At 37.3% G+C, this 115,343-nt stretch carries 112 protein-coding genes, 3 tRNA genes and 2 pseudogenes (2 of these 117 cut by a window edge); 61 read left to right on the forward strand and 56 right to left on the reverse strand.

What is annotated here, in order from left to right; genetic code table 11:
• The 4 genes from H6F45_RS00245 to H6F45_RS00260 form a co-directional block, all read left to right on the forward strand.
• Window positions 1–546 carry the 3' portion of a DevA family ABC transporter ATP-binding protein gene (locus H6F45_RS00245; protein WP_137666151.1) on the forward strand. It extends 159 nt beyond the left edge of the window, so 546 of the gene's 705 nt are visible here — the last part of the coding sequence; its start codon lies beyond the left edge, outside the window; the stop codon is at window positions 544–546.
• Window positions 547–745: 199 nt separating this feature from the next.
• Entirely contained in the window at window positions 746–4,051 is a 3,306-nt protein-coding gene (locus H6F45_RS00250) for a response regulator (RefSeq protein ID WP_190346146.1), read from the forward strand.
• A 296-nt stretch (window positions 4,052–4,347) separates the two neighbouring features.
• Entirely contained in the window at window positions 4,348–4,554 is a 207-nt protein-coding gene (locus H6F45_RS00255) for a glycogen debranching protein (RefSeq protein WP_096571641.1), read from the forward strand.
• A gap of 144 nt (window positions 4,555–4,698) precedes the next feature.
• Complete coding sequence (locus H6F45_RS00260) at window positions 4,699–5,259, forward strand: methylmalonic aciduria and homocystinuria type D protein (protein ID WP_096571640.1); 561 nt, start codon at window positions 4,699–4,701, stop codon at window positions 5,257–5,259.
• A 66-nt stretch (window positions 5,260–5,325) separates the two neighbouring features.
• On the opposite strand, the gene H6F45_RS00265 is transcribed toward H6F45_RS00260, so the two are convergent.
• Complete coding sequence (locus tag H6F45_RS00265; protein WP_272110014.1) at window positions 5,326–6,390, reverse strand: potassium channel protein; 1,065 nt, start codon at window positions 6,388–6,390, stop codon at window positions 5,326–5,328.
• Between the two features lie 131 nt (window positions 6,391–6,521).
• Here H6F45_RS00265 and H6F45_RS00270 point away from each other — a divergent pair, with 131 nt between their 5' ends.
• Window positions 6,522–7,790, forward strand: coding sequence for an acetylornithine/succinylornithine family transaminase (locus tag H6F45_RS00270; protein ID WP_190346147.1), 1,269 nt, complete (start codon window positions 6,522–6,524; stop codon window positions 7,788–7,790).
• A gap of 157 nt (window positions 7,791–7,947) precedes the next feature.
• Here H6F45_RS00270 and H6F45_RS00275 read toward each other — a convergent pair whose 3' ends face one another.
• The 3 genes from H6F45_RS00275 to H6F45_RS00285 form a co-directional block, all read right to left on the reverse strand.
• Window positions 7,948–8,631: a Uma2 family endonuclease gene (locus H6F45_RS00275; RefSeq protein ID WP_190346148.1), complete on the reverse strand. Its 684-nt coding sequence runs from the start codon at window positions 8,629–8,631 to the stop codon at window positions 7,948–7,950.
• A gap of 41 nt (window positions 8,632–8,672) precedes the next feature.
• Entirely contained in the window at window positions 8,673–9,332 is a 660-nt protein-coding gene (gene tsaB / locus H6F45_RS00280; protein ID WP_190346149.1) for a tRNA (adenosine(37)-N6)-threonylcarbamoyltransferase complex dimerization subunit type 1 TsaB, read from the reverse strand.
• Between the two features lie 200 nt (window positions 9,333–9,532).
• Window positions 9,533–9,781, reverse strand: coding sequence for a Ycf34 family protein (locus tag H6F45_RS00285; RefSeq protein ID WP_096571636.1), 249 nt, complete (start codon window positions 9,779–9,781; stop codon window positions 9,533–9,535).
• A 149-nt stretch (window positions 9,782–9,930) separates the two neighbouring features.
• Here H6F45_RS00285 and H6F45_RS00290 point away from each other — a divergent pair, with 149 nt between their 5' ends.
• Together H6F45_RS00290 and H6F45_RS00295 are read left to right on the forward strand one after the other, a co-directional pair.
• The gene (locus H6F45_RS00290) at window positions 9,931–11,208 is read left to right on the forward strand and encodes a CCA tRNA nucleotidyltransferase (RefSeq protein ID WP_137667846.1); all 1,278 of its coding nucleotides are present in this window, start codon (window positions 9,931–9,933) and stop codon (window positions 11,206–11,208) included.
• Entirely contained in the window at window positions 11,198–11,404 is a 207-nt protein-coding gene (locus tag H6F45_RS00295) for a hypothetical protein (RefSeq protein ID WP_190346257.1), read from the forward strand. Before H6F45_RS00290 ends, H6F45_RS00295 begins: the two co-directional genes overlap by 11 nt.
• 112 nt (window positions 11,405–11,516) lie before the next feature.
• On the opposite strand, the gene H6F45_RS00300 is transcribed toward H6F45_RS00295, so the two are convergent.
• Window positions 11,517–11,981 carry an SRPBCC family protein gene (locus tag H6F45_RS00300; protein ID WP_096571634.1) on the reverse strand — a complete coding sequence of 155 codons (465 nt, stop codon included), beginning with the start codon at window positions 11,979–11,981 and terminating at the stop codon, window positions 11,517–11,519.
• A 116-nt stretch (window positions 11,982–12,097) separates the two neighbouring features.
• Window positions 12,098–13,678: a B12-binding domain-containing radical SAM protein gene (locus H6F45_RS00305; RefSeq protein WP_190346150.1), complete on the reverse strand. Its 1,581-nt coding sequence runs from the start codon at window positions 13,676–13,678 to the stop codon at window positions 12,098–12,100.
• 243 nt (window positions 13,679–13,921) lie between these two features.
• Between H6F45_RS00305 and H6F45_RS00310 the strand changes: the two genes are divergently transcribed.
• The 4 genes from H6F45_RS00310 (at window position 13,922) to H6F45_RS00325 (ending at window position 16,819) form a co-directional block, all read left to right on the forward strand.
• A complete protein-coding gene (locus tag H6F45_RS00310; protein ID WP_347237693.1) occupies window positions 13,922–14,146 on the forward strand; it encodes a type II toxin-antitoxin system HigB family toxin in 225 nt (74 codons plus the stop codon).
• 58 nt (window positions 14,147–14,204) lie between these two features.
• Complete coding sequence (locus tag H6F45_RS00315) at window positions 14,205–14,612, forward strand: transcriptional regulator (RefSeq protein WP_137667842.1); 408 nt, start codon at window positions 14,205–14,207, stop codon at window positions 14,610–14,612.
• A gap of 167 nt (window positions 14,613–14,779) precedes the next feature.
• Window positions 14,780–15,787, forward strand: coding sequence for a tryptophan--tRNA ligase (gene trpS / locus H6F45_RS00320; RefSeq protein ID WP_190346151.1), 1,008 nt, complete (start codon window positions 14,780–14,782; stop codon window positions 15,785–15,787).
• Window positions 15,788–15,904: 117 nt separating this feature from the next.
• Window positions 15,905–16,819, forward strand: a complete 915-nt coding sequence (locus H6F45_RS00325; RefSeq protein ID WP_190346152.1) for a methylenetetrahydrofolate reductase — start codon at window positions 15,905–15,907, stop codon at window positions 16,817–16,819.
• A gap of 50 nt (window positions 16,820–16,869) precedes the next feature.
• Here the strand turns inward: H6F45_RS00325 and H6F45_RS00330 are convergent, their stop codons facing one another.
• Together H6F45_RS00330 and H6F45_RS00335 are read right to left on the reverse strand one after the other, a co-directional pair.
• Entirely contained in the window at window positions 16,870–17,196 is a 327-nt protein-coding gene (locus H6F45_RS00330) for a DUF5615 family PIN-like protein (RefSeq protein ID WP_137667840.1), read from the reverse strand.
• Window positions 17,180–17,419, reverse strand: coding sequence for a DUF433 domain-containing protein (locus tag H6F45_RS00335; RefSeq protein ID WP_096571628.1), 240 nt, complete (start codon window positions 17,417–17,419; stop codon window positions 17,180–17,182). The genes H6F45_RS00330 and H6F45_RS00335 overlap by 17 nt, the downstream gene beginning before the upstream one ends.
• Before the next feature lie 253 nt (window positions 17,420–17,672).
• Here H6F45_RS00335 and H6F45_RS00340 point away from each other — a divergent pair, with 253 nt between their 5' ends.
• Window positions 17,673–19,142, forward strand: coding sequence for an aminotransferase class I/II-fold pyridoxal phosphate-dependent enzyme (locus tag H6F45_RS00340; protein ID WP_190346246.1), 1,470 nt, complete (start codon window positions 17,673–17,675; stop codon window positions 19,140–19,142).
• A 107-nt stretch (window positions 19,143–19,249) separates the two neighbouring features.
• On the opposite strand, the gene trpC is transcribed toward H6F45_RS00340, so the two are convergent.
• Both trpC and H6F45_RS00350 read right to left on the reverse strand, forming a co-directional pair.
• On the reverse strand, window positions 19,250–20,125 hold the full coding sequence (trpC, locus tag H6F45_RS00345; protein ID WP_137667839.1) for an indole-3-glycerol phosphate synthase TrpC: 876 nt from the start codon (window positions 20,123–20,125) through the stop codon (window positions 19,250–19,252).
• Window positions 20,126–20,375: 250 nt separating this feature from the next.
• The gene (locus tag H6F45_RS00350; RefSeq protein WP_096571626.1) at window positions 20,376–20,657 is read right to left on the reverse strand and encodes a HetP family heterocyst commitment protein; all 282 of its coding nucleotides are present in this window, start codon (window positions 20,655–20,657) and stop codon (window positions 20,376–20,378) included.
• Between the two features lie 1,126 nt (window positions 20,658–21,783).
• Here H6F45_RS00350 and H6F45_RS00355 point away from each other — a divergent pair.
• Both H6F45_RS00355 and H6F45_RS00360 read left to right on the forward strand, forming a co-directional pair.
• The gene (locus H6F45_RS00355; RefSeq protein WP_137667838.1) at window positions 21,784–23,397 is read left to right on the forward strand and encodes an ATP-binding protein; all 1,614 of its coding nucleotides are present in this window, start codon (window positions 21,784–21,786) and stop codon (window positions 23,395–23,397) included.
• Between the two features lie 109 nt (window positions 23,398–23,506).
• A complete protein-coding gene (locus H6F45_RS00360) occupies window positions 23,507–24,382 on the forward strand; it encodes a DNA-binding response regulator (protein ID WP_190346153.1) in 876 nt (291 codons plus the stop codon).
• 191 nt (window positions 24,383–24,573) lie between these two features.
• On the opposite strand, the gene H6F45_RS00365 is transcribed toward H6F45_RS00360, so the two are convergent.
• Window positions 24,574–24,897, reverse strand: a complete 324-nt coding sequence (locus tag H6F45_RS00365; RefSeq protein ID WP_096572822.1) for a DUF3082 domain-containing protein — start codon at window positions 24,895–24,897, stop codon at window positions 24,574–24,576.
• 80 nt (window positions 24,898–24,977) lie between these two features.
• Window positions 24,978–25,925 (reverse strand): 4-(cytidine 5'-diphospho)-2-C-methyl-D-erythritol kinase, encoded by a 948-nt coding sequence (gene ispE / locus H6F45_RS00370; RefSeq protein ID WP_096571623.1) that lies wholly within the window; start codon window positions 25,923–25,925, stop codon window positions 24,978–24,980.
• Here ispE and H6F45_RS00375 point away from each other — a divergent pair.
• Window positions 25,901–26,140: a hypothetical protein gene (locus tag H6F45_RS00375; protein ID WP_190346154.1), complete on the forward strand. Its 240-nt coding sequence runs from the start codon at window positions 25,901–25,903 to the stop codon at window positions 26,138–26,140. The two genes, ispE and H6F45_RS00375, sit on opposite strands and share 25 nt — an antisense overlap.
• Here H6F45_RS00375 and rsmA read toward each other — a convergent pair.
• Complete coding sequence (gene rsmA, locus H6F45_RS00380) at window positions 26,060–26,926, reverse strand: 16S rRNA (adenine(1518)-N(6)/adenine(1519)-N(6))-dimethyltransferase RsmA (RefSeq protein WP_190346155.1); 867 nt, start codon at window positions 26,924–26,926, stop codon at window positions 26,060–26,062. The two genes, H6F45_RS00375 and rsmA, sit on opposite strands and share 81 nt — an antisense overlap.
• Before the next feature lie 107 nt (window positions 26,927–27,033).
• Here rsmA and H6F45_RS00385 point away from each other — a divergent pair, with 107 nt between their 5' ends.
• A complete protein-coding gene (locus tag H6F45_RS00385) occupies window positions 27,034–27,600 on the forward strand; it encodes a GerMN domain-containing protein (protein WP_190346156.1) in 567 nt (188 codons plus the stop codon).
• Here the strand turns inward: H6F45_RS00385 and H6F45_RS00390 are convergent.
• Window positions 27,569–27,709, reverse strand: coding sequence for a hypothetical protein (locus tag H6F45_RS00390; protein WP_190346157.1), 141 nt, complete (start codon window positions 27,707–27,709; stop codon window positions 27,569–27,571). The genes H6F45_RS00385 and H6F45_RS00390 overlap by 32 nt on opposite strands.
• Before the next feature lie 286 nt (window positions 27,710–27,995).
• Here H6F45_RS00390 and H6F45_RS00395 point away from each other — a divergent pair, with 286 nt between their 5' ends.
• A complete protein-coding gene (locus H6F45_RS00395; protein WP_137669345.1) occupies window positions 27,996–29,687 on the forward strand; it encodes an MBL fold metallo-hydrolase in 1,692 nt (563 codons plus the stop codon).
• A gap of 134 nt (window positions 29,688–29,821) precedes the next feature.
• Here H6F45_RS00395 and H6F45_RS00400 read toward each other — a convergent pair whose 3' ends face one another.
• From H6F45_RS00400 to H6F45_RS00425, 7 genes are all read right to left on the reverse strand, one after another.
• Entirely contained in the window at window positions 29,822–30,133 is a 312-nt protein-coding gene (locus tag H6F45_RS00400) for a DUF6679 family protein (protein WP_096571619.1), read from the reverse strand.
• 218 nt (window positions 30,134–30,351) lie between these two features.
• Window positions 30,352–30,504 (reverse strand): hypothetical protein, encoded by a 153-nt coding sequence (locus tag H6F45_RS00405; RefSeq protein WP_162501967.1) that lies wholly within the window; start codon window positions 30,502–30,504, stop codon window positions 30,352–30,354.
• Window positions 30,505–31,136: 632 nt separating this feature from the next.
• Complete coding sequence (locus H6F45_RS26315; protein ID WP_096572820.1) at window positions 31,137–31,352, reverse strand: hypothetical protein; 216 nt, start codon at window positions 31,350–31,352, stop codon at window positions 31,137–31,139.
• Window positions 31,353–31,658: 306 nt separating this feature from the next.
• Complete coding sequence (locus H6F45_RS00410; protein WP_096571618.1) at window positions 31,659–32,447, reverse strand: Nif3-like dinuclear metal center hexameric protein; 789 nt, start codon at window positions 32,445–32,447, stop codon at window positions 31,659–31,661.
• 327 nt (window positions 32,448–32,774) lie between these two features.
• On the reverse strand, window positions 32,775–33,188 hold the full coding sequence (locus H6F45_RS00415) for a secondary thiamine-phosphate synthase enzyme YjbQ (protein ID WP_096571617.1): 414 nt from the start codon (window positions 33,186–33,188) through the stop codon (window positions 32,775–32,777).
• Between the two features lie 64 nt (window positions 33,189–33,252).
• Window positions 33,253–34,335, reverse strand: coding sequence for a glycosyl transferase (locus H6F45_RS00420; RefSeq protein ID WP_190346158.1), 1,083 nt, complete (start codon window positions 34,333–34,335; stop codon window positions 33,253–33,255).
• Window positions 34,336–34,360: 25 nt separating this feature from the next.
• A complete protein-coding gene (locus tag H6F45_RS00425; RefSeq protein WP_190346159.1) occupies window positions 34,361–35,518 on the reverse strand; it encodes an aminotransferase class V-fold PLP-dependent enzyme in 1,158 nt (385 codons plus the stop codon).
• A 356-nt stretch (window positions 35,519–35,874) separates the two neighbouring features.
• Between H6F45_RS00425 and H6F45_RS00430 the strand changes: the two genes are divergently transcribed.
• The 6 genes from H6F45_RS00430 (at window position 35,875) to H6F45_RS00455 (ending at window position 41,534) form a co-directional block, all read left to right on the forward strand.
• Window positions 35,875–37,335, forward strand: a complete 1,461-nt coding sequence (locus tag H6F45_RS00430; RefSeq protein WP_190346160.1) for a TM0106 family RecB-like putative nuclease — start codon at window positions 35,875–35,877, stop codon at window positions 37,333–37,335.
• Between the two features lie 105 nt (window positions 37,336–37,440).
• Window positions 37,441–38,628, forward strand: a complete 1,188-nt coding sequence (locus H6F45_RS00435; RefSeq protein ID WP_190346161.1) for an esterase-like activity of phytase family protein — start codon at window positions 37,441–37,443, stop codon at window positions 38,626–38,628.
• 206 nt (window positions 38,629–38,834) lie between these two features.
• A complete protein-coding gene (locus H6F45_RS00440) occupies window positions 38,835–39,059 on the forward strand; it encodes a hypothetical protein (protein ID WP_190346162.1) in 225 nt (74 codons plus the stop codon).
• Between the two features lie 159 nt (window positions 39,060–39,218).
• Window positions 39,219–39,292: transfer RNA gene (locus tag H6F45_RS00445), tRNA-Asp, on the forward strand.
• 154 nt (window positions 39,293–39,446) lie between these two features.
• Window positions 39,447–40,886 (forward strand): glutamate--tRNA ligase, encoded by a 1,440-nt coding sequence (gene gltX / locus H6F45_RS00450; protein ID WP_190346163.1) that lies wholly within the window; start codon window positions 39,447–39,449, stop codon window positions 40,884–40,886.
• Between the two features lie 153 nt (window positions 40,887–41,039).
• A complete protein-coding gene (locus H6F45_RS00455) occupies window positions 41,040–41,534 on the forward strand; it encodes a hypothetical protein (RefSeq protein WP_190346164.1) in 495 nt (164 codons plus the stop codon).
• A 97-nt stretch (window positions 41,535–41,631) separates the two neighbouring features.
• On the opposite strand, the gene H6F45_RS00460 is transcribed toward H6F45_RS00455, so the two are convergent.
• The 4 genes from H6F45_RS00460 to H6F45_RS00475 form a co-directional block, all read right to left on the reverse strand.
• The gene (locus H6F45_RS00460) at window positions 41,632–41,769 is read right to left on the reverse strand and encodes a hypothetical protein (RefSeq protein WP_190346258.1); all 138 of its coding nucleotides are present in this window, start codon (window positions 41,767–41,769) and stop codon (window positions 41,632–41,634) included.
• A 656-nt stretch (window positions 41,770–42,425) separates the two neighbouring features.
• Window positions 42,426–44,765 carry an NB-ARC domain-containing protein gene (locus H6F45_RS00465; RefSeq protein WP_190346165.1) on the reverse strand — a complete coding sequence of 780 codons (2,340 nt, stop codon included), beginning with the start codon at window positions 44,763–44,765 and terminating at the stop codon, window positions 42,426–42,428.
• Window positions 44,766–44,803: 38 nt separating this feature from the next.
• On the reverse strand, window positions 44,804–48,115 hold the full coding sequence (locus tag H6F45_RS00470) for an ABC transporter substrate-binding protein (protein ID WP_190346166.1): 3,312 nt from the start codon (window positions 48,113–48,115) through the stop codon (window positions 44,804–44,806).
• A gap of 169 nt (window positions 48,116–48,284) precedes the next feature.
• Window positions 48,285–49,547 (reverse strand): ATP-binding protein, encoded by a 1,263-nt coding sequence (locus H6F45_RS00475; protein ID WP_190346167.1) that lies wholly within the window; start codon window positions 49,545–49,547, stop codon window positions 48,285–48,287.
• Between the two features lie 710 nt (window positions 49,548–50,257).
• Between H6F45_RS00475 and ftsH2 the strand changes: the two genes are divergently transcribed.
• Window positions 50,258–52,144 (forward strand): ATP-dependent zinc metalloprotease FtsH2, encoded by a 1,887-nt coding sequence (gene ftsH2, locus H6F45_RS00480; RefSeq protein WP_190346168.1) that lies wholly within the window; start codon window positions 50,258–50,260, stop codon window positions 52,142–52,144.
• Between the two features lie 166 nt (window positions 52,145–52,310).
• Window positions 52,311–52,676, forward strand: coding sequence for a hypothetical protein (locus H6F45_RS00485; protein ID WP_190346169.1), 366 nt, complete (start codon window positions 52,311–52,313; stop codon window positions 52,674–52,676).
• Between the two features lie 396 nt (window positions 52,677–53,072).
• Here the strand turns inward: H6F45_RS00485 and H6F45_RS00490 are convergent, their stop codons facing one another.
• From H6F45_RS00490 to H6F45_RS00505, 4 genes are all read right to left on the reverse strand, one after another.
• Window positions 53,073–54,140: an ATP-binding protein gene (locus tag H6F45_RS00490; protein WP_190346170.1), complete on the reverse strand. Its 1,068-nt coding sequence runs from the start codon at window positions 54,138–54,140 to the stop codon at window positions 53,073–53,075.
• Entirely contained in the window at window positions 54,133–56,481 is a 2,349-nt protein-coding gene (locus H6F45_RS00495; RefSeq protein WP_190346171.1) for a WD40 repeat domain-containing protein, read from the reverse strand. Before H6F45_RS00495 ends, H6F45_RS00490 begins: the two co-directional genes overlap by 8 nt.
• A complete protein-coding gene (locus H6F45_RS00500) occupies window positions 56,478–58,112 on the reverse strand; it encodes a P-loop NTPase fold protein (RefSeq protein WP_190346172.1) in 1,635 nt (544 codons plus the stop codon). The genes H6F45_RS00495 and H6F45_RS00500 overlap by 4 nt, the downstream gene beginning before the upstream one ends.
• A 314-nt stretch (window positions 58,113–58,426) precedes the next feature.
• Complete coding sequence (locus H6F45_RS00505) at window positions 58,427–59,734, reverse strand: aminopeptidase P N-terminal domain-containing protein (protein WP_096571601.1); 1,308 nt, start codon at window positions 59,732–59,734, stop codon at window positions 58,427–58,429.
• 380 nt (window positions 59,735–60,114) lie between these two features.
• On the opposite strand from H6F45_RS00505, the gene H6F45_RS00510 reads away from it, so the two are divergent.
• Together H6F45_RS00510 and H6F45_RS00515 are read left to right on the forward strand one after the other, a co-directional pair.
• Window positions 60,115–61,371 carry a VCBS repeat-containing protein gene (locus H6F45_RS00510; protein WP_096571599.1) on the forward strand — a complete coding sequence of 419 codons (1,257 nt, stop codon included), beginning with the start codon at window positions 60,115–60,117 and terminating at the stop codon, window positions 61,369–61,371.
• A 32-nt stretch (window positions 61,372–61,403) separates the two neighbouring features.
• Window positions 61,404–61,658: a hypothetical protein gene (locus tag H6F45_RS00515; protein ID WP_190346173.1), complete on the forward strand. Its 255-nt coding sequence runs from the start codon at window positions 61,404–61,406 to the stop codon at window positions 61,656–61,658.
• On the opposite strand, the gene H6F45_RS00520 is transcribed toward H6F45_RS00515, so the two are convergent.
• The 7 genes from H6F45_RS00520 to H6F45_RS00550 form a co-directional block, all read right to left on the reverse strand.
• Window positions 61,655–62,422: an MBL fold metallo-hydrolase gene (locus H6F45_RS00520; RefSeq protein WP_096571597.1), complete on the reverse strand. Its 768-nt coding sequence runs from the start codon at window positions 62,420–62,422 to the stop codon at window positions 61,655–61,657. The genes H6F45_RS00515 and H6F45_RS00520 overlap by 4 nt on opposite strands.
• A gap of 3 nt (window positions 62,423–62,425) precedes the next feature.
• Window positions 62,426–63,025: an aminodeoxychorismate/anthranilate synthase component II gene (locus H6F45_RS00525; protein WP_096571595.1), complete on the reverse strand. Its 600-nt coding sequence runs from the start codon at window positions 63,023–63,025 to the stop codon at window positions 62,426–62,428.
• Window positions 63,026–63,168: 143 nt separating this feature from the next.
• The gene (locus H6F45_RS00530; RefSeq protein ID WP_190346174.1) at window positions 63,169–63,624 is read right to left on the reverse strand and encodes a diacylglycerol kinase family protein; all 456 of its coding nucleotides are present in this window, start codon (window positions 63,622–63,624) and stop codon (window positions 63,169–63,171) included.
• 148 nt (window positions 63,625–63,772) lie between these two features.
• Window positions 63,773–64,318, reverse strand: coding sequence for an rRNA maturation RNase YbeY (gene ybeY / locus H6F45_RS00535; RefSeq protein WP_347237695.1), 546 nt, complete (start codon window positions 64,316–64,318; stop codon window positions 63,773–63,775).
• A gap of 13 nt (window positions 64,319–64,331) precedes the next feature.
• Entirely contained in the window at window positions 64,332–64,487 is a 156-nt protein-coding gene (locus H6F45_RS00540; protein WP_096572817.1) for a DUF3285 domain-containing protein, read from the reverse strand.
• Window positions 64,488–64,601: 114 nt separating this feature from the next.
• Window positions 64,602–65,715 (reverse strand): peptide chain release factor 2 gene (prfB, locus tag H6F45_RS00545; RefSeq protein ID WP_190346175.1). Its coding sequence is split into 2 segments (ribosomal slippage): window positions 64,602–65,642 and window positions 65,644–65,715, totalling 1,113 coding nucleotides; the frame shifts between segments, so codons are not numbered across the junction.
• A 49-nt stretch (window positions 65,716–65,764) separates the two neighbouring features.
• Window positions 65,765–65,905, reverse strand: a complete 141-nt coding sequence (locus H6F45_RS00550) for a hypothetical protein (RefSeq protein WP_187040481.1) — start codon at window positions 65,903–65,905, stop codon at window positions 65,765–65,767.
• A 301-nt stretch (window positions 65,906–66,206) separates the two neighbouring features.
• Here H6F45_RS00550 and H6F45_RS00555 point away from each other — a divergent pair, with 301 nt between their 5' ends.
• Window positions 66,207–66,536: a multidrug efflux SMR transporter gene (locus H6F45_RS00555; protein WP_096571589.1), complete on the forward strand. Its 330-nt coding sequence runs from the start codon at window positions 66,207–66,209 to the stop codon at window positions 66,534–66,536.
• Window positions 66,537–66,689: 153 nt separating this feature from the next.
• Here the strand turns inward: H6F45_RS00555 and H6F45_RS00560 are convergent, their stop codons facing one another.
• Window positions 66,690–68,636 carry an FAD-dependent oxidoreductase gene (locus tag H6F45_RS00560; protein ID WP_190346176.1) on the reverse strand — a complete coding sequence of 649 codons (1,947 nt, stop codon included), beginning with the start codon at window positions 68,634–68,636 and terminating at the stop codon, window positions 66,690–66,692.
• A gap of 513 nt (window positions 68,637–69,149) precedes the next feature.
• Here H6F45_RS00560 and H6F45_RS00565 point away from each other — a divergent pair.
• From H6F45_RS00565 to H6F45_RS00585, 5 genes are all read left to right on the forward strand, one after another.
• The gene (locus H6F45_RS00565) at window positions 69,150–69,923 is read left to right on the forward strand and encodes an ABC transporter permease (RefSeq protein WP_190346177.1); all 774 of its coding nucleotides are present in this window, start codon (window positions 69,150–69,152) and stop codon (window positions 69,921–69,923) included.
• A 193-nt stretch (window positions 69,924–70,116) separates the two neighbouring features.
• Window positions 70,117–71,025 (forward strand): ABC transporter ATP-binding protein, encoded by a 909-nt coding sequence (locus H6F45_RS00570; protein ID WP_137666830.1) that lies wholly within the window; start codon window positions 70,117–70,119, stop codon window positions 71,023–71,025.
• A 50-nt stretch (window positions 71,026–71,075) separates the two neighbouring features.
• Complete coding sequence (locus tag H6F45_RS00575) at window positions 71,076–71,465, forward strand: DUF2358 domain-containing protein (protein ID WP_096571581.1); 390 nt, start codon at window positions 71,076–71,078, stop codon at window positions 71,463–71,465.
• A 43-nt stretch (window positions 71,466–71,508) separates the two neighbouring features.
• Complete coding sequence (locus H6F45_RS00580; protein ID WP_096571579.1) at window positions 71,509–72,696, forward strand: TRC40/GET3/ArsA family transport-energizing ATPase; 1,188 nt, start codon at window positions 71,509–71,511, stop codon at window positions 72,694–72,696.
• A 325-nt stretch (window positions 72,697–73,021) separates the two neighbouring features.
• Entirely contained in the window at window positions 73,022–75,802 is a 2,781-nt protein-coding gene (locus H6F45_RS00585; RefSeq protein ID WP_242052537.1) for a GAF domain-containing protein, read from the forward strand.
• A gap of 151 nt (window positions 75,803–75,953) precedes the next feature.
• On the opposite strand, the gene dnaN is transcribed toward H6F45_RS00585, so the two are convergent.
• Complete coding sequence (gene dnaN / locus H6F45_RS00590; protein ID WP_096571574.1) at window positions 75,954–77,102, reverse strand: DNA polymerase III subunit beta; 1,149 nt, start codon at window positions 77,100–77,102, stop codon at window positions 75,954–75,956.
• A gap of 416 nt (window positions 77,103–77,518) precedes the next feature.
• On the reverse strand, window positions 77,519–78,895 hold the full coding sequence (gene dnaA, locus H6F45_RS00595) for a chromosomal replication initiator protein DnaA (protein WP_096572816.1): 1,377 nt from the start codon (window positions 78,893–78,895) through the stop codon (window positions 77,519–77,521).
• Window positions 78,896–79,216: 321 nt separating this feature from the next.
• Between dnaA and H6F45_RS00600 the strand changes: the two genes are divergently transcribed.
• The 10 genes and pseudogenes from H6F45_RS00600 (at window position 79,217) to H6F45_RS00645 (ending at window position 88,973) form a co-directional block, all read left to right on the forward strand.
• On the forward strand, window positions 79,217–80,473 hold the full coding sequence (locus tag H6F45_RS00600) for an HhoA/HhoB/HtrA family serine endopeptidase (protein WP_190346178.1): 1,257 nt from the start codon (window positions 79,217–79,219) through the stop codon (window positions 80,471–80,473).
• Between the two features lie 89 nt (window positions 80,474–80,562).
• Window positions 80,563–81,102 (forward strand): annotated as a pseudogene (gene def / locus H6F45_RS00605) (peptide deformylase).
• 607 nt (window positions 81,103–81,709) lie between these two features.
• Window positions 81,710–82,000, forward strand: a complete 291-nt coding sequence (locus tag H6F45_RS00610; RefSeq protein ID WP_096571568.1) for a DUF5132 domain-containing protein — start codon at window positions 81,710–81,712, stop codon at window positions 81,998–82,000.
• Window positions 82,001–82,118: 118 nt separating this feature from the next.
• Window positions 82,119–82,268, forward strand: coding sequence for a hypothetical protein (locus H6F45_RS00615; RefSeq protein WP_190346179.1), 150 nt, complete (start codon window positions 82,119–82,121; stop codon window positions 82,266–82,268).
• 109 nt (window positions 82,269–82,377) lie between these two features.
• On the forward strand, window positions 82,378–82,905 hold the full coding sequence (locus H6F45_RS00620; RefSeq protein ID WP_190346180.1) for an HMA2 domain-containing protein: 528 nt from the start codon (window positions 82,378–82,380) through the stop codon (window positions 82,903–82,905).
• A gap of 157 nt (window positions 82,906–83,062) precedes the next feature.
• Complete coding sequence (dhaK, locus tag H6F45_RS00625; protein WP_137666835.1) at window positions 83,063–84,136, forward strand: dihydroxyacetone kinase subunit DhaK; 1,074 nt, start codon at window positions 83,063–83,065, stop codon at window positions 84,134–84,136.
• Between the two features lies 1 nt (window position 84,137).
• Window positions 84,138–84,782, forward strand: a complete 645-nt coding sequence (gene dhaL, locus H6F45_RS00630) for a dihydroxyacetone kinase subunit DhaL (protein ID WP_190346249.1) — start codon at window positions 84,138–84,140, stop codon at window positions 84,780–84,782.
• A gap of 72 nt (window positions 84,783–84,854) precedes the next feature.
• A tRNA-Val gene (locus tag H6F45_RS00635) sits at window positions 84,855–84,928 on the forward strand.
• A 140-nt stretch (window positions 84,929–85,068) separates the two neighbouring features.
• Window positions 85,069–88,206 carry an N-6 DNA methylase gene (locus H6F45_RS00640; RefSeq protein ID WP_190346181.1) on the forward strand — a complete coding sequence of 1,046 codons (3,138 nt, stop codon included), beginning with the start codon at window positions 85,069–85,071 and terminating at the stop codon, window positions 88,204–88,206.
• A 65-nt stretch (window positions 88,207–88,271) separates the two neighbouring features.
• Window positions 88,272–88,973 carry a hypothetical protein gene (locus H6F45_RS00645; RefSeq protein WP_137666837.1) on the forward strand — a complete coding sequence of 234 codons (702 nt, stop codon included), beginning with the start codon at window positions 88,272–88,274 and terminating at the stop codon, window positions 88,971–88,973.
• A gap of 9 nt (window positions 88,974–88,982) precedes the next feature.
• Here H6F45_RS00645 and H6F45_RS00650 read toward each other — a convergent pair whose 3' ends face one another.
• Complete coding sequence (locus H6F45_RS00650; RefSeq protein WP_236104016.1) at window positions 88,983–89,126, reverse strand: hypothetical protein; 144 nt, start codon at window positions 89,124–89,126, stop codon at window positions 88,983–88,985.
• 272 nt (window positions 89,127–89,398) lie between these two features.
• Between H6F45_RS00650 and H6F45_RS00655 the strand changes: the two genes are divergently transcribed.
• Window positions 89,399–89,827, forward strand: a complete 429-nt coding sequence (locus H6F45_RS00655; RefSeq protein WP_190346182.1) for a VOC family protein — start codon at window positions 89,399–89,401, stop codon at window positions 89,825–89,827.
• Between the two features lie 95 nt (window positions 89,828–89,922).
• On the opposite strand, the gene H6F45_RS00660 is transcribed toward H6F45_RS00655, so the two are convergent.
• Window positions 89,923–90,531, reverse strand: coding sequence for an alpha/beta fold hydrolase (locus H6F45_RS00660; protein WP_137666839.1), 609 nt, complete (start codon window positions 90,529–90,531; stop codon window positions 89,923–89,925).
• Between the two features lie 407 nt (window positions 90,532–90,938).
• Here H6F45_RS00660 and H6F45_RS00665 point away from each other — a divergent pair, with 407 nt between their 5' ends.
• Complete coding sequence (locus tag H6F45_RS00665; protein WP_096571556.1) at window positions 90,939–91,292, forward strand: hypothetical protein; 354 nt, start codon at window positions 90,939–90,941, stop codon at window positions 91,290–91,292.
• A gap of 621 nt (window positions 91,293–91,913) precedes the next feature.
• On the opposite strand, the gene H6F45_RS00670 is transcribed toward H6F45_RS00665, so the two are convergent.
• Window positions 91,914–92,681 (reverse strand): 16S rRNA (uracil(1498)-N(3))-methyltransferase, encoded by a 768-nt coding sequence (locus tag H6F45_RS00670; RefSeq protein WP_190346183.1) that lies wholly within the window; start codon window positions 92,679–92,681, stop codon window positions 91,914–91,916.
• Between the two features lie 38 nt (window positions 92,682–92,719).
• Between H6F45_RS00670 and H6F45_RS00675 the strand changes: the two genes are divergently transcribed.
• On the forward strand, window positions 92,720–93,511 hold the full coding sequence (locus H6F45_RS00675) for a carbonic anhydrase family protein (RefSeq protein WP_242052538.1): 792 nt from the start codon (window positions 92,720–92,722) through the stop codon (window positions 93,509–93,511).
• A 112-nt stretch (window positions 93,512–93,623) separates the two neighbouring features.
• Here H6F45_RS00675 and H6F45_RS00680 read toward each other — a convergent pair whose 3' ends face one another.
• Together H6F45_RS00680 and H6F45_RS00685 are read right to left on the reverse strand one after the other, a co-directional pair.
• Complete coding sequence (locus H6F45_RS00680) at window positions 93,624–94,205, reverse strand: thioredoxin family protein (protein WP_190346251.1); 582 nt, start codon at window positions 94,203–94,205, stop codon at window positions 93,624–93,626.
• Window positions 94,206–94,345: 140 nt separating this feature from the next.
• Window positions 94,346–94,561, reverse strand: coding sequence for a chlorophyll a/b-binding protein (locus tag H6F45_RS00685; RefSeq protein ID WP_137666841.1), 216 nt, complete (start codon window positions 94,559–94,561; stop codon window positions 94,346–94,348).
• A gap of 186 nt (window positions 94,562–94,747) precedes the next feature.
• On the opposite strand from H6F45_RS00685, the gene thyX reads away from it, so the two are divergent.
• The 4 genes from thyX (at window position 94,748) to H6F45_RS00705 (ending at window position 97,105) form a co-directional block, all read left to right on the forward strand.
• The gene (gene thyX / locus H6F45_RS00690) at window positions 94,748–95,470 is read left to right on the forward strand and encodes an FAD-dependent thymidylate synthase (protein WP_137666842.1); all 723 of its coding nucleotides are present in this window, start codon (window positions 94,748–94,750) and stop codon (window positions 95,468–95,470) included.
• A 255-nt stretch (window positions 95,471–95,725) separates the two neighbouring features.
• Window positions 95,726–96,709, forward strand: coding sequence for a serine/threonine-protein kinase (locus H6F45_RS00695; RefSeq protein ID WP_190346184.1), 984 nt, complete (start codon window positions 95,726–95,728; stop codon window positions 96,707–96,709).
• Window positions 96,681–96,875: an AAA domain-containing protein gene (locus H6F45_RS00700; RefSeq protein WP_137666844.1), complete on the forward strand. Its 195-nt coding sequence runs from the start codon at window positions 96,681–96,683 to the stop codon at window positions 96,873–96,875. Before H6F45_RS00695 ends, H6F45_RS00700 begins: the two co-directional genes overlap by 29 nt.
• Before the next feature lie 23 nt (window positions 96,876–96,898).
• On the forward strand, window positions 96,899–97,105 hold the full coding sequence (locus H6F45_RS00705; RefSeq protein ID WP_190346185.1) for a hypothetical protein: 207 nt from the start codon (window positions 96,899–96,901) through the stop codon (window positions 97,103–97,105).
• A 26-nt stretch (window positions 97,106–97,131) separates the two neighbouring features.
• Here the strand turns inward: H6F45_RS00705 and H6F45_RS00710 are convergent, their stop codons facing one another.
• From H6F45_RS00710 to H6F45_RS00725, 4 genes are all read right to left on the reverse strand, one after another.
• Window positions 97,132–97,734 carry a type II toxin-antitoxin system PemK/MazF family toxin gene (locus H6F45_RS00710; RefSeq protein ID WP_190346186.1) on the reverse strand — a complete coding sequence of 201 codons (603 nt, stop codon included), beginning with the start codon at window positions 97,732–97,734 and terminating at the stop codon, window positions 97,132–97,134.
• Between the two features lie 2 nt (window positions 97,735–97,736).
• On the reverse strand, window positions 97,737–98,222 hold the full coding sequence (locus H6F45_RS00715) for a type II toxin-antitoxin system antitoxin SocA domain-containing protein (RefSeq protein ID WP_137669570.1): 486 nt from the start codon (window positions 98,220–98,222) through the stop codon (window positions 97,737–97,739).
• 791 nt (window positions 98,223–99,013) lie between these two features.
• Entirely contained in the window at window positions 99,014–99,610 is a 597-nt protein-coding gene (gene dcd, locus H6F45_RS00720) for a dCTP deaminase (protein ID WP_137668820.1), read from the reverse strand.
• A gap of 350 nt (window positions 99,611–99,960) precedes the next feature.
• A tRNA-Arg gene (locus H6F45_RS00725) sits at window positions 99,961–100,033 on the reverse strand.
• 367 nt (window positions 100,034–100,400) lie between these two features.
• On the opposite strand from H6F45_RS00725, the gene H6F45_RS00730 reads away from it, so the two are divergent.
• The 4 genes and pseudogenes from H6F45_RS00730 to cutA all read left to right on the forward strand — a co-directional run bounded on the left by H6F45_RS00730 (window position 100,401) and on the right by cutA (window position 103,419).
• Window positions 100,401–101,060 (forward strand): Npun_F0813 family protein, encoded by a 660-nt coding sequence (locus tag H6F45_RS00730; protein WP_190346252.1) that lies wholly within the window; start codon window positions 100,401–100,403, stop codon window positions 101,058–101,060.
• 140 nt (window positions 101,061–101,200) lie between these two features.
• A pseudogene (locus H6F45_RS00735) lies at window positions 101,201–102,079 on the forward strand (hypothetical protein).
• 18 nt (window positions 102,080–102,097) lie between these two features.
• Window positions 102,098–103,087: a transposase gene (locus tag H6F45_RS00740; RefSeq protein WP_096571539.1), complete on the forward strand. Its 990-nt coding sequence runs from the start codon at window positions 102,098–102,100 to the stop codon at window positions 103,085–103,087.
• A 2-nt stretch (window positions 103,088–103,089) separates the two neighbouring features.
• Entirely contained in the window at window positions 103,090–103,419 is a 330-nt protein-coding gene (gene cutA, locus H6F45_RS00745) for a divalent-cation tolerance protein CutA (RefSeq protein WP_187041094.1), read from the forward strand.
• A gap of 162 nt (window positions 103,420–103,581) precedes the next feature.
• On the opposite strand, the gene H6F45_RS00750 is transcribed toward cutA, so the two are convergent.
• A complete protein-coding gene (locus H6F45_RS00750; protein WP_190346253.1) occupies window positions 103,582–104,529 on the reverse strand; it encodes an ADP-ribosylglycohydrolase family protein in 948 nt (315 codons plus the stop codon).
• 233 nt (window positions 104,530–104,762) lie between these two features.
• On the opposite strand from H6F45_RS00750, the gene H6F45_RS00755 reads away from it, so the two are divergent.
• Window positions 104,763–105,299, forward strand: coding sequence for an autotransporter outer membrane beta-barrel domain-containing protein (locus tag H6F45_RS00755; RefSeq protein ID WP_137668822.1), 537 nt, complete (start codon window positions 104,763–104,765; stop codon window positions 105,297–105,299).
• Between the two features lie 65 nt (window positions 105,300–105,364).
• Here H6F45_RS00755 and H6F45_RS00760 read toward each other — a convergent pair whose 3' ends face one another.
• A complete protein-coding gene (locus H6F45_RS00760) occupies window positions 105,365–105,508 on the reverse strand; it encodes a hypothetical protein (RefSeq protein WP_162501934.1) in 144 nt (47 codons plus the stop codon).
• A 99-nt stretch (window positions 105,509–105,607) separates the two neighbouring features.
• Here H6F45_RS00760 and sir point away from each other — a divergent pair, with 99 nt between their 5' ends.
• Window positions 105,608–107,521 carry a sulfite reductase, ferredoxin dependent gene (gene sir / locus H6F45_RS00765; protein ID WP_190346187.1) on the forward strand — a complete coding sequence of 638 codons (1,914 nt, stop codon included), beginning with the start codon at window positions 105,608–105,610 and terminating at the stop codon, window positions 107,519–107,521.
• A 159-nt stretch (window positions 107,522–107,680) separates the two neighbouring features.
• Here sir and H6F45_RS00770 read toward each other — a convergent pair whose 3' ends face one another.
• Both H6F45_RS00770 and H6F45_RS00775 read right to left on the reverse strand, forming a co-directional pair.
• Window positions 107,681–107,866, reverse strand: coding sequence for a hypothetical protein (locus H6F45_RS00770; RefSeq protein WP_190346188.1), 186 nt, complete (start codon window positions 107,864–107,866; stop codon window positions 107,681–107,683).
• Window positions 107,867–107,873: 7 nt separating this feature from the next.
• Entirely contained in the window at window positions 107,874–108,386 is a 513-nt protein-coding gene (locus tag H6F45_RS00775; protein ID WP_096571533.1) for a hypothetical protein, read from the reverse strand.
• A 382-nt stretch (window positions 108,387–108,768) separates the two neighbouring features.
• On the opposite strand from H6F45_RS00775, the gene aroA reads away from it, so the two are divergent.
• Window positions 108,769–110,118, forward strand: coding sequence for a 3-phosphoshikimate 1-carboxyvinyltransferase (gene aroA, locus H6F45_RS00780; protein ID WP_137668647.1), 1,350 nt, complete (start codon window positions 108,769–108,771; stop codon window positions 110,116–110,118).
• Between the two features lie 99 nt (window positions 110,119–110,217).
• Here aroA and H6F45_RS00785 read toward each other — a convergent pair whose 3' ends face one another.
• On the reverse strand, window positions 110,218–111,138 hold the full coding sequence (locus tag H6F45_RS00785; RefSeq protein WP_137668648.1) for a restriction endonuclease: 921 nt from the start codon (window positions 111,136–111,138) through the stop codon (window positions 110,218–110,220).
• Between the two features lie 42 nt (window positions 111,139–111,180).
• Between H6F45_RS00785 and H6F45_RS26835 the strand changes: the two genes are divergently transcribed.
• The 3 genes from H6F45_RS26835 (at window position 111,181) to H6F45_RS00795 (ending at window position 112,812) form a co-directional block, all read left to right on the forward strand.
• Complete coding sequence (locus tag H6F45_RS26835; protein WP_255427180.1) at window positions 111,181–111,303, forward strand: hypothetical protein; 123 nt, start codon at window positions 111,181–111,183, stop codon at window positions 111,301–111,303.
• A gap of 129 nt (window positions 111,304–111,432) precedes the next feature.
• Entirely contained in the window at window positions 111,433–111,882 is a 450-nt protein-coding gene (locus H6F45_RS00790) for a DUF29 domain-containing protein (protein WP_096571529.1), read from the forward strand.
• Between the two features lie 309 nt (window positions 111,883–112,191).
• Complete coding sequence (locus tag H6F45_RS00795) at window positions 112,192–112,812, forward strand: hypothetical protein (RefSeq protein WP_137668649.1); 621 nt, start codon at window positions 112,192–112,194, stop codon at window positions 112,810–112,812.
• A gap of 48 nt (window positions 112,813–112,860) precedes the next feature.
• Here H6F45_RS00795 and aspS read toward each other — a convergent pair whose 3' ends face one another.
• Together aspS and H6F45_RS00805 are read right to left on the reverse strand one after the other, a co-directional pair.
• A complete protein-coding gene (aspS, locus tag H6F45_RS00800) occupies window positions 112,861–114,654 on the reverse strand; it encodes an aspartate--tRNA ligase (protein WP_137668650.1) in 1,794 nt (597 codons plus the stop codon).
• Window positions 114,655–114,772: 118 nt separating this feature from the next.
• Entirely contained in the window at window positions 114,773–114,958 is a 186-nt protein-coding gene (locus tag H6F45_RS00805; protein WP_190346189.1) for a hypothetical protein, read from the reverse strand.
• A gap of 31 nt (window positions 114,959–114,989) precedes the next feature.
• On the opposite strand from H6F45_RS00805, the gene H6F45_RS00810 reads away from it, so the two are divergent.
• Window positions 114,990–115,217, forward strand: a complete 228-nt coding sequence (locus tag H6F45_RS00810) for a hypothetical protein (protein WP_199301730.1) — start codon at window positions 114,990–114,992, stop codon at window positions 115,215–115,217.
• On the opposite strand, the gene miaB is transcribed toward H6F45_RS00810, so the two are convergent.
• Window positions 115,168–115,343, reverse strand: the 3' portion of a protein-coding gene (gene miaB / locus H6F45_RS00815) for a tRNA (N6-isopentenyl adenosine(37)-C2)-methylthiotransferase MiaB (RefSeq protein ID WP_137668652.1). Its footprint extends 1,189 nt past the window's final position; the window shows 176 of its 1,365 coding nt (coding positions 1,190–1,365); its start codon lies off the right edge, out of view; it ends in the stop codon at window positions 115,168–115,170. The two genes, H6F45_RS00810 and miaB, sit on opposite strands and share 50 nt — an antisense overlap.

Raw genomic sequence — 115,343 nt, forward strand, 5'->3', positions numbered from 1 at the left:
TCTGGTTCAGGTAAAACCACCTTATTATCATTAATGGGTGGGTTACGTTCTGCTCAAGCAGGAAGTTTGCAAATATTAAATCAAGAAATGCGGGGAGCAAGTAAAAGCAAGTTAACTAAATTGCGTCGTCAAATTGGTTATATTTTCCAAGCGCATAATTTGATGACCTTTTTAACAGCTAAAGAAAATGTGAGAATGTCCTTAGAGTTGCATAAAGAATATTTAAATCAAGATATTAATACTAAAGCTATTTCCATGTTAGAAGAAGTTGGGTTAGGAGATCGTGTAGATTACTATCCAGAGAGTTTATCAGGAGGACAAAAACAAAGAGTAGCGATCGCCCGTGCTTTAGTGAGTCATCCTAAAATAGTATTAGCAGATGAACCTACTGCTTCATTAGATAAACAATCAGGACGGGATGTGGTAGAATTAATGCAAAAATTAGCGAAAGAGCAAGGTTGTACCATTTTGCTTGTGACTCACGATAACCGCATTTTAGATATAGCAGATCGGATTATTTATATGGAAGATGGAAAAATGAACTAGAGATAGACTACTTCATTGAGTCTGGAGTGTTTACATCCCAGCAGTAGGTTGAGATTTTTGAGACTTCCTCTGGGATAGTTGCCTCAAACTAATTTGATGGTAAGCATTCAGTTATTATTAGCAAACGGCCATCTGAAACAACCTGTCAGACTAAAGCATCTGACAATCATAATCAAAGAATTTGTACTCTGTTGAAAACATGAAGAGCCATACTGATCAACAGTGGATTATTAAAAAATTAGGGACAGCACCATTACGACGGATACTAATAGTTCCATTTGTTTTACAAATTGTCTGTGTTGTTGCCCTAGTGGGATATTTTTCCTATCAAAACGGCTCCTTGGCAGTTAACAAACTAGTTGTTGATTTACAGTTAGAAATTAATGATCGCATTCAGCAGAAAATTAGTAATTATTTGGAAACACCTGTTAAGATCAATCAATTAAATGTAGATGCTTACGAATCTGGACAACTGAACTTATTGAATTTTTCAGCTACCGGTAAGTATTTTGTCAAACAGTTACGAACATTTGGAGCTAGTTATATTCAATTTGCTACAGCGAGAGGCGAATATATTGGTGCTGGTGATTACGGTGCTGGAATAGCGCAAATTGCAGAAATTCCTCTAGGGAAAGAACAGGGAAAGTCTTATAAATATAATACAAATTTGGCAGGCGATCGCACAAAATTAGTTGCCGTGCAAGCTTATGAACCCAGAAACGAAGCTTGGTTTTCTCAAGTAGTGAAAGTAGGTAAACCAATCTGGAGCAAAATCTACAATTGGGACACAAATCCAGAAGTTATGTCAATTGCTGCCAGCTATCCACTTTATGATCGTCAAGGAAAATTTATTGGCGCTCTTGGCACAGATTTAAGTTTAACTTACATCAGTAATTTTTTGCAACAGCTAAAACCAGAATCTTTAGGTAAAGCATTTATTCTAGAACGGTCAGGAATGCTAGTTGCCAGTTCTACCCAAGAAAGCCCATTTCAAATGCTTAATGGTAAAGCACAAAGATTGCAAGTTTCTAACAGTCAAGACTTAATTATTCGGCAGGTGGGGACAAAAATTCATAAAAAATGGGGCAGTTTCACAAATATTGTCAATGAGGAACAAATACAAGTCAAAATTAAACATCAAAAATATTTTGTGCTCATTTCTCCTTGGCAAGATGATCTTGGTTTAGATTGGTTGATAGTGATCGTTTTGCCAGAATCAAATTTTATGGCAGAAATTAAATCTGCTACTGAAAAAACCATTTTCTTGTGCGGTGTAGCTTTTTTATTGTCCACAGCAATGGGATTCTTCACTACACAGTTAATTGCCCAACCATTACTGAAATTAAATTTAGCAGCTAGACAAATTGCTCAAGGAGACTTTCAGAAAATATCGCCAATTTCGACTCCCATTATTGAAGTTCGTGAACCGTCTGATTCATTTACCCAAATGGCAGAACAATTACAGCAATCATTTACTGAATTGACTGAGAGTAAAGCAGAACTTAACCAATTTTTGGAAAGTTTGCCCATAGGAGTAGCGATTCATCAAATTGATGGTTCTGTAGTTTACTTAAACCAAGTTACTAAATCCTTACTAGGAATAGAAACAATTAGTGAGCAAGACTTAGATAATTTGGCTACGGTTGATCAACTTTATGTAATGGGAACAGACCAACTTTATCCTAAAGATAGATTACCATTTGTGCGGGCATTAGAGGGAGAGTATATACAAATTGAAGAAATTGAAATTCACAGCAATGGCAAGATAAAACCAACAGCAGTATGGGCAGAAATGCAATATGTAGGTCGAGATATCACGGATCGTAAACTTGCAGAAGCAGCCTTAGCCGTAAGGGAACGTTATCTTTCAACTTTGGTAAATGTTCAGAATTACCTGTTAGTTAATGAATTTGACACTAACTACTACACACAAATTCTGCAATGGTTAGGAGAAACATCATCTGCATCCCGTGTTTATCTGTTTGCCAATCATGATGATGCAGATGGTAATTTTTTGACAAGCCAAAAATCTGAATGGTGTAATCAAGGCATTGATTCACAAATTGATAACCCTAACTTGCAAAATTTTCCCTACGGCCAGTTCTTTCCCAGATGGGTAGAAACTCTTTCTAGTGGCAAGATTATCAATGGTGTGGTTAGTGATTTTCCCAATTCAGAAAGGGAAATTTTACAACCCCAGGGAATTTTGGCTATCTTAGTCTTACCCTTGTTGGTGAATGGTCAGTTTTGGGGTTTTATTGGGTTTGATAATTGTATAACTGCTGAAATTTGGGAAAGGGCAGAGGTAAACTTGCTCAGTGCAGCAGCAGCAGCGATTTCGGCACATCTAGAACGGCAACAAGCTAGACGTGAACTTGTAGAGGCCAAAGAGGCAGCTGAAACTGCCAACCGTGCCAAAAGTCAGTTTCTTGCTAGTATGAGTCATGAGTTAAGGACTCCCCTAAATGCCATTATTGGATTTAGTCAGCTATTAGAAAAAGATGCCAGTCTACAAGCAGAACAAAGGGATTTTATTAACACCATCAATCAAAGTGCTGAACATCTACTTTCACTGATTGATGATGTGTTAGAAATGTCCAAAATTGAAGCGGGGAAAGTTTTCTTAAATGAAAAATCCTGTCACCTGCGCCAGTTAGTAACTACTTTGATGAAGATGCTAAGACAGCAAGCAGAATCTAAAGGATTATCTTTGGAGTTGGAACTGGGGGAAAATTTGCCAGATTTCATTATTACAGATGATGCTAAGTTGCGTCAGGTGCTGATTAATTTGTTGGGTAATGCTATTAAGTTTACTGAGCATGGAGGTATTACCCTAGTAGTGGAAAATATGGAATCATTGGATAAAGGTTATCACTTACTTTTTGCAGTAGAAGATACAGGTGTGGGTATTGCTGGGGAAGAAATAGAAACTATTTTTGAAGTTTTTGGACAATCGGAAGCAGGAAGGCGATCGCAAACAGGAACTGGTTTAGGGCTACCGATCAGTCGCAAGTTTGTAGAAATCATGGGTGGACAATTAACAGTAGAAAGTACCTTGGGTGTTGGTAGTAAATTCCGGTTTGATATTCAAGCCAAGAAGGTTGAGTCACCAGCTTTGAAAGATGTAAATTCTCAACCAAGTTCCTTGAATTCTGCAAAAGTCTTGGTTGTGGATGATAATGCCGTAAACCGCAAATTTGCCTTATTGATGTTGAAACGTTTGGGATACCAAGCTCAAGCAGTAGATAGTGGAGAAGAGGCAATTGAAATATTGCAACATCAGCATTTTGATGTGATATTAATGGATATACAAATGCCTGGTATGGATGGACTGGAAACAACCCAAAGAATTCGGACTTTGTACAGCGATCGCCAACAACTCACTATTATTGGCTTCACTGCCGATATTTCCTCAGAAACCCGTCATAAATGTTTGGCTATGGGTATGAATAATTTTATCTCTAAACCTGTCAAACTGGAAACACTCCAACAAGCCTTACTTTGAATCACAGCAGGAGGTAAGAGGTAGAAGTTATTTAATTTTGCTTTTAATTTTTCTCCTCTGTTTATCCTATTCCCTATTACCTGCCGTAATATAGGACTCCTATTTGATTATTGAACAAAACTCCGTACACCGAAATTCTCTAAAACCCTTTTGCCTTTTGCATGACTGCCTCTTGTCTGCCTAAACAAATAATTTCAGGAATCAAATTGGATCACTATAGATATGATAAGTTTTCAGATGGACATGATATAACAGTTTTACCAAAAGTTTACCACAAGATTTAAAAAGAGGTATCTATGACTATTTGGGTAAATGAGCAAATTGATCCATCAGGAATGATTCATGCTTGTATTGCTTGTTGTGATCAGAGTCAAGCTCAAGATTGTCATGAGTCCTTTCAAAAAGGGTTGACTGATAAGCAAAAAGCAGATGGTTGGGTTGCACAGTTACGTACTGTAAATTCTTGGGATGAAGTTCCAGTCAATGCTTTAAAACTCAATTAATTTAGAGTTGCTTGATAAAACCTCAAATCTGTTTCCTCCTGACTCCTAACTCCTGACATCAAATATTGATGATTTTTTAGAAGTTTTCAGAGTTATTATCATAAGCAAGGAATAATTAAACAAACTTGCAAAAACAGATTAAATGTGGTGAACTATTCCAGTGTTTGCACTTCTGAGCCAGGCTATCCCATTAATTTAGTTGGCAAAACGGGACAAGCTGTACAAATTTCTATTCATAACCCCAGTCAATATATCTGTGCCAACTGCGAACAGATATTACCAGATTGGACACAGCAACAGTTTTTGTGGGTGGTGGTTGTTTTACAACAATCAAAATATCCACTTTTAGAAATTACTGCGGAAACAGAAACAGAAAAAGAAAGGTTACGGGAAAAGTTTATGCGGTTCGGTTGTGATGTGGCTTTTAATTTGCGCGATCGCGGTTATGTCACAGATTTAATTGATCCCCGTACAGGTTATCCTTTACTTTCCCATCCCGGTCCTGTTCCCCATGATGATACAGCAGTTGCTAAAGCTTTACTAAATTATCCTGTGATCAAAAACAAATGCTGTGTACTGGTGCATCCTCAATGGGGTGCTGCTGTTTATCCCAGTGTGTTACTTTCGGCAGCACCACCAGATATTATGGTATCGGTAATGAAAGCGATCGCTCCTTTACATGGATGGATGGAAGTTGATGTTTAGTTAATTCTGCTCCCATATTATTTAAGCAGTGACAACTATTGAAAATCCCCAATCTTAACCCAAATCTTAACTTTGTTTTGGTCTTCTTAGTTGTTGAGAATTAATAGGTCCAAGAATTTGATTTAAACTTCGCAGTTGTTCAGCCGTACCCATACAAATTAGCGTATCTCCTGACATTAAAACAGTGTCTCCCGTTGGTCCACCAATGAGATTACCATCACTGCGACGAATAGCTAAAACTAATGCGCCAGTTTGCGATCGCAATTTCGCTTTTTGTAAAGTTTGCCCCACAAAAGGACAGAACGCCGCATCTAATAAAAATTCTTCCATATATAATTGACGATCTGCACCAGAAAGCATCCCATCTACAAAGTCTAAAATCTGTGGTCTGAGTGCAGCCGCAGCCATGCGTTTACCTCCAGTAATATAAGGGGAAATCACCGCATCTGCCCCACCTCTTTGTAATTTTTGTACAGCTTCTTCTGTACTTGCCCGTGCGATCGCCCGAATATGAGGATTGAGAGTTTTTGCTGATAAAACAGTATATAAATTTTCCGCATCAGAAGGCAACGCTGCCACAATACAAATTGCCCGTTCAATACCAACCTTCAACAAAGTATCATCCAGGGTAGCATCACCCTGATAGACAATATAACCTTCTGACTGAGCTTGTTGCACAGATTCAAAATCAGAATCAATCACTGCAAAAGACACACCTTCAGCCTGAAATTCCTTAGCGATTTGTCGTCCAGTCCGACTAAAACCACAGATAATATAATGTCCAGTTAATGATTCCATTAAACGCCTTTGTTGTCTGAGTCGAATACCCTCTTGAAAATAACCTTCAATTACTGCTTGAGTAAATCTATTGACAATGTAACCGAGATTGATTACACCCATTAAAATCAGGACAATTGTAAACAAACGTCCCCGACTCTCTAGCGGGTTAGTTTCGCTATATCCTACAGTAGCTAAAGTAATGACTGTCATGTAAACCGCATCTTCCCATGACCAGCCCTCCACCAACCAATACCATAAAGTGCCACTAAGGAACACAAAGACTAGGGCTACAGCCCCAGCCATTAACTCTTGTTGAATACGTTTATATTTTTGCTCAAGGGTAGAATACACAGGTGATTAAAAATTAAAACTTAAAAATTAAAAGTTAAAAAAACTTCTTCCTCATACTATAGTAAATTTTGAATTATTTAGAAAAACCTGCTAAATAGATTATAGAATTAAAAATTTCAGGAGGTGCGGTAGTGAGTATCCAAAGTTTAGTTGAACAGCCGATACATCCCTCAAATATGAATGCCTTTAGTGCAGACAGTTTTAATCAAGTGGTGATGTCTACCTACGGACGCTTTCCCATAGCTTTAGAACAAGGTGCTGGCTGTCGCGTTTGGGATACCCAAGGCAGGGAATATCTCGATTTTGTGGCCGGAATAGCTACTTGTACTTTGGGACACGCCCACCCTGTCATGGTAGAGGCAGTCACACGCCAAATTCAAAAACTGCATCATGTCTCTAATTTATACTATATTCCCGAACAAGGGGAATTAGCCAAATGGATTGTAGATCATTCCTGTGCAGATCGGGTGTTTTTCTGCAACTCTGGCGCTGAAGCCAACGAAGCAGCAATTAAACTAGCGAGAAAATACGCTCACACCGTTTTAGAAATTGCCCACCCCATTATTTTAACCGCCCATGCCAGTTTTCACGGCCGGACATTAGCCACTGTCACCGCTACCGGACAACCAAAGTATCAAAAAAACTTTGATCCTTTAGTGCCTGGTTTCCACTATGTCAAATATAACGATATTAAAGAGGTGGAAGCGGCTGTTACTGAGTTGGATGAAGGAAATTATCGCGTCGGTGCAATTTTAATTGAACCCTTACAGGGAGAAGGCGGAGTTCGTCCTGGAGATAAGAAGTATTTTCAAAGATTACGGGAAATTTGTGATGAAACCGGCATTTTATTGATTTTCGATGAAGTGCAAGTAGGGATGGGACGCAGTGGTAAATTATGGGGTTATGAACATCTAGGAGTAGAACCTGATATTTTCACCAGTGCGAAAGGACTAGGTGGCGGTATCCCCATCGGTGCAATGATGAGTAAGAAATTCTGTGATATTTTTGAACCAGGAGAACACGCTAGTACATTTGGTGGAAATCCTTTTGCTTGTGGTGTAGCTTTAAGTGTGTGCCAAGCTTTGGAAAAAGAGAATATTTTAGAGAACGTGCAAGAACAAGGCGCACATTTACGGGAAGGGTTAAAAATGATTGCCCGTAAATATCCTCATCATATTTCCGAAGTGCGGGGTTGGGGTTTAATCAATGGGATGGAAATAAAAGAAGATAGTTCTTTAACTGCGGCTGATGTTGTGAAAGCGGCGATGGATGAAGGTTTATTATTAGTACCAGCAGGTCCTAAAGTCGTGCGGTTTGTACCTCCTTTAATTGTCACAGATACAGACATCAATCAAGCATTACACACAGTAGAAAAGGCATTAGCTAAAGTTACAGCATAATTGGTAATTTGTAATTCGTAATTCGTAATTCGTAATTCGTAATTCGTAATTCGTAAATTTAGGATTATCAATTACGAATTTTTCTACATCATTTTCAAGACTTTTCGTTAAGTGTGAAAAATCAAACAATTATCAATTGTCAATTATCAATTGATAATTATCCTAAGTGTTCCACAAAAATTTGATGTTCTGGACTCGCTAAACCTTGCTGCAAAATCTCTAATACCTTAGCTAAATTCCCAGCTAACAAAGCAGATTTATCTAACCATAAACCAGGAAACACTTGAGAACAAAAAACCCCATCAGCATTAGCTTCTAACCGTCGATATTCTCCATCTTTTAAAATAAACCAATCAAACTCACCGTCATAAACTCGCCAAATTAAATATTCTTGTACCTGATTTCGCCGATATACTTTAAGTTTATCATGGGCATCAATAGCCGCACTACTAGCCGCAATTTCTACAATCAATTCTGGCGCACCTTCCACATAATCATCTTCACTTATCCGCGACTGTCCCCCATTTTCAATTCTTAATAGTGCATCTGGTTGAGGTTCGTTATCTGCATCTAGACGCACAGTAGTATTATCCGCTAGTTCTACACCTAGTGTAGCTGACTCATAAGTTGCTAACCAACCCATTATATAAGCATGGGGTTTTCCATGACTTCTAATTCTTACAGGTGATGCCATATAAACAATTCCTTCAATTAAATCTGCTTTTTTCACATCTGGCATGGTATGATAACGACGTTCAAACTCAGAACGAGTAAGTCTATCACCATTTTCCAAAGGTGGAATTAATTGCACAGGTTTGATAGTATCTTGAGTCAGCGTCATAATGTTTAACCCACTAATTCAACCATTAATTAATTCTATTATTAAACATCTACAGGATGTTGACCATAATAGGGTAAAGCTTCAGACCAATGAGGACGTTTACCTTGTTGCCAATCTAAATAAGCTAATTCTAAAATACTGGTGACAGTTGCCGCTAAACTAGATGTGGCTTTAATTAATTGATATTCAGTTTGCCAATTATTTAAAGTTTCCTGCCATTTTTCTGGTGTAAAAACAGTATCTGCTAATAAAGCATTAATACCAGAATTATCAGCATTAATTTGATAAATTGCCCCAAAAAATTGACCTCTTTGGGCGGGCATTTCAATAGCTAAAATTGGTTGAATTTCTGAATTTTTACTTTTTTCATACCAGGCAAATGCAGCTAAAGTAGAAACTGCAAAAACCGGAATTTCTAACTGTTGTCCCAAAGTACGAGCAGTAACCACACCGATGCGAGTACCTGTAAAACCTCCGGGACCCTTAGCCACAGCAATAAATTGTAAATCTTGCCATTTTTGAGGTTTAATTAAATCAATTAAATATTGATGAATATGACTAGATACCTCACGTCCTAAATTCCAAACATGGGCGCGGGTATCCTCTGCAAAATTGCTAATTACTAAACCTAATTCCGGTGTAGTAGTGTGCAGTGCTAAAGCGTATTTTTTTTCAGGTAGAGTTTCTAGATTATTGTTCAAGGTAGTTGATTGAAAATAAATAAACAAAGTAAATTATAATATAATATCAAATAAAAACATCATTTCTCTGTGTCCTCTGTGGTTTGTTACTCCATAAATCATCAATAAATTACACAAATATAAAGTAGAGACATTTTAGAAAACATCTCTACAAATTGAAATCAAACAAAATCTAAAATCCAAAATCCAAAATCTAAAATTCAAGTGGGTACTAATTCACCAGGACGTAATTGAGACCATTTACCCATTTCTTTCTTAAAGCTGAGACAACCAACAACATCCCATTCCATTTCAATAATGTCATCTTTTGTGCGAATATTAACATTAATCGAGGGTTCATTGGGGTCAAAATCGGGATTTTCTGTTAAGTGGGGTTGTTGGTGTTGTGTTTCTACTGCGTTGTAGGTTACACAACGGTCTACATAGTGGCAGTTCACGCAAATACACATAATAGAACCAACTCCTAGAACCTTTATAGTTAATGTAGCTTAGGACAAAATATTCAGCATTAGTTAGTGGGTTGATTTTTATTACAATAGTGAGAATTGAGGAGTCAGGAGTCAGGAGTCAGGAGTCAGAATTTTTGGTAAATCAGTAGATGAATAATTCAATTGTTGATATTCTAGATGCCCAAAATTGGCCTTTTAGCTTGGAATGGTTGCCACAACCAGCTTACATGGTGGGTGGTGCGGTGCGGGATGCGATTTTGGGTAGAAGTCGAGAATATTTAGATTTAGATTTTATGATCCCAGATGATGCGGTGAAAGTTGCAAGGGCGATCGCCAAACATTATCATGCTGGTTTTGTGTTACTGGATGCTGAAAGAAATATTGCCCGTGTGGTTTTTCCTCATGCTACTGCTGATTTTGCCCAACAGGAAGGGGATAGTTTATTAACTGATTTACACAGAAGGGATTTTACCATCAATGCGATCGCCTATAATCCCCACACCCAGGAAATTATTGACCCCCTCCAAGGTTGTGCAGACATAGAAGCTGGTTTATTACGGATGATATCACCCGAAAATCTGCAAGATGACCCTTTGCGCTTAATGCGTGCCTATCGTCAAGCTGCACAACTGGGATTTACAATAGAACCAACTACCCAAACCACCCTTCGCACCTTAGCCGCAGATATTAATAAAGTTGCATCCGAAAGAGTACGGGTAGAAATTAGTTATCTTTTAGACAGTTATCAAGGTACGCCTTGGTTAAAAAGTGCTTGGGAAGATAATTTATTAGCTAGTTTTTTTACAAATGCTAACCGTGAAAGCTTGGAGAAATTAGCCGCAGTTGATCAGGCATACAACTTGATCAGAGAAACATATCCACAGTTAGGGGAAGAACTACAAAAACCTGTCCGTGATACTGTCAAAACCACTTGGTTAGCTATTGCTAAACTCGCGTGTTTACTTCACCCTAACCCAGAAATAGCAGAAATCGAATTACAGGAATTAACCTATAGCCGTGCAGAAATTCGGGGTGTAACTACGTCCCTGCGACTGTTCCCGCAATTCAAAAAAGCTAGTTATATGTCCTTACGAGAACAGTATTTTTTGTTTCAGGACGTGGGAGTTGTTTTTAGTGCTACAACTGTCTTAGCCTTAGCAGATGATCTTGTAGTAGGGGCGATGTCTGGCGATAATTCGCTATGCGTTTATGTACCCTTAATCGACCGTTACTTGAACCCTGATGATTTGGTAGCTCACCCCTCACCGTTAGTGAGTGGTAAAGAGGTAATCTTAGCACTAAATATTCCTGCGTCGCCACTTGTGGGTAAAATCTTGAGTGAAATTGCGATCGCTCAAGCTGAGGGTAAAATTAATACAGCCCAGGAAGCGTTAAAATTTGCTAAACAGGTGACTGGTGACTGGTGACTGGGGACTGGTGACTGGTGACTGGGGACTGGGGACTGGTGACTGGGGACTGGTGACTGGGGACTGGGGACTGGGGACTAGTGACTGGGGACTGGGGACTGGGGACTGGGGACTGGGGACTGGTGACTGGGGACTGGGGACTGGGGACTGGGGACTGGGGACTGGGGACTGGGGACTGGGGACTGGGGACTGGTGACTGGGGACTGGTGACTGGGGACTAGTGACTGGGGACTGGGGACTGGGGACTGGGGACTGGGGACTGGGTAAAAATATTTCCCTCCTGCCTCCTGCCTTCTGCCTCCTGCCTCCTATTTAGCATACTTAGGAGAGCGTGCTAATTCTTCTGCAACTCGTTTAAATCTCTTGAGTTGTGCTTCCATATCGGCTTTTGTCCAAGATGCAGCAAAAGTATTAAAACCCCAACTAACAACAGGGTTAGGAATTTTAAACTCAAAGCGGTTAATTAAAAGTGTACCTTTAGGAAATGGTTGACATTCCCAGCGATCGCACCCTTGAAAAAACCCTTTAAACCCCCAAACTATCAAACCCGGTTGTCTTTCAATCACCACAGTATTTAAAGTAGGTTTAATCACCGGAATTTGAATCATAAACCGACTACGACTACCTAGTTCTGTACTCCACACTTCTCCCACAGGTTCGCAACGGAGAACAGGGTTAAGCCAACGGTGCATTAAAGTTAAATCAGTTAAACATTGTTCTACCAACGTAGCAGGAGCATTAATTTTAATTGATTGTTCTAAAACCTGGGACATTTTTTATTAATAAGGCTATTGCTATGTTTATCATAAGCTACTATAGCAATTCTATCTTATTTGTGAAATATCTCAGGCTCAAATACTCGGCTTTGTTAAAATTAATTTACAGTTTCTTAACTCACAGCTTCTAATTGCAAACTTGCAGTTTCTTTATTCTCCAATTCTTGCTGCTGTAATAATGCTAATTCTGCTGCTAGTTCAGCTTTTACTTCATAACGGAACTTAAAGAAATGTTCACCCACACCTAAAACAATTAAATAATCATATAATAAATTTGGTTTACGCCATGCCATGACTATTAATTGCCACCAAAAATGAAATCTTGTAGAACGTAATATTCCCTGTCTCCAACAAATAGCCTTTAAAAAATCCCACTCTGCTTTTGTTAAAGTACGTTGATATTTAGCCCGCCAACCTTCCATCATCATAAAATGGCGGAAAGTCCGTTTTAGATATGGTAATGGTTCATAAAGATTCCAAAAAGTATCAATAAACTCGGTAACAATTTCCGACATCGGACGGGTAGGAACAAAATTCATCAAAGCTTTCTGAGAAGTAAAATATTTACCTAAACCATCCATTAAACGTCCTTCTTTTTGCAGACGAGTCCACATTGCTGTATTTGGTAATGCTTGCAATAAACTGAGATGGGCTTGGGGAATACTCGTTTCTTCCACAAACTCTTGAATCCGTTTACCAGCACCCGTTTTTTCACCATCAAATCCTAAAATAAAACCAGACATAATTTGTAAGCCAGCCTTGGTAATTTTGTGACAGGATTCAACTAATGAAGTCCGAGTATTTTGCTCTTTATTTACTCCCGCTAAACTTTCTACATCAGGGGTTTCTATCCCCATAAATACCTGGACAAAACCAGCTTTAACCATCAATTCTAATAACTCATCATCTTCGGCTAAATTCAAAGAAGCTTCTGTTAATAAAGCAAAGGGATAATTACGTTCTTCCATCCAGGGAATTAATGCCCTTAAAAATACTTTGGCATTACGTTTATTACCGATAAAATTATCATCAACAATAAACACATAACGCCACCAACCCATCTGATATAATACTTCTAATTCAGCCAAAATTTGTTCTGGTGTTTTCGTGCGGGGTTTACGTCCAAAAAGGGTGATAATATCACAAAATTCACATTGAAAGGGACAACCGCGAGAAAACTGTACCGTCATTGCTATATAAGCATCTAAATCTAATAAATCAAATCTTGGTATAGGAGTTTGGGTAACATCTGGTTTTTCTGTAGCGCGGAAAATACCCTTTTCTTCTCCCTTTTCTAAAGCTGTTAAAAACATGGGAATAGTAATTTCCCCTTCATCCAATATTAAATAATCTGCTCCTGCTTCTAGGGCAAATTCTGGTACAGATGTGGCAAATGGTCCACCGACTGCAACTTTTTTACCTAATGTTTTAGCTTTTTTAATTAATTCACCAAAATCTTGTTTTTGAATAATCATTGCTGAGATAATGACAATATCGCACCATTGCCAATCTGCATCAGTTTCTAAACGAACATTGCGATCTACTAATCTCATTTCCCAGTCATTTGGTAGCATTGCTGCTACAGTGATTAAACCCAAGGGGGGATTTGTAGCACGTAAATTAGCCAAATCAAGAGTTTCCTGATAAGACCAAAAAGAATTAGGCATGATCGGCCATATTAATAAAGCTTTCATCAAGCATATCCCCCAGATTTGCTTTATGTCTAAATACCCATTTAGTCTTGAACTATAAAAGCTGGATCAGTTAGCTTTTATCCCTCTGGAGGTACAGATTTATGAAGTTTAATTCTTAATAAAAGAAATGGATGCGTTATGGAGGAAATACAGTTCAGTAAAAAATGATCTGCTTCTAGATCATGAAGACAAATATGTGGTAAATTTACCTAAAAATAGCTATAATATCTTGTTGTAACCTGAATGCGTGTGATTAGCAAAAGAATACTTAGAGAATTTTGGGAAAAACATTCCCAATCAGAATTAGGACTGTTACTATGGTATCAGCGTATATCGGATTCTCAATTGTTAACTTTTAATGATATTAGAGAAATTTTCCCATCAGCGGACTTAGTTGGTAACTTTACTGTTTTTAATATCAAAGGTAATCATTATCGACTTATAACCTATATAGATTACAAGTCTTAAATATTATTTATACGCGCTGTACTCACTCACGATGAATATGATAAGGAGAATTGGAAAAATGACGATTGGTTTAAAAACTCCTAGTAACTACTATATAAAGTTAATTACTACATTTCCCCCACGTCCCATTACCAATGAAGAAGAATTAATTGCTACCCAAAATCAGATAAATTCTATTTTGGATCAAGGAAATATTACACAAGATGATAAAGACTATCTCAAGGTTCTAGGTACTCTTGTTTATGATTATGAACAGCAACATGAAAAAATGCCTACTCTCAAAGGTGTTGCATTACTTCAAGCATTGTTAGAAGAATCAGAACTACAACCAAAGGATTTAGTTTCTATTTTAGAAAGTGAGTCAATAGTTTTAGATGTTCTCAATGGTAAACGGCAATTAACAGAAAAGGAAATTCAAGATTTAGCGGTGGTTTTTAAAATAAATCCTAGTTATTTAGTTGAATAATACTGATACTTAGATCCCCGACTTCTCAGATCAATTTACAATTTATTGACACAATAAACAAAAGAAGTCGGGGATCTGATCACTCCCTAATGACTAATCACTACTAAAATAAATCATGTAACCGCCACCTAACAAAGCGGGGAAGAGGAGATAACTAAGAAATAATTATGGGTAAGCAGCGCGTTTTGTCGGGAGTTCAACCAACTGGTAACTTACACTTGGGTAATTACTTGGGTGCTATTCGCAACTGGGTAGAAATTCAAGACCAGTATGAAAATTTCTTTTGTGTGGTAGATTTACACGCCATCACAGTACCACATAACCCCGCCACCTTAGCGGCTGATACCTACACCATCGCTGCTTTATATTTAGCTTGTGGCATTGATTTACAACATTCTAACATTTTTGTCCAATCTCACGTTTCTGCCCACAGTGAGCTTTGTTGGTTGTTAAACTGCATCACTCCCTTAAATTGGTTGCAAGATATGATTCAATTTAAGGAAAAGGCACTTAAACAAGGTGAAAACGTTGGTGCGGGTTTGTTGACTTATCCCGTTTTGATGGCTGCGGATATCTTACTTTATCAAGCGGATAAAGTTCCAGTGGGTGAAGACCAAAAGCAACATTTAGAACTAGCGCGGGATATTGTTAACAGGTTTAATCATCAATTTGCTAAAGATAAACCTGTATTAAAATTACCCGATCCTTTAATTAGAAAAGAAGGCGCAAGGGTAATGAGTTTAACCGATGGGACAAAGAAAATGTCAAAATCTGATCCATCGGAGTTAAGTAGAATCAATGTTTTAGATCCACCAGATCAAATTACAAATAAAATCAAACGTTGTAAAACTGATCCAGTACGCGGTTTAACCTTTGATGATCCAGAAAGACCGGAATGTAATAACCTGTTGACTTTGTATATGCTGCTGTCTGGGAAGACTAAGGAAGCGGTAGCGTCAGAATGTGCGGATATGGGTTGGGGACAATTTAAACCTTTATTGACAGAAACAGCGATAAATGCTTTAAAACCAATTCAAGATAAATATAAGGAGGTAATGGCAGAAAAAGGTTATTTAGAATCAGTGTTAAGAGATGGTAGAGAAAAAGCGGAAGCTATAGCTAATCAAACTTTAGCAGATGTGAAAGCTGCGTTAGGTTATACAGCGCGGTTGTAATTTTGAGAAGATATAAGATCCCCGATTTCTCCAAGAAGTCGGGGATCTGTTTAAGCTAGAAAGGTAATTTGTTTTACTCTTGAAGAAAACCTCAAAACTCAAAATTAAATTTGCATTATGCAGGATAGTCATAAAACCAGTACATTAAACAACTTCCGTAAAGCAGTACAAGCAGGAGAATTTTTAGTGACTGCGGAAGTTGCACCACCCAAAGGGGGAAACATCACCCATACCATTGAAATGGCGGCGACTCTTAAGGGGAGAGTTCATGCTGTCAATATTACCGATGGTAGCCGCGCTGTGTTAGGAATGTCACCTTTAGCAGCTTCAGCAATTTTATTGCAACATGGAATTGAGCCAATTTGTCAATTTGCTTGCCGCGATCGCAATAGAATCGGATTACAAGCAGATTTAATGGGCGCTCATGCTTTGGGTATTCGGAATATTTTAGCCTTAACCGGCGACCCTGTAAAAGCAGGTGATCATCCCGATGCCAAAGCTGTTTTTGATTTAGAATCTATCAGATTATTGCAGTTAATTAGAAACATGAATGAGGGGGTTGATTTTAATCATAAAACCCTAAATGATGGCGCATTAGATTTGTTTGCAGGTGCAGCAGTTGATCCACAGTCTAAAAGTTGGTCAGGTTTACAAAGTCGGTTTGAAAAGAAAATAGAAGCGGGAGCGCAATTTTTTCAAAGTCAATTAATTACTGATTTTGAAAAATTAGAAAAATTCATGGATCAAATTGCATCTCGTTACAATAAACCTATTTTGGCGGGAATATTTCTTTTGAAGTCGGCGAAAAATGCCCAGTTTATTAATAGGATGGTCCCTGGTGTGAATATTCCTGATCATATTATTGAGAGATTGGAAAAAGCCAAACATCCGTTACAGGAAGGGATGAAAATTGCAGCCGAACAAGTGCAGATGGCACGGGGTTTGTGTCAGGGAGTGCATATTATGGCGGTGAAAAAAGAAGAGGCGATCGCGCCAATTTTGGATTTAGCGGGGGTGGAGAAAGTTAGTTAGAATAAATAGCGATTGCATTTATTAAATTAGGTGCGATCGCTGATCAAATTTCATAAGCCTCCAATTTCAATCACTGCTCCCAGAGTAATTGTATTCAACACCTTACGAGTCTCTGGTATCAGAGGAAGTAAATCAGCGAGCTTGTTACTCAGTGCTATGAGAACGAGGACTGCCACACCAGCTTGCTGTAAATTTTGTTGATAACGCAAATTTTGATCAGTAGTAAGCAAAATTGTGAATCCTTCCTGACTCATCAACCGCAACAATTCACCGTTCTTTTTTCCTGACCATCCCATCTCAACAACTGTCTGTATTTTGTAATCAGAAAATTCACGCTTTAGAGGTCTTGGTACACATTCATCAAGCAGGATTCGCATAAGCTGTCAGCATTTCCTTTGCTAATTCAAGGGCTGCGATCGCCTGTTCCCGACTAACACTAGGGAAATGATCTAGAAATACCTCTAATGAATCACCAGCTTCAAGATAATCAAGTAGGGTTCTCATTGGCACACGAGTTCCCACAAAAACAGGGATTCCTCCTAAAATGTCGGGATCACTATGAACCACAGACAGTAATGATCGCTGGAAAGAATTTATCATATTTAAAATCAGAAATATCAGGGTGTAATTGAATTTTAACGCAATCGCATTTATCAGGTTAAGTGCGATCGTTGCCCCCGAAGAAGGCGATCGCGCCGATTTTGGATTTAGCAGGGGTGGGGAAGCTTAGTTAATTGAAAAAGTGATCATATTTAAAGTGATCATATTTATTGAGTTAGATGCGATCACTATCCAAGTTACCTTAGAAGTTAACCTTTTACCTGAAGCTCTAAACGCTTCATTTTGCCCAAAAATGCTCAACCAAAATCAAACCCCCCTCATTGATGCTCTCAAAACTTCCATCTCTCGTCCCCATGCACCATTTTACACCCCTGGACACAAACGCGGTGCAGGAATTTCCCCAATTTTAACCGATTTAATCGGTAAAGATGTCTTTCGCGCTGATTTAACGGAACTGGCAGAATTAGATAATTTATTCACTCCTGAAAGCGCAATTTTAGCCGCACAAGAATTAGCCGCAGAGGCTTTTGGTGCGGAAAAAACTTGGTTTTTAGTTAATGGTTCTACCAGCGGAATTGAAGCCGCAATTATCGCTACTTGCAGGATGAATGATAAGATAATTATGCCCAGAAATGTGCATTCTTCTGTAATTGCTGGTTCAATTCTTTCTGGTGCAATTCCTATTTTTATCAATCCTGAATATGATGAAAATTTAGATATTACACACAGCATTACACCAGAAAATTTAACAGCAACTTTAGCCAAACATCCTGATGCTAAAGCTGTGCTAATGGTTTACCCAACTTATTACGGTGTGTGTGGAGATTTAAAAAGTATTGCCCAAATTACCCATCAATATAATATTCCTTTAATTGTTGATGAAGCACATGGCGCACATTTTCATTTTCATCCCCATTTACCTATCTCAGCTTTAACCGCAGGTGCAGATTTAACAATACAATCTATTCATAAAACATTAGGTGCAATGACTCAAGCATCAATGTTACATTGTCAAGGAAATAGAATTAATATTAATAGATTAAATAAAGCATTACAATTAGTTCAATCTACAAGTCCGAGTTTTATTCTTTTAGCTTCTCTTGATGCTGCACGTCACCAAATGGCAGTTAATGGGGAAATTTTGATGTCTCAAACTTTGCAGTTAGCGGAAATTGCAAGAATTGAAATTAGTCAAATTCCCAGTTTATCAGTTTTAGAGATCCCCCAAATTAATAAAAATGGCTTTTTTGATTTGGATAAAACCCGTTTGACTGTGAATATTGCCAACTTAGGTTTAACGGGTTTTGATGCTGAAGATATGCTCAATGAAATGGGTGTAACATCTGAATTTTCATCCTTACGAAATCTCACTTTTATTATTAGCTTAGGTAACAATAAATCAGATATTGACGAATTAATACAAGGGTTTAAAAAAGTAACTGAGATACCACAATTGACAAGTCAGTACAAAATATGTAAATATAGAAACGATGCTATAATAGATCATATTATGTGCATTTCGCCCCGTGAAGCTTTTTTTGCTGATAGTGAAACCCTACCTTTAGAGAAAACAGTAAATAGAATTTGTGCAGAAAATATATGTCCCTATCCCCCAGGAATACCTGTATTAATGCCTGGGGAACTAATCACAAAACCAGCTATAGAATATCTCCAAAAAATTCAGTCTTTAGGGGGATTTATTAGCGGTTGTGTTGATTCAACTTTGCAAACTTTAAAAGTAGTGAAAGTAGAGATGTTTTAACGAAGGCAGGAGGCAGAAGGCAGGAGGCAAAAGTTAATATTCTCCCCTGCTTCCCCTGCTTCCCCTGCTTTCTTCACTGTCACCTGTCACCTGTCACCTGTAACCTATTAAACTCCTTTTTTCACTAAGTCTTTATAGATTGGAATTTTGGATTTAAATAAACTACTGACAGCAGTTTCTAAATCTTCTTGTTTGAGTAAAGAATCTCCCATCAAAACTGCATTCACACCTGCATCTGACATTAGGGATAAATCAGCAGGTGTTTCAATTCCCGATTCACTGACAACCAAAATACCTAAGTTTTGTAAATGTGTTCTCCTAGCTGCCATTAATTGCTGAGTAGTGCCAAGATTAACACTAAAATCTTCTAAACTGCGGTTGTTAATGCTGATAATGCGGACATCTTCTAACTTGATCACCCGATCTAATTCACTCAAATTGTGAACTTCAACTACAGCATTCATTCCCAAATAGTGAATCACCCGCAAAAAGTTATTAATCTGCTGATCAGTAAGAATAGCAGCAATTAATAAAATTGCATCCGCACCTGCTGCACGTGCTAAATAAATTTGACAAGGATCAAGAATAAAATCTTTGCATAACAAAGGTAATGTTATGCGATGTCGAATAATCCGCAGATGATCAAAACCACCATGAAAAAACTTTTGATCAGTCACAACAGATATACAAGTTGCTCCACCGCGTTCATAGGATTTAGCTATAGACAAAGGATCAAAATCTTGTGTAGTGACATCTTGATTAGGGAATGTTTTTTTAACCTCTGCGATCAAACTAGGTTTATAAATACTTTGTTGTAAAGCAGTAAAAAAATCTCTGACAGTGGGAGCCGCAGTTAATTGACGTTGCAAAGACGCGAGAGACATTTCTTGTTGCATTTGTGCAACTTCTAGCTTTTTCTGCCATACAATCTCTCTGAGTATGGGTTGCAGAGAACTATTAGACATGGAAATTGGGTAAATCATGATGAGAATGAATTAATAATTATTAGTTAACAGTTAAGAAATTCCCACCTTCGTTTTTCTTACAGTAAGTTATGAACAATATGGCTGGGATAACAAAACATTTTTTAATCTAATTTTCTTGGATATGAGATTGAAAATGCTTATCAATTTAATGTGCCAATTAATGTGTAAATTTGTGGGTTTACCAAACATATATAATGCCTGAAAATACTTCTAGTAAACCCACACCCAGCTTCATTTTCTGGCTTGATTATAAATGAATCCAACTGGATTTGAGGTTAAACATTTCTACCTCTTTTTTAGTAGCAGTTTGCTCTTGTCTAGAGCCACCAAGTAGGCAATTATTTTTGAGCAATCTGATATAAGTACGGTAGGGTATATAGTCAATAGGGTTGTGTCCAGAAAAACGCAACAGCAAAACACAAGCCCAGGAATACTTGCCAGCTATAATTGCCTTAACTATTTGTTCTACTTGTTCAGTATTAATTTTCCTATTAATTTGTCTATTATAATCAGCAACGTTTTGACTCATGGTATGCACTCCTATTTGTGAATGAAATTCAATCAATAGCTTGGCAGCTTTTCCTCATATTTCAAAAATCTCAGCACAGTGGAAGTAGTAGTAGTAGATCATGCTGAGACAAACACCTGCTGATGAAAAATTTATAAACATATATCAAGGTTTTCTCTGTTTTGATTGGGGTTGGGGGTAGACTGAACCAGCTAGAGCAGCTGTTTGGTTAAGAGATATATAGCTAAAACCACCAATACAGATTCAACCTCTTGCAGAAGTTACCTCTTTCATTAAGCCTACTCAAAGTTTCACACCGGATAAATGAACTATTTTTTGATCGATTTGTCTATTTTTTCGCTCTTGCATTTTTTTGATGATCCTTCACTCTGATAGCTTGTATTTCTAAGGATGATTTTTGACGATGGAATCAGTATTTTATATTTTGTGTACCTCAACACATTCTTGCTTTACAATTTATATATCTTTGGTAAGAGGTTTCGTTGCTTACAGGTTTTTTTACAGAAATCTCTTCCATAGGGAGGATGACTGGGCGTATTTAGATATAGTTAAATCCTTTCTATGGTAAATTTATTACATTCTTAGATAATGTTCCCAATTGAGCAAATTTCTGAAACTTAACGCAGACAGAAGAGGCTGTTTCTGTCATGGGGATTTATCCGCGGCTGCAAAAACTTTGCACGAAGTCCGGTTTTCCAGCCGATTTTTCGATAATCTAGGTAAACTACATATCTATTACATTTGATATAAAAGTTTTTTATAGTTCCAAGAATGTAGTCTTACCAGTAGACTCTCAAATTTTTACAAATTTTTAACAAATTTTGTGGGGGAGTTCACTAAAAATCTTACCTGGGATTCTTTTAAAGTTCACAATTGAAAGTATGGTATTTTATTTTTACCAAAAAATACTTAATTTAGGAATAACAAACACTTATATATGCAACAAAATTGAAATAATGATTTCTTTATTGTTAAGATTAAACCTAAATTCAATCGGACTGACAAATTCATAGCATCATCAAAGTAAATTAACCAAAACCCTGTTTTCTTTTGCCTCTTGCCTGTCATAACGACAATTTTTAACGCTCACCTACTTATGAACTAAGACTTAGGAGTAAATCGTGATATGTATTCTGGGGATTCCGGGTTAGCAAAAGTCAACTCAATATGGAGTTTACAGCCAAGCTTGAAGTTTAAAATTGCAGATTTTCTCATTAATCAAACTATAGATGCTGCTTTTTGTTTAGGAGAAAACGCGCAGTTTATTTATGTCAACAATGCCACTTGCACGCTCACAGGATACTCCCGCGAAGAATTACTATCCATGAATCTGAGTGATTTGGATATAGATTTTTTATTACATAACTGGTCAGAACAATGGCAAAATATGAAAAATTTAGATCACCTCTCCTTTAAATGTCGCTATCGCTCAAAGGAAGGACGAATATTTTTAGCTGAACTAAATCTTACTTATATAAAATATCCAAGTAACGAGTTTTGCTGCGGGTTTATTCGGGAAAATAATAACTTAGTAGAATTAAGTGTCCAAAAATGGATTAATGAAGGTAGAGAAAGTAAAAAGAAATTACAACAGGAAAGTAATAAACAGGAAGGTGATAAAATTCAACATCAGCATATTGATAACTTACTGCAACTCAGAGAGTCTAGATTTCGTACCTTACTAGAAGCAACAAAGGCTGGTATTTTCCTAATTCAAGGTAGACAAATTTACTATGTCAATTCTGCTGCGGAATTACTCACCGGTTATACAAAAAAGGAACTATTAGCAGACTTTGATTTTAACCAAATTATCAAAAGTCGAACATCTAAACCTCCAGAAACAACTAACTGGGAATTTGAATATCAGGAGATAAATATTATTACCAAAGATGGTAAAGAACGATGGTTAGATGTTGCCATGACTCGCTTTGATGGAGGGGTAGATTTTGATGGTCAAGAAGTTGAAGTCCTTACAGCTACTGATATCACAGATTATAAATCTGCACAATTGGAATTGCATCAGGCTTTAGAACAAGCACAAGAAATCAGTAAAATTCGAGCTAATCTTGTGGGTATACTCTGCCATGAATTTCGGACACCACTAAATGTTATTTCATTTTCCAATAGCTTACTCAGACGACATATAGATAAATGGGAAACAGACAAGAAATTAATATTTATTGAACACATTCAAACAGCATCTGAACAAATCAATCAGGTATTAGATGATATTTTATTATTATCTAAAGCAGAATCAGCGCAAATTATAGTTGAGCAGCAAAAGGTTAATATTGTGAATTTTTGTCAAGATTTAATTACACAAATGGTAATCATTAATAGTAATAAATATATTGATTTTCAGAGTCAAGGCAACTGTTTAGACGTATGGATTGACCAAAAAATACTGAAACCAATTTTGAATAACTTGCTAGACAATGCAATTAAATATTCTCACCCTAATAGTGTGGTGGACTTAATTGTTTCGTGTCACCAGGAAAAAATACAGTTTCAGGTTAAAGATAAAGGTATTGGTATTCCCGAAATAGACCAAGAAAGACTTTTTGAACCGTTTTATCGAGGTAGCAATGTTGATAATACTTCGGGAACAGGACTAGGCTTATCAATTGTCAAAAATCTAGTTGATTTATATGGAGGTCAAATCACAATGGTTAGTAAAGTGGGTGTCGGTACTACATTTACCTTAGTTCTACCATCAGTTCCCATATTTCCCAGTTCATAGAAAAAAGGGAAAGAGTCTTTTGCAGGATGAATTATCAATTATCAATTATCAATTATCAATTATCAATTGCTATTAATCATTCCCTGTTAGAACTTTTATTGGTTTCAAAATGATACGCGAATCGTCGAAAACAATTCTTGTAATTGAAGATGATGCTATTACCCGCCATCTCTTCTTAGACAGTCTTGAGGCTGAAGGTTTTGTTACGATAGGAGCAGAAAATGGTCAAGTTGGTATTCGGCAAGCAGAAGAAAATTTACCTGATTTGGTAATTTGTGATCTGCTCATGCCAGTTATGGATGGTTACAGTGTTTTAACTAAGCTACGTCAAAATCCTCTCACAGCAATTATTCCTTTTATTTTTCTCACAGCAAGTAATTCTAAGGCTTCTATGAGAACAGGAATGGAGTTGGGAGCAGATGATTATTTAAGTAAACCTGCTACTGTCGATGAGTTGCTGAAAGCAATTTCTATTCGATTAGAAAAACAATCTTTGCTCAGATCCTGGTATAGTCCGAACTCTCATCAAGTTTCGCAAAAAGTTTCAGAACTTCCAGCTACATTAGGAAATTCAGAGTTAATCTTCCCTAATATCTCCCACCTGCAAAAAGTTTTTGACTATATTGAGGCTCATTATCACCAAGGTATTACTTTATCTGATGTCGCCGAAGCTGTTGGTTATTCTCCAGCTTATTTAACTAACCAAGTATCCAAACAAACGGGAAAAAGTGTTAATACTTGGATAGTTCAACGTCGTATGGCCGAAGCGTGTTCCTTACTAAAAAGTACGAATCTGACAATTGAAGAAATTGCTACCAAAATAGGCTATCAAAATTCTTGTCATTTTTCTCGCCAGTTTAGTCACCATCACAAATTGTCGCCGACTCTTTGGAGAAAACAAAATCAATTACTTCAGGTTTCCGCATCTGCCAAATTGCAATTTATCAAATCTCGTTCTCAATTAACAAACCCTGTTTCTTGTTAATATCAGAATAATGGACAATTGACAATTGACAATTGACAATGGACAATGGACAATGGACAATGGACAATGGACAATTACCAAACCTGGAAGTGAGTAGGATTAGAAGATAGAAATTTTTTTCTTTCTTCTCCTGGGAAAAGATCAGTTTTCAAACCTGAATAAAACAATTGTCAATTATCAATTATCAATTATCAATTTTTAGAGGTTGTAAACTGTTGGATTAATAATTGTATTGCCAACGCTAACAAACCCAAGGCTACTATACCAAAGATTCCCGTTCCCAAAGCCACCACACCCACCACTAAGGTACGAACAGCGGAGGCGATATTGAGGACTATTTGGTTATCAGAATGAATAGGTTTATTAGCAAAAGTGGTAGCGATCGCAATCATTAAAGAATACATCGCAAATGCAAATCCTCCTGACATTACCGCCCCAGTTATACACCTTAATGGCGTTGGTGGAACTTGTTCGGGAGTCTCTTTTTCTTTTTCGTTAACTTTGGGTTTGTTCATAATTTGCTCATTGGTAATTGGTAATTGGTAATTGGTAATTGGGTTATTAGCTTCCCCTACTTCCTGACTCCTGACTCCTATCAATTTAATATCTGAATCCCATTGCCAATTGTCTGAGTTACAAACAATTCTAAATCCTCATCAGGAATTGCTTCTCTAATTTTCTGCTTAACTATTTCTGCTTGTGCTTTTGATTCCACAATAGCAAATACAGAAGGTCCAGAACCTGACATCATTGTGCCTAAAACCCCTTCTTGACTAGCAAATAATTCCCGCAATTGTAATACTTGAGAATAAGAAGGTAATACCACTTTTTCTAAATCATTGTGCATTTTGTTGGCGATTTTTACTGCATCTTTATTGACGATAGCTTTGACAATTTCTGCCGAATGCACTGCACTAGCACGAGCCGCTAAATCTTCAGTATTTGTCATATAGGTACTACCAAATACTTGCCGATAGGTTTTATAAGCCCAAGCTGTAGAAACTTCCAAACTGCGATATTTAGCTAATACTATATATATGTGATCTAAACTTGGTAAAGGAGAAAGTTTTTCACCTCTACCTGTAGCTATTACTGTTCCTCCCGCAATACAAAATGGCACATCTGAACCGAGTTGTGCGCCTAATTCTTCTAATTCTGATTGAGTTAATCCCAAATTCCACATCAAATCTATACCCACTAACACCGCTGCTGCATTTGTCGAACCTCCAGCTAAACCCGCAGCAACAGGAATGTTTTTTCTCACAGTAATATCAATCCCACCAAAATTACTAAAAGCATCAGGAAATTGCTTGGCCATTAGTGCAGCGGCTCTGTATGCTAAATTACTGTTATCTGTAGGTACTTGGGGATGATGACAATAAACGCGAATCGCTTCTGTGCTGGCAGCGTGTAAATCTATTTGATCTGCAAGGTCTATGCTTTGCAGTATCATTGCTAACTCATGATATCCATCAGGGCGGTTGCCGATGATTTCTAAATACAAGTTTATTTTCGCAGGTGCAATTAAGCTATAAGAACGCATATAAGTTATCAGGAGTCAGGAGTCAGGAGTCAGGAGTCAGGAGAAAGGAGTCAGGAGAAAGGAGTCAGGAGTCAGGAGTCAGGAGTCAGGAGTCAGGAGTCAGGAGTCAGGAGAAAGGAGTCAGGAGTCAGGAGTCAGGAGTCAGGAGAAAGATAAATATTTCCTGTTTCCCCAGTCCCCAGTCCCCAGTCCCCAGTCACCATATTTACCAGTGATACCCATTGTGTAACACTGAGGTCTTCGGCGCGAGATTGGGGATTAATATTTAATTGTTCCAGTAATTGCGTCAAGCGATCGCGCTCAATTACCGATTGCAAGTTATTTCTTAACATTTTCCGCTTCGCCCCAAACCCTAATTTAACCAGATTTTCTAGCTTTTTGGGGTCATTAGCGGTAATTTCTCTCTGTCGGGGGACTAAGCGCACCACAGCAGAATCAACTTTTGGTGGTGGGTAAAATGCACCAGCGGGAACTGTACAAATTAACTCACAATCTGCCAAATACTGCACCCGCACCGACAACGCTCCAAAAGTTCTTGATCCTGGTTTAGCATATAATCTTTCTGCTACTTCTTTCTGAATTAGTAACACAATAGAATCATAGGGTTGAGGATTGGGGTTAGCAATAGTACCCAGTAACTTTTCAATAATTGGACCTGTAATATTATAGGGAATATTAGCAACAACTTTATTTTGCTGTTGAAACTTAGGAAAAGCTGTTAATTGAGAAGCTACATCAAGAGTGAGAAAATCACCTTGCAGCAGTAAAAAATTTTCTCTTTCACCTAGTTGTTTTACCAGTAATTTACACAAATCTCTGTCAATCTCAACAGCAACCAAAGAATGAACTAAAGGTAATAAACGCTTAGTTAAAATTCCTGTACCCGGACCAATTTCCAAAATCCTATCATCTTCTTGACAGTTGGCTGCTTTAACAATAGCGTTAAGAGCTTTTTCACTTTTTAACCAATGTTGAGCAAATTGTTTGCGCGGTTGCACCATTTATATTGATTTCTCCATAATTAATAAAAATAAAAATTTCTGCTAATAGCCCCAGATTTGGTTTTAGAGTTAATGTATCTATCTGAGAACTTGCACAATCTCTGAATATGAACATTTATAACACTAAGATAAAATCTATTTTACCCGTAATTTTATTAGCAGTTTGCGCCAGTATTAGCAGTTGTACTTCTAGCGATATTTCTGATAATACAACTTCAACACCAACACCAAACAACACAGTTTCCCCAACTCCCCAAAATTCTCCAACATCTCAACCATTTTCCAATCAACCCTCTCCCGATGCAACTTCTCAAGCTGTTTCTGGTAAAACTACTCAAGTCACCCTATACACAAGTGATGCTCAATGTCAAGATTATATTTCCAAACAAACTTCAGTGTCAGCAGATGAACCAGTCAACGAAGCTGTAGGTAAAATCTTAGAAGAGCGAGATACAGCCGATTTTAGCCTAGTCGGATATCGTGTTAACGTTGATAATGGAGTTGCAACAATTGATATACGAATTGCTCCTGATTCAAAGCGGCAAATAGTTTCTCTTTCTAGTTGTGAGCAGTTTGCATTGTTTGGTAGTCTCCGTAAAACCCTCACCAGTAACCCCCAATGGAACATCAAAGATGTCCGCTTTACAGAACGTGGTCAGGAAGTTGTATTTTAAAGGGACTGGGGACTGGGGACTGGGGACTGGGGACTGGTGACTGGGGACTGGTGACTGGGGACTGGTGACTGGGTAAGAGTTTTCCTAACCAGCAATTACCAATTACCAATTACCAATTACCAATTACCAATTACCAATTACCAATTACCAATCACCAACTAAAGTAAAGATTTTCTAGCGATTCTGCCCAAATAGATAATCACACTATTACTATAAAAAGGAGTTTCATCAAGGAGGATAAACCGATGGATGTTAAGCTGATTTTAGTAGGATTCACTGTTATCTTTACCTTTGCGTGCTTATTTTTCGGTACAAAAAATGGCTTTTATGATTCAGACAACTATCATGGCAACGGTTCTGCACATTAATTTGCACATTAACCAGAGTTAGAGCGCATGAGGGATGATCTATCAGTATCGTCTCGTCCTGATCCTGGGGATGCAGCTAATGAATTAGAATGTCTGCCCTATAGTGTTCAGCATGAAGATGAAGGTGTTTGTCTATTAGTACGCATGGGTCCCCACCGCATTTTATTAGATTGCGGTTTGGGGGATATTTCATATCTGACTAGGGACATAACTAAATCTGCACAGAAGGGTAGTTCACCATTACCAGCAGATTTAGTGTTGGTTAGTCATGCTCACCCAGATCATGCTAGAGGTTTGCTGGCACTTAATCAAGCTTTTCCTCTTATGCCTATTTATGCTAGTGAGGTGACTAGCAAGTTATTACCGTTAAATTGGCCGGAACAAGCACCGGAAGAAATTCCTTCCTTTTGTCAGGCGTTACCTTTGCGATCGCCTATAGAAATACAAGAAAATCTAGTAGTAGAATTATTTCCCGCAGGTCATCTTCCCGGTGCTGTGGCTATTCTCCTCACCTACCATACCCCGCGCCGTGATTATAAATTACTTTACACAGGAGATTTTTTCCTCTCCAATTCTCGCCTAGTAGATGGGTTGCGCTTAGAAGAGTTAAGAGGTTTACATTTAGATGTTCTCTTAATTGAAGGCAGTTATGGAACATCTCGCCATCCTCACCGTCGCAACCAAGAAAATCAACTAGCGGAAAGAATTAACCGCGCCATAGCTGATCACTGTTCTATTATTTTACCCACACCGGCTTTAGGCTTAGGTCAAGAATTGTTGATGTTGTTACGCTCTCATCACCATTTTACTGGCCGGGATTTAGATATTTGGGTAGATGGCAATGTAGCTACTGGTTGTGATGCTTATTTAGAACTTTTAACCCATTTTCCCGCCTCAGTCCAAAATTTTGCCCGTCATCAGCCTTTATTTTGGGATGAAAGAGTACGTCCCCGTGTGCGGCGTTTAAAAGTGGAAGATTTGACTACTTTAGGCAGTTCACCCTGTATTGTCCTCACTGACTCCACAGCGGATTTAAGTAAATATTGTCAACCCAACACAGGACCTTGGCTCATTCTCCTACCAGAAAAAATAGATATCAAAGTTAATTCAGAATATCCCGCAGCAACCACCATAGAAAGCTATCTTTTAGCTCAACACAGTGATGGACCAGGAACAACCCAATTAATTCATAATTTACGACCCCAGCACGTGGTTTTTATCCACGGTTCTCCTGCTTATTTAGCTGACCTAACCAGTTTAGACGAGTTACAAAATCGTTATCATCTTCATTCCCCAGCAGCGGGAATTGTGGTAGAATTGCCCATTGGTGAAACATTTTTACAACCTTCTGCCCCGGAAACTAATTATGAAGGGGAGTTGACGGAACTAGAAACAGTCATTACGATCTCCCTACCAGAAGCAATTACAGAGGATCCGCGTTGGCAGCAATTTGCGGATACTGGTTTAATAGAAGCCCGTTGGCAAGGGGAAGAACTGGTATTAAGAGGTTTGTCTCAACGAGAACTGCTGAATCAAAATAGCTTAGATGCAGCCCGTAGTAAGCACCCCTATACCTGGTCAGATTTAGAGTGTTGTGGTACGTGCAAATACCAGAGGGGGCAACGGTGTTGGAATCCCGCAGCCCCATTGTATAACTTTAAAGTTACCCTGGAAGGTTATTGTCCTGCCTTTGAAAGTTTATCTGATCTAGAATCCTGACTCCTATTCAGGATTGCTGGATTTTGGATTTTGGATTGTGTTTGAGTTACTTGCAATCCAAAATCTAAAATCTAAAATCTAAAATTTTCTTTCCCTAGTCCCTAAATGGTAATTTTTGGGTAGACAAAGAGTTATTAGTCGGGATTCAAGTCAGTAAAACGGTTACGGATACGTTCCGACTCAGGACAGTCTTCAGTCATGAGAGGTTCTACATTACCCCGTGGTACGGAAGCTAATTTTTGCGTTACCGAGCCAATGCTTTCTAGGCGAACCATCTCTTCCCAAGAACAAACTTCGTCTTCTTCGTCTGTTTCATAGCGTAGAGTCACTAGATCACCCTCTATATCTATAATGCGGGCCCGCTCTATCCAGCGTTGCTGATCCCGCAAAAAAACACATACCTCCCGCCCGTCGCAACACAGTTGATAAATCTTGCGGTGTAGCATGTACTACTTCTGCCTTTTTAAACAACGTAGTTAAACTTGTGAAAATTTGGGTCTTAACCCGGTAAGAGATACCCTAAAGAGTTCAATTTCATGCTTGGTGAACTATTGCAATAACCCAATCTCACAAGGACTCGGTGGTGGCAGTCAATATAAGGAATTTTTGGGTTATGAACCAATGGTTACTGCTTCAGTTGAGCTTAATCTTTTTTAGGGCAATGCTAGATCATGTCTACTTCATAGAAGTCCAACATTTCTGGATTTTTCCTTACCTGGTGAATACTTGGTGGTGTTTCCTGATTACCATCCTGTAATAAACTGTACTGCAAAACCAGCGTTAATTGCGGTTGTTTTAGTTGCCTACTTGTAGTCATTGGCATTTCTAGGAAGTCTGGGGACTCGGCTGTACTTTTAACCCTTAATGTATTTGATCTTAACTCATTCTCAGGCTTAACTTCATGGTTTTAAACAACAATCACCCAAGACTTTTCAGTTTTGCTCTGTAGCATGAGGTGTAATACGGGCATTTTGCCTGTCAGTGGCGCAAATATGGCGATATTTCAGGATTAGGAATTTTTTTTGCTGGCAATTTTTTCTTGGTGATATTCATAAATTAGCAAAATTTATTACTCGTTATTAATTCGGTGAGTTTTTACAAATTTCAATTTAGGTAAATGCGCCAATAAAAATATAATGATGATTATTTGTATATAGCCATTTCCAAGAAGTGTGAGGTACAAAGTTTTTTCGTTTTAGGGAACTCTTAACAGGGAACTCTTAACAGGGAACAGGGAACAGTGAATAAATTTGTTTGTACTTCATTAGACTTAGAAGCGCTATATTAAGCTTTAATAATTCAATCTAGGTTCTACTGAATAAACCGAAAACTTACAGGACTTACGCAAAACAGAAACACAGTAGGCCCATAATCAACATATCCCATCTGAATGATGAGAGCCAAAGTGTGAGAAAGTTAGGCTTCATGTTAAGTTGTATCGAGTAATTCTTAGTGACATTTGTTCAGTACAGGCAATTCTCTAGAATTCTTTGAACAAGCTTCTCGTTTAACTGTACCTATGCGGATTGCTTCGTATAGGTTTGTCAGAGCTTTTAAATCATCGGATTGATAGCACCTAGTTGCCAATACCTGAAGGAGTAAACCCTCTGATTCAACACTAAGATATCCGGTTTGAAAGGCAGATGCAATGAGTGTGCGAATCATGATCAATAGGGCAAATGAACGATTTATCATTTCTATTGTCAAACACTTGCTTGCTAAATACATTGATATAAAACAGTAAATATTCGTGATTCTCATTACAGAAAAGTTGTGACCTCCATCACGATTAAAAAACAGAAATCCTCTATAATTAAAGGCTTTTATCTACGTACTGATAAACTACAAGCAGTCAAAAATACAACTACTTCAAATGTGATCAAGAATAGTGTGAGTCTGCAATTATACTATGAAGATTGTATGAAACAAGGAATAGTTAGTATCAAAGATTACAATTTAAAAAATCTTTGCTCACGGTAAAAATTGGCGGAAATCTTCATCCTGTTGACTTAACTGCACCCAATTTAAATTTAGTGATTGGAATTTTTGTACCAAGCGATCGCACGCTGGGCGTTCAGTGGCATAGTGTCCAGCATCAATTAAAATTAATCCTTGATCTCTACTTTCTTGAAATTGATGAAATTTACAATCGGCGGTGAGATAGGCTTGGGCGTTGGTTTTCACGACTGCGGAAATAAAACCTGCGCCCGATCCGCCCAAAACCGCAACTCGTGAAATTTGCTGTTGTAAATTCGCTGCGGGGGAAAAAATCAATTTTGGGGGATGAAGTTGAGTTTGAATTGTCGAGAGTAATTCTTGCAATGTTAAAGCTGGTTCTAACATTCCTACCCGTCCATATCCTAAACCAGATTGGGTGGGAACTATGGGAGATACCGCTTGCAGTTGTAATATTTGTGCCAATACATCCGCAGTGCCATCATTTACCTGGTCGAAATTTGTATGGGCGCTGTAGATACCGATATTGTGAGTAAAAGCTAACCTTACCATTTCTGCTAGTGCTTCCCCACTGCGGAGAGATTTAGGGGGATTAAAAATCAGGGGATGATGGGCAAAAATCAGATTAGCGTTGAGAGCGATCGCTTCTTTCATTACTGCTAAAGTCGGAGTTAAACACACTAATACCCGTGCTTTTGCACCCAACACACCAGGTTCAATCTGCCAACCACAATTATCCCAGTTTTCACACCAAGCGGGATTTGCCCATTCTTCAAACCAGGTGATTAAATCAGTAATTTTCATTAGATATTTTCACTTATGATTTTAAGTAATTTTATTTAAGTAGGATGATTAAACCATTTTAGCCCAAATTCAGCTATGGTTAAACCACATCCAACACAGGTAGGAGTCAGGAGTAGGAAAAATTGGGAGCATCCCACACAGCCACACCAAAAACTCTCGCTCAACTTTCTTACCTTTGTGTCCTTTGCGTCCTTTGCGGTTCAATCATATCAGGACTTTGGTGCATATTATTTCCATAGATAAAAATAAATTTACAATGAATATATTTTGATATTTTTTGAGAGCATTTTGTATTTTCTTAATTTTGGGTAAAATAATTATCAGTTATTATCCCCAAATGTGAACTACCAACTCTCTGGTATGATTATGCTGGCGATGTTCCCAAATGTAAATACCTTGCCATGTTCCCAAAACTAGATGACCATTATTAATGGGGATGTTTTCGGAGGTATGAGTTAAAACTGTGCGGATGTGTCCTGGCATATCATCAGCACCTTCGGCATCATGAATATAATAGTTACCTTCTGGTACTAATTTAGCCATAAAATTTGCTAAATCTATTAATACATCAGGATCAGCGTTTTCTTGAATGATTAAACTGGCTGAAGTGTGACGCAAAAATAAGGTGCAAAGTCCAGTTTTTACTCCAGATTCGCCAACTATAGCGGCAACTTTTGATGTAATATTCTGAAAGGATTTGCCAGTTGTGGAAATTCTCAGTAATTTTTGATAGTGTGTCATAATAATTTTGGATTTTGGATTTTGGATTTTGGATTTTAGGTTGGGAGTGTTTCAGGAATTTTAGTTAAATTGACTTAAAATAATCTATCACTGCTTTGGCTATAGTTTCATTACCATTTTTAGCTATGGGTTGTGGTTGTTTTGGCGGTTGGGGTAAGTCATGAAGAAAATCCCAAGTTCCATCAAAAAATTCTGTTGGTGTGATAATTTGATGGTGGTTGTAATTCTTAATTCCTTCTAATAGCAAATCAGCTTCCGCAAAGTCATGACGCGGGATGGTAATAATAGGAAGTCCTAGAAGTGTAGCTTCTGCAAAAGTGCTGTACCCTGGTTTAGAAACTACTCTGCTACAAATTGGCATAAAATCAACAGGACGATATTGGCGATTTTGCACTTTAATTAAGTTAGGTAAATCTGGTGCGGAAGCATCAAAGGTGATAAATTGCCAATCAGAAAATTTTTCAATATTATTATAAGGAATTGCTTGTAAACCTAAACCTCCAAATGTTAGCAAGATGGTTTTTTCTGGTGGTGTAGTTATTCCCCAAATGGTGCGGATTTCATCAATAGGGAAACCGGGAGAACCACCTGTTAAACCCACATCTATGATATTAGGAAAAGCAGACATGGGTGTATGGAAGGGAAGACGAAATAAGCGATCGCTTTTAGTATACCAATCACTGACCCAATCAGCAATTTCTGTAAATTCTCCTCCCCAATCTTGATAAATAAAGTCCCAACTAAAGTTACTAATCATCCAACAGGGAATGTTTGCTGCTTTCCCAAACCCAGCCGCCAGAAAAGGAATATCTGCTAATATGAGATTAACACGATTTTGGCGAAGAAAATTAACTTCCGAAGCAATTAACGAATTTTGATTTTTTTTAATTTCTCTTAACTTGTCTAAGGTTGCTGCTTTATCCATTGTCAAACTATCAGCTTGAACTACACCTAAATCAAAGGCACGTTGACGCAGAATAAAATCACCTTTGATGTAGGATTCAAGCAGCCATCGGGGTGCAGTTGTAGCAATAATTAACAGCACTTCTGGGCATAATTTTTGAATTGTTGCAGCTATTGATGCGGTTCGGGTAGCATGGCCAAAGCCGTGGTTAGTGATGGTTATATATAAAATTGGACGGTTCATAGATGAGGTGATGGGGTGAAAATTTCTACAAATGAGAAAATTCTTTAATTGCTGCTATTAATTGGTCAATTTCTGATTTTAAGGTGAGGTAATGAACACTTACCCGAATACAATTAGGATTGGCAATTGTGCGAGTTAAGATTTTTTGTGATTCTAAAAACTGCACTAATTTTAAACTCCGCTGATTATTAGTTAGCACAAAAGAAACTAACCCGCTTTGGGGAGGGGAATTTTTTAAACATTTGACATTAGATAACTCTATCAACTTTTGCCAAAGATACTCACTGTTTCTGCAAATTTGCTGATATATTTCCTCTGCTGTTCCCCATTGATGATGAATGGCGATCGCTTCTTTTAAAGCAATATATAATGGAGTTGCTAAGGTAGACACTTCATATCTTCGCCCATCTGGTTGCCAATTAATTGGTTGTGCTTGATTATTAGTGATGACTCCATCTAAACCTATAAATGTTGGCTGCATCATTTCCCGTGCTTCGGGTCGTACATACAAACCCCCTACACCCGCAGGACCGCATAACCATTTATGTCCAGTAAAAGCATAGAAATCTACCCCCAATTCTGTTAGATTTAAAGGTAGAACCCCCACTGATTGAGCCGCATCTACCAACAACAGAGAATTATTTTTTCTACATATTTCTGCAATTTTGTCAATAGGCAAAACTTGACCAGTATTCCACAAAACATGACTTAAAACTACCAGGCGAGTATTGGGGCGGAGATTTTCAGCAATAACACTGACAGGATCACCCTCGTTTAAAGTCGCCATCAGCGGACAAGTGGAAACTTCTACAGCGAATCTACGACTAATTTCTTGGGCTGTGGCAATCACTCCGGGATGTTCACAATCAGACAGCAGCAAGTGATCACCAGCTTGCCAATTAATCCCCCACATTCCGATGTTACAACCAATGGTGACATTGCCTGTGAGAGTAATTGTGTCAGATGGTACATTTAAGGTAGAGGCGATCGCCTCCCTTACAGATTGCATTTGGGGAGATATCCAGCGATAAGCTTCCGCACCAAAAGGTCCTATTTCCTGAATATGCGCTTGAGTTTGGCTGATAGCATCCATCGCCCCTTGAGGCATTGGTCCTTGTCCGCCATAATTAAAATAAATCTTGTTCCCTAAAGCTGGAAATTTTTGCCGATGGTGATCCAACATATTAATTTTAGTTTAGATTTTGGATTTGGGATTTGGGATTTTAGATTTTAGATTTGGGATTTTGGATTTGAGATTTGAGATTTGAGATTTTGGATGGGAAATTTAAAATGTTAAATCCGAAAATTGAGCATAAAAACCCCTATTTAACCCCCTATTTATTCATAATATTCTTCTCTCCTAACTCCTGACTCCTGTACTGGCGTTCGCGAAGCGTGCTGGAAGCATCAGCATTCGGAAAATAGCCTTTTCATAAAATTGATAATTTTTCGCCTGAATGCTTCGCCCCTACTTCGCCCCTACTTCGCCTCTACGACTTCTGATTCCCAAAATATCCCAATTGTTGTTAACTTAAATGAATGATCATTAATGCTGAACTCCTACTCCAATATCAACGCTGTAAGCGACGGCCTTTTTTAGATACTCATGGTGACTATAACCAGCGAGATATTCCCCATGAGTTGTTGATAAAAGTGCAACAGGATAAAATTGCTCATCAGAAAAGTATAATTCATAACCTGTCATATCACAAACCTGTTTTTCCTCCAGGAAACTGGGAAGCTGGTGCAGCAGCCACTATAGAACTGATGCAGCAAGGTGTGGAGTATATACATAATTCTGTATTATTAGCCACTTATGAAGATGAATATACTTTACTGAGTCGTCCAGATTTACTTGTCAAACAGCCTGGAAAATCCAGTTTTGGAGACTGGGTTTATATTCCCGTGGATATTCAACTAGGTAAACGTCCCAAACAAGAATATCAGGTTATAGCTGCTTTTCACGCAGAAATTTTGGGAGCATTACAGGAAGTAACACCAGATGAAGCTTGGTTAATCTTGCGGAATAAAGATACAACTTATGTGGTAGACTTGGATAAATGGACACCACAAATGCTGGATATTTTGGCGGAGTATATTCAAGTGGTAGAGTCGCCAGAAGCACCAGAGGTATTTATTGCCCGTCAAAAATGCCATCTTTGTCACTGGTATAATCATTGTTATGCGATCGCCCAATCTCAGCAACATCTGTCACTGTTACCAGGTGTGACACCAATTCGCTACACTCAACTACAAGCATTATCTACTACTACTTTAGAAGCACTCGCTAACACGAATCCCAGCACTTTAGAAAATGTCATTGGTTTTGATACTCAAGTAGCATCTAAATTAATAGTACAAGCAAAATCAACATTAGCAAAAACTCCTTTAATTTTACCCTTTGCTTTACCAGCAGAAAAACTCACATTTACCGCCCCCATCGAGTTATATTTTGATATTGAAGCCCAACCAGATTTAAATTTAAATTATCTGTTGGGGGTTTTAGTAGTTGATAGAGAAAATAATACAGAAAAGTTTTATTCATTTTTAGCAGAAACACCAACTCAAGAAAACCTAATTTGGCAGCAATTTTTAGATTTAGTTTGCCAATATCCCCAAGCACCAATTTACCATTTTTGTAATTATGAAGTCGAGACAGTAAAAAAACTAGGTAAACTTTATTGTACACCTTATTCCTTAATTGAACCTCTACTGACTCGATTTGTAGATATTTATGAACAATTAACAGAAAGTGTTGCCTTACCAATAGAAAGTTATGCCCTCAAAGCGATCGCACGTTGGTTAGGATTTGAATGGCGTGATCAAGAAGCTAGTGGTGCTAAGTGTATTTATTGGTATGATCAATGGTTAGAAACAGGCGATCGCCATTTTTTGGAACTGATCCAACGGTACAACGAAGATGACTGTCGTGCTACCCGCAAAGTTAAAGATTGGCTAGTTAATTTTTTCCAAACCGAATATACTAGAAAACTAGCGTAATCCAATTTTGGATTTTAGATTTTAGATTTTGGATTTTGCAAACTACATCCTACTTGTCCAATTGTTAATTTTTAATTTTTCACTTTTAATTGGCATTACTTCTTCATGCAACTAATGAAAAAACTCAGAACACCATTATTCATTATTTACTTGACGATTACCATTATCATTAGCAGTATTATCAGTATATTCTTCAGTAATATTGCCTCAGCAACAGTTAAAATAACAGATATAAAATTTATTGGTGCAGCCACCTTACCCACAGGATACTCTTTCCAAAAAACCGAACTAGGAGGATTATCAGGAATTACTTATGATGCTAAAAATGATCTTTATTATGCCATTTCTGACGACAGAGGGCAAAAAGCACCTGCTCGATTTTATACCTTAAAAATTGACCTCAGCACAGGAAAATTAACCAAAGATGGAGTTATTCCCGTAGCTGTCACCACCTTATTAAATGAAAATAATCAAAAATTTCCTCCTAGTGAAACCGATACAGAAGGTATTGCTGTAACTAACAAAGCCACTGTATTCATTGCTTCTGAAGGAGATGTGCAAAAATCCATAAATCCTTTTATTAAAGAATTTTCTCTATCTTCTGGCCAAGCTATTACCAGCTTACCTATACCGGATAAATTTTTACCAGATCCAAAAAGTCAGCAGGGTATACGTAATAACTTAGCTTTTGAAAGCCTCACCATCTCAGAAAATAATCAATCATTATTTACAGCGACTGAAAACGCACTCATTCAGGATGGTGCAGCGGCAAAACCCGGCTTTGGTAGTCCTTGTCGCATTGTGCAATATAACCTAGCCACCAACCAACCGGAAAAAGAATTTCTGTATATCACAGAACCAGTTACACCGCTATTCAATTTTACAGGCAGGTTTGACAGTGGATTACCAGATTTACTTTCTTTAGATAATCAAGGACATTTACTGAGTGTAGAAAGAACTTTTACAGGTTTGGGATTTGCGATTTCTTTGTTTCAGGTTTCTCTAGAAAATGGCGATGATATTCATGATATTAACAGCCTTTCAAACATTGACATCAACAAAATCAAACCTGTAGAGAAAAAACTACTCTTAGATTTACAGACTCTCGATGTAGCTTTAGACAACATAGAAGGCTTAACCCTTGGTCCAAAACTACCTGATGGACAAACTTCCTTAATTCTAGTCAGTGATAACAATTTTAACAAACTCCAAAGCACCCAGATCCTAGCCTTTAAACTCAAGCTAGAATCACCCTTAAATCGGTTATTGCGTCTGCTACGAATCTCTCCATAGAAACGAATCGGGAGCCACTTCTAATGATTCCCTCACCGAAAGACTTTTATGCCTACGGCACCCTACGCGAACAGCAACCCCTAATTAAGTAATTCTGAAAAATGAAAGTTTAGATTTATCAAAGTTTTTTGTAATCTGCGAGCAAATTTGTTTAGGTTTACATTGCGCTTTTATGTAATGGAATATCTGCTAATAATTCTTACTCTTTGATTCTCTTTACCCTTGAACCCCCCCATCACTGCGCTAATATTCTTAGCATTAGTATTGCCACAGCACAGAAAGAAAAGTTAAAAGCTTGGGTTAAACAAAGTGAGCAACTACCTTCATCCTCTAAATCTCATACCAGCAAAAAAATGTTAAAGCAGCAGTACAAGCAAATCCAAACTCAAATATTGGCACATCTGGAAGCTAAAAGCCAGTCCACAGGTTAGGAGGTTGGGGAGACAGGGGGAGCAGGGGAGGATAATAACCCAATCACCAATCACCAGTCACCTGTGAAAAAAAAATTTCAATTTTTTCTCCCAACTACTTGACAGCCAAAAAAGATTAAGCAATAATAGTATAGTTGAGAAAAACGCAATCAACTGTTAGGGACTGTAGTTCAATTGGTTAGAGCACCGCCCTGTCACGGCGGAAGTTGCGGGTTCGAGCCCCGTCAGTCCCGTTCCAAAACCCTAAAATCTGATTCCTGGGAGAAAATTTTAAATATCTCTCAGGAATGCTGTTTTTAACAGACTGGGAAAATAACCCATATCGGTGGTTTACAACCACTCAGCACTTGTTAAATTAATAATGCTTTGTGAGAGAGAGAATTAACTGTGTCTGTAAGAGTTCGTATTGCTCCCAGTCCTACTGGTAATTTACATATTGGTACAGCCAGAACTGCTGTATTTAATTATTTATTTGCCCATCATCACGGTGGTAAGTTTATTTTACGCATTGAAGATACAGATTTAGAGCGATCGCGTCCCGAATATACTGATAATATTCTCAGTGGACTGCGTTGGTTAGGCTTAAACTGGGATGAAGGTCCATTTTTCCAATCTCAGCGTTTACACCTCTACCAAGCAGCAGTACAGAAATTATTAGATCAAGGTTTAGCTTATCGCTGCTATACCACATCAGAAGAATTAGACGCGCTGCGGGAAGCACAAAAAGCCAGAAACGAAGCACCCCGCTATGATAACCGTCATCGTAACTTGACCCCAGAACAACAAGCAGCTTTTGAAGCGGAAGGTCGTTCATCTGTAATTCGCTTTAAAATTGAAGATGATCGGGAAATTGTCTGGAATGACTTAGTACGGGGTAAAATGTCCTGGCGTGGAAGTGACTTGGGTGGTGATATGGTCATTGCTCGCGCTTCTGCTGAAGGTATTGGTCAACCTCTATATAATTTTGTGGTAGTGGTAGATGACATTGATATGCAAATTACTCATGTCATTCGTGGAGAAGACCATATTGCCAATACAGCGAAACAGATTTTACTTTATGAAGCTATGGGTGCAAAAATTCCAGAATTTGCCCATACACCCTTAATTTTGAATCAAGAAGGGCGCAAACTTTCCAAACGGGATGGAGTAACTTCAATTTCTGACTTTCAGAAAATGGGTTTTACTGCGGAAGGTTTAGTAAATTATATGACCTTATTGGGATGGTCTGCCCCAGATTCTACGCAGGAAATATTCACATTAGATGACGCTGCTAAAGAATTTACCTTTGAACGGGTAAATAAAGCAGGTGCTAAATTTGACTGGGATAAATTAGATTGGATTAATAGTCAATATATCCATAATATGCCAGTTGATAAACTCATAGATTTGCTAATACCTTTTTGGGAGGAAGCAGGATATACATTTACTAGTGGTAGGGAGCGTCCTTGGTTAGAGCAGTTGGTAAGTTTAATTGCTGCTAGTTTAACGCGGTTAGTGGATGCTGTTCCCATGAGCAAAGTCTTTTTTACTGATGGGGTAGAGTTCAGTGAAGAAGGTAGTCAACAACTGCAACAAGAAGGGGTGAAACCTGTACTGCAAGCAATTGTGACAACTTTGGAAAATCAACCAGAATTTTCCGCAGATACCGCCCAAAGCATCATTAAACAAGTGGTAAAAGAGCAAGGTGTCAAAAAAGGTTTAGTAATGCGATCGCTCCGAGCAGCTTTAACCGGGGATGTACACGGACCAGACCTAATTCAATCATGGTTATTGTTAAATCAGATTGGTTTAGATAAATCCCGTTTAAATCAAGCAATAGCTGGGTAACTGGGGACTGGGGTGATGGGGTGATGGGGAGGTAAATAACCCAATCACCAATCACCAATCACCACTCACCACTCACCTGATAACTGCAAATATCGGGAACTTAAAATAGAAGATTCTTGTCTTTAAAATTACTTAAATATAAATATAATTACAATGACAAAAAAATCCCTTAATCTAGCCATTAGATTATCGTTGATGATAGTTACACTTGGTGTGACAACAGTGATGAATAGTATTGTTAATGCAGAAGAAGTTCCGCCTATTTTTGGTGATATCACCATTAACCGTCAATTTTCACCTGATCCTTTGACAGTCAGGGGAATGAGTGGAGGTTCAGTTCCAGCGAGCAAAGTTAATGGAGAAACTGAAACTCCTACAGGTTCATGTACTGGGTTTGTAGATGAGGACCAAGATCACACTTTAAAACTGCTCAGTAAATTTGACTACCTAAAACTGCAAGTGGAAAGTAAGGCCGACACCACTATAATGATTAAAGGACCAGGTGGTATTTGGTGTAATGATGATTTTGATGGGAAAAATCCTGGTATTGTGGGAGAATGGTTAGAGGGTATTTACAAAATTTGGATTGGTTCCTACGAAAAAGAGAAATACTTTCCTTACACTTTAAAAATCACAGAAGTTAAGTAATAGTTGATAGTTGATAGTTGATAGTTGATAGTTGATAGTTGATAGTTGATCGGGAAACATAAAATTGATTACCCAGTCCCCAATCACCGATCACCAGTCACCAACCTTTGATCATTAACTGTCTGACAGCTAATATACTCAGTGCCAAGGGAAACAGAAACCGTAAATCAACAGTACCATCTGTAGCACGCTCAAATCTTTGATTTAACCCACATTCCGCACCCCAAACTGTCACAGAAGGAAATTACGTAGATAAAAAACCAAAGTGAGCATAAAAACAGACATATAAAGTGAAAAAAGGCATTTAAAAAACCAAAGTGAGCATAAAAACAGACATATAAAGTGAAAAAAGGCATTTGAGAAACACTAAATCACCAAAAATGTCATCAAAACGTATTCTCAATAAGAAGCAATAAGAATGAAAACCACTTAGAGATGTCAACAGATAAATAAAAGAAGATATTCACGACAAAAATTATAAATTAGACTAATATTTCCAGGATAAAAACGAAACTATAGACATACTAAAATGGAGCTATACATCAAATAGATTAGCTCATTTTCACTCATAGAACCCACCCTAAACTGTCAGACAACGAAGATTGGTCGTTTGGGGATTTGAGATTGGCGAACTGCTTGCAGCAGCGCTTCGCTATCGCCATCTAAGATTTCGACCTTTTTGTATCAAAATTATCCTCAACTTGGCTTAAAAACCGAAATTACCGATTGTGACACTGGGGGGTGCGGAATGTGGGATAAAACAGACGCAAGAGCCTTAAAATATGATAAAGTTACAGTGTACTACTTTTAAAGAATTTTCTTAGAAGTAACTTGACAAGCTGATATTCATCACAGAGGTATTTGTATTCATTCTCATAACTAATAATGGGTTCAGTTTGTCTCTTTTTTCTGTCTAAATTCAACAGTATCTCCTGATATTTCCTGAGTGGGAAGCTGAACTTCTTTTAAATTTTTCAGTATCATAGTTCGAGAATTACTATTAGGTGATAAAGATGAAGCTTCAATAAAATCCTGAGTTGCATTACGGCTAAATTCACTAATTTCATTTTTATTAGAAGATAATGTAAACAACACTGAATCCTTTGATGCTTTGTTAGTTTTTAATCTTTCAGCAATTGAAGTAGGAGATATGATAGCTAAGTTTGCTTGTTGATATTCTTGTAGTGCTGATTTGGTAGTATCAATAGAATTATGTCCAATTACTCCTAATATCGCACTATCTTTGACTAGTTCCTGAGCTACTTGTTTTGCTGTGTTAATTTTGTTGCTATCATTAGCAATAACTATTTCTATCAGTCTACTACTCTTACCATTGCGTCTTTCGCGTTTTTCATTAAATTCGTTTTGTGCTTGGGCTACTCCACGTAATATCTCCTGAGCATTATTTATCTTTAGAGTATTATTCTCTTGATTATTACTTATATTATTACCTGTATTTATTGATATTACTACTGCTAATCTTGCAAGAGGGCTGCCCTGAACATTAGCGCGGGCGTTATTGTAGTAAATTAATATTTCTGGGTCATTTTCACTTGGTTTTTTATTTGCCTCTATAGCTTGTTTAAATAACTCAGTAGCTTTTGTATAATCACCTTCTTTGAAAGCTTGAATACCTTGATCACGAAGCTGATTAGTAATGTTAGGGAAAAAAGTGCGATCGCCCCGACTAATTACACTATTATCTACTGCACAAAAAACCCCAAATTCTTTTTTTTCTCCTGGTGGACATGGTTCAGTATATAAACGATAAATTTTAGCCAAGATAATACTACTAGTAACAAATAAACATACAAGACTAATTATTGTTAATATAGACCGCCTTCTTTGATATATGTCTAATTCTTCATCACGTTTAGAAGTGTTAAATTGTGATCTTACGTGAAAAATATCAGGTCTGTTTTGATGTGTATCTACTTGTTTATCAACTTTATAATAACTAGCTGCCAGTAAAAAATCAGTCTTATCATTATCCCAGACTTGTGTTGTTGGGATATTTGGTTTGAATACTCCTTTTATATGTTCTCCTTGCAATTGTTCGTTACTTTGCTTTTCTGCTAAAGTCGATTTTTCTAATTGACTAATTTCTTCATGAAGTGGATGATATTTTATAATCCACTGACGGAATAATTCTATTTTTACTTTTTCATGTTTTGTGCTGTCTAAAAAATTATTTTCTTGTAAGTATTCCTTCGTTCTTTTGATCAAATTAATATCTATAGTATCTCTATTAGATTGATTTCTTGCAATTAAGTGTAAATAATTTTCTGAAATGTTTTGAGACTCTGCCACTGCTGACAAAACAACTTTTTCTATAATAGAAAACTGTTGCCAAAACCATGATAAACCAGCTTCAGCTAATTCAATGGCTTTGTTTACTATGCTTTCTACATCTTTCTTATTAACTTTATTACCAAAATTATTATTTTCTCTCGCCTTACTGAAAATAGCAAAACATATTAATTGAGTAAAATAGGGATGTCCTGCTGATAGATGGAAAATCTCTTGAATCGCATCTTCTGCATACTCAAGCATATTTTGGGCTGGTTGCTTAATTAAATTTGTGGTAGTATGCTGATCTAATAAAGTAATTTCTTTGATGGTAGCCAAATTCTGAAAACTCCTGATTTTTTCGGAAGTTTTCAGTAGTCTGTGATCCATTACTAGAATTAAGAATAATTTTTTATCTCTTTGGATGATAGAAAATAAATTTCTATAAAATACACTTAACGATATTTCTGGATGTGTATTTATGAATATGTCAAAATCATCTAGTGCTAAAACTAAATTTTTGTTTTCTAATGCTTGATATACTTGTGGTAAAAATTCATTATCAAAAACACTGACATCTGACTCTAATTTTGTGATTTCTGGTAATTCTATATTTTTGTCTTCTAATGACAAGTCGCTGATAATTTCTTTAGCTAATTCTGCTAAGACTGTTCCCAGCGATTGTTGAGAGTAATATTCTAAACTTAATGTTACAACAGCAAAATTACTATATGATTCATTATGTAATTCTTTTAATTTGTTAGTAATATTACGCAGGATGGATGATTTACCAATGCGTCTTTGTCCGTATAATACTAGAACTTTTTTGACTTTTTTATGGTCTTGCAGATAGTCACTAATATCCACAAACGAACATTCCCGCCCAAATAATAAGTCTTGGTTAACTGGACGGCCTAGAATATAGGGATTGATGCGAGACATAAAATAACTGTTCATACTCTCATAGTACCCTAATCCGTCTATTTAATTTCGATCAATTTACCATCCTTAACTTGCAATAGAATAGACTCTCCCTGACGCTCTCTTTCTTCTGTAAACTCAAGTGGGTAACCTGATGTTTCGTCGGTAGCAAGATTAACATTTTTTAAGTTTCCTAATACTGTTTTACGAGAAGCACCATTTGACAAAGATTTAATAAATGCCTGTGTAGCATCAAAGCTAGTTGCAGTTCGCCAACTTACATCTCCTCCCCAGAGTTGCTGTAACTCTTTGGCAAATTTCTGTGCTGCTGGTGTTCCTCTAAACCAGGGTATTGCAATTATTAAACCTTCTACATTTTTTCCACCTCTAACTATGGTTATATCATGGTTGTAAAGAGTGTCTCCTGCTAACATTTTGACTTCTGGTCTGGTATTTCGTATTTTTAACTTTTCATTTCTTTTTGTAATTTCCCTAGCAATATTAACAGCAATGTCAACTTTATCCGTATTTGGAACTAAAAGAGCAGCTTCTGCTTTATGGGTATATACACTTCTAGCAACTTCTTTTTCTGCATCAAAACCAGTAGCAGTTAAATCAATTAGGGGACCCCTAACTACCTCACATGGTAATTTTTTATTAGATGTTAGTAATTTTTCAAATTTCTTTGTAAACTCTTCTCTAATACTATTACTATAGGGGCTATTGGGATTAGCGAAAATTACTACTTTTTGCAGGTTCATTTTCTCACAAGCATATTCAGCTAGTTTTGCACCTGTAATTTTATCTGAATAAACTGACCTAAAGAAAACTGGATTATTGAGTAAAATACTAGTGCTAGTAGGAGAAATAACAGGTAATTTTGCTTTTTCGTATATTGGTAAAGCCTTCTGTGTAGCATCACTAGAATTATGTCCAATTACTCCCAAAATTGAAGTATCATTTGCTAATTGTTTGGCTACTTGTTCTGCATTAGCATTACCATCATTAGCAATCACAATCTCTAGTAATCTAGCATTTGAGCCTTGATTCTGCTGATTAAATTGCTCATTATTAAATTTCTGTTGTGCTGTTGCTACCCCCCGTAATATTTCTTGACCATTACTGATACTTATACTGTCTATTGGTATAACCACAGCGAAAGTAAAAGGACTACCTTGTTGATGCGCTAGGGCGTTATTGTAATAAATACGTACTTCTGGATCATTTTTATTTGCTTCTGTAGCTTTTTTAAATAACTCAGCAGCTTGTGTATAATTACCTTTTTTGAAAGCGTGAATACCTTGATCACGAAACTTATTACTAATTTCAGGAAATAAGGTGCGATCGCCTCGACTAATTTTACTATTATCTACTACACACCGAATGCCAAATTCTTTGTTTTCTCCTGGTCTGCAAGGTTTACTAACTGTAGTAAATAATCCATACCCTCCTAAACCAAGAATGGCTATTATAGCTAATCCTAGAACTCCTTTCAATGTTAATATCCTGTTTAGTAAGTGCGGTGTGCCAGCTATAGGTTGAGGAGGTAGACGCCTAGTTTCAGCTATGGGTTCAGATGACACAGGAACAGATGGGTAATCAACATTTTCCGTCAATGTAATATTTGCCCCATTTGCCCCAGTTCTTTGACTTTCAATTTGTGCCAGTGATCGTCTAGAAAACCTACTATTAGGATTAATTTCTAAAACTAACTTAAATTGTTCTTCGGCCTTAGCCCATTCTTGGTTAAGCATTAAATTATGTCCATAATCTTCCCTGACATCTATTAGAGTATGTTTACTTTGTTCACTATCAATTTGATCAGCCATGCGACAAAGTTCTAATGCTTCGTTAAAATCTTTAGCTTCTGATTTTTGTCGGGCTAAATCTAGTAAAGGTTGTAAAATCAGTTCTAGTTGATGAAAATTTGTTTTATAGTAGAATTTATAAATTCGTTTATGTAGCTTAACAGCTTCGTCTATATGTTTTGTACTTAAATATTCTTTAGCTAAAGCAGTAATAGATTTAAAATTATTAGGATTCAGCCTGACAGATTCTCTATACAAGTTCAGTGCTGTATCAGGATTACCTTCGCGTAAATTATCGGCTAATAATAATAACTGTTCTACTTCCTCTTTATTGATATTTTGTAAATTATTTTCATTTCGTAAAGTGTCTTGCAAAGGATGTTGTCTAATTAACCAAAGACGAACAAACTCTATTTTTACTTGCCGTCTTGTTTCATCTAAAAATTTATACTCACATAGTTGTTCATAAGCGTCTGTTAAATTTTTTGTGATTTCTATACCGTAGTCATTAGTTAATAGTGTTAGTGGTTCTTCAATAGGATATGATTTGTTATGTTGTCTGTGATTTGCGAGCGCTATATTTTTAGCTTCTGCTGCGGCTGCAACAACTACTTGCTGCTGCGAGTTTAATCCCTCCCAGAACCAGCTTAAACCACCTTGTGCCGCTATTATTGCTTGGTCTAGAATATTTTCAACATTTGTAGCAGTAATATTCAATATACTACTCTGGGGATTTTCTAGATAATTATTACTTACTTGACTATAAATAGTATGACAAATAACCTGCGTAAAATATGGACTTCCAGCAGATAGATTAAAGATGGCATCTATCGCAGAAGTGTCGAATGTTAAAATATCTACTGCGGGTTGAGTAATTAATTTCGCTATGTTATCTTTATCCAACAACGAAATTGGTTTATTGATTGCTGTCCGCAAGAAATTAACTAAAGTTGGTAATTTATTTATTTCTCTTCCAACAATGGGAATAATAAATAATCTAGGAAATAAGCTAGTCTGTGTTAATTTTTGCTCTCTTTCTAATATTTGTATTATGTAATCTGCAAATTGTTGGTTTTCTTGCTCATCATTTCTTGCCATTATTACATCAAATTCATCCCAAAGAAAAACAATTTTTTTATCAACTATCTGCCGATAAACCTCAGGTAAAAACTCGCGACCAAAAATTGTATAATCTCCGATGATATTTTCAGCTAAATGCTCTAATAATAAATGTTCATCTGGTAAATATCCTAAAGCTTCTAATTTCTCCAAAATTTCACGGGCAATCCTGCATAAAATTTCAGCGTTAGATAATCTTTCTACTGTTTGGAAATCAAACGCTATAAAAATAAATTTATCGCTACTAATCTTTTTAGGGATTAGGTTAAGTACAGATGATTTACCAATGCGTCTTTGTCCATACAGTAAAGTTAATTGCACATCTTGGCTCAGATTATCAGCAATAGCAGAAAATACCTCTTCTCGTCCAAAAAAATCTTCTGGTTTTTTAATTGGTATACCTACAATGTAAGGATTAGGGGGTAGATTGGATAATGGATTCATTTTAGTAACAATTCTAGGGTTATTCTTTGTGCTAATCTATGATTTTGATGACACTCATGGTGTATCGAATATTTTTAATATTTTTACCGCTCCTTAACCCTATCCTTTACAAGAATACAGGGGCGGCAATGTGATGAAAATCATGGTATACCACTATTAAAACATCCTCTTAAAATGGTAATCTCGGAATCCAATCTAAAAGGTTTCTAACTAGTTCAGCGTTCCGATTTAACAAAGATAGGAAATTTTTAACTTGCTCCAACTGGCTACGACTAATGAGGTTGAGAACTACCAACTCATTACTGTGAAAAAATTGCTCTGATGTATTTAATATTTGCTGTGTTGCCAATTTTTTCATCAATGGTGAAGTAAACGAATACAACCTTTCTGAATCTACAATACTAGAAGTAATTATACCTTTATCTTCTAACTTTTCTAAATTCCATCTATGCTGAGTCATAATTCTGCCTATCCCTTTTAAATTAAATCTTATATCTTGGATACGACCATCCAAATCAAGCAAGGCTATCAGCATCAATAAAAGCTGTTCTGTAGGATTACATCTTTGCCAGATGACTTCAAAAATATGTCTAGTATCGCGTTCAAATCCTTGAATAAATAATTCAGCATTAGCATCATGATCTCGCTGTATTTCTTGATATATTAGAAAACCAGCAATTTGTACTAAACTCGGATGTCCACCCGTAATTTTGATAATTTCGCCGCGTAATGTTTCAGGTTTAATAATATTTAAAATTTCCACCAATTCGCTAGTATTAAATAGTTTGAGCGATTGAAATAAATAGTGGTTGTACCAAGGAGAAGCATGAACATTAAGTGGTGGTCCGACTTCACCTAAGGGTTGAAGTGAGGACACTATCATAGATAAATGTTGACTTTCGTCTGCATGAACTGCCAAATTACGACATTCTGCTAAAAATGTTCCCATTTCTGCTTCAGTGTAGTTTTCATTGGTTTCTACAGCTGTATCAAAGTCATCTGCTAACAGTAATAAAAATTTACCATTGTCACCTAATTTCCGCAATGCTTTGCGTACAACCCGGTTTGTAGGTGGTTGTGTCAGTAAAGGTTTAATTTGATCTTGTAATTCCGGTTCATCATGTAATTTATCGTGTAGCAGTTTTAATATGTTCTGCCAAAAACCAGCAGGTGTGAAGGGAATGATATCTTGGCAGTACAGTAGTACAACTACTACTTTAGATGGATCTACACCATGTTCCTTTAGTGTTTGTTCAGAAGCAAGTTTTCTTAAAAATGAGGTTTTCCCCATCCCCGGACCACCCCAAATAGCACAATGACTGCGTTTATGAATCAGTCCAAAGACCAACTGAATTTCTGATGTGCGGCCGACAAAACTTTCATAGGGAACTGGTCTTGAGGGAAAAAAAGGATTTGATAAGGGATTTAACATGGTTCCTAGCCTGGATTTGTAAAAAATATTTGTATATATGAAGATATTACTGGGAAACTAAAAACTACATCACGATTAGCTAAATATTACCATTTCTATAAAGAGTCTATCACATTTGTAACATTAGTTTCAATACCAGTAGTCGTTTATCACCAATCGCCAAAAGGCTATCTGATAACTAAGTATGCAAGTTAAATTAATTCAACATATTTAGATATCTCTGATAATTACATAATCATGATTTGAAGCGTTTGTAGAGAAATTCATGAATTTTCCCTACATTGATTTTCAGAGAGTTCTATCCTTCAGGACTACTTAATTTGCTTCGTTTGTTCCCTTCTTCGTGATTCAATCTCCATATTTTTACATTGTATTAATTTTTAAATTATACATATACATAGATATATGGATTTAACTATATATTAATATGTTTTAGTTTGTTACGTTTAGACAAAAATCAAGGATCAAAAAGAGTAAAATAAAAATAAAAGCCAAACCCTTGATAGATAAGCTTTTAGGAAGATTTAACTTTTAATTTGGAATTTTCAATTGGTATTAGTATGAGAATTAGGTTAAATTTAATTAAGATTCTAGAAAAATTTCCCGAATCTGCCATAGGCAAACTACGCTGTCATGGCTGAAATTACAAAATGGATTTATAAACATCCGTTACAAAAGTAGTCATATTGGTACTAGAGGCAAATTAACAGATGAAATTTTCTTGGAGAATTGTAGCACTTTGGTCCGTGCTGGCCTTGGTAATAGGCTTTTTCTTTTGGCAAGGTACTTTTGCCGGTCAACCAGCAGATAACAGCCGTAATGCAGCTAATACCCGCATGACCTATGGGCGCTTTTTAGAATACTTGGACGCTGATCGCGTTACCAGTGTAGACTTGTACGATGGTGGCAGAACTGCAATTATCGAAGCTAACGACCAAGATATTGAAAACCGCATTCAACGCTGGAGAGTAGACTTACCCGTTAACGCTCCTGAGTTGATCAATAAACTTAAAGAACATAACGTTAGCTTTGATGCTCATCCTATCCGCAATGATGGCGCGATCTGGGGTTTGTTAAGTAATCTTTTGTTCCCAGTGTTATTGATTACTGGTTTATTCTTTTTGTTCCGTCGCTCTAATAACCTTCCCGGTGGTCCTGGCCAAGCGATGAATTTTGGTAAGTCTCGCGCTCGTTTCCAAATGGAAGCGAAAACAGGCGTAAAATTTGATGACGTGGCAGGAATTGAAGAAGCTAAGGAAGAATTACAGGAAGTTGTTACTTTCTTGAAACAACCGGAGAAATTTACCGCAGTAGGTGCGAAAATTCCTAAAGGTGTGCTGTTGGTTGGACCTCCAGGAACAGGTAAAACCTTATTAGCAAAAGCGATCGCTGGTGAAGCGGGTGTTCCTTTCTTCTCTATCTCAGGTTCTGAGTTTGTAGAAATGTTTGTGGGTGTGGGTGCTTCCCGTGTCCGCGACTTGTTCAAAAAAGCGAAAGATAACGCTCCTTGTATCATCTTTATTGATGAAATTGACGCTGTAGGTCGTCAACGGGGTGCTGGTATCGGTGGTGGTAATGATGAACGGGAGCAAACCTTAAACCAACTGTTAACAGAAATGGATGGTTTTGAAGGTAATACTGGCATCATCATTATTGCAGCTACCAACCGTCCTGACGTTCTCGACTCTGCGCTATTGCGTCCCGGTCGTTTTGACAGACAGGTAACAGTTGACGCTCCCGATATTAAAGGACGTTTGGAAATTCTCGAAGTTCATGCACGGAACAAGAAATTAGACAAGAGTGTTTCCTTAGAAGCGATCGCCCGTCGTACCCCTGGTTTCAGTGGTGCGGATCTTGCTAACCTCCTCAACGAAGCAGCTATTCTCACAGCAAGAAGACGTAAAGAAGCAATTACCCTATTAGAAATTGATGATGCAGTGGATCGGGTAGTTGCAGGGATGGAAGGTACTCCTTTAGTAGACAGCAAGAGTAAGCGGTTAATTGCTTACCATGAAGTTGGCCATGCTTTGGTGGGTACTTTATTAAAAGACCATGATCCTGTACAGAAAGTTACCCTCATTCCCAGAGGACAAGCACAGGGTTTAACCTGGTTTATGCCCAATGAAGAACAGGGTTTAATTTCCCGTTCTCAACTGAAAGCGAGAATTACAGGTGCTTTGGGTGGTCGTGCAGCAGAGGAAGTAATTTTTGGTGCTGCGGAAGTGACAACTGGTGCGGGTGGAGACTTGCAACAGTTATCAGGAATGGCCAGACAAATGGTAACACGGTTTGGGATGTCTGATTTAGGTCCTTTATCTTTGGAAAGTCAACAAGGTGAAGTGTTCTTAGGTCGTGACTGGACAACCAGATCCGAGTATTCTGAGTCTATTGCTTCTCGGATTGATGCACAAGTGAGAGCGATCGCCGAAGAGTGTTATGAAAATGCTAAGAGAATTATCCGTGAACATCGTAGTGTTACAGATCGCTTGGTTGATCTGTTAATTGAAAAAGAAACCATTGACGGTGACGAGTTCCGGCAAATTGTCGCTGAGTACACTGAAGTACCTGATAAGCAACAGTTTGTTCCTCAACTGTAAAGGTTTTCAAGAATAGGAAATTAATGGGGATGGTGTAAACTGTCCCTATTTTTTTGGGAATAATAAACCGCAGATCCGTAGGTTGGGTACAAAGAAAGCGCAACCCAACAAAATAAATCAATGTTGATGGTTATAATTATAGAAAACTGGTAACAGGGTAAGAAATATGATACAAATTATTTTGGATTCAGAACAAGAGAAGTTATTGCAGGAACAGTTAAAAACAGGTAAATATAAAACACCTAATGAAGTGATTACTGATGCTTTAAAAGTATTAGCAGAAAAACAAAATCTCAATCAAGAAAGTCAAAAAATTACAATTCTTTCGGGAGAACCAGCACAAAAATTACTGGAGGAGAAAATTAAAATGATGCAGGAACTAAAAAGGAATTATCAACCAGATACCCACAGACAGAAATTAGCTGAAGAATTTAGCCAATTATGTCAAGAAACCCAGGAATTACAAGCTGTTCATCCTTTAACAGATGCAGAAATTGATGAAGAAATAGCAGCGTCTCTTAACCCAAACTAATACTTTAAAACAATTCACTGACATTAATATTCAATTTTACATTGAATCTAAATAGGGTTTGCTGAATAAACCTAAAACCTTGATATATCAAAGGTTAGAGGCTGATAAACACAGAAATTAGTGCAAGGGTTTTGAAGGGTATACCGGAAAAAGTGTGCATTTTTTGGGATTTCAAGAGATGGCAAAGAAATTTTCAAATCTTCTCCTGACTCCTGACTCCTGACTCCTGACTCCTATGCCCTCACGGAAAGACTTTCTCAGCAACCCCTAAATATATAAACTATTTCCAGTTTATCTGTTAATTTCCACACCCGCACAGAAATGAATTTCTGAGCTAATAGGAAAAGTGCGTTAAAACGCACTCTGAAAATAGTCGGTTTTAACCGACTTTAGCTTTTAGACAGGGAATTTATTCCCTGGCTTTATTTGCACAATACCTGACAAACATTCCCTCAACCACAACCGAAAAGCGTGATGATATAATTGATATTTAACTTCCTTACCTTCCCTAAATTCTCGCAAAAACTCTAACCATTGTTCCATAACCTCCATCACATCAAAAACATCCTCATTGATAACCTGACTAATAGCAAAAGCTGACATCGGTTGCATTTCCCCAGCAGTCAAAACCCGCAATACATTCACAGCAACATCAGATAAACCATCACCTTGCATTTTCTCCCAATGTTGTTGATAATAACTTTCTAAATCTGGGGGAATACTATTAATATTCTCAGGTTGATTATAAAAACCCTCAGAAAAAGCAGTTAAAACCTGCTGCACATACATAAAATTATCTTCATCCTCATCAATCAAATCAATTATATTCCTCTGCGAACTCTGCGTCTCTGCGGTTCTTTTATTCCGAATAAATTCCTGTACATCCTCCCTATTTTCCCTCTGAAAATCCGCTAAATCTAAAACCTGAGCAGGTGCTTCAATTAACAACCCACCATGCGACTTTTTATAAGGACGACGAGCAAAAATAAAATAAACTTGATTGGGTAAATATCGCGGTAGATGAAATAAATTCGTTCCCACAGCTTGACTATGAATATCAACCCGATCCAAACCATCAATAATAATAATTAACTTTGAATCCAGTGATAACCTCTCGCTGATTTGTTGTAATAATAAGGAAAAAACCGAACTATCATAATGATCAAAATCCAGATTTTCACTATTTAATAAACTCTGGAATTTAGTTATTAACTGTGTACAAACATACGTTAAAAATTCCTCAACCCGATTTTTACCAGGAATTTGAGCATTATAATAAATAATATCAGAATTTTGCAGTACCAATTGGTTGAGAATAGCACTTTTACCGCTACCGGGAACACCGACAATAGTAAAATAACCCTTGGGGTAACGGTGGAGAAAATTATTAATAGCAGAGAAGACAAAATCACGACCAACAAATTTTTCAGTGTTTGCTGAAGCAGAGAAAGATATACTATTCATCTGTCACCTTTCCTTGCAAACGCAGAAAATGTAACCTTCCTGAATCTTCTCCTGCTACTATTGTCACCCCATCGGGAGCAACTGCACAGCAGGTTATAGGACTTTCACCTGTGAAAGTTGCTATTTCTTGACCTGTTGCTAAATCCCAGATTTTGATACTGTTGTCAGATGAACCAGAAATCACGGTTTTTCCATCCGGTGTGAGTGCGATCGCTGTTACCAAGTCACTATGACCCTTGAAGGTGAACTTTTCTTTCCCTGTTCCCAAATCCCAGATTTTGATAGTCTTGTCATTTAAACCAGAAATAATGGTTTGACCATCGGGTGTGACTGCGATCACTCTTACCGAGTCACTATGACCTTGAAGGGTAAACTTCTTTTTCCCTGTTGCCAAATCCCAGATTTTGATAGTGTTGTCATCAGAAGCAGAAATTACGGTTTTTCCATCGGGTGTGACTGTGATCACTGTTACCGATTTACTATGACGTTTCAGGGTAAACTTTTTTTTCCCTGTTCCTAAATCCCAAATTTTGATAGTGTTGTCACCAGAACCAGAAATCAGAGTTTTTCCATCGGGTGTGAGTGCGAGTGCTGTTACTGAGTCACTATGACCTTGAAAGGTAAACTTTTCTGATCCTGTTACCACATCCCAGATTTTGATAGTCTCGTATGAACCAGAAATCAAAGTTTTTCCATCGGGTGTGAGTTTGATCGCTCTTACCGAGTCACTATGACCTTTGAGAGTGAACTGTTCTGTTCCTGTTACCACATCCCAGATTTTGATAGTGTTGTCATCAGAACCGGAAATCAGAGTTTTTCCATCGGGTGTGACTGTGATCAATGTTACCCAGCTAGTATGACCGTGAAGGGTGAACTTTTCTGTTGCTGTTCCCAAATCCCAAATTTTGATAGTGTTGTCATTAGAACCAGAAATCACGGTTTTTTCATCCGGTGTGAATGCGATCGCACTTACCGAGTCACTATGACCTTGAAGGGTGAACTTTTCTGTTCCTATTTCCAAATCCCAGATTTTGATAGTGTTGTCCCAAGAACCAGAAATCACGGTTTTTCCATCGGGTGTAACTGCGATTGCATTTACCGACCTACTATGACCTTGAAGGGTGAACTTTTCTGTTCCTATTTCCAAATCCCAAATTTTGATAGTGTTGTCATTAGAACCAGAAATCACGGTTTTTTCATCCGGTGTGAATGCGATCGCATTTACCGACCTACTATGACCTTGAAGGGTGAACTTTTCTGTTCCTGTTTCCACATCCCAGATTTTGATAGTCTCGTCATAAGAACCAGAAATCATGGTTTTTCCATCGGGTGTGACTGCGATCGCATTTACCGACCTACTATGACCTTGAAGGGTGAACTTTTCTGTTCCTGTTTCCACATCCCAGATTTTGATAGTCTCGCCATAAGAACCAGAAATCATGGTTTTTCCATCGGGTGTGAGTGCGATCGCACTTACCCAGTCACTATGACCTTGAAGGGTAAACTTTTCTGTTCCTGTTCCCAAATCCCAGATTTTGATAGTTTTGTCCCAAGAACCAGAAATTACTGTTTTTCCATCGGGTGTGAGTGCGATTGCTTTTACAAAGGAACTATGACCTTGAAGGGTAAACTTTTCTTTTCCTGTTCCCAAATCCCAGATTTTGATAGTGCTGTCATCAGAACCGGAAATCACAGTTTTACCATCGGGTGTCAGTGCGATCGCATTTACCGACCTACTATGACCTTCAAGGGTGAATTTTTCTGTTCCTGTTCCCAAATCCCAGATTTTAATAGTGTTGTCATAAGAACCAGAAATCACGGTTTTACCATCGGGTGTGACTGTGATCGCATTTACCCGGCCACGATGACCTATAAGAGTACGAATTAATCCACCACCACCAGGGGGTTTGAGGCTACCTATTAAACTATATAAACCTGTATTTTTATCTGTGCCGATTTGTGCTAATAAATTTTTAATTTCTGGTAAATCAAAATATCTTAGTCGTGCTGATAGTTGTCCCTTGAGTTGTTTTGGATCTTTAAATATTATGTGTGTTGAGCTAAATAAAGCCCTTTGAATTAATTTTAATGCTTTGACAGTTTCAGCATACTTTGAATTATTCCTGATTTCGGAATTATCTAATAAATCATAATCTTCAATTAGTGCTTGGACTCCAAATAAGGGATGATTGATTTTTGCTTCGATAAAGTAGTAGTTGGATAATAATTTAAACAGTTGTATATACTCTTTACCCGCTAATAATAATCGCGGATATTCATCTAAAAACTGTGCTTTTGCTTCCTCTGACCGTTCATCAAACCAACTACGAAAGTTACTCATAGTGTTAATCCCTCACCCATGTTATTAGCAACTTCCGCGCTGATTTGTGGTAAACTCACTCCCGCAGCTTCCACAATATCTCGACGTTGTAAAAAATCGCGGAAACTCTCATGATAAAAGCGATAACGGGGCGGTTGATAGGTTTTTTGTTCCTGTAAAAATTGTGTCCAACCTTCAATAACTCCCTGCACTGTGATATCATCTTCCTGGGAATATTTGGCGACCATTTCACGCGATACGGCACTTTTTAAAGCACACATTACATAAATGATTTTAATTTTATCCTTGGGTAAAGGTTTCTTAGTCATTCCCATAATCCGCCAATGACTATAATAATATCCCTGTAAACCTGCGGGTAATTCTTCTAGTTTTTCATCCTTATAAAATCCATCTGCAATAGCTTCTAACACAAGGCGTAAGTACATGAAATTGTTTTCACTTTTAGCGGCAATAGTATTAACAAATTGCGCCTTACTAAGTCCATTTTGTTTATTTATCCAGTTGTCTAAACCTGGTTGATATTTTGGTAAAGCCATAAATTCTAAAATATAGGCTTTAATATCATCTTTACTATTATCTTGATATTTCCTTAAATCCAATTCTAAATACTTAGTATTTGGGGAAAGTGTTAATCTTTTCTCATCTGAATTATAAGGTCTTCTGGTAAGGATCAGGTAAACATGATCTGGTAAGTACATCGGTAAATTTAACAAATTACCATTATCTTCTTGATCAACTTCATCTAAAGCATCAATAACAATGACTAATTTTTGAGAATCAGCCAATTTTTCACTAGCTTTAGTTAATAAAGTAGATAAATTCTCATTTTCTGCATTTTGTAAATTAAACCTATTTACTAATTGTTGACGAATGGATTTAAGGAATTGATCAGGGCGGTTTGTACCATCTGTACGAATATTAAAAAAGCAAATTGTACCAGGATTATCTACTATATATTTTGCAGCTATAGCACTTTTACCCATTCCTGCATCACCAAGGATGGTAAAATAGCCGCTTTGATGATTTTGGATAAATGCAGTAATAGCATTAAATACAAATTTGCGACCACAAAATATTTGTGTTTTATCCTCAATGACAGTTTTAAATTCTGTGGGTATAATGGGTAAAGATGAAGATATAAATGGTTTTAGTTCTGTAGGAATATCTCTACCTAAATAATTTTCAAAAAACCAAATGATTAAATTATTAAGAGCTTGCTTTGTAACTGATAAATCATTACTATCTATTATATCTGCTGGAACATTAGGATTATGTGAAGCAGGATTACCATGAGTTCTGATTATGTCAAGATAAGATTTAATTTTATCACGGGTTGTTTTATTTGTAATTGTTATGTATTTTGAATCCTCTTCTTGATTTTCTTGAGCAACTATAGTAATTAATTCATCCAAATTTGGCTTACTTTTTCTGGTGTTTCCTTTATAGTTCTTTTTTCCTAAGATAATTTCTTCACCAAAAGTTTCTTCATAATGATTAAAAATTATTGCTTTACACAAAGCCTCCCCTGCTTTCCTGGCATTATGTACTGCATTTTCAGCTATAGGATCAGAAAATGCAAGTTCTGAAGACTCGATTAACTCTAAAATTTTCTTTTCTACTTTTTGATTCATAGCTACCTTGATCTGATTTTTCAGTACAGCATGAACGATTTTAACACTATTTATTTACTGTGGGTGTGATTTCTAGGTAATTTATTCTTCGTTGGTTGATCTGTTATCTTCCAAACCCACCCGGAAATCAATTTCTGGGCTAATAGCAAAAGTGCGTTAAAACGCACTCTAAAAATAGTCGGTTTTAACCGACTTCAGCTTTTAGACAGGGAATTTATTCCCTGGCGATAATTCCTGGCAATAATTCCCCTGCTCTAATTTGCTAAAATCTCTACATTATCGGTGCGTTACCCTTCTCTAACGCACCCTACAAATTATCTTTCTACATCCTCAATTTCCTTCGCAACCCCCGCAGTTAAAACCTCATTTCCAGTAGCAGTAACCAACACATCATCCTCAATTCTAATCCCAATTCCCACCCAACGCGGATCAATTGCTGGTTGATCTTCTGCCGGTTCGGTATCCGGTACAATATATAAACCCGGTTCTATAGTTAAAACCTGTCCCGGTTGTAAAATTTGCGGGTTTTCTCCATGTTGATAAATTCCCACATCATGCACATCTAACCCTAACCAATGACTCGTTCTGTGCATATAAAATGGTTTATATTTTTCCTCTTCTATTAATTTATCAATCTCTCCTTTCAATAAACCCAATTCTACCAAACCTTCTGTTAAAATCCGCACTGCTTTTTTATGAGGTGCATCAAAAGCATTACCTGGTTTAACTTCTTCTATCGCCTGTTTTTGTGCTGCCAATACTATTTCATATAACGCTTTTTGTTCTCCTGTAAATTTCCCACCTACGGGAAATGTTCTGGTAATATCTGAATTGTAATAACCGTAAGCACAACCAGCGTCAATTAATAACAATTCGTTTTCTTGCATCTGACAATTATTTTCAATGTAGTGCAGAACGCAAGCATTTCTTCCCGCCGCAACAATGGAAGGATAAGCAGGACCCATCCCACCCCTTAACCGGAAAATATGTTCTATTTCTGCTTGTATTTCATATTCATATCTTCCCGGTGCGGTAATATTTAAAGCGTGGTTGTGTGCTTCCACTGCAATATCCGCCGCTTGACGCATTAAGTCTAGTTCGGTTTTACTTTTATGTAATCTCAAACTGTGTAAAACTGTGCTGGTATCTTCTATCCCTGTGGGTCCTATTCCCCGTTTGGGATAGGTACGCAGTAAACGTTGGTAATGTTTGATAATTTTTTCGTTGAAATTACCATCCCGTCCAATATGATAATATATCCGATCTGCTTTTTCTAAATATTGCGGTAATTTCTCATCTAACTCTGCAATAGGATAAGCTGCATCTGCACCATAAATTTCCTTTGCAGCATCCACCCCGCAACGATAACCATTCCAAACTTCCTTTTCTTTATCTTTGGGTTGCACAAACAAAATAAACTGATGTTCTTCGTGATGGGGTGCTAACACTGCTACCGCTTGCGCTTCGTTAAAACCAGTCAAGTAATAAAAATCACTATCTTGTCTGTAAACATACTCGACATCGTTGTGCATGACTGCTGTGGGTGCGCTGTGAAAAATCGCTGTTCCTTGCCCAATTTTCGACATTACCTGTTCACGACGTTGCCGATATTCTGATTTCATAGCCGATTTACCTTCAAAGATATAGTGTTGTTTTTAACTTTAGCAAAGTTACTCAGTAAAGTTTGTAATTGCTAATCTCAATTATTTTAGCCAATTTTGAATTACTCAGATCCCCAACTTCTTCAACGGGGATCTAAAGGTATTGTCAACAAAACAGGATTTGATGCTTAAATTCTGACATTGATCAACAAAAAATAAAAGTTTTTTTGATTGCTCATGGATAACTTTTAATTTTTCATAATTCATCATTTTCAACATCTCTAAAATATCTATAAACAATAACAATTGTCCGTTATTTTTTTTAGTAAATGTTTGTTATTTACAGAATCTTTATTTTCCATAAATTAAAACTTTATATTAATTACTCATAAAAACAGACCATGCCTAGTAAATCAGGATTAGATTTAAATACAACAAGTTGGGCGGTAGAATCTCGCCAAACATCACAAGATTTGACAAGCCCTCTTGATATCTCACTGCCCGGTGGTGGTAGTTCTGCACCTTCACCAGCAGATTCATTATTGCCCCAAATGCCAAGTGATTTACCTACAAATAATCTACCCACATTACCACCTTTAAGTGCTAACCCAAATCCCAATCCTTATTTAACCAGTGCCGCCATTGTTCCAGATTTCAATGGTGATGGAAAAACTGATAAAATGTGGGTAAATGTCCAAACAGGTGAAATTTTAGTGCGCCTGATGAATGGTACAACAGTTATTGAACAGGCTTCTTTAGGTACTTATGACCTATCAACCTGGAGTTATAAAACTGCTGATTTCAACAGCGATAATAAGACAGATTTCTTATTACGCAATGAACAAACTGGTGAAAATGTAGTTGTCTTAATGGATGGAACAAGAGTTGCTAGTTTCCTGACATTAGATAGAGTTGATCCAGGTTGGAAAGCAGAAATTGGCGATTTTAATGGCGATCGCAAAACCGATATTTTCTGGCGTAACAACACCACCGGTCAAAATGCTATTTGGCAAATGGACGGAACAACTGTAGTTAGTGCCACTGTTTTAGAAACCACAGATGTAGCTTTAACAGCAACCATCGTTGACTTTGATGGTAACGGTAGAAGCGATATTTTCTGGCGCAATACTACCACCGGCGAAAACACAGCTTGGTTTATGGATGGTAGCGAAGCCACCAAATACAATTTACAATCTCAAGATGTCTCTTGGGGTTATTCTCTTGGAGATTTCAACGGCGACTTAAAGACAGATATTTTGTGGCGCAACACTGCAACCGGTGAGAACAAGATTTGGACAATGAACGGTATTTTTGTTACCGAAGGTGTTGTTAAATCACTGGGCGAAGGTTGGACTGCTAAAATTGGTGATTTCAACACCGATGGTAAAACCGATATCTTCTGGCATAATGCCACAACCGGCGAAAACACAGCTTGGTTAATGGATGGTACCAGCATCAGTTCTGAAGCCTTCTTACCCAGCAACACCCCTGGTTATACCGCATCTCTTGGTGACTTTAACGGTGATGGTAAGACTGATGTTTACTGGAGAGATCAACAAACCGGTGCAGATAAAATCTGGACTATGGATGGAACAATCGCTACTGAAACACCTATTGCTGATGCAGATAAGCTAACTCCAGAATGGTATACAGCATAAGTGATTGGGGACTGGGGATTGGTGACTGGTGATTGGGAAGAAAAAACTTGATCCTCACTCCTGTACGGGCGAAGCATTCGGGCGATAAATTATCAATTTTTATCCCAGCTTGTTTTCCGAATGCTTCGCCCCTACGACTCCTGGAACTTCTGACTCCTGACTGTTGCTATATCAAGATTTTCAGAATTAAGAATTATTTGCAACTAAAAATTAGCGATCGCACTTTTGATTTAATCTCACAGAAAGGCGATCGCTTTTTGTTTCCAGTCTTGTTTTCACCAAGTTAAAACTTATAACTCAAAACCTGAATTTCCGTATTTTCTTTTAAATTCCCAGAAGCAATATTCACCGTATCCCCATTACTCCGGCGCACATTCACACCCGACATTAAATTCAGAAAATCATCCACAGGTGTAATATCACAACTATTGGGATCAGCGGCTTGAGTGCGATAATGGGTAGGAATCACCAACTTAGGATTTAACACCCCCACAGCTTGTTTTGCTTCTTGGGCATTATAAGCTTTAGCACTACCACCCACGGGAACTAAAGCTACATCAGGACGACCCATGAGGATTTTTTGTTCAAGAGAAATAGGTGCAGCCGCCCCACCCAAATGTAAAATATTAATTCCCCCCTGAGTCCATTTCCAAGCAGTATTTTTACCAAATTGTCTGCCACCTTTGCGATCGTGATCTATAGAAATTCCTTGAAACTTCAAACCTTTAAATTCATACACACCCGGTTCATAAATCAGCTTAGGATTTCCCGGTAGTCCTTCCACCGCACCCTCATCTAACAATTGACTGCTAATCATTACCAAATCCGCTACAACTTTGGGGGGACGATAACCAGCAGTACAACCAACTGTCCGAAAAGGATTGACGAGAATTTTTACACCCCCACCAGTAAACAAAAAGCAGGTGTGACCCAACCACTGAACTGATACACCACTAGATTGGGCATTAACTGGCAGGTGAGAACTGAAATTAGTAACTAAAGCAGTTGCTAAACCAGCACCAGCATAACCCAATAATTCTCGTCGTTTCATGAATCACTCTCTTACCTGTAATTGTTCCAGAAAATTTCTGAGTAACTGCTTACCCGCAGCAGTTAAAACACTCTCTGGATGAAATTGGACTCCCTGAATGTGAGGATAGTTCCGGTGCTGTACTCCCATAATTGTCCCATCTTCCACCCAAGCGGTGATTTCTAATACTTCCGGGCAAGTCTCACGGTCAATCACTAAACTATGATATCTGGTAGCTGTAATAGGATTTTCTAATCCTTGGAAAACCCCTACTCCCTTATGAGATACTAAGGAAGTTTTACCGTGCATCAATTCTGGTGCGGAAACAATTTTACCACCGAATACTTGACCAATACTTTGATGTCCTAAGCAAACACCTAAAATTGGTAAACTAGAACCCAGTTTTACAATTACATCTAAAGAAATTCCTGCATCTTCTGGACGACCAGGACCTGGGGAAATTACCACTGCATCTGGTTTTAAAGCCTTGATTTCCTCTACAGTGATTTTATCATTACGAAAAACTTTTAAATCAGCAGCAACTGGGAAATCTACGGCTAGTTCTCCCAAATATTGTACTAAATTATATGTAAAACTATCGTAATTATCAATAACTATAATCACAATTTGTACCTAAGACAATTTTAGATTTTGGATTTTGGATTTTAGATTTAGGTTGGTAATTGGTAATTGGTAATTGGTAATTGGTAATTGGTAAAAAATCCAATTACATCAATCATATCGAAAATTGCACTGTTAGAACCCCTTTAAATAGTAGTTATGATTAAAGCTAATAAAGGGGGAAGTAAAAGTATAGCAGCCACTAGCAAAGCTACAAAAGCAGATACCAGTACAGCCCCAGCAGCGCAATCCTTAGCGATTTTAGCTAAGTCATGGTAAGTTTGCTTAACTGTTAAGTCTACCAAAGATTCAATCGCTGTATTCACTAACTCCAACGTCAACACCAAACCGCTAGTAATAGCAATGATAGCTATTTCTACAGGTTTTAGGTGCAAAAAAAGACTCAATGCGATCGCAAAAGAGCCAACAGCTATATGAATCCGAAAATTGCGTTGAGTGTGAAAACTATAGCTGATTCCAGCCCAAGCATACTTAAAACTCACAAATAAATTAGAGGCTATTTGCCAGGAAAACTCCCGTTCTTTAGACACAAGGGTTGGTAAGCGCTTTGGTGTTGCTGATGGGGAAACTTGTTGGGACATATACTGGAGAATACAAATCTTATCAGGTGGTAATCTTGATTAATTTTAAGGGTAGAATAAAGGTTTGAGGGAATTTTAAAGAATTTGTGACAATAATTTTGAATTTTGTAATCATCGCCACCCAATGTCAATATCCTGTCTACATCCGCTATTTTAAGTTAACAATAATACCTACCGAATGTAGTAAAATTATTTGTTTTTGTAACATTTCCATCAAACTTTCCTCATCAGGATGATCCCAGCCTAAAAGATGCAATAACCCATGAGCAGTTAACCAAGCTAACTCTGTGGTCAAACTATGTTCCTGTTGTTCAGCTTGACGAGCAGCAGTATCTATAGATACAATAATATCACCCAAGTACAAAGGTTGAGCAGCCAGCATTTCCTCGGTTTGGGGGAAGTTGTTTTCTAAGGCTGCAAAGGCTAAAACATCTGTGGGTTTATCTTGTTGACGATATTGGGCGTTTAATTCTTGAATTTCGGCATCATTTGTCAAACGCAGCCCGATTTCATAACTTAAAGCCTGTGGAAGTTCAGGAGTGAGAATTTCCAGCCATTTTTGAAACCAGCTTTCCCAGATGTTTTCCGCTACAACTGGGGAAGACTCTTGATCACAGTTTTCTATAAATATTTCAAGTATAGGGGGTTCAAGTATAGGGGGTTCAAATTTAGGGGGTTCAAATTGAGAAAGCACGCAATCACCTTTGTTAGCGAGTGAGGTAAGCAAGACCAACTAAGACAGCTAACAATCCTACAGCAGTTAGTCCAAAATGTTTGAGGGATGTGCCACCTTTTCTTACCATGTTTCGCATGGCTAGTTTGACGTAGCTGGGTTTGGGTTCGTTTGCAGGAGTATTGCTCATGATTTTTTGATTCATCTGTCTACATATAACTTTACATCATTTGGGCATTGGGCATGGGGCATTGGGTTATTCATCCTCCCAGTAACCAGTCACCAGTCACCAATCACCAATCACCTAAGCCTCTACCAATTGATTTTCTTGCCGCAGATAGGCTTGAATGAAAGCATCAATTTCACCATTCATCACGTCAGTAATGGCGGTTGTTTCCGTATTTGTACGTAAATCTTTGACCATTTGGTAAGGATGAAAGACATAGTTACGGATTTGGTTGCCCCAGGAAGCTTCTACCATATCACCGCGAATTTCGGCGATTTCTTGGGCGCGTTGTTCTTGGGCAATGACTAATAATTTCGCTTTGAGACGGGCTAGGGCTTTTTCTTTGTTTTGCAGTTGAGAACGTTCTTCTGTACAACGCACAGCTAAACCTGTGGGGATGTGAACTATCCGCACTGCGGTTTCCACTTTGTTGACGTTTTGCCCACCTTTACCACCAGAACGAGACGTGGTGATTTCTAAATCTTTCTCTGGTATTTCCAATTTTACAGAGTTATCTATTTGTGGCATGACTTCCACCCCGGCAAAACTGGTTTGTCGTTTACCGTTGGCGTTAAAGGGGGAAATTCTGACTAGGCGATGAGTACCAGTTTCCGAACGTAAGTAACCATAGGCATAACGACCTGTAATTTCTAGGGTAGCTGATTTAATGCCCGCTTCGTCGCCTTCTGATTCTTCGGCTAATGTTACCTTGTAACCGTGGTCTTCTGCCCAACGGGTATACATCCGCATGAGCATAAATGCCCAGTCTTGGGCATCTGTGCCACCTGCACCGGCGTTAATGGTTAAAACCGCACCTTGAGAGTCATAAGGACCCGATAGTAATTGTTGTAATTCCCACTGGTCAAGGTCACGATTTAATTTAGTAACGGTGGTTTCTGCTTCTTGTAGTAGTGCTTCGTCGGTTTCTAGTTCTAATAGTTCAACGACTGCTTTTGTATCTTCTAGATTTGCTTGCCATTGATAATACTGATCCAGGTGAGATTTCAGATCGTTGAGTTCTTGTAATGTTTGTTGTGCCTGGTTTTGGTCGTCCCAAAATTCTGGCTGGGCTGATATTTGTTCTAGGTCTTGAATTTTGGCTTTGAGTGCAGGTACGTCAAAGATAGTCCTGGGTTTTACCCAGGCGGCTAGACAACGTTTCGATTTCGCGTTTGAGTTCTAGGACTTCCATAGTTGAATTAAGTTTTGGGCGAATAGAAGGCGCAATAATATGGCTACACTTACCGTACAGTATACGCTACTACACAAACAATGTCTACCAGAGTGGACTGGTGAGTTGAGCGATCGCTGTTGATATTTTTGATTTTAGCTGTAGTTGGAGAATTTTTGGGAAAACCACTGGTGTTAATTACCGAATCCACAGTTACCAACAAATTAAATATAAGTTTTTCTTAAATATAAGTTTTTCACACGATGTTACATTTTATTACGTATTTTAAGCTGTCATACGTTATTAAATTCTTCAAATCTATACTTTCGCCAATGCTGAGAAGTTGGGTGGTTTCTATTGTTTCTCAAGATTATAGTTCATTTGCTGGTTTTACCGCAGCTATGGGAGATTATTTATCTAGTAGGTGACAGGTGACAGAGTTGAAAGTAAAGTATTTTATAGAAATTTGGTTGTTTTCTAGAGATAATTGAAAAACCCTAATTTTGCACTGTATGTTAATAAGTTGGCTTTACCTGATGATAGCAATTCTGTTTGAAGTTTCTGGTACAATTTGCATGAAACTTTCTCAAGAATTTACTAAAATATTACCTTCAATTTTCATCTTTGTCTTCTATGGACTTTGTTTAACTTTTTTGACTCTTTGTCTCAGAAAACTAGAAGTGAGTATTGTTTATGCAGTATGGGCGGGTTTGGGTACTGTTTTAATTAGTATTATTGGTATTGTTTGGTTTCGTGAATCTTTTACGCTGATGAAATTTGTATCCATAGTATTAATAATTGTGGGTGTGATCGGTTTAAATTTAAGTGAATATGGCAGGTGATAGGGAACAGGGAATAGGGAATAGGGAACATGGAACAGGGAACAGGGAATAGGGAATAGGGAAGAAATTTATTCTTATTATCCTGACTCCTGACTCCTGACTCCTGACTCCTGACTCCTGACTCCTGACTCCTGACTCCTGACTCCTCCTATATTAAATTTGCAACATTCCCTCTGGGTTAACTGTTAAAAGTGGACGACGCTGCAAACCTTCACGGTGTAAAATTTCATTCGCAGCTAGTAAACCACTACTCACAGCCCGTTCCATTAAACCACAAGGAAAAGGCATTTTTACCCAATCACCTGCAAAAAATAAATTAGTTAAAGTTGTGGTAGTTTCTGGACGTTCTGTATAACTATTAGGTGGATATCCAGAAAAGTTATGTTGATTAACTAATTCTCGATGTAATAATTTGGCTTGTTTTAACTCAGGAACAATATCATAAAGTTCCTCTTCAAAAGTTGTTAACAAAGCTTCTTGGTTAGGAAATTCTTTCTCTTTGTAACAGTAAGCGTGTAATTCTACTACACTTCCCCCGGTTTTTTTTGCCCATTCAATAAATTGGGTTTGAATGCGATGATAAAGAGTAATACTGTCAGTTAATTTGTAACCAGATAAAGATGTAAAATTGCTATGTTCCCAATTAAAATCTTGATCAAACCAGAAACGACAAACAGCAAAAGGATCAGCAATACTTAATTTTTCAATTTGCGATCGCACTTGTTTCACGTTTTTATCTACATCCCCAATCATACGTTTAAATAATTGTTTTATTCCGGGAACATCCGTAGCTAAAACATAATAATCAGCGTTAATTATTTCTGGTGATGATGACTCTGGATTAACTGCTAAAAGTTGTAAATTATCATCTTCTTTTTGTACTACTTTAAATTTAGCTAAATCTCTTTTTGCTGGTCCTTTAACCACTTTTCCATCTGCTGTAAATACAGCACCATGACAAGGACAGTGAAATTGTCCATCCTCTGCCATTTTCACTGTACAACCTTGATGGGTACAAGTTAAAGAAATTGCTTCCTGATTGTCTTTTTTGACAGCATAAACTTCATCAGCAGCACCAAAATATTCTATCTTTTCATCCTTGACAACTGAATTACGCTGCACCCAAAAAGGCACTGTATGATTATTGTCACCTACAAAATATTTAACTTCCGATATTTTACCTTCATTCGCCACAATTTCACTCACATTTGCATCTGTAATAATTTTTCCATTTTGCAAAATTGCCTCAGCAATAGGTTGGACTAAACTTGTCCCCATATCGTCTTTTGTCCCATTAAAAGCTAGTCCTTCAGGATTACCAAAAAAGTAAAAATGGAAAAACTGCATTAATTCCCCAACACTCATTAAATCTGGTGCATTTAAACTAGATTTAGCAAAAGGAAGAAAATACAAATCATATAAACCTTGGGGAAATTCACTCTTCACCCAATCAGCAACAGATATATGATCAAAACGCTGATAATTTTTATCTCTTTGAAAACCTGTAATTGCTTGAAACACTTGTAAATGCTTAATTTTGGTAAGATTTATTCCCCATTGTAAGCGATTAGGAGAAGCAATAGCTAAGTCGATAATATTCCAAGGAAAAGCAGAATGACTAGGACGAAATACCTCCGGTTGATATGGAGAATTGTGGTAAACTACAGAATAATAATTTAAGGATTGAAAATTATCTTTTATCCCCAGTTCAGAAACTACACTATTTAAGTTATAATACTGTGGAAAAAAACCATGAAACCCATGTTCCATTCTAAACGTTTCACCCGCAGCTTCTATTTCCCAACTGGCAATTTTCCCCCCCAATTGCGGAGATTTTTCTAGCAATGTGACAGTAAAACCCCGTTGCACTAATTGATATGCACAAGCTAAACCAGCTAAACCCCCACCAATTACAGCAACAGTTTTGTTAGTATTTAATATCTTGGGTAAATCCAGATTATCTGGTTGAAAAACAGAAGGCTTTGGTTTACTAAAACGAGAGTAACCTGTAACTCCCACTATCGTACCCACACCAAATAATTGTAGCAGTGTACGCCGAGAAATGGTAGATGATTCTGGTAAATTAAATAGTTGGCTCATTGGTGACACAATTAAATTCTCAATTCAATTTTCCCGATTTGTAAAAGCGTAAATTAAACGCCATCAATGTGAAAATTACAAGATTCTTTGATAGTGTAATATATGATCTATTAATTGGCTACTCTGTATAGATCACAGGGTAGACTTAGTATAATATAGATTATAGTTAAATTTGCAATCCCTTGGTCAAATTATGAGGGATAAGTACCTTGAAGAGGATGTTTGAAAAGTCGGAGAGGTAGTAAAAAAGCTTTTTTGGTATAATCTGTAACTCAATATTACACAGCACACCTGTGAGCAACATGGTGTGTAATTCATTAGACTGGGAAACGCTATATTGACATCTAGCCTTTTACCACTAGTTATAAGCATTGCAACAATGTTAGGATATCGAACATGGGCTGTTTGTGACTTTCGAGTTGTTTTTTTGGAAGATTACAACTCTACTACATCAGTCCTCTATTCATACTCTTTTTTTGACCAAGGTATTGATTTGTAAATCAAATTATCAAGATGAAATATTGGCGTGAAACTATAGCTGTAACTCAGCGCATCTTAATTGAACTGTTACGACGCAGACGCAGCTTAATTTTTTGGAGTATTTTCCCCATCTCCATTTTAATTCTCAATGGATTTATTTTGGCAGAACGGGCAAAATTAACCATGTCTGAAGCTTTGGAAAATGCTGCACCTTCAACGTTGGTAGGTGCTGCACTGTTTTTTAGTTGTTTGGGTGGAAGTGTTGCTACTGTAGTCGCAGAAAGAGAACAGCAAACTCTCAAACGCTTGTTTATTTCTCCGTTAAGTGGTACATCTTATTTTTTGGGAATTTTTCTCGCTCATAGCTGTATTGGTATTGGACAAACTCTTTTAGTGTATACTATTGCTGCTTTTTGGGGTGCTACTTTTCAAGGTTCGATTTTCTTAGGAATGATCATCATTTTATTCAGCATCATTGCTTATGTTGGTTTAGGATTTATTTTAGGTACACAATTAGCTAGACGCATTGAAGATGTTAATGCTTTGGTGGCTGCTTTTGGTGTACCTTTATTAATTTTGGGTGGAGCATTTTTACCAACTTCTTTATTTCCCCAAACTCTGTTAGATATTGCGAGATTTAATCCCATTTATCACATGAATGAAGCTCTTTTAGGAGTGTGGGCTAAGGGGGCAAATTTTCATGATATCATTTTACATTTGTGGTTTTTATTCTGGTTTGCCATGATTATGTTAGCCTGTGGATGGGTATCTTATCAACGAATGTTGATGGTGGAAAGGAAGCTTTAAAGCAATTGATAATTGATAATTGATAATTGATAATTGACAATTGTTTCATTCAAGGCTTCCGCCGTGAGCGTCAGCCGATAGCGTAGCGTGGCGTTAGCCATACGGTTTAAAACCTCCCCTTTGAAGGAAAAAAAAGAAAAAAATCCGCTATGTAATCTATAAGTATATCAAACAACAGATTTAAATTGAAAATATGCTCAGAATTAAAAATTTAAACAAGTCCTACAAAAGCCGAAAAGTGCTGCAAAATTTAACATTCAGTATTCAGCCAGGAGAAGTTTATGGTTTACTCGGTGCAAATGGAGCAGGTAAAACAACAACAATCAATATTATTTGTAATTTACTAAATGCTGATAGTGGTTATATTACAATCAATCATCAACCGATTTCGGAAGCAACAAAAAAATTAATTGGTATTGCCCCTCAAGAAAACCTCTTATATAAAACCCTTTCCTGTGCAGAAAATCTCAAATTTTTCGCTGACATTTACGGTTTAGAACGAGAAAAAAAACAACAACAAATAGAAGCAACTCTCAAATCTGTAAACTTATTAGATAGAGCTAAAAGTCCCGTAGAAACTCTCAGCGGCGGAATGCAAAGACGGTTAAATATTGCTGTTGCTTTAGTACATCAACCCCAGTTAGTCATTCTTGATGAACCCACTACAGGTTTAGATATTGAAGCACGATATGAAATTTGGCAATTAATTCGTAATCTTAAAAATCAAGGAATGACAATTTTATTAACTACCCATTTATTAGATGAAGCAGAAAGACTTTGTAACCGCATTGGTATTTTAAAAGATGGTAAAATCTTAGCAGAGGGTAGTTTATCCGAGTTAAAAACTTTAATTCCCGGACAAGAAATTGTCATGTTACAAACAACACAAGAAGAAGAGGCGATCGCCCTAGCTCAAGAATATAATTTCATACCCCGACGTTATGGTAATGATTTAGCTTTTTTACTCCCAGAACCGTTAGAATTAAAAGAAATCCTTGCTAAATTTGATAGTATACCCATTGATTCTATTTCCCGTCAACCTGTACGCTTAGAGCATATTTATGTAGAAATAACCCAAGAAAAATTGAAAATTGAAAATTGAAAATTGAAAATTGAAAATTAAACCCAATCACCAATTACCAATTACTAATCATGGATATTTTAGAAACACTTAAAGCCGACTATCAAAGATTTCCAGTTAATCAAACTTACAGCATTTATGCAAAGGATGTTTATTTTCAAGATGCTGTATTTAAATTTCGGGGTTTAGAACTTTATAAATGGATGATTAAATTCATTCAAACATTTTTCCTCAACCTAAAAATGGATTTACATAATATTCAACAACAAGAAAACACAATTAAAACCGAGTGGACACTTAGCTGGGATGCTGCATTACCCTGGAAACCAAGGATATCTATTTCTGGTTGGAGTGAACTCCGTCTCAATAATGAAGGTTTAATAATTTCCCACATTGACTATTGGCACTGTTCCCAATTAGATGTACTAAAGCAACACCTATTTTCCAGAAACAAAGGATAATGTAAATAAATGTAAACAAAATTCAGGTAGGACAGAATCATCCATGCGAGTAATTTTAATGACTGGTAAGGGTGGAGTAGGTAAAACCTCCGTCGCAGCAGCAACCGGACTTCGTTGTGCAGAACTCGGTTATAAAACATTAGTTTTAAGTACAGATCCTGCTCACTCCCTAGCAGACAGTTTTGATCTAGAATTAGGACACGACGCAAAACAAGTGCGCCCAAATTTGTGGGGTGCAGAACTCGATGCACTGCAAGAATTAGAAGGAAACTGGGGTGCAGTAAAACGTTATATTACCCAAGTTTTGCAAGCACGGGGTTTAGAAGGAATACAAGCGGAAGAACTGGCAATTTTACCAGGAATGGATGAAATTTTCGGTTTAGTGAGAATGAAACGTCATTATGATGAAGGAGAATTTGACGTTTTAATTATTGATTCTGCCCCCACAGGTACTGCATTACGTCTTCTGAGTTTACCAGAAGTTGGTGGTTGGTATATGCGGCGTTTTTATAAACCTTTTCAAAACATCTCCGTAGCACTTAGACCTCTAGTTGAACCGATTTTTAAACCCATTGCTGGTTTTTCTTTACCAGATAAAGAAGTAATGGATGCACCCTATGAATTTTATGAACAAATAGAAGCACTAGAAAAAGTATTAACTGACAATACACAAACCTCAGTTAGACTTGTCACCAACCCAGAAAAAATGGTGATTAAAGAATCGCTCCGCGCTCATGCTTATCTGAGTTTATATAATGTAGCCACAGATTTAGTTGTAGCTAACCGTATTATTCCCAAAGAAGTTGAAGATCCATTTTTCCAACGTTGGAAAGAAAATCAAGAACAATACCGCCAAGAAATTCATGAAAACTTCCTCCCTTTACCTGTGAAGGAAGTACCATTATTTTCTGAAGAAATGTGTGGTTTAGCTGCATTAGAGAGACTCAAAGAAACTCTCTATAAAGATGAAGATCCAACTCAGGTTTATTACAAAGAAACCACTATTAGAGTTGTGCAGGAAAATAACCAATACAGCTTAGAACTTTATTTACCCAACATTCCTAAAAGCCAGATTCAACTGAGCAAAACCGGGGACGAATTAAACATTACCATTGGTAATCATCGCCGTAACTTAGTTTTACCCCAGGCTTTAGCCGCATTGCAACCAGCAGGGGCAAAAATGGATAATGATTATCTGAAAATCCGCTTTGCTGACGGTGTGAGAGTTTAGGAGATAGTTGATAGTTGATAGTTGATAGTTGATAGTTGATAGTTGATCGGGAAACATAAAATTGATTACCCAGTTACCAGTCACCAGTCACCAGTCACCAGTCACCTGTCACCTGTCACCTGTCACCTGTCACCTGTAACCTGTCACCAGTAACCTGTCACCTATTCCTTAACGATAATTCTGCGGAAGTTCAGCAAAAAATGAATAATCGTTAAGCCCATACCTTGACCGTACTCCCACGGAAGACAAAGTTATCAAAAAACAATTTAAATTTAATTAAAAATAAGAATAGACTATAATTAATGTATGAATGGTTGTATAAAAAATGGTTTCCGTCCCTCCACTAGACCTGCGAACAGGCATGGCTCAAGAAACGTTACTGCGTAGGATTACAAATCGTATCCGTCAGTCCTTGGAACTAGAAGACATTATTACAGCAACCACAGCCGAGGTGCGTTCTTTGTTGGGAACTGACCGAGTAATGATTTATCAATTTCATGATGATGGTAGTGGTGAGGTTATTGCTGAATCTATTTATGAAAATCGTTTACCGTCATTGTTGGGGTTGAATTTTCCTGCTGATGATATTCCTCCTCATGCACGGGAATTATTTATTAAGTCGCGGGTGCGTTCTGTAGTCAATGTAGACTCAAAAGAAATTGGCCAAAGTCCTGTGCGTAACCTAGAAACCGGAGAAATTATTTCTGAGGATCTTCTTTACCGTCCTGTAGATCCATGTCATATAGAATATTTGACAGCTATGGGGGTAAAATCTTCAGTAGTAGCACCAATTATTTATCAAAATCAACTGTGGGGATTATTAACATCTCATCATTCTCAAGCACGTGAAGTAGCAGAATATGAACTAGATGCAATGCAGATGGTAGTTGAGCAAGTATCTGTTGCGATCGCTCAAAGTAATCTTCTCACCCAAGCCCGTGCCAAAGCAGAAAGAGAAGCTATTATTAATCGTATTGCTACACTACTGCATTCACTACCAACAATAGTTTTACAACCAGCTTTAGAAGCTACAGTTGCAGCCTTTAATGGTATTGGTGGTAGATTATGTATTAGACATAATGCCTTTGACTTACAACATAGTCAATTTAAATCTTTAAGAGAATGTTTAATTCCTGGTAGTAATTGTCTCCAGCTTTATGTATGTGGAGAGCAACCAGTTATTCCCAACCCAAATATATATCCATTTTTAGAACAATATAGCGTTTGGCAGGAACATTATAAATCTGGAGAATATGAAATTTGGGCAATTAATGATATTTACCAAGATTCTAATTTAAGAATTATTCAACTAGCATTTAAACCCACAAAAATTCGCAGTATTTTAATGATTCCCCTGCACTATCGGCAAGAATTAGTGGGATATTTAAGCATTTTTCGTAATGAAATAGAAACAGAAACCCTGTGGGCGGGGAAATTTGATCCAGACAATAGACAACTTTATCCCCGGATGTCCTTTGAACTGTGGAGAGAATCAAAAAAAGCACAAGCGCAAAAATGGACAAATGAAGAAATAGAACTAGCTGGAGAAATTCGCAAACACTTTGCTTCAGCGATTCAACAATATGAACTTTATCAACAGGTGCAAAAGTTCAATGAAAATTTAGAAAAACAAGTCCATAAACGGACACTGCAAATGCAAAGAACAGCAGAACAACAACAAGCTGTATTTGGAGTCATCAATAAAATTCGGGAGTCCCTGGATACTGATACTATATTTAAAACTACAACTAAGGAAGTTTGCAAATTAATCAAAGCAGACCGAGTTTCTGTTTATAAATTTACAGAAGATTGGGGTGGAGAATTTGTTGGTGACTTTGAAGCTACTAATCCCAACTGGTTTAATGAAACTAAACTAGGAATTAATACAATTTGGAATGATACTTACTTACAAGATACTCAAGGTGGAAGATACCGCAACAATGAAACCTTTGCAGTAGATGATATCCATAAAATGGGATTTACCCCCTGTCATGTCGATATTTTAGAGCAGTTTCAAATTCACGCTTTTGTATTAGCTCCGATATTTATTAGACAACAACTCTGGGGTTTACTTTGCACCTATCAACATACTGGTCCCCGGCAATGGAAAATTTCAGAAGTTAATTTTATTAGTCAAATAGCCTCACAGTTGGGAGTAGTTATTCAACAAGCTGAATTATTAGTAAAAACTCAGCAGCAAGCGGATCAACTTACACAAACATTGCATGAATTAAAAGCCACTCAAACCCAACTAATTCAAACGGAAAAAATGTCATCTTTAGGACAACTTGTAGCTGGTGTTGCCCATGAAATTAATAACCCAGTTAACTTTATTTCTGGAAATCTCATTCATATCAATGAATATGCTGAAGATTTGCTGAATATGCTAGATATCTATCAGCAGAAATATCCTGAACCCTGCGAAGAAATTATAGAACTAGCAGCAGAACTAGATTTAGAATTTCTCCTAGAAGATTTACCCAAAACCTTATCTTCTATGAAAATAGGGGTAGATAGAATCCGGCAAATTGTCTTATCTTTGCGGAATTTTTCACGTCTTGATGAGGCAGAAATGAAAGAAGTAAATATTCATGAAGGCATTGATAGCACATTATTAATTTTGCAGCATCGTTTAAAAGCCAGACCTGAATCTCCTGGTATTGAAATTATTAAAGAATATGGTGATTTACCATTGGTAGAATGTTTTGCCGGACAACTCAATCAAGTCTTTATGAATGTTTTGAGTAATGCCATTGATGCTTTAGAAATTTACAGAAAACATACAGCAGAAAGTGCCAAAGAAAATCCCAGGTCAGGAAAAATTACTATTTCTACCACTGTAGGAGTAATGAATGACAATGAAAAAAGTGCAGTCATTCAGATTAGAGATAGTGGACCAGGAATGCCAGAAACTATCAGACAAAGAATATTTGATCCATTTTTCACCACTAAACCCATAGGAAAAGGTACAGGTTTAGGTTTATCAATTAGTTATCAAATTGTAGTGGAAAAACACAGCGGAATTTTCAAATGTGATTCTCAATTGGATGTAGGTACACAATTCTGGATTGAAATTCCTATTAAACATATAGTCATTAGTCATTAGTCATTAGTCAGGAGTCAGGAGTCAGGAGTCAGGAGTTATTTATTTTGGATTTTGGATTTTGGATTTTGGATTGTTTTTGTTAACTCCAATCTAAAATCTAAAATCTAAAATCTAAAATTTTTTTCCCCAGTCCCCAGTCCCCAGTCCCCAATTAATTTCTCAATTGTACAGGCATAGCTAAATAAGTCATTTTTAACCCACCTAAAGGAGTAAAAATAACCGGTGTTAAACTTTGATTTAAGTGCATTTGAATTTCTGTAGAAGGTAATTCTTTTAAACCTTCCATGAGATATTTGACATTAAAAGCAATGTCTATATCTTCCCCAGAAATTTGCGCTGGCATTGACTCTGTACCACTGCCTACGTCTTGAGCTTCACAAGATAATGTAATTTCTTGATTTTCATTATCAATGCTGATTTTGACAATATTATTTTTCTGGTCAGCTAATACCGCAATTCTTTCTAAAGTGCTGATAAATTGTTTGCGTTCTAATACTACTTGGCGTTCAAATTGCCGGGGAATTAATTGCCGATAGGCGGGATATTGTCCTTCTAAAGTGCGGCTAGTTAAACGTTGATTTTGCCAAGCAAAGACTATTTGACCTTGATCTAAATATAAGGATACAGCTTCTTCAGAAGAACTATGGGCAAGCATCCTTTGTAATTCTCTTAATGCTCTTGCTGGTACTGTGACTTCTAACTGTTCGCTACCTTCTAAGGGACGCTCGTTAGCGGTTTCCAACACTGCTAAACGGTGTCCATCTGTAGCTGCAAATTCTAGGGTGTCTTGTTTAACGGTTAAATGTAACCCCGTCAGCACTTGCTTAGTTTCGTCGGTGCTAGTAGCAAAAAGAGAACCTTTTAAACCTTCAATTAATGCAGCGGTGGTGAGTTGAATTGATTCCGAACTTTCAATTACAGGTAATTCGGGAAATTCTTCTGCACCCATAGCGCGGACTTGATATTTACCGCTTTTGGGTTTGAGGGTGACTACTATACCTTCTCCGGTGTTGTCTGCTGACTCATCATCTAGGGAAATTTCCCCTTCTGGTAAACGAGAGGTGATATCTAAAAGTAGTTTAGCAGGAAGAGCGATCGCCCCACCTTCAATCACTTCTGCGCTAAAACTGGTACGGATACCCAGACTCAAATCAAACGCTGTTAAACTGACTTGGTTAGTTTCCTCATCTGCTTGTAAGAGTACGTTAGCAAGGATGGGATGAGTTGGTCTCGATGGTACTGCACGACTGACTAGGGAAAGGTTGGTACTGAGATCACTTTGAGAACAAACTAATTTCATAGAGCAGGGAATAGGGAATAGGGAATGGGGAATAGGGTTGAGTTTGAGGAGATATGTTTGTTCTCATCACACTGACAACCGCTATCAATATGGACTTAACAAGCGAAAAACAATGGTAACAAATTTTGGACTGAGGAGATAGGACTGTTCAAAAGCTCTCCCTCTGTGGAAAAGCTGTGGAAAAACTCGCTTAGTTTTCCACAAAGTAATTATACTTAATGTATTTTTCTTACAAAATTATTAAGTTTTCCACAACTTTTTCCCCAAAAGGTAATATTTTTTCCACAATCGCAGTTAAATTTAACAATTTTTTATACTTTGCTTAATATTAGGTGACAGGTGACAGTGAATAGATACCCGACTTATTAAACAAGTCGGGTATCTGGGTATTACGTTTTTTAAGGTTGAGTTACTTACTACTTTTGATAACGAGTATTCATATTAATGCGATCGCTCAACTGTCGTAAGGTTTGCATTAAACTTTTATCAGTTTCCTGAAGTTGGGTAATTTTTTCACAACTATACATCACCGTTGTATGGTCTTTCCCGCCAAATTCCTCCCCAATTCTTGGTAAACTTAATCCTGTATATTGACGCATTAAATACATTCCAATTTGTCTAGCCCAACTAATTTCCCGACGGCGAGAACTACCTTTTAAATCTTCACTAGAAAGATTAAAAAACTCAGCCACCACATTTAAAATAACTTCTGGTGTTGCTTCCGTTTTTTGGCTAGAAGTGCTTAAAACAGGGGTAATACTTTCCACCGTCATAGGTAAACCCCAAATAGAAATATAAGCCAAAGCCCGAATTAACGCCCCTTCCAATTCTCTAATATTAGAAGTATAATTATAAGCAATATATTCAACTACATCTATAGGTAAACGAATATTTTCATATTCAGCTTTTTTCTGTAAAATTGCCATGCGGGTTTCTAAATCCGGCGGTTGAATATCGGCAATTAAACCCATAGAAAACCGCGAACAAAGACGCTCTTGTAAACTCAGAATTTGATAAGGAGGACGATCAGAAGCAATGACAATTTGCTTTCCTGCCTCATGTAAAGTATTAAAAGTATGAAAAAATTCCTCTTGAGTATATTCCTTACCTTCCAAGAATTGAATATCATCAACTAATAAAATATCAGCAGCCCGGTAATGTTCCCGAAAACTCTGCATACTATCATTACGAATTGCAGTAATTAAATCATTAGTAAACTGCTCAGTAGAAACATAAAATATTTTAGAATCAGGATAAATTTCCCAACGATAATTACCAATAGCTTGCATTAAATGGGTTTTTCCCAAGCCCACACCACCGCATAAAAATAAAGGATTAAATTCCCTACCGGGATATTCTGCCACAGCTAAAGAAGCAGCATGAGCCATTCTATTATTAGCGCCAACCACAAATCTAGAAAAAACGTACTTAGAATTTAACTCTGTACTTTTTTGTTGATTTTTGGGAACATTTGATTGAATAGTATTAGCTGCTGGAACTTCCCAATTAACATCTTGTTGATTTAACCCAGAAACTTCATCACCTTGAACAGCAGTAATGTAAATTACTACAGGATAACCTAAAATATCCTGCACCACACGCGCAATAGTATTGATGTAATACTTTTGCAACCAGTTTCTCGCAAATAAATTAGGCGTAGATATAACTAAGCAATTATTTTCTAGCTGTACTGCACTAGCTGTTTTAATCCAAGTTTCAAAGGTAGGACGAGATAACTCTAACTGTAAACGCTCTAACACCTGATGCCACAGATTGTCTAGGGTAAATTCCATCATCTACTACCTTTGCTGCTAATTGCCACAATAGAAGAAGATATGAGCAAACAATTATTGTCCGCATTCAGCTATCAGCAGTCAGAAATCAGCTAAAACTAAGTTGGTGACTGAGTTTTTAGCTTTTTGAATCAAGTAGACTGATACGAAAAGCAATCTGTAATTTAGTCTATCAACGCTGATCATTTATTTATGAATGCTGATAGCTGTTTACTGACGGCTGAATGCTTATTATTTAACTTTAAACTGTAACCATTCTGGTTGAACCCAGGTAGCTAATATCCTACCACCTAGCGACTAACACGGAGAAAAAATAACATCATGAAGACAAATCATTATCATCTAGCTTCCCAAGATATTGATACTAAGGGTTTGATCCAGCACGGAAGACGGAAAATCAGAGGTTGGATGTTAATCACTGGGTTGTCCGCATTATTTCTTAGTAGCTGCTCTAACTTAAATAATAGAATCTTAGAAGCGCAACCAGGGACAAATCAAGTAGAAAAGACTACAAACACAACTGTAGGAATTGTGCCTCCTGCAATTATCGCATCTTCTGGCGACCCTAATTTTGTTGTCAAAGTAGTACAAAAAGTAGGTGGTGCGGTAGTTCGCATTGATTCCGCTAAAACAGTCACATCTCAAATACCAGCAGAATTTTCCGATCCATTTTTCCGCAGATTTTTTGGTGATAGAATACCCCAGCCAAGGGAAAGAGTAGAAAGGGGTAGTGGTTCTGGATTTATTATTAATTCCTCTGGACAAATTTTAACTAATTCTCATGTCGTAGATGGAGCAGATGAAGTTACGGTAACACTCAAAGATGGGCGAACTTTTGAGGGTAAAGTATTAGGAGAAGACCCAGTTACAGATGTGGCAGTCATTCAAATTGATGCTAATAATTTACCAGCTATAGCTTTAGGTAATTCTAATATATTACAACCAGGTGAAGCGGTAATTGCTATTGGTAATCCTTTAGGTTTAAATAATACAGTTACTTCAGGAATTTTGAGTGCTACAGATCGTTCTAGTAGTGATATTGGTGCTAGTGATAAACGAGTAGATTATTTACAAACAGATGCAGCAATTAATCCTGGTAACTCTGGTGGTCCACTACTGAATGCTCGTGGTGAAGTCATAGGAATGAATACAGCGATTATTCAAGGCGCTCAAGGTTTAGGATTTGCAATTCCTATTAATACCGTGCAAAAAATTTCTCAAGAATTAATTAGCAAAGGTAGGGTAGATCATCCTTATTTGGGTGTACAAATGGTGGCGCTGACACCAGAAGTTAAGGAAAGAATAAATACTAGATTTGGGGATAAAGTTTTAGTTGCAGAACAAGGAGTTTTATTAGTGAGAATTGTTCCAGAATCACCAGCAGCCATTGGTGGACTCAGAGCAGGGGATGTAATTCAAAGTATTAATAATCAACCTGTAACTAAAGTGGAAGAAGTGCAAAAATTAGTAGAAAATAGTCAAGTTGGTAGTCCTCTACAGGTTCAAGTAGAACGCAATGGAACAACTGTTCAATTAATAGTTAAACCTGCACCTTTACCCATTAGAGGTGATAGGTAATAGTTGACAGTAATAAGAGTAGGGGTAATTCATGAATTACCCCTACACAAGAATCAAGTTTTTAGTTCTATTTTACAGGAGTTTGCAAAATGACCGATAAATCATCAATTATTCAATTAGGTAATCCTAAATTACGTGAAAAAGCAGCTTGGGTGGAAAATATTCAAGATGAGAAAATTCAAAAATTAATTGATGATTTAATAGCTACAGTTGCTCAAGCTAATGGTGTGGGAATTGCTGCACCACAGGTAGCTGAATCACTACGTTTATTAATTGTTGCTTCTCGTCCAAATGCCAGATATCCAGATGCACCAGAAATGCAACCAACAGCAATGATTAATCCGCAAATTATTAGTCATTCAACCGAGGTTGTCAAAGGTTGGGAAGGTTGTTTAAGTGTTCCCGGAATTAGGGGTTTAGTTCCCAGATATCAAACAATTGAAATTGAATATACTGATAGAAATGGAAATTTACAACAACAATAATTAACGGATTTTGTGGCGCGAATTTTTCAACATGAGTATGATCATTTAGAGGGAATGGTGTTTTTAGACAGAGTAGAATCTACTGAAGAATTAATGACTGAAACTGAATATCAACAGAGGATAGTTAAAGCAGAGAAGAGTTGATAATTTTCCATGAATTTAATAAAAATCCCCGATATTCTCTTTGAAAAAATCGTAAGCATTCAGGAATAGAGTGATCAGATCCCCGACTTCTTTTATGAGCTTGTCCATAAATTGTGAATTGATTGCAGAAGTCGTGGATCTCGGTATCAACAAGTGCTATTGTGGAATACTTATAAACAATCAATAAATGATTTATCTTTGTGAAGAATCGGGGATATAATTTACCTTAATTTTATCAACAAATTATCAACAAATTATCAACAACTATTTTCTAAATCTACAGGACTTACGCAAAAGGGAAAGAAAGTAGGGGTAATTCATGAATTACCCCTACGCAAGAATAAGGTTTTCAGTCACATCTTGCGTAAGTCCTATCTAGATATAGCTGGGAAAATTGGTTATGGATAAAGCGTGTCATTTTTCTGATTTTTACCAAGATTGTGATAAATTATGCCCCGAAATCAACGCCAAATACAAGCCCTACTACATAAGGTTGAGTTTGAATTATAAAAAACCTCTACCAGTAGTAAGAGGAAATAATGACTAAAATTAGAGTAAATTAAAAGGCTTATTGAAGATTCTCTAATTTATAGGAGGTTGATTGAATATGCCAAAAATTACTGATTTTGTAGAAGATGCCGGCGCTCCTGGAATTATCGTCGGAATTGGTGCTGTTTTACTTGCACCTGTGGTCATTCCTGTTGTTGCTGGAGTGGGTAAACCCATAGTTAAATCAATAGTTAAAGGTGGTATTGTTGCTTACCAAAAAAGCAAGGGAGTTTTTGCTGAATTGGGTGAAACTTGGGAAGATATCGTCGCTGAAGCTAGAGCAGAAATAGCAGAAGAACAACACACACTAGCATTTGAAACTGCTTCGGAAAATCAACATAATTCCTAATAATTCGTAATTCGTAATTCGTAATTGAATTATGAAGTAAGAATTCAGGAGTCAGGAGTCGTAGGGGCGAAGCATTCGGAAAATAACCTGTGATAAAAATTAATAATTGTTCGCCCGAATGCTGATGCTTCCAGCACGCTTCGCGAACGCCCGTACAGGAGTCAGGAGTCAGGAGTCAGGAGTCAGGAGTCAGGAGTCAGGAGTCAGAAGTCAGAAGTCAGAAGTTGTTCTTTTAGATTTTGGATGCAAAGATTTTGAATTGTATTGATAAACTCTAATCTAAAATCTAAAATCTAAAATCTAAAATTTTCCTCCTCATCTACCTGTTCCCTATTCCCTGACTCTGATAAAAATTTATAAATCAAGTTGGATGCTATATGTTAAAAATTACAGATAAAGCAAATTTAAATAAATCCTTTAATCCCATTGCTACAAAAATTGTCAGTGATACTCCAGGAAGACTCAGGTTAAGAGTTGCACCGAAAAACCGTAAAGTTGAGAAAATGCAACATATCGCCAATTTTTTAACAGCACAACCTCACATTAGTCAGGTGAGAACTAATATTCATCATGGTAGTATTTTGATTCATCATGATCATCAAACTGGTACTTTATCAGAAATTTTGGAAACACTGAAAGATATAGGCATAATTTTTACAGATATTACCCAAGGTCAAACTGAAGCAGCATCGGGAATATCTCATGCAGTGATTGATTTAAACCAACGAGTTGAACGTGCTACAAATGGTATTGTAGATTTGCGTTTTCTGTTTCCCTTGGGACTTGGTACTTTAGCAGTAAGACAGTTAATAATTAAGGGTTTACAATTAGAAGTAATCCCTTGGTATGTTTTAGCTTGGTACGCTTTTGATAGTTTCTTGAAATTCAATACAGGTGACAGGTGACAGATTTGAAAATCTTTTGATGTCGAAATTTTATCGTTAATTAGTTGACTAACTGTTCCCTGTTCCCTGTTCCCTGTTCCCTTTCATGAGCAAAAATGCTGAAATTTGGCGCTGTAAAAGTTTATCCTGAATCTTAGCACCTTTGCCAACAGAAATTATGAAAAAGCTGATTAATCAACCAGAAGCATTTGTTAGGGAAAGTTTAGCAGGTATGGCTGCTGCTCATACTGGTTTAATTAAGGTAAATTTTGAGCCAACTTTTGTTTATCGAGCAGATGCACCTGTAAAGGGTAAGGTAGCAATTATTTCCGGTGGTGGTAGTGGACATGAACCAATGCACGCGGGTTTTGTGGGGATGGGAATGCTTGATGCTGCTTGTCCTGGAGAGGTTTTCACGTCTCCCACTCCTGATCAAATGTTAGCCGCCGCACAGCAGGTTGATGGGGGTGCGGGTATTATTTATATTGTGAAAAATTACAGTGGCGATGTAATGAATTTTGAAATGGCTACGGAGTTAGCCAGAAGTGAGGGTATCCGTACATTAAATATTATTATTGATGATGATGTGGCAGTGAAGGATAGTTTATATACCCAAGGAAGAAGGGGTGTGGGAACAACGGTACTGGCAGAAAAAATTTGTGGTGCAGCGGCAGAAAAAAGCTATGATTTACAGCAGATAGCTGATTTGTGTAAAAAAGTAAATCTGCATGGTCGTAGTGTGGGGGTAGCGTTAAGTTCTTGTACAGTTCCGGCTAAGGGTACACCAACTTTTGCTTTGGGGGATGATGAGATAGAATTAGGTATTGGCATTCATGGAGAACCAGGAAGAGAACGGGTTTCTATGATGTCAGGGGATGAAATTACGGAGATTTTATGGCGATCGCTCTTTGATGATACTGCCTATTGTCGCACGGTGCGGGAATGGGACGAAACCAAGGAAGAATGGCAGGATGTGGAACTATTAAATAAACCGTTGCAAAAAGGCGATCGCCTCTTAGCTTTTGTTAATAGTATGGGTGGGACTCCGATTTCTGAACTTTATCTTGTCTACCGCAAACTAGCAGAACTTTGTCAGATGGAAGGACTGGAAATAGTGCGTAATCTAATTGGACCCTACATGACATCATTAGAAATGCAAGGTTGTTCCATCACGCTGCTGAAGTTAGACGAGGAAATGTTACAGCTATGGGATGCACCAGTTAAAACCGCAAGTTTACGCTGGGGAGTTTGAAATGGTTACTCAGGTGCAAATTTTTCAATGGTTATATGTATTTGCTTCTGTTATTGAGAAACATAAAGAAGAATTGACGGAATTAGATGCAGCCATTGGTGATGCTGATCATGGTATCAATATGGATAGAGGTTTTAAAAAGATCAGCACTATCTTACCGAGTATTGAAGGGAAGGACATCAGCAGTATTTTGAAAACTGTCAGCATGACTTTAATATCTAGTGTGGGGGGTGCAAGTGGTCCTTTATATGGAACGTGGTTTTTAAGAGCGAGTGCTGTAACTGCGGGTAAGCAAGAATTAAGTGAAAAAGATATGTTGAATTTACTCCAATCTGGCTTAAATGGAGTTGTTGAACGAGGTAAGGCGCAATTAGGAGATAAGACTATGGTAGATGTGCTGTATCCCGCCGTGACTTCTTTTGAAAAAGCTGTAAATGAAGGTAAGGGTAGTGTGGAAGCTTTGCGGATGGCTGTAACTGCGGCGGAACAAGGGTTAAAGGATACTATACCGATGTTAGCAAAGAAAGGCAGAGCAAGTTATTTAGGCGATCGCAGTATCGGACATCAAGATCCGGGAGGAACTTCTGCTTATTGGATGTTGCGGAGTTTGTTGGAAGTGGTGGAAGGTTCGAGGGCGAAAAAATAATGAGTGCCATTATTGGCATTTTTCTCTTGACCTTTAAAATATATATGCTATGATAATAATCGCTTTGGTTAAGGACGTATAGCTCAGTTGGTTAGAGTACATCGTTGACATCGATGGGGTCACTGGTTCGAATCCAGTTACGTCCATGTTTTTTATTTTACTGTAATTATATCTGCCCTTTGCTAGTGTTGATGAACAATACTAATGTATTCTTGAATCAATCAATGTCATGACCATGTAATGGTTAAAATATAAAATTCTATTTTCATGCAGCTTAAATCACACAATGTCACAGTCTGGACTACTTGAACTAGCACATCAAAAGCTTCACTGGCCGACTCCAAAAGAAATTTTGGAGCCATCTGGTGCTGGTCCAAGTGTTTATGCACGAATCGCTAGAGAAAAATTAGGTAGAACTATCAGCAAACTTTCAGATGGTCATGGTGTGCTAATAGGAGTGCTGGCGGCAAATTCTCAAGGGAATTCAACAGAAACACCCATTGCTTTAGTGTGCGATTTTCCAGGAGAAGTATCAGAGGAAACATTAAAGAAAACTTATAGACTTGCTTGGAGTTTTTCTCGTACACCGTCACTCATTACAACAGAACCTAACCGATTAAGAATTTGGACGTGCTATGAAGAGCCTCCAAAAGAAGATGATATTATCAAGCCTGTAGTTAATGTTTCTAAACAGGAAATTGAGTCATTTAATCAGTTATCTCTTTCCGATCAAGCTGCTGAAACTTTGCGTTTACACTGGGCTGATCTAGTATCCGGTCAATTTTTCCAAGAACATAGTCAGCGATTTCAACGTAGTCAAGCTGCTGACCAAATGTTATTGAAAAATCTAAAAAGTGTACGTGAAAGACTTCAACAAAATGAACTTGATGATGATACTATTCATGATTTATTAGCAAGAATTATTTTCATTCAATTCCTTTTTGATCGTCAAGAATCTAAAGGTAATCCCACTTTAAACACAAATTTACTAGATTATTTATATCAAATTGGAGAATTATCGGCTAAATACTCTCATTTAGCTGGCATATTAAGAAATCATAGAGATACTTATAAATTTTTTCGTTGGCTTAATAGAAAGTTTAATGGTGATTTATTCCCAGGTAAAGGAAATACTCCAGAAGAAAGAGAAATTGAATGGCAAACAGAAGAACAAAAAGTTAAAGAAGATCACCTAAATATACTTGCTTATTTTGTCAGTGGTAATGTACACATGAAAACTGGACAAGTAAGCCTATGGCCATACTATCATTTTGATGTTATACCTTTAGATTTTATTAGCAGTATATATGAAGAATTTGTCAGTAAAGAATCTGGCACAGGAGTTCATTACACACCAGAACATATAGTTGATTTTGTACTAGATGGTGTTTTACCTTGGGATAGTGAAGAATGGGATATGAAGATTCTTGATCCTGCTTGTGGTTCAGGAATTTTTATAGTTAAAGCATTCCAACGTTTAATTTATAGATGGGAAAAAGCTCATCGAAAAATAATTCAACCAAGTGATTTAAAAAATTTACTACAAAACAATTTATTTGGTGTTGATGTAGATGCTCAAGCTGTAAGAGTGGCATCTTTTAGTCTGTATTTAACCATGCTAGATAAAGTTGAACCTCAATATTATTGGGAGAATGAGTTTCGCTTTCCTAGATTACGTGAACGTCAATTAATTGCTGCTGATTTTTTTCAAGAAGATAAAGAAGGTTTTCGTTCTGTTCAGGATGCTGGTAAATATGATTTAGTCGTAGGTAATGCACCTTGGGGTAAAAATACTATAAAAGAATCTCTATATATAGATTCTTGGAAGAATAGACCAGAAAATCGCCAATGGAATACCTCTTATGGTAATATTGCTCTTTTCTTTTTACCAAAAGCTGCTGCTTTAACCAAACCTGGTGGACAAGTAGCAATGATGCAACCTGCAATGGCTTTGATTTTTAATCAAAATAAACCTGCTAAGAGCTTCCGTAACACTCTCTTTTCAGAGTTCAAGATTGAAGAGATAGTTAATTTATCTGCATTACGTTTTGGACTTTTCAAAGATGCTATTTCTCCAGCTTGTATTATCACAATGTCAATTACACCTCCTGATGGTGAACCTTTGACATACATTTGTCCCAAGCCAGTAATGCCTAATCAAGATGACTATCATATAGTAATTGAACCATACGATATTAATGTAATTTACCCCCAAGAGGCGATATCAAATCCATTAGTTTGGACAGCTTTAATGTGGGGAGGGAGACGTGATTTATCCTTAGTCAGAAGATTAAATCAAGAATCAAGTCTTGAAAAACTTAAATCTAATGGTATTGCTAAAACTCGTCAAGGTGTGCCAAAAGGTGATAGGAAAAAATTGGAAAACAATCTAATAAATAAACGAATTTTGAAATCAACCAAATTTATTAACCAAAGTTTTATCTACCTAAATGCTCAAAAACTTCCTATAAATGATGATCCATACATTGACTCTGGTACAGGATTGAGTAGTCTATCTGCGTTTCAACTGCCACAAATGATTTTAAAGCTCAGTTGGCAGAAAAAAAGTGGTAGATTCCGTTCAGTAATAATTAGTCCTGATAATACAAATCAAGGAATTATTTGCTCTGAAAGTTATGTGAGCATACATATTCCTGAAAGTCATATTTCACAATTGAATGCTGCTTGTCTAGCATACAATAGTAAGTTAGCTGTCTATTATCTACTACTTTCTAGTGGTCGTTTTGCCTCTTATATCCCAGAAGTTAATGTAAATGATTTACTGCGTGTCCCAATACCTGAATTATCAGTAGGAGATTTGCAGAACATAAAAACAATTGATGATATAGATGAGCGTATACGACAAGCTTTTGAATTCAAAGATAGTGAATGGGTGCTAATTAATGATTTATTCAACTACACTCTACCAGACTTTAAAGGAGATGGTGCTTCTCCAGGACGCAAAATAACTCACCGTGTAGATAATAGTCAATCTCAGAATAATACTGAACCTGAACTTACTGCATATTGTGAGTATTTCTTGCGAGTTCTTAAAGCAGGATTTGGACAAAATAAACAAGTTTGCGCCACCATTTTTCAGGAACAAAATAACAATATTTTTCCTGTTCGCTTAGTCGCAATTTATCTGAATAGACCTGATTGTTATGGTGTACACATTGAACCTATTGACTCCCCTAATTTAATAGAAATATTGGAGAAATTAAATAAATCATATTTGAAAACAGGAAGTATAGAAAATGGTGACATCTTTTATCAGCGTGTTGCCAAAATTTATGATTCAGTAGAATTGAATGGAGTAAAAATTCCTACTATTTATTTAATCAAACCTGACAAAATTCGTTATTGGACTCGCTCTATGGCTTTAAGAGATGCTGATGAAGTAGCCGCAGATATTATGACTTAGATATTAGATATATATCAAATGAACTAAATTCAAACACAAAATATTAGTAGTACAGGAGTTAAATTTTGGTTAGAAGACGGCAGACAATTTCAGAATTAAGATGGCCAGAGACAGATGAATTCATGGCAATTTCTAAGGATTGGTGTGAAACAGCATCAATCAATATACTTACTTTCGTATGGAAAGGATATGATTTATTACTAAAGGAGGTACTCTCAGAAATTGATTGTAGTCAAGCTGAAGATGATATTGAAAGAGATATTACTCAACTGCTTGAGCCAGAAATTCACAGCGTTATGACAGGGGATGAGCCATATTATGTTCAACATGGTTCTTATGAAAGGGAAACTCGTCAAGTTGCACCAGCACAACCAAAAGAGTATGACATTGCATTTATTCTTAGGGCTAATAGAAGGATTATATGGCCTTTAGAAGCTAAAGTTTTGAAAACAGATGGCGCAGTTGGTGAATATGTAAAAGAGATAAATGACAATTTTGTAACTTGCCTGTATGCACCCTTTTCTTATGAAGGAGGAATGCTGGGTTATCTTTTTTCTGGTGATCCTGACAAAGCTTTTACCAATATTGCAAAAAAAGTACCATGTACATTAAATGATCATCCAGATTTTCCAGATCGTGATCACAAAACCTCGGATCACCAGCGAATAGTTCCTCCAGAAAAATCATATCCGATTGATTTTAGATGTCACCATTTACTATTCAAAATAATTGCTACGCCTACTAATAGTATATCTTCAGTTGAATAAATTTAAAACCTAGTCACGAGTTTTCAGTGATAATCTAGAACCACGCCAACCACGACTTCTAACATTGGCTTTTTGCTCTTGTGCTTCGATAATAGGTTGTAGAACTCGATAAACCTCGTTATCATTGGGTTGATCATCTTGTATTTCCAGCATATATGTCTTTTACAAACATAGTTGTATTGTACTGTATCGGAGGACAATTAATTTGTCAAGTCTGGCAAAAGTTGGAAAAATGGGGATTTTCAATATAGGACAATTAATTTGTCAAATATCTAAATTCGGACAGTTATTTTGTCAATTAATGTTGAAGGGGCTAAATATAGGTTAAAATAACAAAACCCTTACACAGTAAGGGTTTAGGAGTTAATATTTTTGTGGACATTAATTTGTCAAGTGGTCAAATAATTTCGCACTCAACCCCCACCATGAACAAAATCATATTTCACCTCGCCTTCCCTGTCACCAACATCCCCCAAACCAAAGCCTTTTATGTCGACGGTTTAGGCTGCATCCCCGGAAGAGAAAACCCCCACGCTTTAATTCTCAACCTTTACGGACATCAATTAGTTGCCCACATCACCAAAGAACCTTTAACACCTCAAAAAGGCATTTATCCCCGACATTTCGGTTTAATTTTCACCCAAGAAAAAGACTGGCAACAATTACTAGAAACAGCCAAAATTAAACAACTGAATTTTCGAGAAGAACCCAAAAACCGTTTTGTTGGTTCTCCTCTAGAACATCACACTTTCTTTTTAGAAGATCCTTTTTATAACTTAATGGAATTTAAATACTATCGTTATCCATCAGCAATTTTTGGCAGTTCTGAATATACAGAAATTGGTGATAGGTAATTGGTAATTTGGTGACTGGTGACTGGTGACTGGTGACTGGGAGGATGAATAACCCAATGCCCAATGACTAATAACTAATGACTAATAACTAATAACTAATAATTAATTGGTTCATCTAATGCTGCTGCTACTACTTTAAAAGTCCTTTTATCTGTTAACATCCAAGGATGCAGGGCAACGGGTAAAATAACTTCTTTACCAACAGATATTCTTGAACTTTCCGCAGGTAAAATCATTAAATCATAAGGTGTCCAAATAGATGTAAAATTTAACTTATTCAACATTTCTACATCAGAATTTAAATCATTTAAAAAATCACTATTAGGTTGCATTTGTAAAGCACCCTTTAACCAAGTTAAATATGCAATATTTGTTCCCCGATGGGGTGAGGAAATGGTAATAAACCTCTTTACCTTTTCTATTCCTCCCAATCTTTGAATATAATAACGGCTGACTATTCCCCCCATACTAAAACCCACTATATCTAATGGTTGTTCTGGTGCAAAGTTCATGTTTACATAATCTGCTACTTGCTGTGCTAAATTATCTAAAAGCTCAGAACCGTTATTAGGAATTAAATCAAGTGTACAAACTACCATACCTTGCTTTCCCAGGTAACGCGCCATTTTGTTGAAAACCGCCCCAGTATCATTAATTCCGTGTACCAATAAAACAGGATTACGCTTGTTTGCTTTATCATTCATAGTAATACTTTTGAAATAGGTTTGTAAAAAATTGTCAGTATTCATCAAATCTGATTTGAGTTATTTCTGTAGAAAATATAACCAAGTATCAGAGCTATCAACCCAGAGGCTATGACAGTTTTTGCAATTAACCAATGTTGTTAAATTTTGTTAAGGAATATCTCAGAATCTTGCTTATAGATACGGTAAGATTTAATAATGATTTCGCTGGTCTTCATCAGTCGCTAATAGTTGTAATGAAGTCATAACAATTGGCCTATAGAATGACTACAAGGCGATTTAGTAAAAATCCCTAAAGTTATTACTGCTTATTACCGCAATGATTATGGCAACAAAATGTAAAATTATTTTGAAATAATTTACAATTATGGTGATATGACAAAAATTTAAAAACAGGAGAAATTGTCATGTTTGGATTTATCAAAAATTTAATCGGTGGTATTCTTGGCTTCATCGGTGGGTTATTTGGCAAAAAAGATGAATACTACTTGGAACTAAAAGAAGAAGTTGGAGAAACTACACCAGCAGCAGCACCCGTAGCACCAGCAGCAGTAGTAAAAGCAGAACCCGCTCAAGCACCAACCCCCAAAGCAGAACCCGCTCAAGCAGCAAAAGCAGAACCCGCAAAACCCGCAGTAGCAACTGAAACAAATTTTGCAACTAAATATTTAATTACTCCATCTTCTGGTGGTCGTCGTCGTCCAGGTGCGAACATGAGTAGTTTTCTGGATATGGCAGGTCAAGTGAAAGTACCTGGATAAATCAATTTTGGATTTTGGATTTTGGATTTTGGATTTTGGATTAATTAACTTGTTTAATATAGAATATATTGCTCGTAGTGAGGACTTTAGTCCTCAAAATCAGGGCTGAAGCCCTTACTACAAACACAAAGACAAATCCTACCTTTAATCCAAAATCTCCAACTTACCGATTTATCAATTACTTGACCAGTTTTTCAGAAACACAATGCCACTGTACAACTGAAAAGCTGCATCCCAATTAGTATTTTCCCTCCTAAATAATTGAATATGATTTAATTAATGTAACGGCGGTTTGATAGTCTTTACGTTCAAAGGCGGCGATAACTTCTTCCAACATGACTTTATATAAACTTAAATGAATTTCTCACGCCTAGAGCGTCGATTCAGTAATGCTAGGTAATCTGTTTTTACCTTGTAGGGGCGAAGCATTCGGACAGAATATCAATGGTTTTAGCGATAGGTTATCACCCGAATGCTTCGCCCTGACGATTAATGAATCGGTGTTCTAGAAGTAAAGACACAAACAGCGCTATCTTTATCTTGGTGCGTGAGATATATCATTTATACCCACATTCGGCAAATTACATTCACTTCTGAATAATTATCACAAAGTATTGCGGTTTATGCCTCACAAGCAGCCGTAATCAAGGATAATGCTACAATTGGGGCAGTGACAGCGCGGAGAATACGACAACCCAGGGAAACAGGCTGAAATTTTGCTTTTATAGCCATTTCAATTTCCTTATCTGTCCATCCTCCTTCTGGTCCTGTGGCAATGACAATTTCACCTATATTTTCACCTATATTTTCACCTATATTTTCACCTATATTTTCACCTACAATTTCACCAGAGAGGTTATTTAGCACTTTTGTTAAATGTGGATAATTTCCCCGCGCTTCACAAATATAACGCTTATAACGCTGATTTGCTGCACTTGCATTTACAGCGGTGCTAAAAGCTACAGGTTCTAAAATGGTAGGGACAAAAGCACGCTCTGACTGTTCCGCCGCTTCAGCAGCTATGCGTCGCCAACGTTCTAATTTTTGGGGACTGGGGTTGATGAGGGTGCGATCGCTCAAAACTGGTACAATACAAGTTACACCTAACTCAGTACAACAACGGACAACATCATCAAAACCATTTCCTTTTGGTAAAGCTACCATCAAAGTTATAGATACAGGTAACTCTGTTTTCACTTCCAGTAATTCTAAAATCTCTCCTGTTTCTCCTTTTAAATGGGTTAACCACCATTTACCCATACCATCCATTGCGATAAATTTATCTCCATCTTGTAATCGCAAAACTCGCAATAAATAATGTTGTTGTTGGGGTGTTAATAAAATTTTTGTCTCTTGAATTTGGGAAATTTGAATTGTGATCCTTTGCATTTTGAATTATATTTTGTTGAGGTATAGATTTTAGTAGAATGAAACTAAGCTGGAAAATAAAAAACCTCTTGTTTGTAAATATTATAGTAATTGTAGTATTTTTAATAGGATTAATGGCTGTATTTCCTACACCAGTCATAGCTGAGGAAAATACACCAGACTGGAGTTATGCAGGTGCAGCAAATCCTACTCATTGGGGAGAAATCAGTTCTGAGTTTGCGCTTTGTGAACTAGGGAAAAATCAATCTCCCATCAATATAAATCATGCAGTAGAAGGAACTCCTATTAAAATAGAGTTTAACTATCAACCCACACCTTTATTAGTTGTTAATAATGGTCATACTGTCCAAATCAATTACAACCCAGGTAGCACTATGAAAATTAACGATGAGGAATATGAACTCATCCAGTTTCATTTTCATACACCTAGCGAACATACTATTAATAATAAAGCATCTGCTCTGGAAATGCACTTGGTACACCGCAATGTTAAAAACCAATTAGCAGTTGTGGGAGTGATGATGAATCAAGGTTCAGCTAATCCCTTAATTGATCAGATTTGGCAGCATATTCCCGCAGTGGGAAAAATCAATGACATTGAAAATTATACGATTAACGCTGCCAATTTACTACCTAAAAATAAAGATTTTTTCAGTTATATCGGTTCACTAACTACACCACCATGCAGCGAAAATGTCAAATGGAATGTACTAACAGAAACAACTCAAGTTTCTGAAGAACAAATTGCAGCTTTCCAAAAATTATATCAAGTAAATGCTCGTCCAGTACAACCAATAAACACTAGAAAAATAGAATTTCACCCCTCATAGGTTAGTTATTATTTGTGGATTTTTAGGGTTAATAATTCAGGAGTCAGGCGGGAAATTCCCACCTGTTCAGAAATCAGAATGTGTGAATAATCTGGAGATGATTAAAATTTTCTTAACCAAAGTAATTAGGTTCGTTCCCTGGTTTCCATTTAATATTGCAACCCACACTAGGAATTTGTTCACTGGTGACAGCTTGATCAACTAAAACGGCTTCAATTGCTGCGCGTAAATCTGCACCTGTTACTGGTTTATTATTACTAGGACGGCTATCATCTAATTGTCCGCGATAAACTAATTTTCTTTCTTGATCAAATAGGAAAAAATCAGGTGTACAAGCTGCTGTGTAAGCTTGTGCTGTTTCCTGGGTTTCGTCGTAGCAAAAGGGAAATTTAAATCCCAACTCTGTGGACATTTCTTTTAAGGATTCAGGTGCATCATTTGGGTAGTTTTGAGCATCGTTAGCACTAATAGCAACTATTCCCAAATTACTATTAAAGTAATCTTTTCCTAAATTGGCTAATTCTTGTTGGATATGCTTCACAAATGGACAATGCCGACAAATAAACATCACTAATAATGCTTTTTTATCTGCAAAATTAGCTAGTGAAATATTTTCTCCAGATACTACTTCTGGTAGATGAAATTCTGGTGCTTTAGTACCTAGAGGTAACATTGTTGAAGCAGTTAAAACCATAGATTCCCCTTTGCTTAATGCTAACAACATACCATAAATTTTTTGCCCACATTCCCAAATTAAAAAGACGAGAATTTTCCCGTCTCTCTAGTTTATCAATTGTTATGTAAGCTGTTATGTAAGCAGATTTTAATTATTTTCTACAGGCTTTTTAAAATTCCGATAACACCGTGTCCTGTGAATACTTCTAAGGCTATCAGAGAAATGAAACCAATCATAGCTAAACGACCATTGAGTAATTCTGCATAAGGTGTAAAACCTGTGCGATCGCCTTGTTCGTCTACATATACTTTAGGTTCAACTGCAAAGTTATTCATTTTGCCTTGATCGTCAATCATAGAACCGTTTGTAGCCATTATGTTATCTCCTTAACTTTTCTCTATATTAAGAACTGTAACAGATAAATTAATTTTTGTAAAGTATCTGAATATCTGGGATATATGTATGATCATCCAGAGAGTTTGATTTCTCTACCTTCTCATCAATCAACTTGCTAACTGGTTAATTGCTATCTTTATTAAAAACCTTAATTTTGAGTAGTTATGGATAAATTTAGAGTAGAAGTTATTGCCAAAACACCAAACCCCCAACAAGTCATTTATGCTGCGATGCACCAAGACTATACAGACGGGTTTGTATATGATCAGCGAGACAAATGGCCTACCGAGTCCAAATGTGGTGAAATTATCGTCAAGCAACTCCTAGCAGGAGAAAGAGGACATTACGGACCATTAGAACATCCGCAAATAATGTTTAACTGTGGTTACTTTCCTCATAGCGTCATGCAGCAAGCACGCACACACAGGGTAGGTATATCATTTGATGTGCAATCTTTTCGGTATACTGGCAACCAGTTTATTGAAGTGGTAGAAGGTAAAAAAGACATAGAAGATGTTTTCTACTTACGTCCTGTGGGCTATTACACAGATAGACAAGGTAAAAAATATTATTATTCACCAGAAAAAAGAGCAGCAGACTTACAATGGTGTTTAGAAGCTGCCAAACAATACAAAATTGACTTTGAAGCAGGAATGTCTGAGGAACATATCAGAGGTAAAATGCCTTTTGATTATCGTCAGCATTTTGTTGTGAGTTTTAATGTCAGGTCTTTCTTACATTTTGCTGACTTAAGAAATAAGAAAGATGCTCAACTAGAAATTCAAAAGTTATGTGAATTAATGTGGCCTCATTTTGAAGAATGGATTCCTGCAATAGCTGAATGGTACAAAAAATCTCGCTTGGGTAAAGGCAGATTAGCACCTTAAAATCAAAGATGGATAGATCCCCGACTTCTTGAAGAAGTCGGGGATCTGATTAATGATTAACTATAGCAAGGTATAATTATTTCGCAGTAATTTTAGACTTTGTAAAATTGTTATTGTTCACGTTCTATATTATAATTCGACAGTAAAATAGCGATCGCACACCTTGATCAAGGTAAGGCTGTTATTCCAGTGTGGTTAGATGTTATTTATCAAAAATTGAGTCAAAAATTAATTAAGTAAGGATTTAGAGAATCTATGCAACGAAAAAGCACAAGTAAATCGCAGTCTAAACCTCGTCGTATAATTAACGAAAGATACTGGTTAAAAGATGATGCCAAAAAAGGAGGAATGGCTAATGTTTATAAAGCGCGTGATCTAGAGTCTGACGAAGAAGTGGCATTTAAGTTTTTTGAAAATCGTAATTTAGATCAAGAAATTTTAGCTGAATCATATAAACGTGAAAAACAATCACTGAATAAATTAGAACACGACCATATTGTTAAACTTATTGATGATGGCAAAGATGAAGAAACCGGTCATGAGTTTCTTGTCCTTGAGTGGATGGAAAAAAATTTATCTGAGTATTTACAAGAAAATTCTTATAAAGATAAAGGTTGGGATGATTTTTGGCATGATATAGCTTTACCTATACTAGAAGCTCTGGATTTTGCTCACCGTCGCCAAATTGTTCACCGTGATATTAAACCTAGTAATATTCTCATTAGTAGTCATAGCAAAATTAAACTTGCTGACTTTGGCATATCTAAGTTTAAGAAATATCTCGAACCTAGTCGTACTGTTTTAGCATCTGGAAGATGTGAACCTTATACACCTAAACCCAATGAACATACAGGGGGAATATATGACTATAAGAGAGATGTTTATAGTTTCGGAGTATTAGTTCTTTATTGCCTAACAGATGTAGAATTAGCAGATTATGATGATATTTCTAAATCTCTTAATCAACTTCAAGTTCCAGAAGAAATAAAAGAAATTATTGAAAGCTGTGTTTCTTTTAATCCAGAAGATAGACCAGATACGGCGGAAATCCTTTTGGCAGATTTGAAAGTTGCTCAGAAGCAAAAAGAAACTCCAGATACACGCAAGAAAGAAACTTGTTATGTTGATTTTGCCAATAAAGATTGGTCACAGAAAGCTCAACATATTCTGCAAGTAAATTCTTTACAAGAGGTTCGTCAAATTATTCTGGATGACTGCAACTTGTATTGGAATCGCTAGAAAAGAATATAAAGATGTTGATTTTGATTTGTGCATTATAGATGAAGCCTCAAAAGCAACAGTAACAGAAGCTCTTGTTCCTATCTCAAAAGCCAAACGTGGAATTTTAGTCGGAGATCCTAGACAACTCCCACCCTTTGCAGATGAAGTTAAGAAGGAGGAGTAACCTATTATTGGGAACATCTTGGAATGTTAAACAATTCTGAATATAGTCATAAGTGGGAAGAAAAGAAAAATTGGTATAGAAAAAATGATATATTTCTTTATGAAGAAGGTGTTGGTAAAAATGGGGTTTTAATATTAAGTGAAGACGATTATACCAATGACAGTCCTTATGGTAGTATTAATTCCCAAAAAATTCATCAATTAATTGAAAAGATTTTTGGCAACCCTTAAATGATTTGTTTCAAATATCTTGTTGATTAAGAGTTTAAATTGTTAATTAATTCTTCTATAACTGAACTTTTATCTTCTTCCGATAAATAATCAAAAACTTTTTTAACAATTTCGGGAGACGCATTTTGAGCAAACCAATCTTCACTAGGATTATCTTGAATATTCAAAAAATACTTTAATCGTTCCTCTATAGCTTCCTTATCTGGTTTATCTAATTGTCCAATTCGATTTAACCAATTTTCCGATGAATCTTTAAAAGAATTAGCATCAACTGTACATATTTGATGAACTAGGACATAGGAATTTTTATCAAGACCATTTCTAGCAGTACGATTAATTGGATAGGTGGTTGGTAAACCATTAAATGTTGTTTGTGAAGTTAGAGGAATCACAGAAAAAGTTGCTATATATCCAGATTCATCTTGAAATTGATCACTTGTCCAGATGATATAGGGATGTGTTCCTCTAAAAACCCTACTGGAATTAATATTCTCTTTACAGGTTTGACATTCTACTTCTCCTGGTTCATCTAAATTATAAATATGAACATGACCCAGTTTGCAACGAAGAGATACTCTGTAAGGATTAATCCAATAAATCCAACCCTGTCTAGGTTTTTGTCCAGCCACTTTTATGATCCTAATTCACTGATTAATTTTGCTCTTTCTGCTTGCAGATTTAGTTTTACTTTTTCTTCTGGTTGATGGTTTTTTTGAGCTTCAACCATTGGCGCAGTGCTATACACATACTCTAGTAATTGATTTATTTTATCTTGTCCTGCACCTGCCCATTCTCTTCTAATGTTATCAAGAATTAGCTTGAGACTTAAAGGTAAATCTAAATCATCAACATTACCTGATTCCGTACCAAGTTTAATCAGTATTGTATTACCTTGAGATTCTTGAATAATCTCTTTTCCATTCATTGTCCTTAAAACATTATCTATTTCCTCGTTCCAAGGTCCATGACGATAATAGCACCAATCTAAATCAGTTAATTGATTGCCTGTCCATTTGACAGCATAAAGATCAGCCAAATACAAGAATTTAATTAGCTGTGTTTTTGTGATATATCCTTTTGTCGCATAGACAAAATATTTGATGAGTTTATCCAGCATAATCCTTATTTCTCCCGATTATCATAAGATTATCTAATTCCTTTAGGTTGGCAATATAAACATATATAAGTTTTGTATGAAAGTTAGACTTTTTATGGAGTTATCATAATTTTCCATCGGCTAATTATAATTCGTTTTTATCTCAATTTCTGACAATTTTTAACCTAGCTGCTATATTTATAGTGCTAATGCACTATAGTATCATATTTGGATTATGTAGGGTTTGCTGAATAAACCTAAAACCTTGATATATCAAAGGTTAGAGGCTGATAAACACAGAAATTAGTGCAAGGGTTTTGAAGGGTATACCGGAAAAAGTGTGCATTTTTTGGGATTTCAAGAGATGGCAAAGAAATTTTCAAATCTCCTCCTGACTCCTGACTCCTGACTCCTGACTCCTATGCCATCACGGAAAGACTTTCTCAGCAACCCCTATGTAATTACAGTTAGCTACACAATTTTTGACTCAAGATCACCCCATACCTTCCTTTGGGTATTTGTAACTACTGTAAACAAGTTGCTAGTTATCACAATGATCAGCAAATCACTAATAACGTAAGTTGCTAGTTATACAAGAAAGGCTCTCAAATCGAAGTAACAAGGATAAGTAGATAGCAATAAAGCAGGGAACACAATCATAATTCATTCTTTTTCCTGACTTCTGACTTCTGACTCCTGACTCCTATTCTTAACTAGCAACTTGGGTTAATAGACACAGAATGCGATCGCCTCATTTCCCTCGTTTGTGACTTGGTGAAATTGATATTTTATGTGTCAATAATCAACAATAACTATACTCTAGCTAAAGTCACTTTTTCCGGCTGATTTTGATATTTACCCCCTCTATCTGCATAGGTAGTTTGACAGGGTTCTCCTTCTAAAAATAATAATTGAACGATACCTTCATTCGCATAAATTCTACAATCAGCACTTGATGAATTACTAAATTCCAGAGTAAGCGAGCCATTCCAAGAAGCCTCAGCCGGAGTAACATTAGCTACTAGTCCAACACGGGCGTAAGTGCTTTTGCCTAAACAGATTGCAGTTACATTAGGAGGCATTTGTAATTTTTCTAACGCAACTCCTAACCCATAAGAATGCGCTGGAATTATAAAGAAATCTCCATCTTCATCCTGCTGTAAAGGTACAGATTCTAAATTGTTCGGATTAAATCTTTTAGGATTAACAACCGTGCCAGGAATATGCCTAAACACTAAAAATTCTTTAGGTGACAACCGTATATCATAACCATAAGAAGATAAACCATAGCTCAAAGCTGGGACTTCTGTGCCAGTTTCCAATTTTACCGTGCGAACTAAGCTAAATTCAAATGGTTCAATCATGCCTTTCTTTGCTTGCTCAATGATCCACTTGTCATTCTTCAACATTTCAGAGTTACCTTTTTTACTAAGTTTGATTTTATGTGACTGAAATTACCAAACTCGTTATCCTAGCATGATTAAGGATACTAGTACAGCACGGCGTAAATAAACCAACCATTCTCAATCGCTAAAAAGCTTACGACCTATTATTTTTGATTTTTGACTTTTAACTTCCGCGAAGCGGTACTAGGTTCTAAAAAAATTAATTCATCTTCATACTTAATTAAATGTTATTCGCTAAAGCATAAAGAAAAATTATATGTCTATGGTGCAGCACATACCTTGTTCAATTAAGAATAATTAACCACGACTTCTGGCTCATAGTTACAAGCAAGAGAGTTGATATTGAATTAAAACGAGCGCGGCAGGGTTCGAACCTGCGACCGATTGCTTAGAAGGCAATTGCTCTATCCACTGAGCTACGCGCCCAAGACTCGTATCTGGCTTTTGAACAAACCATCCTTGATTATTATATACGCTGTTCCTAGTAAAAAGCAAGATAGAATTAAATATTTAACAATTTTTATAACGAACCATCACCTCATGAACCAGTAGATGTAAACTAAAAAACGAAACCAAGTAAGTATTTACGATATATAGCAGATGTCAAGGGGTAACTTTACCTTGAGTGCTAATCCTCTCAGACAGATATTTGGCAGATATCTGGTAAAGTATTTGGCAAACGTCTAATTTTATTTCACCATAATATAAATTATTATACTTGAGTCCATTTTGCCCAAATGAAAGACAAATCCCAAATCAAAACAGCCCCTGTGAGGAGTTAGTTGCTAGTGCCATGTTTATTCTTAAACGCCAGGATGTTGAAATATCTACCGTTCAGCACCCAACGCGGGATCAGAAGGTGCCGATCCTCCATTATCAGGGGCCAACCTTTCGCCTGATAAGTGTTTTTAAAGCTAGTCAAGAGGTTGAAGCTAAAACTCTGTGGCGATCGCTGACTGACAATCGAGGTAAAGCCTGTGTCTTGCTGGAAGAACCCGAACGCTTTAGCGTCTGGGGCAAAATTCGCTTGGAACAGCTAGACAGTGATACAGGTAGCCATAGCAATATTGAGATTTTGACATTGGCGAGTATTTTACTCCTGCAAGCCGTTTATATGGATATTGAAGATTTATTAGGTAATCGACAAGCAGGTTTATTTGAAAAAGATATCACAGGGATATTACAGCAAAAACAATTTCCCCAAGCATCTTCCCCAGAGTCAACCAAAGCTCTGCTAACTGTTGAACCCTCACAAATGCCCAAACTGCCTCCTTGGCAAGAAACTCATGTAATTATTCTCCTGGAAGAACTGCACCGACTAGGAAAAACATATTTTGGTGATATAAACTTTGCTCATCAATTAGAGGATAGGCTACAAGATATGCCAGAAGAAGAACTATTAATATTTATCGGTTGGTTAAATCAATCTCCACTGAGTAAACTTTGGCAGTAGGATGAATATTATTGGCTCACAAATGATTTCAGTGTTACCCAACTTCAGGTATCACATTGAGCAATTAATACTATTTCAATTACATAAGACCTTAATTATGTCAAAAATAGTAGTACAGTGCATTTACCTAGTGAAAACCTATGAGTAAATCCTACGACGATTCTTACAAAGCAAAAACCATTTTCACGACTCAAAGAATCATTTTGATTAGTATTGGCTGGGTAATGTTAGCCCTGTTATACTTCTTGTTGTTCAGCGCCAAAATCCCTGGTAGTCCCAACGGCGAAGAAATTCGTGAAGTTTGGTATTTATTAGGAACCAATATCTTTGAAGCTTCAGCTTACTTGGGTTCTGCTGTTCTCTGTTGGCGAAACTGGCAAAGTACCCAAATTATCAGCAGCCGAAAGGTTTGGCTGTTTATCGGCTTAGGTATGCTGGCTTATTTTATCGGTGGGATAGTTTTTGGCTATATAGAAATAGGTTTAGGCGAAGAACCGGATGTATCTATAGCAGATGTGTTTTTTGTCATGACTTATATCTTCCTGGGTGGAGGTATGGCTCTAGCTTTGTTCTCCCGACGCATCAACTTAGAAAAATGGCAATGGTTAATTGTGTTTGCTGTTGGTGCATTAGGAAGTTTTGTGGCTTGGTTCATTTCTCAGCAAAATGCAGCACCATTCGCTCAAACAAGTGGTATTTTGATGCAAATAAAACTGATTTTAGATTGGTTTTATGTAATTAGTGATGTGTTGTTATTAATTATCGCTACAATCATGTTATTAGCGTTTTGGGGAGGAAAAGTTTCCCGGTCATGGAGAATGATTGCAGCCGCAGCATTTTCGCTCTACATTGCAGATATGTGGTTTTATGCCACTAACTATCTTCCAAATTATCAAAGTGGAGACATACTAGAAGTGTTCTAGGTGTTTAGTGGAGTGTTATTTGGTATGGGCGCTGCTCTGGAATACAAAGCATCATTGAGCCTCAAGCGGCGTACCAGTGGACGCAAACGCAGTTAACAAATTTTGGTGTCTACCGTGAGAAAATTAACAGATTCTGACAAGCAAGAAATTCTCAAGTTATATAGAGAAACTGCCGAAACTACCTCGACTTTGGCAGAACGTTATGGAGTAAGCAACTCAACCATTAGCCGACTGCTTAAAAGTACCTTACCCGAAGAAGATTACGAATATCTTGTTTCTTTAAAACGCGCTGCCAGAACCCCTGAAGGCAGAGCGCAGGTAAGTTACGAGCAGTTACCCCTGTTGAGTCAACAACCAAAAATCGAAACAGCACCTGTAAGCAGTGATCAACCTAGCTTAGAGTTGCCCAAGGTTGAACCACCTAAAACGGTCATCAAAGAGGTGAAAGAGGCTCCTAAGTCTGAACAAATTCCACCTCCTATCCCGGCTATTAGAAGGGTGAAAACACGCTCTTCTGCCACGGAAAAACCAGAATTGCCGGTAGCTAGGGAAATAGAAATCGTCCGACATCGGCCACCTGAAATACCCAGCATCCCCAGAACCATACTAGAGGATGAGGAGCCAGAAGAAAACGTCATCAGCAATATGTTCGATGATGATTTACTGGATGAGTCTGATGATTTGGATGATTTAGACGATGATTTGTTTGAAGATGAGGAGGATTTTGAAGACGAAGATTTTGAAGAACCTACACCTCTAGTTACCAGACGTAGACCAGGAGAAGGAGCAGTTCAAGTTTTACCCTTGTCGGTGGCATCTTTGCCGAAAACTTGTTATCTGGTAATTGATCGCTCTGCGGAATTAATTACTAGACCACTCAAGGATTTTGGGGACTTGGGAGCTATTCCTACTATTGAAACCCAGCAGAAAACTCTGCCAGTGTTTGATAATCATCGCGTGGCCAAACGCTTTTCTACCAAACGCGATCGCGTGATTAAAGTTCCTGACAGTAGAATGCTGCATAAGGCTAGTAACCATCTCCAAGCCAAAGGTATCACTCGCTTGTTAATTGATGGTCAAGTCTACTCTCTGTCTCTGGTTTAGCAATGTTGCAGCAACCAACTGGTTATGGTGTAGTTATGGTGACAACTGCCACTGAAGAGGAAGCTAAGGCGATCGCTCAAACTGTGATCGAAGCTAAACTCGCAGCTGCTGTCAGTTTGTCACCCGTCTACTCTATTTACCGATGGCAAGGAGAAATTCACAAAAAGAATGAATGGCAGTTAATGATTAAGACTAATTTGGCGTTATTCTCTACATTAGCAGCCAAAATCAGAGAAATTCATTCCTATCAACTGCCAGAAATTATCGCTCTACCTATTCTCCTTGCTGGTACTGACTACCAACAATGGATCAATGAACAGGTAAAAATATAATAGTCTTTTCGTTATGTATAGCAGTCAGCAGTCAGAAGTCGTAAGGGCAAAGTAGGGGCGAAGCATTCGGAAAATAGCTTTGGAGAAAAATTAATAATTGTTCGCCCGAATGCTTCGCCCTTACAGGAGTCAGGAGTCAGAAATCAGGAGTTCATTTATTACCTATTCCCTATTCCCTATAAATAATGACAAACGACTGCTCAAGTCTATAATGTCTTGTTTCCGAGCAATTTGATCCAGCCATTCTGAAGGAATACCTTCCACGCCATAATAAATTCCCGCTAACCCACCTGTCACCGCAGCAGTAGTATCCGTATCTCCGCCTAAGTTAACGGCTTGAAGTACAGCTTGGGCGTAGGATGAGCTATTTAAAAAACACCATAAAGATGCTTCTAGGGTATCAATTACATAACCACCAGAATTAATCTCTTTGATGGGTATATCAGCAATTTTTCCACTGAAAACTCTATCAAAATGGGGTTTTTCCAAGGCATATTCCCCACTAGAATAGAGTAATTGAATCTTGTCCAACCCTTGCAAATAAGCTGCTTTGGGTTCTATTCCTGCCAATAGCTCTACAGCAATACTAATATAAATGCCACAAGCCATTTGCGATCGCAGATGGCCATGAGTAATGCAAGAAACTTGATGGACTCTTTTTATCAGTTCTGGAAAACTCCAGGTTTGATCAAAATAAGCCATTGGTAAAATTCGCATTAAAGAACCATTGCCATTACTATTTTCACCAGTACCACCTGCTTTTAGGGGTGTTGCTCCTTGTTGCCAATTAATAATAGCTTGTCTGGTAGTTCCACCAATATCAAAAACTTTACCATGAGCGCCCCAATAACCTTCTGTGTACCAGCGGGAAAAGGAACGAGCTATAGCATCTAGGGAAAAACCATCACACAAACATTCTGCCAAACACAAAGTTAAAGAACTGTCATCAGACCATGTTCCTGGTGGTTGATGCCACGTACCATAACCTAACATAGATGTGACCGGAGATTTTAGGCGTTCTGCACGACTTGTAAACTCCACCGGTACACCCAAAGCATCACCAACACACACACCCAGCAAACCCGATAATACCTTTGTAGTTTTTATCATCATTTTATATTACTCAGTGACGATTAGTAAACTGTCACCTGATCACCTGGAATACTCAAAGATGGCAGTGTAACTATAACCAAGGATGCAAAAGTTTACTAAATACCGATAAGTTCAACATCTTGCATTAATAGTAACAATGAATTTAGTAAATTTTCAAATCATCTGGAACATTTCAACTTCCGATTCGACTTAGAATTTAACAGTAAAACTTCTAAATTGTGGTAAAACTTATGAAACGCTTACTCAAGTCTTTAGTGACAATTTCTGCTTTATCTTCCTTAGTAATTACTCCTGCATTTCTTTCCGTGGGTAAAGCTGCTGCCGAAACTCAAAAAGGCACAGATGCTAGTTATATTGGTGTTGGTGTAGCTGCTGGTGTTACCAGTGGTGGACAAGGTAACGATGATGCTACCTTTGGCGGCAATGTCACAGGTCGTTTAAAATTGGGAAATACTCCTTTTTCCGCACGGGGTAACGTCCTCTGGGGTGATGAAACAGCTGCTATCATCCCTGAAGTTTCTGTAGATTTACCCATTGCTAATAAAACCAATGTCTTTGTTACTGGTGGCTATTCTTTCGTAGAAAATGACGGTAAACCCACTCCCTTGGGTAATAAAGATTCTGTAGTTGTCGGTGCTGGAGTCGAATCTGAAGTTACTAAAAACTTCCTGGTTTACACTAACGCTAAAGTAGGACTCGGTGCTTATCAAAGTAGTGATGCTTCTGCTGTGAGCATTAATGGTGGTATCGGTTATCGCTTTAAGTAAGTTGGTGATTGGTGATTGGGGACTGGGGACTGGTGACTGGGGACTGGGAAAGAAACATTAGTTATTTATTCTTCTAACTCCTGAACTCCTGAACTCCTGCCTCCTGACTGTTGATTTACATCTAAAATACTGAAATAGCTGGTTTTGTTAAGTGTGATATCACTAATGAAGCCGGCTTTTAACTGTGTTAAAATTAAGTTATTATTCATAATTCCGAGCGGATTTTTGGTGTTCTACCAGCAGAAAAAGTGTAGCTAAATTTTTAATTATTCTTTAACTGCTGCATTATTGACAAACATACTACTGTAATGATTAACTCTGCGCCTTCTCCCGTTAGTACCCGTAAACCTTCTAAAGTTGAAGGTCTCAAAGAAAATAGTAATTTTTTGCGTGAACCTGTAGCGACTGAAATACTTCAGGATACAACCCATTTTACTGAAGATGCTATACAGATTCTGAAGTTTCACGGATCTTATCAACAGGATAACCGTGATAATCGTGTTAAGGGACAGGAAAAAGATTATCAAATGATGCTGCGGACAAAAAATCCTGGTGGGTTGGTACCACCGCAGCTATATTTGGCTTTAGATAAATTGGCGGATGAATATGGTAATCATACATTAAGAGCCACTACCCGCCAAGGTTTTCAGCTACATGGGATTTTGAAAAAGAATCTCAAAGCGGCGATCGCTACTATTGTAAAAAATCTCGGTTCTACTTTGGGTGCTTGTGGTGACATCAACCGTAACGTTATGGCTCCCCCTGCACCCTTTAAAAATCGCTCAGAATATCAGTATGCTTGGGAATATGCCCAAAATATCGCTGATTTGCTTTCACCCCAAACCGGTGCTTATTATGAAATTTGGTTGGATGGGGAAAAAGCCATTAGTGCTGAAGAACACCCAGATGTGAAAGCAGCACGACAAAAAAATGGCACTGGGACTATTTTTCATGATTCCGTAGAACCAATCTATGGTACTCATTATATGCCACGCAAATTTAAAGTTTGCGTAACTGTACCTGGTGATAATTCTGTAGATTTGTATTCCCAAGATTTAACATTGGTAGTAATGACCAATAAAAAAGGGGAACTCCAAGGTTTTAACGTCTTTGCTGGTGGTGGTTTAGGAAGAACCCACAATAAAGAAGAAACCTTTGCGCGACTAGCTGATCCCATTTGCTATGTGGCAAAAGATGATGTTTATGATATCGTCAAAGCCATAGTTGCCACTCAAAGAGATTATGGCGATCGCACCGACAGAAGACACGCTAGATTAAAATATTTAATCAATGATTGGGGTGTGGAAAAATTCCGCAGCAAGGTGGAAGAATACTTTGGTAAAGCTGTCGAACCTTTTAAACAATTACCCAAATTCAAATATCAAGATTTTCTGGGATGGAATGAACAAGGGGACGGTAAACTGTTCTTAGGTATTTCCATTGATAATGGTCGGGTAAAAGATGAAGGTTCTTTTCAACTCAAAACCGCTTTGCGGACAATTGTTGCACAGTTTAACCTACCTATTCGTCTCACACCAAATCAAAACCTGATTTTCTACGATATTGCACCAGAAGATCAAGAAGCAATTCAAGAAATTTTAGATAAATGCGGTATTATTGCTGATCCTAGTCAAATTGCAGCTTTAACCCGCTATGCTATGGCTTGTCCCGCTTTACCTACCTGTGGTTTAGCTATTACCGAGTCAGAAAGAGCAATTCCTGGTATTTTAGAAAGAATCCGAGCTTTATTGGATCAAGTCGGTTTACAAAAAGACCACTTTGTGGTAAGGATGACAGGTTGCCCCAATGGTTGCGCTCGTCCTTATATGGCAGAATTAGGATTTGTAGGTAGTGCGCCGGAATCTTATCAAGTGTGGTTAGGTGGTTCACCAGATCAAACGCGGTTAGCACAACCGATCATTGAAAAATTGCACCACAACGACATCGAAAGCTTTTTAGAGCCGATTTTTGTCTTCTTTAAAAAATCACGGAAAGGAAAAGAAAGCTTTGGGGATTTTTGCGATCGCATTGGTTTTGATGCTATCCGTGAATTTTCAGCCACTTATACACCGGGAGAACCCACCAGCAGCGGAAAATCACGTCATAGGGTGAGTTTACGAGATGATGTTTATTCCCAACTCAAAGAAACCGCAGAAAAACTCAATAAACCCATGACAGAGTTAGTACACGAAGCTTTGGATAAATATTTCCAAAGTCTGTAGAACCATATTCTCACGCAAAAGCTTTGTCTGGCTCTCTCGTTCCCAGTCTCCGACTGGGAATGAGAAATACAGAGTATGAGAACGAGAAACGAGAAAAAAGAGCAGAATGTTTCACCTAAAAACGACTCAATAAGCCTAATTAGGGTTTGCTGAATAAACCTAAAACCTTGATATATCAAAGGTTAGAGGCTGATAAACACAGAAATTAGTGCAAGGGTTTTGAAGGGTATACCGGAAAAAGTGTGCATTTTTTGGGATTTCAAGAGATGGCAAAGAAATTTTCAAATCTCCTCCTGACTCCTGACTCCTGACTCCTATGCCCTCACGGAAAGACTTTCTCAGCAACCCCTAATTAGTTATCAATTTCCAAATTCAGTATATAGCGTCCTAGTTGTACCTTTTCTGACCACAATTCATAGTCAAGTCGCAGATGTTCTGGTAATTTTTGTCCGGTAAGATCTAAGCTATTAGTAAAGTTACGTAAACAAATAGGCTTGTGTGGTTGCAAAGATTCATTAGGCAACCAATAACGACTAATGCCATAAACGCCCTGTTCCCAGAAATGTCGGTAACTTACTTGAGTGTTACCTTGCATAGTCATAATGATTCGGTAGGGTGAAATTTCCAACCACAAAATTCTGGGACTTGTGGGGATTTCAACATTTTTTTTAGTTTGAGGAACAGGATTTTCTCGACTGCTTAAATTTCCTACTTCACAACTGATTAAAGGTGGTGCAGTCAATAGTAAGTGAAATCTGTCAGTATCTTTTTGATATAATGTTCCAGAAGTTTCCACTACAGACCAAACTGGTAAGTCAGTGGAAATAATTGATAAACAAATAGGTTTGCGGTGATGAGTGAGCATGGGAACGATAAGTGATAGAAGCAGTTGAATAAAATCAAACCAACACTAGGTGTTTTAAAAAGTTAGTTTAAACAACTAAATAGTAAAACCTGATTCATATTAACCGAATCTACTAATTTGTTAATCTACACAAATCAAGATGCAAACGGCTAGGATTGAAAGCTAAAACCCGAAAACAATGTTTTTTCTGGCTAGAATCAGTCTGTGGATCAAGGTTGTGAATATTTTTATCAAGATTGAAAAAAATGCTAGTCTAAACTAGGGCTGATTGGATTGGGTTGCGGACAATAAAAAGCGGTAGGATACTAGGAAGGAATTAACCAGTGGCTGCATTAGATGTCACTGCAAAATTTCCGGTCTATTCAAAAGCTAGTGTATCCTAATGTTGGCTGCTATTATAACATTACAAACTCAAGAAAACGCTTCTCAAAACTTAATTATTCAGCGTCCTCCCTCTGGACTGTCTCTACAAGGTCGTATCAGTATTCCTGGGGATAAATCTATTTCCCATCGGGCTTTGATGTTAGGTGCGATCGCTGAAGGTGAAACTGAGATTCAAGGACTGCTTTTAGGTGAAGATCCCCGCAGCACTGCTCACTGTTTCCAGGCGCTGGGTGCGGAAATTTCGGAATTAAATACCCAGTTGGTGCGGGTTAAAGGTATTGGTTTAGGTAATTTCCAAGAACCAATGGATGTGTTAAATGCGGGTAACTCTGGTACAACTATCCGGTTAATGTTGGGTTTGTTAGCTTCCCATCCAGGGCGGTTTTTTACGGTGACAGGTGATGACTCTTTGCGATCGCGTCCTATGTCCCGTGTTGTTAAACCTTTACAACAAATGTCCGCTGAAATTTGGGGTCGTAACAGTAATACTTTAGCACCTTTAGCAGTTCAAGGACAAGCACTCAAACCGATTCATTATCATTCACCCATTGCTTCAGCGCAAGTCAAGTCTTGTATTTTACTTGCAGGTTTAAACACAGAAGGGAAAACAACAGTCACCGAACCCGCTTTATCAAGGGATCACAGTGAACGGATGTTAAAAGCTTTTGGGGCAGAATTAAGTATAGACCCGGAAACTAACAGCGTTACCGTGACGGGAAATGCGAAATTATACGGGCAAAAAGTGATTGTTCCTGGTGATATTAGTTCTGCGGCTTTTTGGCTAGTTGCGGGTTCTATTGTTCCTGGTTCTGAGTTGGTGGTGGAAAATGTCGGTGTTAACCCCACCCGCACGGGAATTTTAGAAGCTTTGGCTATGATGGGTGCAGATATCCAGCTAGAAAATCAGCGGGAAGTTGCAGGAGAACCGGTTGCAGATGTGCGGGTGCGTTCTAGTCAGTTAAAAAGCTGTACCATTGCTGGGGAGATTATACCGAGATTAATTGACGAAATTCCCATTTTAGCGGTAGCTGCGACGTTTGCCCAAGGGACAACTATTATTAGAGATGCGGCAGAGTTGCGAGTTAAAGAGAGCGATCGCATTACCGTAATGGCGCAACAACTCAATAAAATGGGTGCAAAAGTGACAGAATTACCCGATGGGATGGAAATTACTGGTGGTACTGCTTTGGTGGGTGCGGAAGTAGACAGCCATACAGATCATAGAATAGGTATGAGTTTAGCGATCGCTGCTTTAAATGCTAGTGGAACTACTACCATCCACCGTGCTGAAGCTGCGGCTATTTCTTATCCTAATTTTACCAGCACTTTAAAGGAAGTTTGTCGGTAAATTTGACAGGGGATTTTCGATTTTCCCCTGTTTTTTTAATCAAATAAAAGGTTTCGCGCAAAGACGCAAAGGAGCAAAGAGGAAGATTGAGGTTTTTGATTACTCGTCTGTAAAATAGTCTGAATCTATTTTTTTAATCTCGTAAATAGAGACAGTTGATACACCGACATGATTATCAATCATTAATTGAGCTAATTCTTGTCCATCTATTAAAACAATCTTACTATCTATTATAGATACATATTCTCTAGCATCTTGAGAAAATTTAGAAGTGGTGATAAAAACACCTTTTCTCGCTCTTTGTCCATGTAAAGCACCGACAAATTTTTGAATTTCCGGTCTACCAACAACTGTATTATCCCATCTTTTAGCTTGAATGTAAACAATATCTAAACCTAATTTATCTTCTTTAATTATTCCATCAATTCCCCCATCACCAGCTTTACCAATTGCTCTCCCTGCATCACGTCTTGAACCACCATAACCCATTTTTACCAGTAAATCAACTACCAATCTTTCAAAAAAATCAGGTGAACAACTTTTGACACGGTTCAATAATTCTAACTCTAATTCTTTTCTAATTTTTTGATAACCAAACTCTATGGATTCTTGGGGTGTAGTTTCCAAAATTTCTGAATCTTCCATAATTTCTGACACTGATTTATCATTATCTTTTTTAATAGTTTTAAATTCTATAAATTCGGGAAATTGATTAAGAAACTTGACATTAATTTCAGGGTTATTTTGCTTTAAAATTTCTTTTCCCCTGTTAGTAATTTGGAAAAATCCTCTTTTGGGAGACTCTAATAAACCCGCTTTTTTTAAATGAGTTCTCGCCCATCCTACCCTATTATCAAAAACCGCTTGTTGTCCACTAGATAATAATTCCTTTCGTTCCTCATCACTCAAATTAAAAACATCAGCTAAAAATGTAATAGCATCTCTTAAAGAATGTTCCTTTCCATCACCAGCATATTGGAGTAAAGGAAGCATAACAGATTGAAAATCAGGAATAGACATTGTTGTTTATAATAAATCTACTATAATTTTTATACCACACTCTTGCGCTCTTCTCTAGCGATCGCTGCTCTTAATGCTAGTGGTACTACGACTATTCACCGTGCAGAAGCGGCTGCTATTTCTTATCCTAATTTTACCAGCACTTTGGTAGAAGTTTGTCGGTAAAGGGAATAATATTAAAATCCCACTACAATAATCCTATAGGGGTTTAGCAATGCTAAACCCCTACCCATAGCTATGTGATCAGCAATAATGTTAATATAATAATGGATTTATTGCAGGAGCTACAAATCAATGACTCAAGTAATTGCTAAAAAATCCTTATATGAATCTGATTATTTACATTGGACTCAAGAGACTATAGCTAAATTAAAAGCTAGGGACTTTGAAAATGTGGATGTTGAGAATTTGATAGAGGAGATTGAGGATTTGGGGCGATCTTATCGGGATGAATTAGAAAGTCGTTTGGATGTATTATTATCGCATATTTTGAAACGATTATATGTTCCTTTAGTAAATGATTACAATGGTTGGGAAAGAACTATTAGAGAACAACGTAAACAAATTAAACGACGTTTAGCAAAGTCACCTAGTCTTAAAAATTATTTGCCTGAAATTTTTGACGAAATCTGGCAAGATGTACTCAAGGAAATCCGAGAAGATTATCCACAGTATGAGTTTCCTGATTTATGGCAGTTTGATTGTGATATTGACACATTATTAAATGACATTTTTTGGAGTTAAATATTTTGAAGTAGTTAGCGATACTTACGGTAAGCTACCACTAACCCATCTCTCCACCTCACCAAACAGCGATCCATCTCCTTCATCCCAAAAAATCGCACCTTCAATATCTCAATAGACATCTCCGAAAATTACATAAGCGTAACCTGAAACCCATTCGTAGGGACAATTCATGAATTGTCCCTACATCTTTTTCGGAGAGGTCTATTACACTCTTTCTCTCTTCTCTGCGTCTCTGCGCCTCTGCGTGAAATAAAATCTATAATATAGACAATAAAAATCTACAATTACAATATAACTTACAATCTTATGAATACCCCCCATCGTCCGCAAATTCTCAAACCTACTGAAACCTACACATTTCGTAAATACTTTGATTTAAGATTTGCACCTGCGGACATTTTACAAGAACTAGGATCAACCTTAATCAAAAGTAATATTAATTTCCCAACCACTAACAATCAAATTACTAGACTAAATGACTTAAAAGAAAGATTAGAAGAAGCAATTCAAAGAGTCAGTTTAACTAGCGAAGCTGCACGCAGAGAAGTATTAATTGCTCCTATTTTATTAGAAATTGCCCACATTACCCAAGCAACAATTAATATAGAATATCCCATAGAAATAAATCAATTTTTGCGAGGTGACTTAGATTATTACCTGCAAACTCAACATCAAATATTAGTGGTAGAAGCAAAACAAGCAGATTTAACAAGGGGTTTTACTCAACTTGCAGTAGAATTAATTGCAGTAAATGAATGGATATCAACAGATGAACCAATATTATATGGTGCAGTCACTACAGGGGATATATGGCAATTTGGCAGTTTTCAACGTGATACTAGAATCATAACTCAAGACTTAATGTTATATCGAGTTCCCACCGACTTAGAAATATTAATGAAAATTTTAGTAGGGATTTTAGCATAAGATCCCCGACTTCTTAATTTTATTAACAGAAGTCGGGGATCTTAAACTTTACTCTTTCACCTTCGGTTTCACCGTCGAAGCAACATGAAGTTCTTTCAACTGTTTACCATCCACACCAGCAGGTGCATCTGTTAACAAACAGCGTGCTTGTTGCGTCTTCGGAAAAGCAATTACATCACGAATTGATTCTTCTCCAGCTAACAACATTACCAAGCGATCTAAACCATAGGCAATACCACCGTGAGGAGGTGTACCATATTCAAAAGCTTCTAACAAAAAGCCGAATTTATTTTGTGCTTCTTCGGTAGATAAACCAATAGTTTCAAACACCTGAGATTGCACTTCTCTTTGATAAATTCGCAGACTGCCACCACCCACTTCAAAACCATTTAAAACCAAGTCGTAAGCTTGAGCGCGGGCGGTTTTCAAATCATGCAAATCATCGGGATAGGGTGCGGTAAATGGGTGATGTAATGCTTCTAATCTTTTCTCATCTGCATTCCATTCAAACATCGGGAAATCTGTAATCCACAGAAAGTTATTTTTCCCTTCAGGAATTAAATTAAATTCCCTAGCCACAAACTGACGCAACCGATCCAATGTTTTATTTACTGTTCCTGTATCAGCAGCAGCAAATAATAATAAATGACCGTCTTTTGCACCAGTTCTAGTTAAAATTTCCTGCTTTTGTTCCGGTGTCAAATTATCTTTAATCGCGCCAATGGTGTCAATTTCTCCATTTTCCCGCACGCGAATATAAGCTAAACCTTTAGCTCCTGCTTCTGCTGCTTCTTTGAAAATGTCTCCACCTGGTTTAATGCGAACATTTGAAATGGCATCATTACCGTTAGGAATAGGCAGAATTTTCACAATTCCACCTTTAGAAATGGCATCATTAAAGACTTTAAAACCGGAATCTTTTAAAACATCGGAAACATCAACTAATTCTAAACCGTAGCGGGTATCTGGTTTATCACTTCCGTATTTATTCATCGCATCTTTATAAGTTAGACGCGGAAAAGGACGGGGTAAGTCAATATTTTTGACGGTTTTGAAGATGTGACAAACTAATTTTTCGTTGAGTTCTATTATTTCCTCTTGGGACATGAAACTCATTTCCATGTCTAACTGGGTAAACTCCGGTTGTCTGTCTGCACGTAAGTCTTCATCACGGAAACATCTCGCAATTTGATAGTATCTATCCATCCCGGATACCATCAATATTTGCTTGAATAGTTGCGGTGACTGGGGTAAAGCGAACCATTCCCCTTCATTAACGCGACTGGGAAGAATATAATCACGCGCACCTTCGGGGGTGGAACGGGTAAGTACGGGTGTTTCTATTTCTATGAAACCTTCGTTATCTTCTAAATAACGACGCATTGCTTTCACGACTTGGTGACGTAACTGCATATTTTGCGCCATGCGATCGCGTCGTAAATCTAAATAACGATATTTTAACCGCAAGTCTTCCCTCACATTTTCTGTATCTGCGGTGGAAACCTGAAAAGGTAGCTGTTTACGCACAGCGTTGAGGATGTGAATTTTATCAGCGTAAATTTCTATTTCACCAGTAGGAATACGAGGATTTAAAGATTCTGCGGGGCGTTGGGTAACTCTTCCAGTAATTTCTACAACGTATTCATTACGTATGGTGTTAGCCAGTTCGTAGGAGTCTGGGGTGCGTTGAGGATCGCTGACAATTTGCACAATACCAGAGCGATCGCGTAAATCCAAGAATATCACACCCCCATGATCGCGGCGACGGTCCACCCAACCGTATAATGTTACAGTTTCTCCAATATGCTCTTGTCGGAGTTCGCCGCAATAGTGAGTTCGCATAGTAATTTAGTTCTTTTTTCCGGGCTGTTAGTAAATGTTAAGGCTTTCCTATTATCTAGCATTAACAGTCATTGTATTCATTTCTGGTTAAGAAAAAACGGCAAAAATGCTAAACTGGTTAGTTGAGGTCAGGATTAAGAAAGACCCTAATTATCGTAGCACTGGCAATCAAACCGAAAGCCAGATTAACCAGTGACTGCGTAGCTTGCCTGTATACCTCAAATTTCTCATTTGATTTTGCCACATCAGCTTTCAATTCTTCGAGTGAATTTAAGATTTTTTCTTGAAACTCTTCTTGTGACATTTTATTGATCTCCTTAGTTAAGGATTTTGATATGGGTTTAATAGACAGGAGTTCAGGAGTCAGGAGTCAGGAGATAAAAATTTTCCCCAGTCCCCAGTCCCCAGTCACCAGTCACCAGTCACCAGTCACCAGTCACCAGTCACCAGTCACCAGTCACCAGTCACCAGTCACCAGTCCCCAGTCCCCAGTCCCCAGTCACCAGTCCCCAGTCACACCATCACCGCTTCCCGCACATCTACAGGTTCACCACTTAAACTAAAAGCGCGAACTTCAGTAATTTTCACCTTGACTATTTTTCCCTTGAGTTCATTGATATCTCCTGTAAAGAAAGTCAGGCGGTTTCCTCCGGTTCTTCCCATCACCTGAGTTGGATCTTTGCTGTTTT

Origin of the sequence: Sphaerospermopsis sp. FACHB-1194 (assembly GCF_014696235.1) — a bacterium.
In the GTDB taxonomy this organism is placed as follows: domain Bacteria; phylum Cyanobacteriota; class Cyanobacteriia; order Cyanobacteriales; family Nostocaceae; genus Sphaerospermopsis; species Sphaerospermopsis kisseleviana.

Bases quoted from the DNA above. Each gene is read 5' to 3' on its own strand.
- H6F45_RS00495 (WP_190346171.1), bottom strand. From the start codon at position 56,481: ATGAGTAACTTTCGTAGTTGGTTTGATGAACGGTCAGAGGAAGCAAAA.
- H6F45_RS00810 (WP_199301730.1), top strand. From the start codon at position 114,990: ATGGGTTTAATAGACAGGAGTTCAGGAGTCAGGAGTCAGGAGATAAAA.
- H6F45_RS00805 (WP_190346189.1), bottom strand. From the start codon at position 114,958: ATGTCACAAGAAGAGTTTCAAGAAAAAATCTTAAATTCACTCGAAGAA.
- H6F45_RS00395 (WP_137669345.1), top strand. From the start codon at position 27,996: ATGAGGGATGATCTATCAGTATCGTCTCGTCCTGATCCTGGGGATGCA.
- H6F45_RS00330 (WP_137667840.1), bottom strand. From the start codon at position 17,196: ATGCGAATCCTGCTTGATGAATGTGTACCAAGACCTCTAAAGCGTGAA.
- H6F45_RS00560 (WP_190346176.1), bottom strand. From the start codon at position 68,636: ATGAGCCAACTATTTAATTTACCAGAATCATCTACCATTTCTCGGCGT.
- H6F45_RS00350 (WP_096571626.1), bottom strand. From the start codon at position 20,657: ATGAGTCAAAACGTTGCTGATTATAATAGACAAATTAATAGGAAAATT.
- H6F45_RS00520 (WP_096571597.1), bottom strand. From the start codon at position 62,422: ATGAAACGACGAGAATTATTGGGTTATGCTGGTGCTGGTTTAGCAACT.
- H6F45_RS00485 (WP_190346169.1), top strand. From the start codon at position 52,311: ATGATACAAATTATTTTGGATTCAGAACAAGAGAAGTTATTGCAGGAA.
- dnaN (WP_096571574.1), bottom strand. From the start codon at position 77,102: ATGAAATTAGTTTGTTCTCAAAGTGATCTCAGTACCAACCTTTCCCTA.
- rsmA (WP_190346155.1), bottom strand. From the start codon at position 26,926: ATGGTGCAACCGCGCAAACAATTTGCTCAACATTGGTTAAAAAGTGAA.
- H6F45_RS00640 (WP_190346181.1), top strand. From the start codon at position 85,069: ATGTCACAGTCTGGACTACTTGAACTAGCACATCAAAAGCTTCACTGG.
- H6F45_RS00665 (WP_096571556.1), top strand. From the start codon at position 90,939: ATGTTTGGATTTATCAAAAATTTAATCGGTGGTATTCTTGGCTTCATC.
- H6F45_RS00315 (WP_137667842.1), top strand. From the start codon at position 14,205: ATGACGATTGGTTTAAAAACTCCTAGTAACTACTATATAAAGTTAATT.
- H6F45_RS00505 (WP_096571601.1), bottom strand. From the start codon at position 59,734: ATGAAATCAGAATATCGGCAACGTCGTGAACAGGTAATGTCGAAAATT.
- H6F45_RS00685 (WP_137666841.1), bottom strand. From the start codon at position 94,561: ATGGCTACAAACGGTTCTATGATTGACGATCAAGGCAAAATGAATAAC.
- H6F45_RS00285 (WP_096571636.1), bottom strand. From the start codon at position 9,781: ATGTGTATTTGCGTGAACTGCCACTATGTAGACCGTTGTGTAACCTAC.
- H6F45_RS00660 (WP_137666839.1), bottom strand. From the start codon at position 90,531: ATGAATGATAAAGCAAACAAGCGTAATCCTGTTTTATTGGTACACGGA.
- H6F45_RS00325 (WP_190346152.1), top strand. From the start codon at position 15,905: ATGCAGGATAGTCATAAAACCAGTACATTAAACAACTTCCGTAAAGCA.
- H6F45_RS00300 (WP_096571634.1), bottom strand. From the start codon at position 11,981: ATGTCCCAGGTTTTAGAACAATCAATTAAAATTAATGCTCCTGCTACG.
- H6F45_RS00400 (WP_096571619.1), bottom strand. From the start codon at position 30,133: ATGCTACACCGCAAGATTTATCAACTGTGTTGCGACGGGCGGGAGGTA.
- H6F45_RS00565 (WP_190346177.1), top strand. From the start codon at position 69,150: ATGAAATATTGGCGTGAAACTATAGCTGTAACTCAGCGCATCTTAATT.
- H6F45_RS00465 (WP_190346165.1), bottom strand. From the start codon at position 44,765: ATGTCTCGCATCAATCCCTATATTCTAGGCCGTCCAGTTAACCAAGAC.
- ispE (WP_096571623.1), bottom strand. From the start codon at position 25,925: ATGCGTTCTTATAGCTTAATTGCACCTGCGAAAATAAACTTGTATTTA.
- H6F45_RS00305 (WP_190346150.1), bottom strand. From the start codon at position 13,678: ATGAAAGCTTTATTAATATGGCCGATCATGCCTAATTCTTTTTGGTCT.
- H6F45_RS00290 (WP_137667846.1), top strand. From the start codon at position 9,931: ATGAATAATTCAATTGTTGATATTCTAGATGCCCAAAATTGGCCTTTT.
- H6F45_RS00555 (WP_096571589.1), top strand. From the start codon at position 66,207: ATGTTAATAAGTTGGCTTTACCTGATGATAGCAATTCTGTTTGAAGTT.
- trpC (WP_137667839.1), bottom strand. From the start codon at position 20,125: ATGATTTACCCAATTTCCATGTCTAATAGTTCTCTGCAACCCATACTC.
- H6F45_RS00775 (WP_096571533.1), bottom strand. From the start codon at position 108,386: ATGCTCACTCATCACCGCAAACCTATTTGTTTATCAATTATTTCCACT.
- H6F45_RS00470 (WP_190346166.1), bottom strand. From the start codon at position 48,115: ATGAATCCATTATCCAATCTACCCCCTAATCCTTACATTGTAGGTATA.
- H6F45_RS00530 (WP_190346174.1), bottom strand. From the start codon at position 63,624: ATGTCCCAACAAGTTTCCCCATCAGCAACACCAAAGCGCTTACCAACC.
- H6F45_RS00655 (WP_190346182.1), top strand. From the start codon at position 89,399: ATGAACAAAATCATATTTCACCTCGCCTTCCCTGTCACCAACATCCCC.
- H6F45_RS00795 (WP_137668649.1), top strand. From the start codon at position 112,192: ATGAATACCCCCCATCGTCCGCAAATTCTCAAACCTACTGAAACCTAC.
- H6F45_RS00250 (WP_190346146.1), top strand. From the start codon at position 746: ATGAAGAGCCATACTGATCAACAGTGGATTATTAAAAAATTAGGGACA.
- H6F45_RS00435 (WP_190346161.1), top strand. From the start codon at position 37,441: ATGCAACTAATGAAAAAACTCAGAACACCATTATTCATTATTTACTTG.
- H6F45_RS00475 (WP_190346167.1), bottom strand. From the start codon at position 49,547: ATGTTAAATCCCTTATCAAATCCTTTTTTTCCCTCAAGACCAGTTCCC.
- H6F45_RS00610 (WP_096571568.1), top strand. From the start codon at position 81,710: ATGCCAAAAATTACTGATTTTGTAGAAGATGCCGGCGCTCCTGGAATT.
- H6F45_RS00705 (WP_190346185.1), top strand. From the start codon at position 96,899: ATGTTAAACAATTCTGAATATAGTCATAAGTGGGAAGAAAAGAAAAAT.
- H6F45_RS00730 (WP_190346252.1), top strand. From the start codon at position 100,401: ATGTTTATTCTTAAACGCCAGGATGTTGAAATATCTACCGTTCAGCAC.
- H6F45_RS00600 (WP_190346178.1), top strand. From the start codon at position 79,217: ATGAAGACAAATCATTATCATCTAGCTTCCCAAGATATTGATACTAAG.
- H6F45_RS00425 (WP_190346159.1), bottom strand. From the start codon at position 35,518: ATGTTGGATCACCATCGGCAAAAATTTCCAGCTTTAGGGAACAAGATT.
- H6F45_RS00760 (WP_162501934.1), bottom strand. From the start codon at position 105,508: ATGAATAATAACTTAATTTTAACACAGTTAAAAGCCGGCTTCATTAGT.
- H6F45_RS26315 (WP_096572820.1), bottom strand. From the start codon at position 31,352: ATGATTCGCACACTCATTGCATCTGCCTTTCAAACCGGATATCTTAGT.
- H6F45_RS00415 (WP_096571617.1), bottom strand. From the start codon at position 33,188: ATGACACACTATCAAAAATTACTGAGAATTTCCACAACTGGCAAATCC.
- H6F45_RS00365 (WP_096572822.1), bottom strand. From the start codon at position 24,897: ATGAACAAACCCAAAGTTAACGAAAAAGAAAAAGAGACTCCCGAACAA.
- H6F45_RS00750 (WP_190346253.1), bottom strand. From the start codon at position 104,529: ATGATAAAAACTACAAAGGTATTATCGGGTTTGCTGGGTGTGTGTGTT.
- H6F45_RS00700 (WP_137666844.1), top strand. From the start codon at position 96,681: ATGACTGCAACTTGTATTGGAATCGCTAGAAAAGAATATAAAGATGTT.
- cutA (WP_187041094.1), top strand. From the start codon at position 103,090: ATGTTGCAGCAACCAACTGGTTATGGTGTAGTTATGGTGACAACTGCC.
- H6F45_RS00670 (WP_190346183.1), bottom strand. From the start codon at position 92,681: ATGCAAAGGATCACAATTCAAATTTCCCAAATTCAAGAGACAAAAATT.
- dnaA (WP_096572816.1), bottom strand. From the start codon at position 78,895: ATGGAATTTACCCTAGACAATCTGTGGCATCAGGTGTTAGAGCGTTTA.
- sir (WP_190346187.1), top strand. From the start codon at position 105,608: ATGATTAACTCTGCGCCTTCTCCCGTTAGTACCCGTAAACCTTCTAAA.
- dhaL (WP_190346249.1), top strand. From the start codon at position 84,138: ATGGTTACTCAGGTGCAAATTTTTCAATGGTTATATGTATTTGCTTCT.
- ftsH2 (WP_190346168.1), top strand. From the start codon at position 50,258: ATGAAATTTTCTTGGAGAATTGTAGCACTTTGGTCCGTGCTGGCCTTG.
- H6F45_RS00255 (WP_096571641.1), top strand. From the start codon at position 4,348: ATGACTATTTGGGTAAATGAGCAAATTGATCCATCAGGAATGATTCAT.
- H6F45_RS00785 (WP_137668648.1), bottom strand. From the start codon at position 111,138: ATGTCTATTCCTGATTTTCAATCTGTTATGCTTCCTTTACTCCAATAT.
- H6F45_RS00405 (WP_162501967.1), bottom strand. From the start codon at position 30,504: ATGACTACAAGTAGGCAACTAAAACAACCGCAATTAACGCTGGTTTTG.
- H6F45_RS00385 (WP_190346156.1), top strand. From the start codon at position 27,034: ATGAACATTTATAACACTAAGATAAAATCTATTTTACCCGTAATTTTA.
- aroA (WP_137668647.1), top strand. From the start codon at position 108,769: ATGTTGGCTGCTATTATAACATTACAAACTCAAGAAAACGCTTCTCAA.
- H6F45_RS00335 (WP_096571628.1), bottom strand. From the start codon at position 17,419: ATGATAAATTCTTTCCAGCGATCATTACTGTCTGTGGTTCATAGTGAT.
- H6F45_RS00310 (WP_347237693.1), top strand. From the start codon at position 13,922: ATGCGTGTGATTAGCAAAAGAATACTTAGAGAATTTTGGGAAAAACAT.
- aspS (WP_137668650.1), bottom strand. From the start codon at position 114,654: ATGCGAACTCACTATTGCGGCGAACTCCGACAAGAGCATATTGGAGAA.
- H6F45_RS00355 (WP_137667838.1), top strand. From the start codon at position 21,784: ATGTATTCTGGGGATTCCGGGTTAGCAAAAGTCAACTCAATATGGAGT.
- H6F45_RS00755 (WP_137668822.1), top strand. From the start codon at position 104,763: ATGAAACGCTTACTCAAGTCTTTAGTGACAATTTCTGCTTTATCTTCC.
- H6F45_RS00570 (WP_137666830.1), top strand. From the start codon at position 70,117: ATGCTCAGAATTAAAAATTTAAACAAGTCCTACAAAAGCCGAAAAGTG.
- H6F45_RS00490 (WP_190346170.1), bottom strand. From the start codon at position 54,140: ATGAATAGTATATCTTTCTCTGCTTCAGCAAACACTGAAAAATTTGTT.
- H6F45_RS00680 (WP_190346251.1), bottom strand. From the start codon at position 94,205: ATGGTTTTAACTGCTTCAACAATGTTACCTCTAGGTACTAAAGCACCA.
- H6F45_RS00410 (WP_096571618.1), bottom strand. From the start codon at position 32,447: ATGAAAATTACTGATTTAATCACCTGGTTTGAAGAATGGGCAAATCCC.
- H6F45_RS00500 (WP_190346172.1), bottom strand. From the start codon at position 58,112: ATGAATCAAAAAGTAGAAAAGAAAATTTTAGAGTTAATCGAGTCTTCA.
- H6F45_RS00620 (WP_190346180.1), top strand. From the start codon at position 82,378: ATGTTAAAAATTACAGATAAAGCAAATTTAAATAAATCCTTTAATCCC.
- H6F45_RS00615 (WP_190346179.1), top strand. From the start codon at position 82,119: ATGCTGATGCTTCCAGCACGCTTCGCGAACGCCCGTACAGGAGTCAGG.
- H6F45_RS00340 (WP_190346246.1), top strand. From the start codon at position 17,673: ATGCTCAACCAAAATCAAACCCCCCTCATTGATGCTCTCAAAACTTCC.
- H6F45_RS00575 (WP_096571581.1), top strand. From the start codon at position 71,076: ATGGATATTTTAGAAACACTTAAAGCCGACTATCAAAGATTTCCAGTT.
- H6F45_RS00455 (WP_190346164.1), top strand. From the start codon at position 41,040: ATGACAAAAAAATCCCTTAATCTAGCCATTAGATTATCGTTGATGATA.
- H6F45_RS00510 (WP_096571599.1), top strand. From the start codon at position 60,115: ATGCCTAGTAAATCAGGATTAGATTTAAATACAACAAGTTGGGCGGTA.
- trpS (WP_190346151.1), top strand. From the start codon at position 14,780: ATGGGTAAGCAGCGCGTTTTGTCGGGAGTTCAACCAACTGGTAACTTA.
- H6F45_RS00715 (WP_137669570.1), bottom strand. From the start codon at position 98,222: ATGCTGGATAAACTCATCAAATATTTTGTCTATGCGACAAAAGGATAT.
- H6F45_RS00675 (WP_242052538.1), top strand. From the start codon at position 92,720: ATGAAACTAAGCTGGAAAATAAAAAACCTCTTGTTTGTAAATATTATA.
- dcd (WP_137668820.1), bottom strand. From the start codon at position 99,610: ATGTTGAAGAATGACAAGTGGATCATTGAGCAAGCAAAGAAAGGCATG.
- H6F45_RS00275 (WP_190346148.1), bottom strand. From the start codon at position 8,631: ATGACGCTGACTCAAGATACTATCAAACCTGTGCAATTAATTCCACCT.
- H6F45_RS00430 (WP_190346160.1), top strand. From the start codon at position 35,875: ATGATCATTAATGCTGAACTCCTACTCCAATATCAACGCTGTAAGCGA.
- H6F45_RS00580 (WP_096571579.1), top strand. From the start codon at position 71,509: ATGCGAGTAATTTTAATGACTGGTAAGGGTGGAGTAGGTAAAACCTCC.
- H6F45_RS00695 (WP_190346184.1), top strand. From the start codon at position 95,726: ATGCAACGAAAAAGCACAAGTAAATCGCAGTCTAAACCTCGTCGTATA.
- H6F45_RS00585 (WP_242052537.1), top strand. From the start codon at position 73,022: ATGGTTTCCGTCCCTCCACTAGACCTGCGAACAGGCATGGCTCAAGAA.
- dhaK (WP_137666835.1), top strand. From the start codon at position 83,063: ATGAAAAAGCTGATTAATCAACCAGAAGCATTTGTTAGGGAAAGTTTA.
- H6F45_RS00790 (WP_096571529.1), top strand. From the start codon at position 111,433: ATGACTCAAGTAATTGCTAAAAAATCCTTATATGAATCTGATTATTTA.
- H6F45_RS00650 (WP_236104016.1), bottom strand. From the start codon at position 89,126: ATGCTGGAAATACAAGATGATCAACCCAATGATAACGAGGTTTATCGA.
- H6F45_RS00420 (WP_190346158.1), bottom strand. From the start codon at position 34,335: ATGAACCGTCCAATTTTATATATAACCATCACTAACCACGGCTTTGGC.
- thyX (WP_137666842.1), top strand. From the start codon at position 94,748: ATGGATAAATTTAGAGTAGAAGTTATTGCCAAAACACCAAACCCCCAA.
- H6F45_RS00360 (WP_190346153.1), top strand. From the start codon at position 23,507: ATGATACGCGAATCGTCGAAAACAATTCTTGTAATTGAAGATGATGCT.
- H6F45_RS00540 (WP_096572817.1), bottom strand. From the start codon at position 64,487: ATGAGCAATACTCCTGCAAACGAACCCAAACCCAGCTACGTCAAACTA.